The 114,841-nt window shown below is 52.7% G+C and carries 110 protein-coding genes (2 of these 110 running past the window's edge); 51 read left to right on the forward strand and 59 right to left on the reverse strand.

All coding sequences use genetic code 11. From position 1 onward, the window contains the following. Together C1Y41_RS14555 and C1Y41_RS14560 are read left to right on the forward strand one after the other, a co-directional pair. Positions 1–645, forward strand: the 3' portion of a protein-coding gene (locus C1Y41_RS14555; protein WP_104085711.1) for a universal stress protein. 183 nt of this gene lie to the left of the window's left edge; 645 of the gene's 828 nt are visible here — the last part of the coding sequence; its start codon lies off the left edge, out of view; the stop codon is at positions 643–645. 109 nt (positions 646–754) lie between these two features. Beyond that, positions 755–1,972 (forward strand): MFS transporter, encoded by a 1,218-nt coding sequence (locus tag C1Y41_RS14560; protein ID WP_071668278.1) that lies wholly within the window; start codon positions 755–757, stop codon positions 1,970–1,972. A gap of 102 nt (positions 1,973–2,074) precedes the next feature. Here C1Y41_RS14560 and C1Y41_RS14565 read toward each other — a convergent pair whose 3' ends face one another. Genes C1Y41_RS14565 through C1Y41_RS14575 form a run of 3 tightly spaced genes read right to left on the reverse strand, consistent with a single transcriptional unit; the run spans position 2,075 to position 4,872 of the window. Beyond that, entirely contained in the window at positions 2,075–2,935 is an 861-nt protein-coding gene (locus C1Y41_RS14565) for an SMP-30/gluconolactonase/LRE family protein (protein ID WP_104085712.1), read from the reverse strand. A gap of 57 nt (positions 2,936–2,992) precedes the next feature. Continuing rightward, positions 2,993–3,460 (reverse strand): DMT family transporter, encoded by a 468-nt coding sequence (locus tag C1Y41_RS14570; RefSeq protein ID WP_199181696.1) that lies wholly within the window; start codon positions 3,458–3,460, stop codon positions 2,993–2,995. A gap of 5 nt (positions 3,461–3,465) precedes the next feature. Next, on the reverse strand, positions 3,466–4,872 hold the full coding sequence (locus C1Y41_RS14575; RefSeq protein ID WP_104085714.1) for an amidohydrolase family protein: 1,407 nt from the start codon (positions 4,870–4,872) through the stop codon (positions 3,466–3,468). A 129-nt stretch (positions 4,873–5,001) separates the two neighbouring features. Between C1Y41_RS14575 and C1Y41_RS14580 the strand changes: the two genes are divergently transcribed. Next, positions 5,002–5,919, forward strand: coding sequence for a LysR family transcriptional regulator (locus tag C1Y41_RS14580; protein WP_104085715.1), 918 nt, complete (start codon positions 5,002–5,004; stop codon positions 5,917–5,919). A 93-nt stretch (positions 5,920–6,012) separates the two neighbouring features. Here C1Y41_RS14580 and C1Y41_RS14585 read toward each other — a convergent pair whose 3' ends face one another. After that, positions 6,013–7,203 (reverse strand): MFS transporter, encoded by a 1,191-nt coding sequence (locus tag C1Y41_RS14585; RefSeq protein WP_104085716.1) that lies wholly within the window; start codon positions 7,201–7,203, stop codon positions 6,013–6,015. An 86-nt stretch (positions 7,204–7,289) separates the two neighbouring features. On the opposite strand from C1Y41_RS14585, the gene C1Y41_RS14590 reads away from it, so the two are divergent. The 5 genes from C1Y41_RS14590 to C1Y41_RS14610 all read left to right on the forward strand — a co-directional run bounded on the left by C1Y41_RS14590 (position 7,290) and on the right by C1Y41_RS14610 (position 11,191). Continuing rightward, complete coding sequence (locus C1Y41_RS14590) at positions 7,290–8,084, forward strand: helix-turn-helix domain-containing protein (protein WP_104085717.1); 795 nt, start codon at positions 7,290–7,292, stop codon at positions 8,082–8,084. 174 nt (positions 8,085–8,258) lie between these two features. Then, on the forward strand, positions 8,259–8,564 hold the full coding sequence (locus C1Y41_RS14595) for a YciI family protein (protein ID WP_104085718.1): 306 nt from the start codon (positions 8,259–8,261) through the stop codon (positions 8,562–8,564). Between the two features lie 63 nt (positions 8,565–8,627). Next, positions 8,628–9,230, forward strand: coding sequence for a tyrosine-type recombinase/integrase (locus tag C1Y41_RS14600; RefSeq protein ID WP_104085719.1), 603 nt, complete (start codon positions 8,628–8,630; stop codon positions 9,228–9,230). Between the two features lie 364 nt (positions 9,231–9,594). Then, positions 9,595–10,569 carry an alpha/beta hydrolase gene (locus C1Y41_RS14605; protein ID WP_199181700.1) on the forward strand — a complete coding sequence of 325 codons (975 nt, stop codon included), beginning with the start codon at positions 9,595–9,597 and terminating at the stop codon, positions 10,567–10,569. A gap of 331 nt (positions 10,570–10,900) precedes the next feature. Then, the gene (locus tag C1Y41_RS14610) at positions 10,901–11,191 is read left to right on the forward strand and encodes a hypothetical protein (protein ID WP_104085721.1); all 291 of its coding nucleotides are present in this window, start codon (positions 10,901–10,903) and stop codon (positions 11,189–11,191) included. A 105-nt stretch (positions 11,192–11,296) separates the two neighbouring features. Here the strand turns inward: C1Y41_RS14610 and C1Y41_RS14615 are convergent, their stop codons facing one another. Both C1Y41_RS14615 and C1Y41_RS14620 read right to left on the reverse strand, forming a co-directional pair. Further along, positions 11,297–11,734, reverse strand: a complete 438-nt coding sequence (locus tag C1Y41_RS14615) for a VOC family protein (RefSeq protein ID WP_065647619.1) — start codon at positions 11,732–11,734, stop codon at positions 11,297–11,299. 570 nt (positions 11,735–12,304) lie between these two features. Next, a complete protein-coding gene (locus C1Y41_RS14620) occupies positions 12,305–12,862 on the reverse strand; it encodes a histidine phosphatase family protein (protein WP_233207435.1) in 558 nt (185 codons plus the stop codon). A gap of 638 nt (positions 12,863–13,500) precedes the next feature. On the opposite strand from C1Y41_RS14620, the gene C1Y41_RS14625 reads away from it, so the two are divergent. The 6 genes from C1Y41_RS14625 (at position 13,501) to C1Y41_RS14650 (ending at position 20,469) form a co-directional block, all read left to right on the forward strand. Next, positions 13,501–14,487, forward strand: coding sequence for an autoinducer 2 ABC transporter substrate-binding protein (locus C1Y41_RS14625; RefSeq protein ID WP_065647618.1), 987 nt, complete (start codon positions 13,501–13,503; stop codon positions 14,485–14,487). A gap of 255 nt (positions 14,488–14,742) precedes the next feature. Then, complete coding sequence (locus C1Y41_RS14630) at positions 14,743–16,257, forward strand: sugar ABC transporter ATP-binding protein (RefSeq protein ID WP_166714284.1); 1,515 nt, start codon at positions 14,743–14,745, stop codon at positions 16,255–16,257. Beyond that, a complete protein-coding gene (locus C1Y41_RS14635; protein WP_104085723.1) occupies positions 16,250–17,239 on the forward strand; it encodes an ABC transporter permease in 990 nt (329 codons plus the stop codon). The genes C1Y41_RS14630 and C1Y41_RS14635 overlap by 8 nt, the downstream gene beginning before the upstream one ends. Position 17,240: 1 nt before the next feature. Then, the gene (locus C1Y41_RS14640; protein ID WP_071668180.1) at positions 17,241–18,194 is read left to right on the forward strand and encodes an ABC transporter permease; all 954 of its coding nucleotides are present in this window, start codon (positions 17,241–17,243) and stop codon (positions 18,192–18,194) included. Between the two features lie 29 nt (positions 18,195–18,223). Next, complete coding sequence (locus tag C1Y41_RS14645; protein WP_071668179.1) at positions 18,224–19,864, forward strand: FGGY-family carbohydrate kinase; 1,641 nt, start codon at positions 18,224–18,226, stop codon at positions 19,862–19,864. Then, entirely contained in the window at positions 19,861–20,469 is a 609-nt protein-coding gene (locus C1Y41_RS14650) for an SIS domain-containing protein (protein WP_071668178.1), read from the forward strand. The genes C1Y41_RS14645 and C1Y41_RS14650 overlap by 4 nt, the downstream gene beginning before the upstream one ends. Before the next feature lie 314 nt (positions 20,470–20,783). On the opposite strand, the gene C1Y41_RS20415 is transcribed toward C1Y41_RS14650, so the two are convergent. The 3 genes from C1Y41_RS20415 to C1Y41_RS14665 all read right to left on the reverse strand — a co-directional run bounded on the left by C1Y41_RS20415 (position 20,784) and on the right by C1Y41_RS14665 (position 23,112). Then, entirely contained in the window at positions 20,784–20,942 is a 159-nt protein-coding gene (locus C1Y41_RS20415) for a hypothetical protein (RefSeq protein ID WP_199181697.1), read from the reverse strand. A 67-nt stretch (positions 20,943–21,009) separates the two neighbouring features. Next, complete coding sequence (locus tag C1Y41_RS14660) at positions 21,010–21,588, reverse strand: DUF4142 domain-containing protein (RefSeq protein ID WP_071668176.1); 579 nt, start codon at positions 21,586–21,588, stop codon at positions 21,010–21,012. Between the two features lie 429 nt (positions 21,589–22,017). Further along, positions 22,018–23,112: an NADH:flavin oxidoreductase gene (locus tag C1Y41_RS14665; RefSeq protein ID WP_104085724.1), complete on the reverse strand. Its 1,095-nt coding sequence runs from the start codon at positions 23,110–23,112 to the stop codon at positions 22,018–22,020. 102 nt (positions 23,113–23,214) lie between these two features. Here C1Y41_RS14665 and C1Y41_RS14670 point away from each other — a divergent pair, with 102 nt between their 5' ends. Both C1Y41_RS14670 and C1Y41_RS14675 read left to right on the forward strand, forming a co-directional pair. Then, positions 23,215–24,099 carry a LysR family transcriptional regulator gene (locus C1Y41_RS14670; protein WP_071668195.1) on the forward strand — a complete coding sequence of 295 codons (885 nt, stop codon included), beginning with the start codon at positions 23,215–23,217 and terminating at the stop codon, positions 24,097–24,099. Between the two features lie 435 nt (positions 24,100–24,534). Further along, a complete protein-coding gene (locus C1Y41_RS14675; protein WP_233207436.1) occupies positions 24,535–25,335 on the forward strand; it encodes a sugar phosphate isomerase/epimerase in 801 nt (266 codons plus the stop codon). Between the two features lie 6 nt (positions 25,336–25,341). Here the strand turns inward: C1Y41_RS14675 and C1Y41_RS14680 are convergent, their stop codons facing one another. From C1Y41_RS14680 to zigA, 5 genes are all read right to left on the reverse strand, one after another. After that, entirely contained in the window at positions 25,342–26,322 is a 981-nt protein-coding gene (locus C1Y41_RS14680) for a LacI family DNA-binding transcriptional regulator (RefSeq protein WP_071668173.1), read from the reverse strand. 97 nt (positions 26,323–26,419) lie between these two features. Continuing rightward, positions 26,420–27,571, reverse strand: coding sequence for a Gfo/Idh/MocA family protein (locus C1Y41_RS14685; protein WP_104085726.1), 1,152 nt, complete (start codon positions 27,569–27,571; stop codon positions 26,420–26,422). Between the two features lie 12 nt (positions 27,572–27,583). Continuing rightward, on the reverse strand, positions 27,584–28,639 hold the full coding sequence (locus tag C1Y41_RS14690; RefSeq protein ID WP_104085727.1) for a sugar phosphate isomerase/epimerase: 1,056 nt from the start codon (positions 28,637–28,639) through the stop codon (positions 27,584–27,586). 16 nt (positions 28,640–28,655) lie between these two features. Beyond that, positions 28,656–29,894: an MFS transporter gene (locus tag C1Y41_RS14695; protein ID WP_104085728.1), complete on the reverse strand. Its 1,239-nt coding sequence runs from the start codon at positions 29,892–29,894 to the stop codon at positions 28,656–28,658. A 335-nt stretch (positions 29,895–30,229) separates the two neighbouring features. Continuing rightward, positions 30,230–31,450, reverse strand: coding sequence for a zinc metallochaperone GTPase ZigA (gene zigA / locus C1Y41_RS14700; RefSeq protein WP_104085729.1), 1,221 nt, complete (start codon positions 31,448–31,450; stop codon positions 30,230–30,232). Positions 31,451–31,769: 319 nt separating this feature from the next. Between zigA and C1Y41_RS14705 the strand changes: the two genes are divergently transcribed. The 4 genes from C1Y41_RS14705 to C1Y41_RS14720 all read left to right on the forward strand — a co-directional run bounded on the left by C1Y41_RS14705 (position 31,770) and on the right by C1Y41_RS14720 (position 34,799). After that, the gene (locus C1Y41_RS14705; RefSeq protein ID WP_369826818.1) at positions 31,770–32,756 is read left to right on the forward strand and encodes an ABC transporter substrate-binding protein; all 987 of its coding nucleotides are present in this window, start codon (positions 31,770–31,772) and stop codon (positions 32,754–32,756) included. After that, positions 32,746–33,780, forward strand: coding sequence for an iron ABC transporter permease (locus tag C1Y41_RS14710; RefSeq protein ID WP_083429487.1), 1,035 nt, complete (start codon positions 32,746–32,748; stop codon positions 33,778–33,780). The genes C1Y41_RS14705 and C1Y41_RS14710 overlap by 11 nt, the downstream gene beginning before the upstream one ends. Next, on the forward strand, positions 33,777–34,532 hold the full coding sequence (locus C1Y41_RS14715; RefSeq protein WP_094110827.1) for an ABC transporter ATP-binding protein: 756 nt from the start codon (positions 33,777–33,779) through the stop codon (positions 34,530–34,532). The genes C1Y41_RS14710 and C1Y41_RS14715 overlap by 4 nt, the downstream gene beginning before the upstream one ends. Before the next feature lie 90 nt (positions 34,533–34,622). After that, on the forward strand, positions 34,623–34,799 hold the full coding sequence (locus tag C1Y41_RS14720; protein WP_094110826.1) for a DUF1289 domain-containing protein: 177 nt from the start codon (positions 34,623–34,625) through the stop codon (positions 34,797–34,799). Positions 34,800–34,991: 192 nt separating this feature from the next. Here C1Y41_RS14720 and C1Y41_RS14725 read toward each other — a convergent pair whose 3' ends face one another. From C1Y41_RS14725 to C1Y41_RS14740, 4 genes are read right to left on the reverse strand one after another with little or no spacing between them, the layout of a single operon-like run. Next, a complete protein-coding gene (locus C1Y41_RS14725; protein ID WP_104085731.1) occupies positions 34,992–35,933 on the reverse strand; it encodes a sugar phosphate isomerase/epimerase in 942 nt (313 codons plus the stop codon). Between the two features lie 27 nt (positions 35,934–35,960). Then, positions 35,961–36,389, reverse strand: coding sequence for a PTS sugar transporter subunit IIA (locus tag C1Y41_RS14730; protein ID WP_104085732.1), 429 nt, complete (start codon positions 36,387–36,389; stop codon positions 35,961–35,963). A 36-nt stretch (positions 36,390–36,425) separates the two neighbouring features. After that, positions 36,426–37,436 carry a Gfo/Idh/MocA family protein gene (locus tag C1Y41_RS14735; RefSeq protein WP_104085733.1) on the reverse strand — a complete coding sequence of 337 codons (1,011 nt, stop codon included), beginning with the start codon at positions 37,434–37,436 and terminating at the stop codon, positions 36,426–36,428. A gap of 25 nt (positions 37,437–37,461) precedes the next feature. Further along, entirely contained in the window at positions 37,462–38,871 is a 1,410-nt protein-coding gene (locus tag C1Y41_RS14740; protein WP_104085734.1) for a sugar porter family MFS transporter, read from the reverse strand. Between the two features lie 663 nt (positions 38,872–39,534). On the opposite strand from C1Y41_RS14740, the gene C1Y41_RS14745 reads away from it, so the two are divergent. Together C1Y41_RS14745 and C1Y41_RS14750 are read left to right on the forward strand one after the other, a co-directional pair. Next, on the forward strand, positions 39,535–40,404 hold the full coding sequence (locus tag C1Y41_RS14745) for a helix-turn-helix domain-containing protein (protein ID WP_071668161.1): 870 nt from the start codon (positions 39,535–39,537) through the stop codon (positions 40,402–40,404). A 117-nt stretch (positions 40,405–40,521) separates the two neighbouring features. After that, positions 40,522–41,406, forward strand: a complete 885-nt coding sequence (locus C1Y41_RS14750) for a sugar phosphate isomerase/epimerase (protein WP_233207437.1) — start codon at positions 40,522–40,524, stop codon at positions 41,404–41,406. A 95-nt stretch (positions 41,407–41,501) separates the two neighbouring features. Here C1Y41_RS14750 and C1Y41_RS14755 read toward each other — a convergent pair whose 3' ends face one another. The 10 genes from C1Y41_RS14755 to C1Y41_RS14800 all read right to left on the reverse strand — a co-directional run bounded on the left by C1Y41_RS14755 (position 41,502) and on the right by C1Y41_RS14800 (position 52,796). Beyond that, a complete protein-coding gene (locus C1Y41_RS14755) occupies positions 41,502–42,059 on the reverse strand; it encodes a histidine phosphatase family protein (RefSeq protein ID WP_233207438.1) in 558 nt (185 codons plus the stop codon). A 232-nt stretch (positions 42,060–42,291) separates the two neighbouring features. Next, positions 42,292–42,630: a cupin domain-containing protein gene (locus C1Y41_RS14760; protein ID WP_104085735.1), complete on the reverse strand. Its 339-nt coding sequence runs from the start codon at positions 42,628–42,630 to the stop codon at positions 42,292–42,294. A gap of 173 nt (positions 42,631–42,803) precedes the next feature. Next, a complete protein-coding gene (locus tag C1Y41_RS14765; protein WP_071668157.1) occupies positions 42,804–43,079 on the reverse strand; it encodes a putative quinol monooxygenase in 276 nt (91 codons plus the stop codon). Between the two features lie 239 nt (positions 43,080–43,318). Next, positions 43,319–46,408, reverse strand: a complete 3,090-nt coding sequence (locus tag C1Y41_RS14770) for an efflux RND transporter permease subunit (protein WP_104085736.1) — start codon at positions 46,406–46,408, stop codon at positions 43,319–43,321. Continuing rightward, on the reverse strand, positions 46,401–47,516 hold the full coding sequence (locus tag C1Y41_RS14775; RefSeq protein ID WP_071668155.1) for an efflux RND transporter periplasmic adaptor subunit: 1,116 nt from the start codon (positions 47,514–47,516) through the stop codon (positions 46,401–46,403). The genes C1Y41_RS14770 and C1Y41_RS14775 overlap by 8 nt, the downstream gene beginning before the upstream one ends. Positions 47,517–47,590: 74 nt before the next feature. Continuing rightward, positions 47,591–48,205, reverse strand: a complete 615-nt coding sequence (locus tag C1Y41_RS14780; RefSeq protein ID WP_071668154.1) for a TetR/AcrR family transcriptional regulator — start codon at positions 48,203–48,205, stop codon at positions 47,591–47,593. 337 nt (positions 48,206–48,542) lie between these two features. Next, the gene (locus C1Y41_RS14785) at positions 48,543–49,460 is read right to left on the reverse strand and encodes a substrate-binding domain-containing protein (RefSeq protein WP_071668153.1); all 918 of its coding nucleotides are present in this window, start codon (positions 49,458–49,460) and stop codon (positions 48,543–48,545) included. A gap of 82 nt (positions 49,461–49,542) precedes the next feature. After that, the gene (locus tag C1Y41_RS14790; RefSeq protein WP_104085832.1) at positions 49,543–50,322 is read right to left on the reverse strand and encodes a TIM barrel protein; all 780 of its coding nucleotides are present in this window, start codon (positions 50,320–50,322) and stop codon (positions 49,543–49,545) included. Further along, positions 50,322–51,335 carry a Gfo/Idh/MocA family oxidoreductase gene (locus C1Y41_RS14795; RefSeq protein ID WP_071668152.1) on the reverse strand — a complete coding sequence of 338 codons (1,014 nt, stop codon included), beginning with the start codon at positions 51,333–51,335 and terminating at the stop codon, positions 50,322–50,324. Before C1Y41_RS14795 ends, C1Y41_RS14790 begins: the two co-directional genes overlap by 1 nt. A gap of 12 nt (positions 51,336–51,347) precedes the next feature. Next, entirely contained in the window at positions 51,348–52,796 is a 1,449-nt protein-coding gene (locus C1Y41_RS14800) for a sugar porter family MFS transporter (RefSeq protein WP_071668151.1), read from the reverse strand. Between the two features lie 181 nt (positions 52,797–52,977). Between C1Y41_RS14800 and C1Y41_RS14805 the strand changes: the two genes are divergently transcribed. Both C1Y41_RS14805 and C1Y41_RS14810 read left to right on the forward strand, forming a co-directional pair. Then, positions 52,978–54,945, forward strand: a complete 1,968-nt coding sequence (locus C1Y41_RS14805; RefSeq protein WP_104085737.1) for a sigma-54-dependent Fis family transcriptional regulator — start codon at positions 52,978–52,980, stop codon at positions 54,943–54,945. A gap of 48 nt (positions 54,946–54,993) precedes the next feature. After that, complete coding sequence (locus C1Y41_RS14810) at positions 54,994–55,914, forward strand: LysR substrate-binding domain-containing protein (RefSeq protein ID WP_104085738.1); 921 nt, start codon at positions 54,994–54,996, stop codon at positions 55,912–55,914. Between the two features lie 667 nt (positions 55,915–56,581). Here the strand turns inward: C1Y41_RS14810 and C1Y41_RS14820 are convergent. The 3 genes from C1Y41_RS14820 to C1Y41_RS14830 all read right to left on the reverse strand — a co-directional run bounded on the left by C1Y41_RS14820 (position 56,582) and on the right by C1Y41_RS14830 (position 59,491). Then, the gene (locus C1Y41_RS14820) at positions 56,582–57,568 is read right to left on the reverse strand and encodes a LysR family transcriptional regulator (RefSeq protein WP_233207439.1); all 987 of its coding nucleotides are present in this window, start codon (positions 57,566–57,568) and stop codon (positions 56,582–56,584) included. A gap of 175 nt (positions 57,569–57,743) precedes the next feature. Beyond that, positions 57,744–58,547 carry an SDR family oxidoreductase gene (locus C1Y41_RS14825; protein ID WP_071668147.1) on the reverse strand — a complete coding sequence of 268 codons (804 nt, stop codon included), beginning with the start codon at positions 58,545–58,547 and terminating at the stop codon, positions 57,744–57,746. A gap of 59 nt (positions 58,548–58,606) precedes the next feature. Continuing rightward, on the reverse strand, positions 58,607–59,491 hold the full coding sequence (locus C1Y41_RS14830) for an NAD(P)-dependent oxidoreductase (RefSeq protein ID WP_104085739.1): 885 nt from the start codon (positions 59,489–59,491) through the stop codon (positions 58,607–58,609). Positions 59,492–59,871: 380 nt separating this feature from the next. Here C1Y41_RS14830 and C1Y41_RS14835 point away from each other — a divergent pair, with 380 nt between their 5' ends. After that, on the forward strand, positions 59,872–60,138 hold the full coding sequence (locus C1Y41_RS14835; RefSeq protein ID WP_071668145.1) for a hypothetical protein: 267 nt from the start codon (positions 59,872–59,874) through the stop codon (positions 60,136–60,138). Between the two features lie 200 nt (positions 60,139–60,338). Here C1Y41_RS14835 and C1Y41_RS14840 read toward each other — a convergent pair whose 3' ends face one another. The 3 genes from C1Y41_RS14840 to C1Y41_RS14850 form a co-directional block, all read right to left on the reverse strand. Next, entirely contained in the window at positions 60,339–60,812 is a 474-nt protein-coding gene (locus tag C1Y41_RS14840) for a hypothetical protein (RefSeq protein WP_094110818.1), read from the reverse strand. Positions 60,813–61,080: 268 nt separating this feature from the next. Beyond that, on the reverse strand, positions 61,081–63,243 hold the full coding sequence (fhuE, locus tag C1Y41_RS14845; RefSeq protein WP_104085740.1) for a ferric-rhodotorulic acid/ferric-coprogen receptor FhuE: 2,163 nt from the start codon (positions 63,241–63,243) through the stop codon (positions 61,081–61,083). Between the two features lie 344 nt (positions 63,244–63,587). After that, positions 63,588–63,854: a YdgH/BhsA/McbA-like domain containing protein gene (locus tag C1Y41_RS14850; protein WP_071668142.1), complete on the reverse strand. Its 267-nt coding sequence runs from the start codon at positions 63,852–63,854 to the stop codon at positions 63,588–63,590. Positions 63,855–64,475: 621 nt separating this feature from the next. On the opposite strand from C1Y41_RS14850, the gene C1Y41_RS14855 reads away from it, so the two are divergent. Next, positions 64,476–65,096 carry a LysE family translocator gene (locus C1Y41_RS14855; protein ID WP_071668141.1) on the forward strand — a complete coding sequence of 207 codons (621 nt, stop codon included), beginning with the start codon at positions 64,476–64,478 and terminating at the stop codon, positions 65,094–65,096. Positions 65,097–65,164: 68 nt separating this feature from the next. Here C1Y41_RS14855 and C1Y41_RS14860 read toward each other — a convergent pair whose 3' ends face one another. Next, a complete protein-coding gene (locus C1Y41_RS14860; RefSeq protein WP_233207441.1) occupies positions 65,165–71,035 on the reverse strand; it encodes an autotransporter outer membrane beta-barrel domain-containing protein in 5,871 nt (1,956 codons plus the stop codon). 585 nt (positions 71,036–71,620) lie between these two features. Then, entirely contained in the window at positions 71,621–72,871 is a 1,251-nt protein-coding gene (locus C1Y41_RS14865) for a sensor domain-containing diguanylate cyclase (RefSeq protein WP_104085834.1), read from the reverse strand. Positions 72,872–73,294: 423 nt separating this feature from the next. Here C1Y41_RS14865 and C1Y41_RS14870 point away from each other — a divergent pair, with 423 nt between their 5' ends. Both C1Y41_RS14870 and C1Y41_RS14875 read left to right on the forward strand, forming a co-directional pair. Further along, positions 73,295–74,698, forward strand: a complete 1,404-nt coding sequence (locus C1Y41_RS14870) for a PLP-dependent aminotransferase family protein (protein ID WP_040113834.1) — start codon at positions 73,295–73,297, stop codon at positions 74,696–74,698. Between the two features lie 67 nt (positions 74,699–74,765). Continuing rightward, entirely contained in the window at positions 74,766–75,230 is a 465-nt protein-coding gene (locus C1Y41_RS14875; RefSeq protein WP_040113832.1) for a YlaC family protein, read from the forward strand. Positions 75,231–75,298: 68 nt separating this feature from the next. Here C1Y41_RS14875 and C1Y41_RS14880 read toward each other — a convergent pair whose 3' ends face one another. The 5 genes from C1Y41_RS14880 to C1Y41_RS14900 form a co-directional block, all read right to left on the reverse strand. Further along, positions 75,299–75,919: a pyridoxamine 5'-phosphate oxidase family protein gene (locus C1Y41_RS14880; RefSeq protein WP_104085741.1), complete on the reverse strand. Its 621-nt coding sequence runs from the start codon at positions 75,917–75,919 to the stop codon at positions 75,299–75,301. A gap of 241 nt (positions 75,920–76,160) precedes the next feature. Then, positions 76,161–77,192: a methionine synthase gene (locus C1Y41_RS14885; protein ID WP_071668139.1), complete on the reverse strand. Its 1,032-nt coding sequence runs from the start codon at positions 77,190–77,192 to the stop codon at positions 76,161–76,163. Between the two features lie 24 nt (positions 77,193–77,216). Then, entirely contained in the window at positions 77,217–78,200 is a 984-nt protein-coding gene (locus C1Y41_RS14890; RefSeq protein ID WP_040113825.1) for a DUF1852 domain-containing protein, read from the reverse strand. Positions 78,201–78,552: 352 nt separating this feature from the next. Further along, positions 78,553–79,128 (reverse strand): pyridoxamine 5'-phosphate oxidase family protein, encoded by a 576-nt coding sequence (locus tag C1Y41_RS14895; RefSeq protein ID WP_071668138.1) that lies wholly within the window; start codon positions 79,126–79,128, stop codon positions 78,553–78,555. A 24-nt stretch (positions 79,129–79,152) separates the two neighbouring features. Continuing rightward, positions 79,153–79,812, reverse strand: coding sequence for an NAD(P)-binding oxidoreductase (locus C1Y41_RS14900; protein WP_104085742.1), 660 nt, complete (start codon positions 79,810–79,812; stop codon positions 79,153–79,155). Between the two features lie 143 nt (positions 79,813–79,955). Between C1Y41_RS14900 and C1Y41_RS14905 the strand changes: the two genes are divergently transcribed. The 5 genes from C1Y41_RS14905 (at position 79,956) to C1Y41_RS14925 (ending at position 82,001) form a co-directional block, all read left to right on the forward strand. Continuing rightward, a complete protein-coding gene (locus C1Y41_RS14905; RefSeq protein ID WP_040113820.1) occupies positions 79,956–80,573 on the forward strand; it encodes a TetR/AcrR family transcriptional regulator in 618 nt (205 codons plus the stop codon). Positions 80,574–80,700: 127 nt separating this feature from the next. Next, complete coding sequence (locus C1Y41_RS14910) at positions 80,701–80,904, forward strand: hypothetical protein (RefSeq protein ID WP_040113920.1); 204 nt, start codon at positions 80,701–80,703, stop codon at positions 80,902–80,904. A 50-nt stretch (positions 80,905–80,954) separates the two neighbouring features. Beyond that, positions 80,955–81,206 carry a hypothetical protein gene (locus C1Y41_RS14915; RefSeq protein WP_071668136.1) on the forward strand — a complete coding sequence of 84 codons (252 nt, stop codon included), beginning with the start codon at positions 80,955–80,957 and terminating at the stop codon, positions 81,204–81,206. 314 nt (positions 81,207–81,520) lie between these two features. Continuing rightward, a complete protein-coding gene (locus C1Y41_RS14920) occupies positions 81,521–81,748 on the forward strand; it encodes a YgdI/YgdR family lipoprotein (RefSeq protein ID WP_175540442.1) in 228 nt (75 codons plus the stop codon). 22 nt (positions 81,749–81,770) lie between these two features. Further along, positions 81,771–82,001 (forward strand): YgdI/YgdR family lipoprotein, encoded by a 231-nt coding sequence (locus tag C1Y41_RS14925; RefSeq protein WP_040113814.1) that lies wholly within the window; start codon positions 81,771–81,773, stop codon positions 81,999–82,001. A 54-nt stretch (positions 82,002–82,055) separates the two neighbouring features. On the opposite strand, the gene C1Y41_RS14930 is transcribed toward C1Y41_RS14925, so the two are convergent. Further along, on the reverse strand, positions 82,056–82,820 hold the full coding sequence (locus C1Y41_RS14930) for an SDR family NAD(P)-dependent oxidoreductase (RefSeq protein ID WP_104085743.1): 765 nt from the start codon (positions 82,818–82,820) through the stop codon (positions 82,056–82,058). A 979-nt stretch (positions 82,821–83,799) separates the two neighbouring features. Here C1Y41_RS14930 and C1Y41_RS14935 point away from each other — a divergent pair. The 4 genes from C1Y41_RS14935 (at position 83,800) to ycgZ (ending at position 86,245) form a co-directional block, all read left to right on the forward strand. Next, entirely contained in the window at positions 83,800–84,060 is a 261-nt protein-coding gene (locus C1Y41_RS14935; protein WP_071668134.1) for a hypothetical protein, read from the forward strand. A gap of 234 nt (positions 84,061–84,294) precedes the next feature. After that, a complete protein-coding gene (locus C1Y41_RS14940; protein WP_040113810.1) occupies positions 84,295–84,945 on the forward strand; it encodes a hypothetical protein in 651 nt (216 codons plus the stop codon). A 520-nt stretch (positions 84,946–85,465) separates the two neighbouring features. Beyond that, positions 85,466–85,774 (forward strand): hypothetical protein, encoded by a 309-nt coding sequence (locus C1Y41_RS14945; RefSeq protein WP_040113808.1) that lies wholly within the window; start codon positions 85,466–85,468, stop codon positions 85,772–85,774. Positions 85,775–86,002: 228 nt separating this feature from the next. After that, on the forward strand, positions 86,003–86,245 hold the full coding sequence (gene ycgZ, locus C1Y41_RS14950) for a regulatory protein YcgZ (RefSeq protein WP_040113806.1): 243 nt from the start codon (positions 86,003–86,005) through the stop codon (positions 86,243–86,245). Positions 86,246–86,262: 17 nt separating this feature from the next. Here the strand turns inward: ycgZ and C1Y41_RS14955 are convergent, their stop codons facing one another. From C1Y41_RS14955 to C1Y41_RS14985, 7 genes are all read right to left on the reverse strand, one after another. Next, complete coding sequence (locus C1Y41_RS14955) at positions 86,263–86,460, reverse strand: hypothetical protein (RefSeq protein ID WP_040113804.1); 198 nt, start codon at positions 86,458–86,460, stop codon at positions 86,263–86,265. A gap of 102 nt (positions 86,461–86,562) precedes the next feature. Then, positions 86,563–86,826: a hypothetical protein gene (locus tag C1Y41_RS14960; protein WP_040113802.1), complete on the reverse strand. Its 264-nt coding sequence runs from the start codon at positions 86,824–86,826 to the stop codon at positions 86,563–86,565. A 242-nt stretch (positions 86,827–87,068) separates the two neighbouring features. Then, positions 87,069–88,229 carry a diguanylate phosphodiesterase gene (locus C1Y41_RS14965; protein ID WP_071668132.1) on the reverse strand — a complete coding sequence of 387 codons (1,161 nt, stop codon included), beginning with the start codon at positions 88,227–88,229 and terminating at the stop codon, positions 87,069–87,071. 307 nt (positions 88,230–88,536) lie between these two features. Then, positions 88,537–90,465: a methyl-accepting chemotaxis protein gene (locus C1Y41_RS14970; RefSeq protein ID WP_104085744.1), complete on the reverse strand. Its 1,929-nt coding sequence runs from the start codon at positions 90,463–90,465 to the stop codon at positions 88,537–88,539. Between the two features lie 459 nt (positions 90,466–90,924). Beyond that, positions 90,925–91,773, reverse strand: a complete 849-nt coding sequence (gene hchA / locus C1Y41_RS14975; protein WP_104085745.1) for a glyoxalase III HchA — start codon at positions 91,771–91,773, stop codon at positions 90,925–90,927. A 121-nt stretch (positions 91,774–91,894) separates the two neighbouring features. Continuing rightward, entirely contained in the window at positions 91,895–92,155 is a 261-nt protein-coding gene (locus C1Y41_RS20250; protein WP_071668189.1) for a hypothetical protein, read from the reverse strand. 78 nt (positions 92,156–92,233) lie between these two features. After that, on the reverse strand, positions 92,234–92,911 hold the full coding sequence (locus C1Y41_RS14985) for an SOS response-associated peptidase family protein (RefSeq protein WP_104085746.1): 678 nt from the start codon (positions 92,909–92,911) through the stop codon (positions 92,234–92,236). Positions 92,912–93,074: 163 nt separating this feature from the next. Here C1Y41_RS14985 and C1Y41_RS14990 point away from each other — a divergent pair, with 163 nt between their 5' ends. Beyond that, on the forward strand, positions 93,075–93,563 hold the full coding sequence (locus C1Y41_RS14990) for a MarR family winged helix-turn-helix transcriptional regulator (protein ID WP_040113792.1): 489 nt from the start codon (positions 93,075–93,077) through the stop codon (positions 93,561–93,563). 93 nt (positions 93,564–93,656) lie between these two features. After that, complete coding sequence (locus tag C1Y41_RS14995; RefSeq protein ID WP_040113790.1) at positions 93,657–93,857, forward strand: hypothetical protein; 201 nt, start codon at positions 93,657–93,659, stop codon at positions 93,855–93,857. Between the two features lie 28 nt (positions 93,858–93,885). On the opposite strand, the gene C1Y41_RS15000 is transcribed toward C1Y41_RS14995, so the two are convergent. Then, a complete protein-coding gene (locus C1Y41_RS15000) occupies positions 93,886–94,122 on the reverse strand; it encodes a hypothetical protein (RefSeq protein ID WP_104085747.1) in 237 nt (78 codons plus the stop codon). Between the two features lie 349 nt (positions 94,123–94,471). Between C1Y41_RS15000 and C1Y41_RS15005 the strand changes: the two genes are divergently transcribed. Together C1Y41_RS15005 and map are read left to right on the forward strand one after the other, a co-directional pair. Continuing rightward, complete coding sequence (locus tag C1Y41_RS15005; protein WP_104085748.1) at positions 94,472–94,717, forward strand: ParD-like family protein; 246 nt, start codon at positions 94,472–94,474, stop codon at positions 94,715–94,717. After that, entirely contained in the window at positions 94,714–95,496 is a 783-nt protein-coding gene (gene map / locus C1Y41_RS15010; protein WP_369826819.1) for a type I methionyl aminopeptidase, read from the forward strand. The genes C1Y41_RS15005 and map overlap by 4 nt, the downstream gene beginning before the upstream one ends. Here map and C1Y41_RS15015 read toward each other — a convergent pair. Further along, positions 95,493–96,407: a LysR family transcriptional regulator gene (locus tag C1Y41_RS15015; protein WP_104085749.1), complete on the reverse strand. Its 915-nt coding sequence runs from the start codon at positions 96,405–96,407 to the stop codon at positions 95,493–95,495. The two genes, map and C1Y41_RS15015, sit on opposite strands and share 4 nt — an antisense overlap. 133 nt (positions 96,408–96,540) lie before the next feature. Between C1Y41_RS15015 and hpxD the strand changes: the two genes are divergently transcribed. The 4 genes from hpxD (at position 96,541) to C1Y41_RS15035 (ending at position 99,969) form a co-directional block, all read left to right on the forward strand. After that, positions 96,541–97,572: a molybdenum cofactor-independent xanthine hydroxylase subunit HpxD gene (gene hpxD / locus C1Y41_RS15020; RefSeq protein WP_166714244.1), complete on the forward strand. Its 1,032-nt coding sequence runs from the start codon at positions 96,541–96,543 to the stop codon at positions 97,570–97,572. Positions 97,573–97,581: 9 nt separating this feature from the next. After that, entirely contained in the window at positions 97,582–98,550 is a 969-nt protein-coding gene (locus tag C1Y41_RS15025) for a PDR/VanB family oxidoreductase (protein ID WP_104085751.1), read from the forward strand. A 435-nt stretch (positions 98,551–98,985) separates the two neighbouring features. Beyond that, positions 98,986–99,189 (forward strand): general stress protein, encoded by a 204-nt coding sequence (locus C1Y41_RS15030; RefSeq protein WP_040113773.1) that lies wholly within the window; start codon positions 98,986–98,988, stop codon positions 99,187–99,189. Between the two features lie 513 nt (positions 99,190–99,702). Continuing rightward, complete coding sequence (locus C1Y41_RS15035) at positions 99,703–99,969, forward strand: DksA/TraR family C4-type zinc finger protein (RefSeq protein ID WP_040113772.1); 267 nt, start codon at positions 99,703–99,705, stop codon at positions 99,967–99,969. A 21-nt stretch (positions 99,970–99,990) separates the two neighbouring features. On the opposite strand, the gene C1Y41_RS15040 is transcribed toward C1Y41_RS15035, so the two are convergent. Then, positions 99,991–101,046: a diguanylate cyclase gene (locus tag C1Y41_RS15040; RefSeq protein WP_071668122.1), complete on the reverse strand. Its 1,056-nt coding sequence runs from the start codon at positions 101,044–101,046 to the stop codon at positions 99,991–99,993. 343 nt (positions 101,047–101,389) lie between these two features. Further along, positions 101,390–102,439 (reverse strand): NAD(P)-dependent alcohol dehydrogenase, encoded by a 1,050-nt coding sequence (locus C1Y41_RS15045; protein WP_040113766.1) that lies wholly within the window; start codon positions 102,437–102,439, stop codon positions 101,390–101,392. 108 nt (positions 102,440–102,547) lie between these two features. Between C1Y41_RS15045 and C1Y41_RS15050 the strand changes: the two genes are divergently transcribed. Further along, on the forward strand, positions 102,548–102,949 hold the full coding sequence (locus C1Y41_RS15050; RefSeq protein WP_040113764.1) for a helix-turn-helix domain-containing protein: 402 nt from the start codon (positions 102,548–102,550) through the stop codon (positions 102,947–102,949). Between the two features lie 34 nt (positions 102,950–102,983). Here C1Y41_RS15050 and C1Y41_RS15055 read toward each other — a convergent pair whose 3' ends face one another. The 5 genes from C1Y41_RS15055 to C1Y41_RS15075 form a co-directional block, all read right to left on the reverse strand. Beyond that, the gene (locus C1Y41_RS15055) at positions 102,984–103,805 is read right to left on the reverse strand and encodes a Cof-type HAD-IIB family hydrolase (protein WP_104085752.1); all 822 of its coding nucleotides are present in this window, start codon (positions 103,803–103,805) and stop codon (positions 102,984–102,986) included. 242 nt (positions 103,806–104,047) lie between these two features. Then, complete coding sequence (locus tag C1Y41_RS15060; protein WP_071668119.1) at positions 104,048–105,154, reverse strand: ABC transporter substrate-binding protein; 1,107 nt, start codon at positions 105,152–105,154, stop codon at positions 104,048–104,050. Between the two features lie 258 nt (positions 105,155–105,412). Continuing rightward, complete coding sequence (locus C1Y41_RS15065; protein WP_071668118.1) at positions 105,413–106,384, reverse strand: ParB family protein; 972 nt, start codon at positions 106,382–106,384, stop codon at positions 105,413–105,415. Between the two features lie 7 nt (positions 106,385–106,391). Next, positions 106,392–107,591 (reverse strand): AAA family ATPase, encoded by a 1,200-nt coding sequence (locus C1Y41_RS15070; RefSeq protein ID WP_104085753.1) that lies wholly within the window; start codon positions 107,589–107,591, stop codon positions 106,392–106,394. 1,026 nt (positions 107,592–108,617) lie between these two features. Further along, complete coding sequence (locus C1Y41_RS15075; protein WP_040113754.1) at positions 108,618–109,553, reverse strand: RepB family plasmid replication initiator protein; 936 nt, start codon at positions 109,551–109,553, stop codon at positions 108,618–108,620. 397 nt (positions 109,554–109,950) lie between these two features. Here C1Y41_RS15075 and C1Y41_RS15080 point away from each other — a divergent pair, with 397 nt between their 5' ends. From C1Y41_RS15080 to C1Y41_RS15090, 3 genes are all read left to right on the forward strand, one after another. Continuing rightward, positions 109,951–111,327: an aldehyde dehydrogenase family protein gene (locus C1Y41_RS15080; RefSeq protein WP_071668116.1), complete on the forward strand. Its 1,377-nt coding sequence runs from the start codon at positions 109,951–109,953 to the stop codon at positions 111,325–111,327. Between the two features lie 54 nt (positions 111,328–111,381). Next, the gene (locus C1Y41_RS15085) at positions 111,382–111,981 is read left to right on the forward strand and encodes an NTP transferase domain-containing protein (RefSeq protein WP_104085754.1); all 600 of its coding nucleotides are present in this window, start codon (positions 111,382–111,384) and stop codon (positions 111,979–111,981) included. 111 nt (positions 111,982–112,092) lie between these two features. Continuing rightward, entirely contained in the window at positions 112,093–113,403 is a 1,311-nt protein-coding gene (locus C1Y41_RS15090; RefSeq protein ID WP_071668114.1) for an MFS transporter, read from the forward strand. A 97-nt stretch (positions 113,404–113,500) separates the two neighbouring features. Here the strand turns inward: C1Y41_RS15090 and C1Y41_RS15095 are convergent, their stop codons facing one another. Then, positions 113,501–114,049 (reverse strand): helix-turn-helix domain-containing protein, encoded by a 549-nt coding sequence (locus C1Y41_RS15095; RefSeq protein WP_040113746.1) that lies wholly within the window; start codon positions 114,047–114,049, stop codon positions 113,501–113,503. A 101-nt stretch (positions 114,050–114,150) separates the two neighbouring features. Here C1Y41_RS15095 and C1Y41_RS15100 point away from each other — a divergent pair, with 101 nt between their 5' ends. Beyond that, positions 114,151–114,825, forward strand: a complete 675-nt coding sequence (locus C1Y41_RS15100) for an AzlC family ABC transporter permease (RefSeq protein ID WP_071668113.1) — start codon at positions 114,151–114,153, stop codon at positions 114,823–114,825. Next, on the forward strand, positions 114,815–114,841 hold the 5' portion of the coding sequence (locus C1Y41_RS15105; protein ID WP_040113737.1) for an AzlD domain-containing protein. Its footprint extends 294 nt past the window's final position; the window shows 27 of its 321 coding nt (coding positions 1–27); its start codon is at positions 114,815–114,817; its stop codon lies off the right edge, out of view. The genes C1Y41_RS15100 and C1Y41_RS15105 overlap by 11 nt, the downstream gene beginning before the upstream one ends.

Here is a 114,841-nt window from a genome sequence, read left to right on the forward strand (position 1 = left end):
CTGACCGAAGCGCTTGTGCGCGTGGAGGGTGAGCGCAGCCGCCTGCTTATGGCGCAGGGGAAAACTATTCTGGCTGGCTGTGCTGAACGGCTGGCCCGGGCGGGACGCCCGGAGGTACGCCAGCTGCAGATGCACGGCGCACTGGACGAAATCCTTGCCGGGCTGGATGACGTCAGGCTGATGGTGCTCGGACGACGGGGCGCAGAACATACGGTGGGCAGCCAGCTGGAAAGCGTCATCCGCCTGCAGAAAGCGCCCGTGCTGGTTGTGCCGGAAACGTTTATTGCGCCATCCCGGGTACTTTTTGCCTGGGATGGCAGCGAGGCCAGCCGCCGAAACCTGACCCGGCTGACCGTGAGCCCGCTGCTTCGCGGCCTGGCCTGCCATGTTGTGATGGTGAACGGCGACGATGCTTCACTCCATGATGCGCAGCACATCCTGCAGGCAGCCGGCATTGATGCAGAGTCACGGCTGATACAGGATGAATCCGTCTCGCGCGGGCTGTGCCGTTACGCGCAGGAGAACGGAACGGACCTGATCGTGATGGGGGCCTGGGGACACTCCCGGCTGCGCCGCTTCTTTATCGGCAGTCACACCACGGCGATGCTGGCTGAAAGCCGTTATCCGCTGCTGATGCTGCGGTAAACGTTACGGGCCTGCAATCGCAGACCCTTTTCATAACGAGCCTCCGGAACACAAGTCCCGGAGCAGTTCATTTGTGCGGCGCCTTTGTCAGCCGTGCTCAGGGAATACCATGCGTCAGCTGTTTCGCTTTATGTATCAGCACGGCAGTCATCTCGCCTTTGGCGCGATACTGATGGCCATGTCGAGTTTTGGACAGACTTACTTCGTATCGCTTTACGGGCAGGACCTGCGTCAGGCATTCGGGCTCAGCGACGGCGGACTGGGCGGCCTTTATGCCGCGGGCACCGTGATGAGTGCCGTCACCCTGACATGGGCGGGCCGGCTGATTGACTACACCACTACCCGTCGATTCACCCTGGCCGTTACCCTGCTGCTGATAACGGCGTGCCTGCTCGTCTCCGGTGCGCAGGCGGCATGGACGCTCTGTGCAGGCTTTTACCTGCTTCGCCTCGGCGGACAAGGCCTGATGGTGCATACCGCCCTGACGGCGACTGCGCGCCAGTTTCCGCTTGATGCTGGCAAGGCACTGGGTGCTATCGCACTGGGCCTGTCGCTCGCACAGGCGCTGTTTCCGTTGGCTGCCGTGCAGATTAACGCTCTGACGGGATGGCGCACTGCCTGGCTGATAAACGCTGCGGTTCTGGTGGCCGGCGTTGCGCTGGCTGTCAGCTGCCTTCCGCGCGCTGCCGAAAAGCCGCTGCGGACGTTCAGAAAGCGGGGCGCAGAGAAGGTTCGCGAAGCGTCAGTATGGAAGAACCGGAATCTGCTTTTTGCTCTGCCCGCAGTGCTGGCGTCACCTTTCATCACCACAGGGTTCTTTTTCCATCAGGCGCGTCTGGCAGAGGAGAAAGGATGGGCGCTGTCGTGGGTTGCAGGGTGGTTTATTGCTTACGCGATAACGCAGGCGGTTTCCCTGTTATCATTTGGTCCGCTGATAGACCGGCTGACGCCACGCCGTCTGTTGCCGTGGTTTCTGCTGCCGCAGGGCGCTGGCATGCTGGCGCTGTGGCTCAGTAACAGCGTGTGGGTCACGCCGTTTTATCTCATCATGACCGGTATATCGTCAGCCATTGCGTCCACACTGGCGACTGCGCTATGGGTACAGCTGTTTGGCCCCGCGCAACTGGCAAAGGTGCGCTCGGCTGTTGAGGCGGGTACCGTGCTTGCCAGTGGTGCCTCTCCGGTCATCATGGGCGTTCTGATTGATAACCATATTGCCCTTCGGGTGCAGGCGCTGTTATGCCTCGTCTTTATACTCGCGGCCAGTCTGGTGGCAACCCGTGTCAGAGCTGGCGTACCGGAAAATGAAACTGATATTTCTGGCTGATCGGAACACGATACGTGAGGCAGGAAACACTGTCCGCTTTGTGCCAGAAGCGGACATTTTCTTTGAGCCTGAACTGGCAAAATTCTGTCAGTATCAAAACCGTTAAACTGGGTGTGCCGCAAAGCGCTTTTCAGGTAAGCCGGGGCTGACATCAGATTCAGCCTTGAGCATTGCACCGTCATATTCAGACAGCGCAGTAAGCCCCACAGAAGCAGTGGTGCAATAGAGACGGGTAAAACCCTCACCGGCAAGTGCCGGACAGGTGCTCTGCATTCCAGGTGATGTCAGAATAGCAGCGATGGTCCCATCCGGGCGGTAACGGACAACACGGCTCCCTCCCCATTCAGCATTCCACAGATATCCCATCGCATCCACGCAGCAGCCGTCAGGCGCGCCGCTGCCTTCGGTTTCTGCGAACACGCGCTGGTTTCGCAGCGAGGGATAATCACAGCACATTATCCGGCCCTGCATCGAGTCACAGTAATAGAGCGAGCCACCATCGGGGCTGAAACAGATGCTGTTCGGGATAGCCACATCGGGCAGTGCAAGCGTCTCAACAGTCAGCGTCGCCGCGTTGAGCCGGTGAAATCTACCGATGACTTTAACGGGATAACCGTCATCCATCGTTCCGAAGACAAAATTACCGGTACGGTCACACCGTCCATCACCTATGCGGGTGCCGGTGTCTCCCGGTGAAGGGGCCACCGGGGTAAGCAACCCGCTGTTGAGATCATAGAAAGCCAGCCTGGATGCAAATCCCATCAGCAGAACGTTGTTTTGTTCAGTCAGGGCAAAAGAGCCGAGACGTTCAGGAAGCGACCAGCGCATCACAGCGCCAGTGCCTTCTTCCAGTGCGAGCAGTTCACTGGCTTCGATGTCAGTCCAGTAGAGCCTGCGGGTTCTTTCACACCACAGCGGGCACTCTCCCAGCGTATTCCTGACATCAGCTGCGATTGATAACATGTTAAGCCTCCGGATTATTTAGGGTTTTACCGTTCGTCGGCAGGGTGGGTAACGCCGTTACTGCAGAAAACGTGCTGAGAGCCGCTCGCCGAAAAGCATGACGGCGAGTCCGGCCAGCATGACAACCAATCCCCCCAGCCTGAGTAACGAAACCGGCCGACGCACAGCCCCCAGCAGGCCAAAATGGTCAATCATCTGCGAGGAAAGTAACTGTCCGACAATAGCCAGCCCGAGCAGGGCTGAAAACCCGATTTTCGGTGCAAGCACGACATAGCTGAACAGAGCACATGCGCCAATCAGACCGCCCGCCAGACTCCATAGAGGCTGCGATGGGATTGCTGCTAACGATGTTATCAGCCCACCCCGCAGCAGGGCGTAAATACCCAGACTGAACGCGCCCGCCGTAAAGGAAAAAAGCGCAGCAGTGACCGGGTCGCCGCCCAGTCCTTTTGCCAGCTGGCTGTTCAGGGTCGTCTGCAGGGTGATCCCCAGACCTGCGGCAAAGGCGATTACGTAATAGATCATGCTTTTCATCCCGGCCAGTCTGACTGCTCCAGCGGCAGGAAGGTGTCAGCAAACATGTCAGGCTGGTAGCCAGAGGCGGTAAACAGGTGCTCACGTGACTCATCAATTGCCGCACGCAGTCGCGAGCTGTCCACGCCCAGCACCTTGCCGTTCTGTTTAAGGATTCGCCCGCCGATCATGACGGTATCGATGTTGCTGCGCTCGGCGGCATGAACCACCGTGCCAAAGGCATTGCCGGACGGGTAAAGGTTGAGGTCACTGGCGTTAATCAATACCAGATCGGCTTGTTTGCCTGGCGTCAGGCTGCCCACTTTGTCCCCTAACCCTGCACAGGCTGCGCCATCGAGAGTCGCGGCTTTAAGGAGTTGCGCCGCCGGAAGTGTTTTCAGCGCATGTTCAGAATCGCAGCAATGCCCCTGATGCATCCCCATCACCCGCTGAAGGTAAAAGGCAACGCGCATCTCCATAAACATGTCGGTGCTGTACGACGTTTCATTGTCTACGCTCAGGCCAGGACTGATGCCATGACGCTGCGCGGCCTCAATGGCGAACATTCCGCTTTCGATGCCATAGTGCGAATCTGAGCGTGGACAGACGTTCACCCGGACACCCGCTTCCCGCAGGATTTCCCATCCACGGTCAGGCAGCGCCGTGCAGTGATTGAAAATATTGTCCGGTCCCAGCAGCCCCTGCTGATGCAGCGACTCAAGTTCAGACCCCATCTCAGCCCCAAAGAACTCCGTGACAATCGGCAGTCCCAGCCTGCGAGCCTCGGCCCACAACGCTGGCTCCAGCTGCGCCATGACGGCGAGGGAGACCAGGCTTTCAGGGTCGCTGGTGAAATACTTCTCCTGCAGGCGCTGCCAGTTTCCCGGCCAGTGCGCTTTATCCCATTCGCCGGCTACCGGTGCGCCGGAAGCATGAATGGCACGAATGCCGGTATCAAGCAGGGCCTCGACGGCGGCATCGGAATGCGCTGCGGTGCGGCTGTTATGTGAATTATCAATCATCGTGGTAATGCCCGCGTCAATCGCACCCAGCGCCGTCAGAAGGTTACCGACATAGATATCTGCAGGGCGGTAATATTTAGCAAACGAGAAGTGCGTGGCGTTGCTGTAGTCGTCCAGACACGTGGCGTTAGGGTTAATGCGGCGCAGCTGACCTTCCCAGGCGTGACGATGAGAATCAACCATCCCCGGCATGGCAATCATATTTTTGGCATCAATGACGTGCGCATCCGGCGCGTCAAGATTCTGGCCCACAGCGGTAATCGTTGAACCGTTGATGAGAATATCACCGCGCTCAATGTTGCCGACGCTCTCGTCCATGCTCAGTATCGTCGCGCCACGAATCAACGTAGCCTGTGAAGTGACATTCTGATTATTAACAATATTTCTGATGTAACCGCTCATTGACTTGTCTCTTTCCTGATTCATGGGCAAACAATACGCCACACCATTAACCTGAAAAAGATGCTTAAAACGTTTTCATAATTCATAATTCGCGAATAATCAGACTCATATTTATTGCGGAACATAACCATGGACAGGATTCAGGCTATGCAGGTTTTCATGCGGGTTGCTGAAGCCGGAAGTTTTGTGCGCGCGGCAGAAACGCTGTCACTGCCTTCTTCGACTGTTACCAGCACGATCAAAAACCTAGAGAAGTACCTGCAGGTACGTCTGCTGAACCGCACGACAAGACGGGTCAGCCTTACTCCTGAAGGTCTGCAGTATCTGGCGCAATGCCGAGAAATCCTGTCGCTGATTGAACACACTGAATCCAGCCTGACCGACTTCGTACGGCGCCCCCGGGGACGGCTGCGTGTTGATATGCCCGGGGGTATCGCCCATTTTATCGTTATGCCCCGCCTGAAAGATTTTTACCGGCTCTATCCGGAAATTTATCTGATGATTGGGGTCAGCGACCGGCAGGTCGATCTTGTTCAGGAAGGCGTGGATTGCGTTATCAGAACCGGCGAATTAACGGATTCCACGCTGGTTGCGCGTCCGCTTGGCCGGTTTCGCTGGGTGACCTGCGCCTCGCCGGACTATTTAAGGGAATACGGTATTCCTGAGACGCCGGAAGCGTTATCGCAGCACAGAGCGATCCATTATTTTTCCGGTTCGGGAAGACGCACCAATGAACTGCGCTTTACACAAGGCACGGAGGCATTCTCCGTTCAGGTCGGGGGAAATGCGGCCGTTAACGAAACGGGACTTTACATCAGACTGTGTCTGGAGGGCTTTGGGCTGGCGCAGCTTGCTGAAAATGTGATTTCGGCGGACCTGCAGCAAGGCAAACTGACTGAGGTCCTGACGGACTGGCAGCCTCCTTCAGTGCCGGTGACGATGCTCTATCCGCATCAGCGTTTTCTCTCTCCTGCCGTGCGTGCTTTTGCTGACTGGGTCGCCGGGCTTTTTGATGATAGCGCGGCGGAGAATCGGTCTTCCCGGTAAAAGATGGCTCTGATAGCAGGAAGATGCTTCAGCACGATATTTAACCGCACCCACAGCAGAGGAGCCTGTTGTCCCCCTGCTGTGTCAGCAACTTCAGCCCGACTGCTGCGCAGGCTCCAGGTGCGCATTTCGTCCGGCAGCCATTCCGGTGCAGGCACCTGCGACCGCGATTGCTGCGGTCATCAGTAACGGTACCGTCCAGCCTCCGGACAGCTCCTGTACTTTACCCAGCAACAGTGGCCCCATTGCCGCCATCAGATAACCGACACTCTGTGCCATGCCTGACAGCGCGGCAGCATCACCGGCGTTTTTGGTACGCAGCCCGATGAAGGTCAGACCCAGCATCATGCTGGCGCCAGAGCCAAAGCCGAGAAGCGCCGCCCACAGCATCGCCAGACTCGGCAAATACAGGATGCCGATACAGGACACTGCGGTTACCAGGCTGACGCCAGCAGCAGCTAATTTCTGATCGTTAAGACAGCGCAGCGTGGCGGCCAGAATCAGGCCGGGAATGGCGGTGGTCAGCTGAAGGATGCCGTGTACCTCACCAGCCTGAGCTGAGGAGAGTCCACTGTCCGTAAGAATGGCTGGCAGCCAGCCGACCGCAACATAAAACGGCATCGCATTCAGGCCCATAAACAGGGTGACCTGCCAGGCCAGAGGCGAGCGCCAGACCGCGACGGTCGCCGCTTTTTTCTCCCCCACAGCTGGAAGCTGATGCTTTTCCTTCAACTGGGGCAACCATAAAAGCAGCGCCAGCAGAGGCGCAATCACCAGCATGGCTAACGCGATGTTCCAGCCCCAGCTCTGCGTCAGAGGAATGACAATGGCTGAACCAATAGCACCAGCCGCGCCCATGGTGATGGAATATGCACCCGTCACGGAAGCCACTTTGCCGGAAAAGTCACGCTTTATAAGGCCAGGCAGAAGGACATTACCTAGGGCAATCCCGATACCTATCAATAGGGTTCCGCCATAAAGCGCCCAGACACTGCCTGTGGATCGAAGCAGAATGCCGGCTGAAATCACGGCGAGTGCACCAAAAAGGGTGCGTTCCAGACCGTACTTCCTGGAGATGGAGGCGCTCAGGGGTGAAAAGGCGGCAAAGGCCAGTAAAGGCAGTGAGTTAAGTAACCCAGCGGCAGTAATACTTAGCCCAAAATCTTGGCGGATGGACTCTAAAACGGGTGCAATAGCGGTAAAAGGAACACGCAGGTTAATAGCGATAAAGAGGATGCCGGTCACAAGTATGACTGAAGACCCCTTGTTCGTAGTGTGGGACATAAACTGTGCTTTCTCTGAAAAAAGAAAGACTCTAAAGTACGCATGAGTCACAGAATACAGATAACCTGACAACATATAACTAAATCATGCCAGCTCATAAGAAACCGGTGACCTCGCCGGAAGAATTTACAGCCGATGCATTCAGTCAGGCTGCTATCGCCCTGCATGTATCTTCGTCTGGCGAGTATGCCGGGCAGGGTCCGCACGCCCATCGTAAAGGCCAGCTTATTCTCTCTTTGCGCGGTGCAGTAAGCTGTGAGGTTAAAGACGCGCTGTGGCTTGTTCCACCGGGACATGCTGTCTGGGTACCGGGTGAAATCCCTCACAGCTGCCGGGTCACAAAGAATGCAGAGACCTGCTTTCTGTTTATCGAACCCGGCGCGGCAGCGATGCCGGAAACCTGCTGTACCCTGGCGATTAGTCCTCTGGTCCGCGAGCTTGTTCTGTATCTGGCAGAGCAGGAACATGCTTATTCGCCTGACAGTAAAACCGCGAGGCTGGCAGCGGTGCTGCTGGAACATATACCGGACGTGCCGGTTAAAGCGCTCCACCTGCCTGTATCCGGCCATCCTAAAATCAGAGCTATGGCTGAGAGACTTTTTAAGGATCCTGATGACCGGAGGACGTTAAAAGAGTGGGCTGTACACCTGGCAACCAGCGAGCGATCGCTGGCCAGGCTGATAAAAAATGCCACAGGACTGAGCTTTGGTCGCTGGCGTCAGCAACTGCATTTAATGGTTGCCCTGAACCATCTGGCTGAAGGGCTGTCTGTGCAGCGCGTAGCCGGTATGCTGGGTTATGATTCGGTTAGTGCGTTTATCACCATGTTCAGAAAAGCGCTGGGGAAGTCACCGACTCAATATTTTTCATCTCTAAACTAATCCAAAACGACACCAACCGGAATTTTATAAACAACGCCAACGTCCGCTTCTCGCTCTTACCGGACGTTCATCTGATTCCGCCCACTTTGTGCCAAAAACGGACGTCAACGCTTGATAAAAAGTCATCTTCAGTGCTTATTAATTTTCAGGAATCGCCATCCAGAATGCTGAAAAATGGGAGAAGGAATGCTTTTCGCAATAAGGTTTACGGATCACCCAAGTGAATACAATGTCAGAAAACAATATCTCAATCCTCATTTGGACTGGTTAAAGCAAAAACGAGGTGTGGTTCTTGCTGCTGGTTCATTACGTGAAAAACATAACGATCAACCTGTCGGAGCTCTATGGGTTGTGAAGGCTGACCATGAAGAAGAAGCCTTATCCATATTTTCCGATGATCCTTTTTGGATCCATGATTTACGAGCATCGGTTGAGGTTTTATCGTGGAACCTCGCTTTTGAGGACATGCTTAACGGTTAATGTCTGCTTTTCGCTCATATGGGACAACCATAATCACATCTCCTAACCCTAAGGAGATTGAGCATGACAACATCCCCCTGGAACAAGGGCCGTATTATTGGCCAGAAACGGCCTCTTCAGATCTCTCATATCTGGGGAATCCGTATCAGACTTGAGCTGGAAGGAAAAGTACGCGATTTAGCTCTGTTTAACATGGCTCTGGACAGTAAACTTCGGGGCTGTGATCTGGTTAAGCTAAAAGTTTCTGATGTGGCCTATGGGCACTCTGTCTCGGGCAGAGCGACAGTGCTGCAGCAAAAAACGGGAAGCCCCGTTCAGTTTGAACTGACTAAGGGAACCAGAGAGGCTGTGGCAGCGTGGATCAAAATGGCTCATCTACGTAGTAGCGACTATCTGTTCCAGTCCCACGTCGATTCTTCACGACATATCTCAACCAGGCAATATAACCGTATTTTTCATGGATGGATTGATAAGCTGAGTCTCGACGAGACTCTGTACAGTACGCATTCTATGCGAAGAACCAAGCCATATCTGATCTATAAAAAAACGAAGAATCTTCGAGTGATCCAGCTACTGTTAGGTCACAAAAACCTCGAAAGTACAGTCCATTATCTCGGTATTGAAGTGGATGATGCTCTGGAGATAGCTGAGTCTATTGAAGTTTAATTTGTGAGGGCTGCAACAGCAGCCCTGTGCCAGAAGCGGACGTTGACAGCCCGGCACTGCAGTGGCTGCCCTGAAGCTGGACGCAAGTGATTCTTCAGTTTCAGGCCTGACTAAATTTGGCTCCGCAATCCAAAATATATAAAATATTTTCATTTAATTTGTGACGTTCATCCTCTCCATGTTTTCATACCCTCAACAAAAAAACACCTTAAAATCAGGCTCCGTTTAGCATTTAAACTATAATCAGGTTTCATCATCTGGATTCGTACGGATGCTTTTTCACTGACCTGATACAGTTAATGGTTAAGGATATATCATGAATAAAGTGACCTTTGCCCTGATTAGCAGCAGTATTTTTCTGGCGATGAGTGCGGCCGGTGCGGCCTCAAACGATGTTCATCTGGAGCATCACACGCAGTCTTTCGTTGACCAGCTGAACAGCGGTAACGGAAAACCCATCGAGAATCTTTCACCGGAGGAAGCCCGCAAAGTACTGTCCGGGGCGCAGTCTTCAGTTAAGGTAGATCTTTCCGGCGTGGCAACCTCCAGTAAAACCATTCAGGTAGATGGCAAGCCTGTGGAGCTGACCATCGTCAGGCCTGAAAATGCCTCAGGAAAGCTGCCGGCCTTTATGTTTTTCCACGGAGGAGGATGGGTTCTGGGAGATTTCCCGACGCATCAGCGCATGGTCCGGGACCTGGTCCTTGCGTCCGGTGCGGTTGCCGTCTTTGTAAACTATACCCCCAGCCCGGAAGCACACTATCCGGTTGCCATAAACCAGGCCTACGGTGCCACAAAGTGGGTCGCTGAACATGGCGATGAAATCAGTGTCGACGGTAAGCGCCTCGCGGTCGCGGGAAACAGCGTTGGCGGAAACATGGCGGCAGTGGTAAGCCTGATGGCAAAAGAAAAACACGGACCTGACCTGCGTTACCAGGTGTTGTTCTGGCCGGTAACCGATGCCAAATTTGACACAGCCTCCTACGAAAAATATGCGACAAAGCGCTTCCTGACCCGGAATATGATGAAGTGGTTCTGGGATAATTACACAACCAGCGATGCGCAGCGCAATGAAATATACGCTTCACCGCTCCGTGCTTCAGAAACTCAACTGAAAGGCCTCCCGCCAGCGCTTGTACAGACGGCAGAGAATGATGTGCTGCGGGATGAAGGTGAAGCTTACGCCCGTAAGCTTAACGCAGCCGGCGTGGACGTGGTTCAGGTGCGTTATAACGGCATGATACATGATTACGGACTGCTGAATGCTCTCGCCGAAGTTCCTGAAGTTCAGGCCTCACTGACTCAGGCGGGTAGTCTGCTTCGCGAGCATCTGAAATAGTTTTAGCGGGCTGCTCAGAATGCTGACCAGCCCGGTTTTACTCTTCCTGAACCCTTCTTCATGCCGTAGATCAGTGCGATTATGGCAATCACAGATATAACACCAAATCAGACATTTCATCCCGAAAGACTATTACGCCGGAAAATAACGTCTGCTTTTCGCTCTTTGCGGACGTTAAGGTACGCAGCGGGCTGAGTTCTCCCGGAGTTGATCGGGACGGGGCTCAGAACAGTAAGCGCATTTGCTTAGGACATATCTCAATTGCCCGTTATTTGTTCAGAAACACCTATAATTTAAGTTATCTTAAATTATACATCTGTCAGGTATCGCTATGGCCAGTTATACAGTCCGGATTGAGCTAAAGGAGCAGACCGAAAAAGCGCACATTGAGCTGATGTTTGCCATGCTTGAGAACGGTTTTTCACGAAGCGTCGTCTGCAGGCGGGGGTTCACGTATGCCCTGCCGACGGACGAGTTCGTCTACGTGGGTTCTGAAAAGATTACGGATTTAATGAGCCGGGTATGCACCCTGCTGAGCAGCTTCAGTGAGGCGCCCGTCGTGCTGATAACCGGTGCCGGAGAGCGGTGCTGGTCAGGACTGCGTGTGATTGACCTTGAATAGTCCAGCCCTGTTCAGCAGCTCCGGCCGTCGCGCTGCAGAATGATGCCTGGCCCGGCGACCGCCTGCATGTGCGTCATACCAGTACGCGGTGACACGATGTGGACTTTATTGACCCTGCTCCATCAACTCTAGTGTCTGTCCATCGGGGCTTTGTAAATAGATTACTCTGGTTCCCTGCATGGGGCCTGATAAGATTGTCTGAGGTTTACCTGGTGTCTTCCAGCCATACTCAGATGCTTTACTCAAGAGCGTATCAATATCCTCAACTATAAATGCAAGGTGAGCATAGCCAGGGATATAAGGTACTGAAGGTTCTTCTGGCTGTTTGATGTTATCGTATTGCAGTAATTCAATTTTGATGCCAGCCAGTTCAAGCAACGCCATTCGCACATCAGCGCCCCTTGCGCCTGTCACTTCATCAATGATAGGCCCAGACATTTTTCCTTCGCGTAATAACTTTCCGCCAAGAATATCAGTCCAGAAAAATAATGACTCTTCAATGCTTCTGACTGAAAATCCGACGTGATCTGCTTTTTTTATCATACAATTACCTGCTGTGCGCGACTGCATCGTAAACCATTATCAATTATAGAAAACCTGAATGTTCGCTGTGAGCAAACATATCTGAATGGCTTAATTGAACATACTACTGTCCGGACCCGGGTACTGCTGTTGCAGTCAGAAAAGATTCTATTCCTGTATGCTTAGACACCCTGGACGACGTGCTCCGGAGAACAGAAAAACCGTTGAGCTGATTTCTATGTCAGAACTACGCGGTCACGGCCCGGCGTTGGGTAGAGCAGCTCTCACCGGTCCGGCCGTAAAAATGACGATGCAGGTTATCTTTGTGGTTGCGGATTCTGAGCGTGCATATGCAGGTATAGCGCGTGCTAAGGCATCAGGAAGGTGATCCTGACGTAGAGAGCATATGTGTTTCTTAACATTCAGAAGGGGCAGAAAGCATACATGTCCCCAGACAAGCAGCACAACGACTGATAGTATAATTTTCAATCAAAACGAACCGTAGCGGTTGTATCTGTTTGTTGTGTGCCGGAAACGAAACGACTCATTTCCAATGTCTGAACAGGCCAGATATGCCCTTTCCATATTTACTTACTGAAGCCTGTAGCTACTTGCGTTCCAGTAACCACTACCCTGACAACGATATTCTTTAAAACCCAATGACCTCAGTTCCCTTGCAATTAGCCGATTCATTACTCCATGTCCCATAAGCAGCACGGGACCGTCAGATCTTTTTGCAAACGCTGCAAGGATACCCGCAGCCTGAATAGCACGTTTCTTTGCTGTTCCGACGCGCTCTACGTCACGGGATATGCCGCATAACCACATGACGCGGAAAAAAACAGCCCATACGGTCGGTGATAGCCTGAAACCGGGCATAGGAAATACCGGCAGATCTGCTTCCCTGAAAACCTCATCAATGACATCCGGTTCAAGGTCTAATGCTTTCAGGGAAGAAAGTGCTCTGGGAAGAGGGATACTGAGGATTTGCGATGCGCTGAACGCCAATGATTCACTGGACTCAGGCGGTATATCTTCTCCTGTATCAGAACGATCATAATCTGCAATCCAGTTGGACATTTCACGGCTCGTTACTTTCGCAGAGCCTGTAAAAGCGGGCTTTCCATGACGCATTAAAATAATTTCCATACAACGCTTCTTGCTTATGGTCCTTCCAGGCGGTCAGACTAACGCGATAAACATATGACGCACCACTACTTTGTCCAGGATTGATACTGATCGATGAGATGATATGATATGTCAGGTGATAATCACTGTATGAAAAAGTAAATACCTTAATACACACCTCACACCGTCATGATGTCCGCTTCTCGCCCATAGCGGACATCAGCCCGATGTCAGTCCGCTTAGCGCCACAACCGGACGGTTTACGTCGCTTCCCGGTTTGCCGCAAGGCGAAACCGGGGTCTGCCCGCTGCCTTCGTGACCCTGTTCACACTCTGTTCAAATAAAAAGCATAGCCGCTACCAGAATGATGATAAAAACACCGCCGATGGTCCGTTAAGTTAATTTATTGTTAATATATTGATTAATTTATGTTAATAAAATGCAGGTTTTCGGCCCCGTAGAATAGCAACCCGACTCAAAACGGATTTTTATAACTTATTTTTTACATAAAAAACCATTAAATTTAACAAATGTGGGCATTGCTCACATTTCGCTCAAGGGCGAGCGAAAAGCGATACCCCCTTACGTTAATCTCAGAACGTGGATGTGAAAGCTGTCGCCTGTCCCCTTTATCAGAACCTCATAAGAAAGGTACCGAAATGAAATTTAACCTCGCATTAGTCAGTGCATGTGTGGTTTCAGCATGCATGTTATTTACAACACCTTCATTTGCTGCCAAACCTTACGATATCGCCGTCGTTGCCAAAGTTACGGGCATTCCCTGGTTTACCCGTATGGAGGTCGGCGTAAAAGAAGCCGCGCAGAAACTGGATGTCAACGCATACCAGGTCGGTGCGTCTACCCCGGATCCGGCCCAGCAGGTCAAAGTTATTGAAGATTTGATCGCTAAAAAAGTTAACGCAATCATTGTGGTACCCAATGACGCTAAAGTGCTGGAACCGGTGCTGAAAAAAGCCCGCGATCAGGGCATCGTGGTATTAACGCATGAATCGCCGGATCAGCAAATTGGCCAGTGGGATGTCGAAACCATCGACAGCCAGAAATATGCTCAGGCCAACATGGATGAGCTGGCAAAAGATATGGGTGGCAAAGGGGGTTACGCCATTTATGTCGGCTCTCTGACCGTGCCATTGCACAATGCGTGGGCGGATGCTGCGATTAAATATCAGAAAGAGAAGTATCCGGACATGCATGAAGTGACTTCACGTCTGCCGGTGGCCGAAAATATTGATAAGTCATACTCCACCACGCTGGATTTAATGAAAACCTACCCTGACCTGAAGGGGATTATCGGTTTCGGCTCGCTCGGTCCTATCGGTGCCGGTCAGGCTGTTCAGCAGAAACGTGCAAAAAACAAAATTGCAGTTGTCGGTATCGCTATGCCAGGCCAGGCGGCTCCTTACCTGATGCGCGGTGATATTAAGAAAGTTCTGCTGTGGGATCCGAAAGATGCCGGTTACGCCCTGGTGACAGTTGCCGATCAGCTGCTTCAGGGTAAAGAGGTGACTAAAGAGCTGAGTATTGAAAAATTGGGCAAAGCCGATGTAGATATGGACAAAAAAGTGATCCGCTTTAATAAAATTCTTGAAGTCACACCAGAGAATGCGAAATCACTTGGCTTCTGATGGGCCATTTTAATTATTTTATTTTCCGGAGATATATTATCTCCCGCGCTACACCAGGCAAATAGAAACAGATACGGCGTTGTATGCTGTGCTGTATCTGAATTTCTACTGAGAGATTGAAAACCTATATCCTGTATAACCCGGATTGGGTGTGCATTAATTCCTGCGATCACATCCGTCAGTGATCCGCAGGAGTAAGTGCAGCCAAAGCCCCAGCCCGAATATAACCGGTATGCTTAAGGACCTGTGATGGATATGCTCAACGCGCCCCCTGCCCCTGCTGAAGCCTTTATCAGCCTTGAGAAGATCAGTAAAAAATTCCCCGGCGTATTAGCACTGGATAATGTCAGCCTGACGCTTAATAAAGGCGAAGTACATTGTCTGGCCGGTCAGAATGGCTGTGGTAAAAGCACGATAATTAAAGTTATTTCCGGCGTCTATCAGCCGGAAAAAGGTGCGACGATTACGCTGGACGGAAAACTATTTCATACCCTGACGCCGCAGCTCTCTTCCTGGTACGGTATTCAGGTTATTTATCAGGATCTGTCCCTCTTTCCAAATTTATCGGTAGCCGAAAATATTGCTATTAACCGTTATCTCCCGGGCGGTGATTTTTGGGTACATCGTGAGTCAATGCGCAAAAAGGCTGTGGCGGCGATGCAACGGGTCGGCGTTTCTCTGGATCCGGATCGTAAAGTAGAAAAGCTTTCAATCGCCGACCGCCAGTTAGTGGCAATATGCCGCGCCATCGCCGCTGATGCCACGCTGGTGATCATGGATGAACCCACGGCCTCACTGACCCGAACCGAGGTCAATGGCCTGCTGCGGGTAGTAAGTGAGCTGAAAGCCGCCGGTATCTGCGTGGTGTTTGTCAGCCACCGTCTGGATGAAGTAATGGAAGTGGCTGACCGTATCAGCGTGATGCGCGACGGCAAACTGGTCGGCACCTGGCCGGCGAGCGAACTCGACAGCAACGAGCTGGCGTTCCTGATGACCGGTCAGCGCTTTACCTACAGCCACCTGCCGCACCGGGCACCTGCCGAAGTTACGCCGTTACTGGAGATCAGCCATCTGAGCCGCAAGGGTCAGTATCATGATATCTCGCTGTCGCTGCACCAGGGCGAGATCGCATCGATTGTTGGTCTGCTCGGTTCAGGGCGTACGGAACTCTGCCTGAGTCTGTTTGGCATGAGTCAACCAGACAGCGGCGAGATCCGCATCAACGGTAATACGGTGAAATTCCACTCTAACCGCGATGCTATCCGGCACGGTATTGCCTATGTGTCAGAAGACCGTTTGACGCAGGGGCTGATAATGGAGCAATCCATTTACGATAACACGCTGGTATCCATTTTCGACAAGCTGCATACCCGCGCAGGATTGATGGATCATCACAAAGCCGCCCTGGTAGTAAAAGAGCTGATCCGCGATCTGAACATTAAAGTTTCGGACAGCAGTTTACCCGTGAAGACGCTTTCCGGCGGTAATGCACAGCGTATCGCCATCGCCAAATGGGTGGCGACGCAGCCACGTATCCTGATCCTCGATTCGCCGACGGTCGGTGTGGATATTGCCAACAAAGAGGGAATTTACCGCATCGCACGCGATCTGGCGGAGTCCGGCATGGCGGTGCTGATGATTTGCGATGAGATCCCGGAAGCGTATTACAACAGCCATCGCGTGCTGGTAATGCGCAAAGGTAAACTGGTAGCGGAATTTGCGCCGCATCAGAGCAGCGAAGCGCAGATTGCGGAGGTGATTAATGGGTAATAAATCGCTCTCAAAACTGTTTTCACAGCACGAATTCTGGCTGGGATTACTGGTTCTGCTGTTGGTGATTGGTCTGAGCGTCCGCACCAGCGAATTTATGACGCTGGGTAACCTGACGGACGTCGCCACCAGCTACGCCATTCTCGGCATTCTGGCCTGCGGTCTGTTTGTGGTGCTGATCGCCGGAGGTATCGACATCTCCTTCCCGGCCGTAACCTCCATCGGCCAATACGTTATGGCGAGTTACATCATCCATCACGGTGGCAGCTTCCCACTGGCATTTGCTCTGTCGATGGGTACCGGTTTGCTACTTGGGCTGGTCAACGGTTTTCTGGTTTACTGGCTGCGCGTGCCGGCCATCATCATCACCATCGCCACACTGAACCTGTTCTACGGTTTGCTGGTGTATCTCACTAACGGCACCTGGCTGTACGGTTTCCCCGACTGGTTTATGAACGGCATTAACTGGTTCTCCTTCACCGCCGCCGACGGCTACGACTATGGCCTCACTCTGCCGCTTCTCAGCCTGCTGGGGGTGATCATCGCCACCGGGGTACTGATGAACCGGACCCGCGTGGGTCGCCAGATTTACGCTATGGGCAGCAATCGTGATGCTGCTTCGCGTCTTGGTCTGAATATTTTGCGGCTGCATTTCTACGTCTACGGTTTTATGGGTTTGCTGGCGGGAATTGCTGCCGTGGTGCAGGCGCAAATCACTCAGTCAGTCGCGCCTAACTCCCTGCTCGGTTATGAGCTGACGGTCCTTGCCGCTGTAGTTTTAGGCGGTACCAGCATGACCGGCGGGCGTGGTTCGCTGACCGGCACCATTCTGGGCGTGATGCTGCTGGCCTTCCTGCAGAATGGTTTGACCTTACTCAGCATTTCAGCTTACTGGCATCAGGTATTCAGCGGCGCAATCATTCTGGTCAGCATCAGCAGCACCGCGTGGAATGAAAAACGCAAACTGGCAAAGGGAATGTGACATGACAACCATAAACCGACTCTTCCCCGGCGACCGCATCATTCGTTTGCAGTTACTGATTATCGTAGCCGTTGCCGTACTGTTTTCGTTCACGCTGGGCGGCAGCTTCTACAGCGTCGGCAATTTCCAGTCAATCGCTTCACAGTTACCGATTCTGGGCATGCTGGCGCTGGGGATGGGCATTACCATGCTTACCGGCGGTATCAACCTTTCGATCATTGCCGGTGCCAATGCCTGTTCGCTGGTGATGGCGGCCATTCTGGTGGCCCACCCTGACCAGCCGCACTATTTCGCACTGGCGATGCTCGCCGGACTGGCCGTAGCGGTAGTCATTGGCGTGCTCAATGGTGCGCTAATCGCATATATCGGCGTTTCGCCGATTCTGGCGACGCTCGGTACTATGACACTTATCGCCGGGCTGAATATTCTGCTGACCAACGGCACAGTGCTTTCCGGTTTTCCAGCGGCCATTCAGTATCTCAGTAACGGTAGCCTGATGGGCATTCCGGTTGCGCTGCTGTTATTCCTGCTGGTAGCACTGCTGCTGTGGGTCCTGCTGGAACATACCACGCTGGGTCGCAGCCTGTATCTGATGGGCTCCAATGAACAGGCTACGCGCTTTAGCGGTGTTAATACGCACAAAGTCACCATCGCAGTGTACGTGCTTTCGGCGCTGCTCGGATGGGGTGCAGCACTGCTGATGATGTCCAAATTTAACTCGGCGAAAGCGGGTTACGGCGATGCCTATTTACTGGTGACCATTCTGGCCTCTGTGCTCGGCGGAATTAACCCTGACGGCGGTTTTGGCCGGGTCCTCGGGCTGGTGCTGGCGCTAATCGTTCTGCAAATGCTGGAGAGCGGCCTGAATCTGATGGGCGTCAGCAGTTACCTGACCATGGCGCTGTGGGGATGCGTTCTGATCCTGTTTATCGCTCTGCAAAACAGAAAATCATAAGCGAAAGCTTTCTAAAAAAAGGAAAGAACATGGCGAGTTATTTTATCGGCGTAGACGTAGGAACCGGCAGCGCCCGCGCAGGGGTTTTCGATATGAGTGGTCGTATGCTCGGTCAGGCCAGCCGTGAGATCACATTATACCGCCCGAAAGCCGATTTTGTTGAGCAATCTTCCGACGAGATCTGGCAGGCCGTTTGTAACGCGGTAAGAGACGTAGTCAGTCAGGCGGATATTAACCCGATTCAGGTGAAAGGCATCGGTTTTGACGCGACCTGCTCGCTGGTGGTGCTGGATAAAGAGGGCAATCCCCTGACTGTCAGCCCATCAGGACGCAGTGAACAAAATATTATTGTATGGATGGATCATCGCGCCATCACTCAGGCAGAACGCATCAATGCCACCGGCCATCGCGTACTGGAGTTTGTCGGCGGGATTATCTCTCCGGAGATGCAGACACCCAAACTGCTCTGGCTAAAACAGCACATGCCGACCACCTGGAGCAACGTCGGACATCTGTTCGACCTGCCTGATTTTCTTACCTGGCGCGCCACGCAGGACCCCACGCGCTCGTTATGTTCCACCGTCTGCAAATGGACATATATCGGTCACGAAGACCGCTGGGATCCCGGCTATTTTCGTCAGATCGGTCTGGACGATTTGCTGGAAAACAACGCATCAAAAATCGGTAGCGAAGTGAAAGCTATGGGTGAGCCGCTGGGGCATGGGCTGACACAGCGCGCTGCCGCAGAGATGGGACTGATAGCGGGTACCGCAGTCAGCGTCTCGATTATTGATGCTCACGCAGGCAGTCTTGGCATTCTTGGCGCCAGTGGTGTATCCGGCGAATCAGCGGATTTTGACAACCGCATCGCACTCATTGGCGGCACATCTACGGCGCATATGGCGATGTCGCGTAGCGCGCGCTATATCGGCGGCATCTGGGGGCCGTATTATTCGGCAATTCTGCCGGATTACTGGTTGAATGAAGGCGGACAATCCACTACCGGCGCGTTGATTGATCATGTGATTCAGTCGCATCCCTGCTATCAGGATCTGCTTAAACAGGGTAAAGACAGCGGTAAAAACATCTATGAGGTTCTCAACGGCATTCTGCGCAGCATGGCGGGCGAATCAGAGAATATTGCGTTTCTGACTAAAGACATTCATATGCTGCCCTATTTTCACGGCAATCGCTCACCGCGCGCCAACCCGACGCTGACTGGCACGCTGACGGGCCTGAAATTATCACGTACGCCGGAAGACATGGCGCTGCATTACCTCGCCACCATTCAGGCGCTGGCGCTTGGCACTCGCCACATTATTGAAACCATGAACCAGAATGGTTACTGCATTGATACTATGATGGCGTGTGGTGGCGGCATCAAAAACCCAATCTTTGTGCAGGAGCATTCCAATGCGACGGGCTGCGCGATGCTGTTGCCGGAAGAGAGTGAAGCGATGCTGCTTGGCAGCGCAATGATGGGCACCGTCGCGGCGGGCGCTTATGAATCGTTGCCAGAAGCGATGGCTGCCATGAGCCGCATTGGTAAGACCATCACGCCACAGACAAACAAAATCAAAGAGTATTACGATCGTAAGTATCGCGTCTTCCATGAGATGTATCACGACAGTATGAAATACCGGCATCTGATGCAGGGGGAAACGCAATGAATGCGGATGAAGAATTTGCCCTGGCGTGTCAGGGCTGGCAGACCTACAGTCAGGAGTTACTGGCGCTGCAGCTTCATCTCAATGCCGCGACTTGGCAGCAGCTGCTGATGCTGATCACCGGCTGCAAGGGAAAAATTGCCGTGACGGGCGTTGGCACCTCGGGCATCGCCGCCCGAAAAATCGCCCACATGCTGGCATGCGTCGAGCAGCCGGCAGTGTATCTCAGCGCTACCGATGCGGCCCATGGCGATCTGGGCTTCATGCGCAGCAACGACCTGATGATCCTGATATCGCGAGGCGGCAACTCTGAAGAACTGACGCGCCTGCTACCGACGCTTAAAACCAAAGGCGTGACGATTATTAGCGTGACGGAGAACCCGGACTCAGCCATTGCCCGCGCCGCCACGCTGGTGGTTAAAACACATATCCAGCGTGAAATCGACCCGCTTAATATGTTAGCCACTACCTCTATTGTGCTGGTGCTGGCGGTGTTTGATGCGCTGTGCGGCAACATTATGCTGCGTAACGGCTTCGATCAGAAGCGGCTGCTGAACGTTCATCCGGGTGGCAATGTTGGTAAAACGTTGCGCGAACAGGATGTGTGAACAGGACGTTAATTGTTTTATCTCATCTGGTCCGTCAGCCATACCCGCCAGTAGATATGCCGCGTGCGAGCGGTTATACCAACGATAAAACCGGGTAATAGCCCGGTTTGTCCCTTTGTCAGCAATCTCGCTTATAGGGTATTACCGGCTGCGCTTTTTATCCGGCATAAACAGCCCAGCAGCGGCAGGAAAGCACACAGGCCATAAACCCACTCAATGCCGTATATATCTGCCATCTTGCCAGGACCGGCGGCGGCGAGCCCGTTGACGCCAAATATGAGCCCGGTGACCCTCCCTGCACGACCCGGGACAATTTACTGAGCGTAAACCACCAGCGCAGAGAAAGCCGATGAGAGAATCAGGCCAATAAAGATGGTGAACACAATAGCCTGCAGGTGAGTGTCAGCATGGGACTGCAGCCAGGCGGATATCAGGCGGCGACTTAACGAATAAGCGCCGCGCCTGCTCTTCATAACTGACACTCATCAGCGCTTTTTTCCGCAACGCCATCAACGCAGGTTGCGGGAGCGCGCAAGATAGTTATTTACCGGCTTGTGACATCTGTTCGGCAGACTTCAGATGCTCTTCAACAACCGGCGTGTGTGCGTCAGCCAGTGCTTTGACATCGGGATCCTTAATCATTTTGGCGTCACTCTGCAGGGTCGACAGCACCATCTTGTGATCTTTCGTGCCGGCGTTAGTCATATACATCTTGTCAAATGCGGCACCGCTCTGTTTTTCCAGCTGAGCGGCCATCGTTTTGTGCTTCGCATCCGGTTCAGTCGGCAGCGTTACGCCTTTTTGCCCGGCGACTGTCTGAACTTTGGTCAGCGCAGCGCTGTGATCGTCTACCATTTTTTGTGCATAGGCCTTCACTTCGCTGCTTTCCGCTTTTGTCAGCGCAATTTTGCCGGCAGCGACTTCATTGATATTGGCCTGCGCCATATCCTTCAGCGCTTTTTCATCGCTGGCGCTCAGTTTGCCGCCCGCTGCGCTCTGGCCTGCAGCACCATCCTGCACGGTGCTGGCTGGCGTCTGAGCATATACGCCAGCTGTGCTGAACATGGCGACAACTGCTGACAGAACCAGTACTGTTTTCAACGTTTTATTCTTATGCATATTGTTCTCCGGAATATCGATGAGGTAGCTGACGTCTGGCCATTAACCGCACGCAGCCATGCAGGGAAATCAGAAGTGCATTAATCAGTATAGACAGTGATAAAGAGAGGGGATTTTACCGCGCTAAATTCCGCGCAATCTATTGGAGACAGGTCACGATAAGATCATTTAAAGCGAGCCGCAAAAAAACCAGCTCGTGTTAAAAATACAATGAAGATATTTTATATTAATCAACTGAACAGGCAGGTTTTATATCAGTCCGGGCCTCCCTGGTAATAAGACCCGGACTTTTCAGACAGAACGTTTACTCATTCAGCAGGGGCAACCTGCTCACGGACGCTTAAAGATGCCATGCATCTCAAAAAAAATAGTTTTCTTTGTTCCGTCATCCACTATTTATCTTCTGATATCACCTGCGCAGATTGAATATCAGATCTGTTCTTTTTCCTTTATGTCCGCAACTGGCGAAAGAATATCCTCAGGCAGACTCTCAAGCGGTAAATTGCTCTCAACTTTGTGAGGCCAGTCAGGATTAGCCAGCGCAGCCTTACCGATAGCAACAAAATCAGCGCCCATACCGAGCAGTTGTTCTGCCAGCTTACCATCATCAAGGCCGCCATTAGCGATAATCACAGTATCCGGAGCCGCTTCCCGCGCAATTTCAACAAGACTTCTCTGACCATCTTCAAACGCAGGCAACCACGATTTGTATTCAGTTATATGAATGTAATCGACGCCGGCTGCGGCAAGCAGAGTAAAAATTGTTCTGGCTCCGCTCTCACCCTCTTTCCATTTATGATGAAAATCATTTACTTTTCCCTGCGAAATTCTGACGCCCAGCACGCTATCCGTACCGATTTCTTTGCGCACCGCGCGGATAACGCTTAGCGTAATAGCCAGACGATTTTCGAGTGTCCCACCCCATTCATCGCTGCGCGCATTGGTATAATCTGTCAGGAACTGGTCAAGCAGATAACCATTAGCCGCATGAATCTCCACTCCATCGAATCCGGCCTTGCTCACGGCCCGCCCGGCGCTATCAGCAAAACTGGTGATAATTGCCTGAATCTGCTGTTCACCCAGTGCCTCAGGTATGCCGTACTCACCAGAACCATGATAGAACTCCAGCTGCTGACCTTTAGGTTTTATGGCTGAAGGCGCCGCGGTACCAGGGCGATAAATATTGTGCTGAGACAGCGCGCCAGCATGGATCAGCTGAGCAATAATGCGCGCACCGGCGTTATGAGAATGCCTGACAATCTGTTTCCAGCCTGATATCTGCTCATCATTAACTATGCCCGGCTGAAACGCATAGGTCTGCGACCATGCCGTATCGATATAGATACCCTCAGTAATCAGGGCGCCAAATCCACCACGCGCAAACCGGGTGTAGTAATTCAGCATCTTTTCTCCCGGCACACCGCTTTCCGAAGCGGAAATACGCGTCATGGGAGCGACCATAATCCGGTTTTTAAATATGACATTTCCAATAGAAGCAGTATCGAACAGTGAAGTATGTGGCATGGAAAATACTCTCAGTTAATTATAATGAATGCCATTATAATAGAGACTGAAGGAGAATATAAACGCGACTTAAAGCATCACTGTATAACGGAATCAGATATAATGAATGTAAAGCATATTGAATTATTCATCGTTCTTGCTGAAACCTGTAACCTGAGCCGGGCTGCGCGAAGACTGGGCATGAGCGCAATGACCGTTTCCCGGCACCTTGCTCAGCTTGAAAAGGATCTGGGCGTACGGCTGTTTCAGCGCACAACCCGTGCTGTGTCGCTAACCAGTGAAGGTGAAGAGTTTCTTCCCTACGCCAGAACTATCACCGAGGCGGAACAAAGCGCCCGGGTCATGTTCAATAATGAAATTGCCGGGGCATCAGGCTTGCTAAAGATGTCGGCTCCGTCAGGTATTGGCCGGCGCAACATTCTGCCCCTGCTTCCGGAATTGATGAAAAAAAATCCAAAATTGAAAATCGATCTCAACCTTAGCGATGACGTGGTTGATATTGTAGGGCAAGGTTATGACGTAGCGATAAGAGTGGCACCACTCAAAGATTCCAATCTGATTGCACATAAACTCAGTAATAACCCGCGTATCCTTTGTGCATCACCAGAATATATTTCGCAATATGGCCAGCCTGTAATTCTGGCAGACCTTTCTGATCACTGGTGTCTCAAAACGGCAATGGTGGCGCAATGGACGTTTATACAGAATACCGCAACCATAAATTATGTTTTTGACCCACGATTCACCTGTAATAGCGTTGAGGGTGTACGATCAATGTGTAAAGCAGGGGCCGGAATTGCTCAGCTGACAAAAGTTGATGTTGAGCAGGAGCTGGCGAAAGGCGAGCTTATCGAAATACCGCTGAAAGATGCAGAGCCACACATGCTGGCAATTTGGGCACTATTGCCAACTAAACGCTATCTTCCCTGCCGCGTAACTCTTTTTCTTGAAGCATTAAAAGTTTCACTGAGCGGGTTATCATCCTGAAGCTAACAGGATTAGCGGCGAAAGAGTGCCTGAAGGTAAAATAGAGCCTGTTATACAGGTGTACAGCGGCACACTATCGAACTATTTCTGAGCAGGCAGACGCAATGCTCTGCCAGATAACCAGGCCCCGAAAGGCCTGTTCAGATTCTGTGGATTCAGGAACATGGATGGAAGGCCTGCCATTCTCCGAAAAATCTGGATAAAAACGATGTGATGACGCGCAATTTTAAATACCGGAAAATCACGCTGCCGCAAATTTCCAGGAGCACCCTGCTTTAGAGATATGAGTTCAGTCACAAATTTTTGTATCCGTTGCGCATTCTAAAAGTAATCGATTACTTTTTGCGTTACTTTTGTAATCGATTACTTTTTGGAAACGGGAAAATTATGCTTCGTCACTTAGTCTTTAGCACCTGCCTTCTGGCTTCAACAGCAATGACTTCCACTGCTGCTTTGGCAGTGAATGTGGATGACAGTATCGCTCTGCAGATGTATACCCTGCGCAATGCCGGTCCGGCAGAAAAACAATTTGCCATGGCGCATGATGCCGGGTTTAAGCACGTAGAAATAGTCGGAACGCACGACCTCAGCGCTAAACAGTTAAGCTCCCTGCTGAAAAAGAACGATCTTACCGTTACCTCAGCGCACGTGCAGCTTTCAGCACTGGAAACAAATTACGCCGAAACGGTCGCCTTTAATAAATCAGTTGGCAATAGCACTATCGTTGTCCCATGGATTGAGCCGCAGGATCGTCCTGACAGTTCTCAGGGCTGGATCGACTTTGCCAGACGTCTGGATGCGATGGGAGCAAAACTGCGCCATGATCGCCTGCAACTTGCTTACCACAATCATAACTTTGAAATGAAAAAATATGGGGGTGTAACGGCACTGGAAATTATCCTGAATCACTCTTCACCGGATAATCTCAAACTTGAGATGGACGCAGCCTGGGTATCGCGCGGTGGTCAGGATCCGCTTCGTTTTCTCAACGCCTATCCGGGACGGGTTTATGCCATTCACGCTAAAGACAATGCCTCAATCGGCATCCGGGACGATGAAATGAACTTTGCGCCCTTGGGTGAGGGATTACTGGACTGGTCAGCCATTCTGCCTGCAGCCAAAAACAGCGGCGTAAAGTGGTTTATCATTGAGCATGACAAACCAAAAGACGCGTGGAGCATTATCAGCACGTCACTGCGTAACCTCCGGGCCGCACTGCAAAAACAGCCGCATTAAGATTGTTTATGCGCTGGCTCGCTTAATCAGGTGGCCCTGCAGAATGACGCGTTGCGCCGCGGAGTCAGGCTGGTCTATCTTCTGCTGAATCAGCCTGAAAGCTTCACGGCCAATATCCCTCGAGGGCTGTGCCAGCGTGGTCAGCGGCGGCGAGATCATCTCCGCCAGCTCAGTGCCGTCAAACCCGGCTACCGCTATGTCACCGGGCACGCTATAACCAGAGGCCTGTATTGCCGCCATTGCACCCGCTGCCAGCGTGTCTGATACCGCAAATACCGCATCAGGGATCTCATCAGCGGCAAGCAGAGTCATCATTGCCTGCCTGCCTGCACTGAAACTCAGTTCACTGGCATAGCTGATGCCCTGCCAGTCCAGATTGTGCTCGTCCAGTTGAGACAGATATCCCTGCTGGCGCAGGCGCGCATATTTATAGCTGAGATCGTGATTTATCAGGGCTATACGTCTGCGACCCTGATCCGCCAGATAACCCACCACCTGCTGTGATGCCTCGCTGTCGTTAATGCCGACGCAGGATATGTCACCGGCATCAGCATACTCTGCGCACTGAACCCAGGGCGTATCAGCAATCAGATGGCTCAGCTCCGGCAGCTTGCTAAAAGCGTCCATGGTAATGATACCGTCAACCATTTTCCCCGACAGCAGCTGCAGGCTGGAACGGGAGCGCTCAATGTCCGAACCGGAATTGCACAGAAGAATGCGGTAACCGTTCTTCTCTGCCTCTTCTTCGATGCCTTTGACCACCTCGGCACAAAACGGATTCGAAATGTCGGACACCATAACCAGAATCATTGAGCTGCGCGCGGTGCGCAACTGGCGTGCCAGCAGGTTAGGCTGATAATTACTCGCTTTGATGGCCTGAAGCACTTTTTCGCGGTTGGCGTCTTTAACCGTATCGCTGTTGTTTAATACGCGTGACACCGTTGCAACGGAAACACCCGCCAGACGGGCGATTTTTTGAATGGACATGGAAGGATCCGGACCGAAACATATAGCACACAGGCTACCATAAAACCGCGCGAACAATAAGTTAACCCGGTCTGTGCAGGACGGACCGGGTTGTGTATCAGCAATTAACGCTGACCCAGCGTTGTTCCCTGTGACTCTGCACGATGGCTTCAACGATCGCCATCACCTGAGCACCATCGCGAAAGGTGGCATAGGTGGTATCCTGCGGAGCAGGCGCTCTTCCCTGCTCCACTGCCTGATAAAACTGCTGCATCATGGCGCGGAACGCATCCGGCCAGCCTTCGATGTGTCCCCCGGGAAAACGTGCGCGGCGGGCCACGTCAGGATTCATCAGGGCAGGATCGTCTGACAAAAGCTGGTTAGCCTTATGCCGGTATCCCAGCCACAGCTGCTGGGGCGTTTCCTGATCCCAGGCCAGCGACGCCTGGCTGCCATTCACTTCCAGGCTGAGGCGATTTTTGCGACCGGCTGAAACCTGCGAGACGCTAAAGCTCCCTTTACTGCCGTCATCAAAGCGGAACAGCACAAAGCCCATGTCTTCTGTGGTGACCTCGCGGAACTCATATTGTGCCTCCTCGTTCTGCGTGCCAAAAGTGCCGGCGGCAGCCAGGCTGGCTTTGCGCGTGGGCCAGACTATCGATAAATCGGCCATCACCTCCACGATTTTACGTCCGGTGACAAACTGAATGGTATCGCACCAGTGCGAACCGATATCCGCTACGGCCCGCGAGGCGCCGCCCTTTTCTGCATCCACGCGCCAGTTATAGTCGGTCTCTTCCAGCATCCAGTCCTGCAGGTAGCTACCCTGAGCCGAAAACAAACGCCCCAGCTGCTGGTAGCGCACCATACTGGCTGCCTGCTGTACCATGGCAAACTGGCGATAGACAAAGCTGACCCCGTTTACCACGCCCGCCTTTTCAGCCAGCTCAACCAGCTCACGCGCTTCATCCATGGTCATGCACAGAGGCTTTTCAGAGAAAACATGTTTGCTGGCGCTGATGATTTGCCGGTTTATTGCTGCATGGAGATGATTTGGCGTGCAGTTATGCACAGCGTGCAGCCCTTCATGCTGTAAAAACGCCGCGACGTCGCTGTAGGCGTGCGGCACGTTCAGCTCTGCTGCACGCGCCTCGGCCGCGCTCTGGCTGGTATCACAGATGGCCACCACGTTAATGTTGCCGAGACGGCGTAACGCCTCAATATGCGCCGGTCCGATAAAACCGGTGCCGATAATCCCTGTGTTAATCACTTAAATCCCCTCTTATTTCAGACCCAGCTGGGCGCGTACCCCGGCGGTATCCTGTTGTCGTGCGGCGAAGTCGTCAAATGCGCGATCGGCAACCGGAATAATGTGGCGCTGAATAAATTCGGCTCCCTCAAGTGCGCCGGTGTCGCTCTCTTTCAGGCAGCACTCCCACTCGAGCACCGCCCAGCCGTCGTAGTCGTACTGCGCCAGCTTGCTGAAGATCCCTTTGAAATCAACCTGACCGTCGCCCGGTGAGCGGAAACGCCCGGCACGATCGATCCAGCGCTGATAGCCGCCGTACACGCCGCTGCGACCGTTAGGCAGATACTCGGCGTCTTTCACGTGAAACGCTTTGATGCGCTGATGGTAAATATCAATGAACTGCAGATAGTCGATATGCTGCAGCAACAGATGGCTGGGATCGAACAGGATGTTGCAGCGTGGATGATAATTCACCGCCGCCAGAAAACGGTCAAACGTCACGCCATCGTGCAGGTCTTCACCCGGATGAAGCTCGTAACAGAGATCAACGCCGTGACGATCAAACTCTTTCAGAACCGGCAGCCAGCGGCGCGCCAGTTCGGCGAACGCCTCTTCCAGCAGAGCCGGATTGTGCGGCGGCCAGGGATAGACATAGGGCCACGCCAGCGAACCGGAAAAGGTTGCATGCGCGCGCAGCCCCAGCTTTGCCGAAGCCGCCGCAGCCTTTTTTACCGTCTCAATAGCCCAGGCCGTGCGCTTTGCGTTATCTCCGCGTACGTGTTCCGGCGCAAAGCCATCAAATGCCGCATCATGCGCAGGATGAACCGCAATCAGCTGTCCTTCCAGATGCGTTGAAAGCTCGCTGATTTCCAGACCGTATCCTGCCAGTAATGTCGTGACCTCATCGCAATAGGACTGGCTGGCTGCAGCACGCTCAAGGTCAAAAATGGCCGGATGATTACAGGGGATCTGCAATGCCCGATATCCCAGGTCTGCAGCCCATTTCGCCAGCCCCTCCAGCGAATTAAACGGGGCCTGTTGTCCGATAAACTGCGAAAGAAAAATGCCAGGTCCTTTTAACGTTTTCACGTACACCTCCGGTTAATCAAACCGCTTCATCCCGGTATTTAAAGGAGAAGAGGAAAAGAATGGCGATCGCCGCTGCTGCAATAGCCGGGACCCACCAGAACGTTGCCCAGTTTTCTGCCGTGCCCTGGCCGGCAACCAGGTTGTTGTAAAGTGCGCCAGAAATCTGTGAGCCCAGCAGCATGCCAATGCCGTAGGTGAACATCACTACCATGCTCTGCGCCTGCCCCTTGACCTTTTCGCCAGCGATCCTGTCGGTGTAGATGAACCCCACCACGAAAAAGAAGTCGTAGCAGACACCGTGCAGCAGAATGCCCAGGTAGATCAGCGCGCGGCCCTCATCGTTCATACCCATCGCAAACAGCGCATAGCGCACGAACCATGCCAGCATCCCGACCAGCAGCATGTATTTCACGCCGAGGCGGCGGAACAGTAATGGGATCACCAGCATGAAGAAAATTTCAGACATCTGACCGAAGGACATCGCGGTGCTGACATTTGACACGCCGGCGTCTGCCAGCCATGAGGCGGTATAGGCATAGTATGTGCCCAGTGGAATAGAGATCAGGGTGGCGCACAGCGCGAACACAAAAAAGTGCCGGATTTTAAGCAGTGCAAACGCATCCGCGCAGAACAGATCACGGACCTTTAGCGGTAACCCTTTGGCGGGTGCCGGGGTATGGGGTAGCGTCAGGCTATAGATCGCGAGTGCCACAGAGCAGACCGACGCAACGGTGAAGATCGACGTGCTGGCAGAAATGCCGGCAAACCCAATAAAGATGCCGGCCACAATCCAGCCAATCGTCCCGAACACGCGCACCACCGGAAAACTTTTGTCGCTGCGGGCCAGGCTGTGAAAGGCAATGTTATTGGCAAGCGCCAGGGTGGGCATAAAGCACAGCGTATAACCAAATAACAGGGCGATGAGCAGCGCACCGTTCCCGGCCACCAACGCAGACGGGATAAACCACAGGATCACCGCGCCGGCAAGATTCATTACCGCCATGACTTTTTGCGAAGGAAAGAACCGGTCTACGAGCATGCCCAGCACAAAAGGAGACAGGATCGAGGCTATCGGCCCTGCTGAAAAAGCATCACCAATCAACAACGACATATTATGCTGCGCCATCACCAGCCCGAGCGTAACGGACCAGCTTCCCCAGATAAAAAACTGCATGAACATCATCAATGAGAGGCGAGGGATCAGTAAACGCTGTTGTGCCATTGCCTCCTCCCTGCCTGTTGCTGTAGTAGTCATACTCTCCTCACACTTTAAAGTAATCGATTACATTTTTGAATATGAATAAAGTAATCGATTACAAATTGAGTTTCCGTCTACCTGATCACACATTACATTTAATTACTTCCTGACCCGATTCGTTAAGATGCTGAGTTTCTGACGCAGCGCCTGAGGCAAACACGTTGTTATTCAAAATAGTCAAAACTTGTCTGACAGGCGCAAATTTTCCTGACCATCCTTCGCACTGGATCAAACCAGTAGCACTCAATCGCGATCAAATTACAGACCAAAAACCATATCCCCTTAGGGCAGCAGCAAATCAGAAGAGCTGGCCCTGAGCCAGCTTTCTGTAATCAGTTGAACCAGGGCTGGAAAGGATCGTGAAGCGTTGCCCAGCTGTCAGACCCGGCCTGCATCTCTTCGTCGGTTAACAGCGCGCTGTTCAGTTTCAGCCGAAGCTGAGGTTCATCCATACCGATGCCAATGAAGACCAGCTCCTGTCGCGCATCACCGGTATCCTCAGCCCAGTTTTGTATGATGTAATCACGTGACTCTCTATCTTCCGGCCAGTGCTGTTGCGGCACGTTGGCCCACCACATGCCTGCCAGCCCCTGACGACTCACGCCTCCCGCCTGAGACCAGGAGCCGGCATATCCGGGCCGGCTGGCAAGCCAGAAAAAGCCTTTCGATCGCACAATGCCTTTCATATCGTTTTCAATCACGTTCAGGAAACGGTCCGGATGAAACGGACGACGGGCGCGAAAGACGAAGCTATGAATGCCATACTCTTCTGTTTCAGGCGTGTGTTCGCCCCGTAGCTCCCTGAGCCAGCCCGGCGCCTGAGCCGCCGCGTCAAAATCAAATAATCCGGTATTTAGTACGTTATCCAGTGCGACCCTGCCAAATTCGGCGTTAACGATTTTGGCTCGGGGATTAAGAGAGTGCAGAATCGCCATCAGACGCGTTTTATCTGCTTCGCTGATCAAATCTATCTTGTTCAGGATCAACACATCGCAAAATTCGATCTGGTCGACAAGCAGATCCACGACCGTGCGCTCATCTTCCTTACCCAGCGACTCGCCGCGAGCCTGGATGCTTTCATCAGACTCATAGTCGCGAAGGAAATTGTAGCCATCAACAACCGTTACCATGGTGTCAAGCAAGGCAACTTCGGAGAGGCTCTGGCCGCTGTCATCGGCGAATGTGAAGGTTTCCGCCACCGGCAGCGGTTCAGAAATACCGGTGGATTCAATCACCAGATTATCGAAGCGCCCTTCCTGCGCCAGCCGGTTAACTTCCAGCAGCAGATCTTCGCGCAGCGTGCAGCAGATACAGCCGTTACTCATCTCTACCAGCTTTTCATCTGTGCGCGACAGTTCTGCGCCGCCCTCTCTGAGCAGCGCTGCGTCAATATTGACCTCTGACATGTCATTGACGATAACGGCCACGTGACGGCCTTCGCGATTATTCAGAATGTGATTCAGTAACGTCGTTTTCCCTGCGCCCAGAAATCCGGACAGAACGGTAACAGGTAACTTTTTAAACTGGCCAGCGTGTGGCGTGCAATCAGACATGACATGCTCTCCTGAAATGAACTGCTGAGTTCGTGGTCGCCAGCGAGCTGACAAACAAGCCGGACGACAGATTTATTTATTGTTATGTTATAACATAACCTTCGCGCTTGTCATTGACTCAAATGCGTATTGAGTTAACGCCAGGTATTTCAGAGCGTTTTTTACACGCGCTACCTGCCGGGAAAACAGATACTGCAGCAGGCTACAAAGCTCGCCGGTGATTGACAAAAGCCAGATAAAAATCTGATAATGTTATGTTATAACGTTACCTTGGCAGATGATGATGAAATTTCCTTTTAAAATGCTCGCTCCGGCGTTCATGGCTTTCTCGTGCACAACCGCATTCGCCAGCACCTGGCCACTGACCGTTGAGAACTGCGGCGTTTCTGAAACATTCAGGCAGCCGCCCGCTCGCGTCGTTACGATTGGACAACACGAAACTGAACTTCTGCTGGCGCTGGGGCTGGAAAAAACGATTGCCGGCACCTCGGTCTGGTTCGGCAAGCTTCCGCCCGAGCTTGAAAGCAGGGCCGCAGACCTGAAGCGCCTTGCTGATAATTCGCCCGGGTTTGAAACGGTTGTGGCGCAAAAGCCAGAGCTGGTACTGGCGCAGTACAGCTGGCATGTCGGTCCACAGGGTGAAGTGGCCACGCGTGAACAATTTGAGCAACTGGGCATCAGAACATGGATATCCCCTGCTGACTGCACGGGCAAAACCGTCACAGAGATGTCGAACGGCGACGGCGCGCGTACTACGCCTTATACGCTGAACTCCGTCATGAATGAGATCACTCAACTGTCACAAATTTTCGATGTCGCCGATCGCGGAGAGGCGCTCAAAAAAAATCTGGCGGATCGGATCGCTTACGCACAGCAGCAGGCAGACGCGCAGACAGGACCTCCGCTTAACGTCGTTTTCTGGTTTTCCAGCAGCCGGCTGAAAGGCGATCCGTGGGTGGCGGGTAATGACGGCGCGCCGGGCTGGATAAGCAAGACCCTTGGCCTGCAGAATATCATTCACTCTTCAGAGGAGTGGCCTGCGGTGACGTGGGAGCATATTGCTCACTCTCAGCCCGACGTGATCGTTATCGCCAGCATGGACAGACGGCTTTATCCCGCTGATGACGCCTCGGTAAAAAAGGCCTTTCTCCAGAATGACCCTGTCACGCGCGAAATCAATGCGGTCAGGCAAGGCCACATCATCGTCGTACCGGCAATGTCGCTCAATCCCTCACTGCGCAACGTGGATGCAGTAGAGCTAATTGGCAAACAACTGTCCGCATACAGAAACGAACATGGCAAATAAGATCTCTTCGCCAGCGCAGACAGCGATAGTCATTCTGGCAGGCTTGCTCAGCCTGCCTGTGACGATGGTGTTAGCCGCTTCAACAGGCGACATGCCCGTTTCTTTTACCGTTACCGCTCAGGCGATCGCCAACGGGCTGGGCCTGTCACATTATGACCTCCCGCCGGTTGAGGCGGGCATCGTCTGGCAGTATCGAATGAGCAGAGCGTTAATGGCGGCCAGCAGCGGTGGCGGACTGGCGCTGTGCGGGCTGGTGCTACAGTCCGTATTGCGTAATCCGCTTGCTGAACCTTATCTGCTGGGGATTTCAGCCGGTGCTTCAACCGGTGCCGTCTGTATTATGCTGTTAGGCGTTGGCGGCGGGATTGTCACTGTCGGCGCCGGCGCGTTTACCGGTGCATGCCTGGCGTTTGGGCTGATTTTGCTGTTATCTGGCGGCATACAGAATCACACCGGAAGAATCATCCTCGCTGGCGTGGCGGGCACTCAGCTGTTTAATGCACTGACCTCTTATATTGTCAGTACCGCCGCGAATGCCGAGCAGTCGCGCGGTGTGATGTTCTGGCTACTGGGTAGCCTCAGCGGCGTGCGCTGGCCTGATGCCATACTCTGTTCTCTTGTTTCACTTGCCGGTTTAATGCTGGTTATTGGCCATGCACGATCGCTGGATACGTTTACTTTTGGCGTTGAGATATCGGCCACACTGGGCACGCGTGTGCTTTTTGTCCGCATAATGCTACTGCTGGTTACCGCTCTGGTCACGGCCGTTATCGTCAGTTCGATTGGCGCTGTCGGATTTATCGGCCTGGTCATTCCTCATATAACGCGGATGCTGGTGGGCCACCGGCATCTGGTTAGCATTCCCGTAACGTTTATTGCTGGCAGTCATTTTATGATCCTCGCCGATCTCCTATCCAGAACGTTGATAACGCATCAGGTCTTACCTGTCGGCGTGGTGACTGCTCTGGTCGGTGCACCTGTTTTTGCCGTTATTCTCTATAGCAACCGGGGGAAGTCGATATGAGTATTGTGGTCACTCATCTTGATGTTGAATTGCAAAACAACACTATCCTGTCAGACATCTGTTTTAGCGCCGGACCTGCGCAGACTGTTGGGCTGCTTGGGCCGAACGGCTCCGGTAAATCAACGCTGATCAGGTCGCTGGCGGGTTTGTTTCCCGCTTCCGGCAATCGTATTCAAATCGCCGGTACGTCGCTCTGCCAGTTTCCACGCCGCCACCTTGCACGGAAGCTGGCCTTTGTGCCACAGCATGCAGAAGCTGATAACGAACTGAGCGTCATTGATATTGTGCGTCTGGGGCGTACGCCACATCGCAGCGCATTCAGTCGATGGCGGGATGCGGATAATCATGCGGTGCAGGAAGCGCTTACACAGATGCAGTTAAACAGTCTGGTCAGCCGGCCGTGGCAGCGCTTATCAGGCGGTGAACGACAGCGCTGTCAGATTGCACGCGCGCTGGCGCAAAAGCCCGATATCCTCCTGCTTGATGAGCCGGTAAATCATCTGGATATTCAGTTTCAGCTCGAATTAATGCGGCTTATTACTGCGTTGCCTGTAACGGTGGTTATTGCGCTGCACGATCTGAATCTGGCCGCCAGGTATTGTCAGCATCTGGTCGTTCTGCAGCAGGGCAAAGTTATTGCAACAGGCTCTCCGGAGAGCGTTCTGACGCCAGCGCTTATTCATTCCACATGGAAAGTTCACGCACTGGTTAACCAACCGGGAAACGGTGCCATAAACATACAATATGTTTAACCACTCTATTTATAAACGACCTGGCTCTCTTTCCACTGCTTACTTATGAAAGTGTACTGAAGACAGGCAAGAAACTTTTGAGGAACCGGTATGGCCATTAAATCTCCCTGCACCGACGTTTGCATCTTTGAACAGTCGAAAGGCTGGTGTAAAGGATGTGGCCGCACGCTAAAAGAGGCAAAAGAATGGCGCAAGCTTTCTCCTTATCATCGTAAACAGATTGAGCGAGCGCTTCCTGTGCGGCTGAACATTCTAATGAAGAGTTAAACGCCACCGGTTTTGTCGAATGCGCGCTGACGCGCCTGACGCGCCCCTGTGAGGTTACCACCCTGGTTAATTTTTGAACTTCCATGAGTCTGCCTGCGCTGAGCGAAACCTTACAGGAGGCTATTCCTTCTGAACAGAATCACTTTGCGGCGTCCGGTGACGTGCCTGCCTTTACTGACAGGCACTGCGCTTCTAGCGACTCAGGGTGGCGAGTAAGGCATCAATAGACGTCTGCAGACCAGCTTCAACACCCATCGTCAGATCTTCCATTTCAAGTGACACATCACCGTTATAACCAGTCATACGCAATACTGAAAAAAACTCTTTCCACCATTTCAGATCCTGCCCGCAACCTACGGCGACATAGTTCCAGGTACGGGTTTTAGTATCGGTAACGGGCTGGTACTCCATCAGTCCATCAATGTCGGCGAGACCCCGCTCGATTCGCGCATCTTTACCATGAACATGAAAAACCGCGCCTTCCAGCTTACGCGCTGCTGCTATGGGGTCAGCGCCCATAGCTATCAGATGAGAGGGATCCAGGTTGATGCCAATCATGTCATCTACGGCGTGACGCAGACGCAGTAAGGTGGATGGGTTATAAACCAGCTGGCTGGGAAACTCTTCGATAGCAATTTGCTCTACGCCATGGTGCTTTGCGTGCTGCACAAACTTTTTCCACCATGGAATGGCGACATCGTTCCATTGATAGTCAATTACACCCGGCATGTAATCCGGCCATGAAACCGTTGATGTTATCCAGTTCGGCACGCGATCTTCTGGCCCGCCGCCTGGCAAACCGCTCATCATCACAATTTTTTTAACACCCAGCTTGCCTGCTAACTCTACTGTCCTGTAGCTGCTTTTGGTATGGGTTTCGCCCAGTTCACCAGGCGCTAACGGGTTGCCAGAACAGTTCAGCGCGACAATACGCATCTCCCGCTCAGCCAGTTCCTGTTTGAATTGCTCAAGCTTTTCAGGCGAATTTAATAACGCTTCAGTTTTAACATGTGGACAGGGTGACCAGCCGCCTGCGGTCATTTCAACCCCACTGATCCCATAACTTTTAACTTTGTCCAGCATTGCCGGAAAAGGTAAATCCGCCAGAACATCAGTACACAATGCAAGTTCCATTCTATTATCCCCAATATTTCGCGTGAGTTACGCTCTTTCAAACTGATCGATAAACCCGGATTTAGTTCTGGCGTTCGCTAATAGGGTGGTTTTGACTTCATCACCCAGTAAATCTGCAATATCCGCCAGAATCTGAATATGTTCATTTTTCGTTGCAGCTACAGCGACAACAATAAAAACAATTTTCCCTTTACCCCAGCTAACGCCATCGGGAAATTGAAATACCTGAAAGCCAGATTGAATGACCAGATCGAGGTTTTCCTTTGCGCAATGGGGAAGCGCAATACCTGCTCCAATGTAGGTTGAAACACTCTTTTCCCGCGAGAGCATTGCCTGTTCAAAGCCGGGTTTGACATAACCCGCTTTTTCCAGAGCACTGGCGGCAATATGTATTGCCTCATTTTTATGCTTTGCCCGGCACTGCAAATGCAGCGCGTCTTCCGTTAAATTCAACATGATTTATTCCTCACTGATGGCGCAAGAGTGCATTAATCAACGGTAGAGCGCGGGCTGCGGTGGAATAATGACATCGTGTTTTTCGCCATCTTTCAGCGAGGCTAAACCGGCATCACAAACCAGCGCCACTACGTAACCATCCCATGAGGAGGGGCCGCTCATCTCGCGCCCGTTACGCACGTTATCGACAAAATGCTGCACTTCCCGATCGTATGCCGTGGCGAAACGTTCCATACAGGATTGTGCAATATGCTGTGCGTTGCCGTTCAGCGAACGCGTACTAATCAGCTGCTGTTCAGTCAGCGCGACAATCGCGTTTTCGCCAATCACTTCACAGCGAATGTCATAGCCGTAATGGCAATTTACAAACAGCTCATCATCGATGCGCACACCCGATTCGGTCTCGAAAATTATGATTAAAGGATCCTGTAAATGCGGCAGCGCACGCCGGGTTTTCTTACGGGGTTTGTCCACGCGCACCGAAATAATATTCTCATTAAGCAAATAGCGGATGATATCGATTTCGTGCGTGGCGGAATCATTCACCGCCATTTCCAGCGTATAGCTTTCCGGCACAGATGGATTTCTGTGCGCGCAATGGATCAGCAGGATATCGCCGGGTTTCCCGTCATCAATTGTCTTTTTCAGCGCCTGATAACCTGGATCGAAACGGCGCATAAAGCCAAGCTGAAGCAGACGCTTACCGGTTCTGACTTCAGCATCAATAATCTCTGCTGATTCATCAGCAGTTGGTGTTAATGGCTTTTCACAAAATACCGGTTTGCCGGCATTAAATGCCGCAAGGATTTGCGTTTTATGAACCGGACCTATTGAGCAAATAAACACTGCATCGACCAGCTCCGAATTAATCATCTCTTCAGCATCATAAAACGCCGTAGCGTTAAATTCTCTGGCCGCCACATCGGCTGTCGTATGGTTTATATCGCAAACAGCAGTAACCTGCGCGCCAGTAATTGTATTTTGAAAACGTTTCAGGTGATCCTGGCCAATCATGCCCAGACCAATCAGGCCAATTTTGACAGTCATTTATTTACCCTCAGTTACTAAAGCGTTAGAAACGAAATTTCTTTTCGATTTGTTCTAATGTCAGACCGCGTGTTTCCGGCAGATATTTCACCAGCAGAATCAACATAATGATGTTAGTTGCCCCGAAGAAGCCAAAGGTCAGGCCGCCTCCGTAATGGTTCAGCAGGAAAGGGAAAATAGACTGGATTATGAAATCGAATATCCACAAACCGAATACCGCAAAGCCCATACCGATACCGCGCATTCTGAGAGGATAAATTTCTGCCAGCATCAGCCAGAACACCGGTGCTATCCAGCCCTGCATGAACACCAGAAAAACCAGCATCAAGCCAAGGATCACATAGGGTGCGCTGGCAAAATTCGCATGCAGAATTTCTGCACCATCCACAACTTCAGTGTGAAACAGGAACTTAAACGCTAAACCAATCAGTAGCAGGCTCAGCGTGACGCCGGCCTGTCCGGTAAAAAACATTTTCCGGCGTGAGTGTTTGCCAATTAACGCCATGCCAAGGAGGGTAGCCAGTACAGAGATAATGCCATTGGCTACTGCGCCAGTGACAGCTGCCGCATCGCCCAGGCCCGTGGCTTTCAATACCGTTGGCGCGTAGTACATGATGGTATTGACCCCGGTAACGCGCGTTGCGAGTACGATCATTAAGCCCGTTAACACCAGTTGAATCACCCAGCGTTTTTTCAGTTCGTCAAACAGGTTTAATTTCATCTGATCGGCTTTGACGATTTGCTGGATATCTTTCACTTCGCGGTCAACTTCTTCCGGCAGGCGAAGCGTTTTCAATACGCTTATGGCCTTTTCAGTTTCACCGCGACGAATAAAGAAACGCGGTGATTCCGGCATCATAAGCATACCGATCCACAATAGCGCGCCAGGCAGTGCCGGAATAGCCAGCATAATGCGCCAGTTGTGCTGCAACTCGGGATAGACATTCACAAGCGTTGCATTAACGGAATACGCGAGGAACTGGCCGGTAACAATCATTAGCTCATTGACGGTGACTAACCGCTCGCGCTGATCGGCTCGTGCCAGTTCGGAAATATAAATGGGTACGGTTACAGAAGCGCAGCCCACCGCTAAGCCCAGGATAAAACGCGCAACAATCATTGATGGCACATCCCACGCAAACGCCGTGCCTAACGCGCCGAGCATAAAAACAGCTGCCACCCAAAGCAAATTTTTACGACGTCCTTGCTTATCTGATAAATATCCACCAAATAGCGAGCCCAGCGCGGCACCAAACAGCAGAAATGAAGTGATAAATCCTTCCTGAGCCGGTGTCAGATTCATATCATATTTCATGAATATTAATGCGCCGGAGATAACGCCGGTGTCATAACCGAAACATAAGCCGCCAATGGTTGATACAAGCGTAATCAAACGCATGCGCTTAGGATTTTGCAGGTGAGTTTTGTTATACATAGTTTTTCCATCTGGTTGTAAGGTAATACCGTTGCAAGCCGTTTATAGTCAGAATAAAGCTATGTTGTTTTAAAACGTTAAAAAGAGCAGTTAACTTACTGGCTGTGTAAGTATGATTTTAATTTCAGCGTGAAGAGGCTGCTGTGACCCTCAAACGTTACGACAACGTTATATCAAAGTGAAAATCAAAAGCCAGACACGTCTCTCCGTACTATTTACCAGCGTGCTGGCGATCAAATATTTTTAATTACATTCGTGAAAAGCAGTGATAATCATCACGCCGTCAAATATGAACGTTGACATAGCAAGATTGAAGAGAGTTTGAAAAGTCAATTTTTACCACCACTGTGGTGGCTTACTTGTAAGAAATAAAATAGCAATTTTGATGATTATTGACCGTTTAATGAAAATACCCCTCTTAACAGAGTTAGCTTGTTACTGTCTTTATCTGAATGAGTGCATCAGGCTGCTTTTTAAAGAACGTGATGACAATCATGTCTCCTTGCGTGACCAGAGCGGTCATAACAATTAAAGAGAGTTAAGGATAAAGGAATTTCATTCTGGCATTATATATCAGTGGGTTAGTCAGGAAGAAAAAGCAAAGTTGATGATTACCAGCGCGTAAAGTCGTGTCAGAATAGCGTCATCACGACAGGAGACATTATGATCACCTTCAGTCTTAACGAGCATCCTTCCGCACGCGGCTTCGACAGTGGCCTGCGACCGCGCCTGAGCTTCATCTGCAAAGCTGAAGGCAAAGAGGAAGCGATTCCTCGCGTAATGCACAAACATGATGAACGCTTTGAATTGATGTTTATCCGCTCGGGCAAGGGTATTTATAATATCGACGGCCGTAGCTATGTCGTTAAATCTGGCGATATATTACTGTTCAATGCCAGCGTGCTTCATGATGAATGCCCGGAAGCCTCAGATGACCTGCTGATATTCAGCTGTGGCGTTGAGCAACTGAAGGTCGATGGTTTGCCACTGAACGTCCTTACGCCTCGCTCGCAAACTGCGGTCATGCCAGCCGGCAATTATTATCATGAAATTTGCCAGTTGTTTGAACAGATGTGGTCGCATGTCAGTAATAAGCGTCTGTACAGCACAGAAATTGGCGATAGCTTACTCAGCGTGCTGTTATTATTGTGCCGGAATATCTGGATAGAAAGCAAACCGCAACAGGAAAGCGCCAGCGTATTATTAGGGCAGCGCGTGAAGGACTATATCGACAACCATTATAAAGAGGATATCTCCCTGAGTTCGATTACTGCAGCGATGAATATGAATCAGTTCTATCTGGCGCATGTCTTCAAAGCCTATTCGGGTTATTCCCCAAAACAGTATCAGACCCGCCGCCGTATCGGCGAGGCACAAAACTTATTATTAAGCACTGACCTGGGAGTCATAGATGTAGCAAGTGCTGTAGGCTACGATAACGTAAACAATTTCCACCGAATCTTTCATAATCTTGTCGGCATTCCGCCTGCCCGTTATAAAAAATTCTGGATAACCGGGCAGATAAAAAGATAAGTTACATGGATACTTTGTGTGCGGCACGATCACCCTGCCCCTGATCTGTTCTGAAATGCTTCCGGTTTTCTTTTTCTCATACAGTTTAAGACGCATCCGGTAATATTGCGTGACCGTATGCAGGCTTTCTATCTCCTGTTGATTCCCGCTATATTAAATTCTGATGCAGAGGAAATTATGCTCAAAGCTCTTCACGGTATTTCAACCCATTACTGCAATGTGGTTACTGAAGCACGTATAGCTGCGGAAGCGGGCTATGATGGTCTGGAGTTTTTGCATGATAAATTGCTGCGTTATCTCGATCACGGCGGCAGTACTGCACAACTTAACACGCTGGTGCGGGGTCATGGATTACAGACCTTGTGCCTTAATGCCCTGATAAATATTGAACGCTATCAGGGCGCAGAAAAGCAGCAAATGCTGGCTGAAGCCAGGCGACTAACGCAGATTGCGGCGGATTTGGCCTGCCCGACCATTCAGATTCTGGCGCAGCACGGCATTGATCATCTGTCAGAGAGGCAAATTCTCGATATTATTACCGAAAATATTGCTGAGATTGCCACTATTGGCCAGCAATATGGGGTGCGCTATCAGATTGAGGTTATCGCGCATACGCGATTCAACACGCTCAATCAGGCACTGGAGGTGATTCAGCGTATAAATGCACCTAATATCGGTTTAGTCATCGACTTCTGGCACCTCTTTGCGACCGGGCATACTACGCCGGAAGATATTCAACAGCTCGATCCTGCCCTTATCTACGGCGTGCACTTTTGTGATGGCCGTAAGCCCCGCCCTGGTGAAGAATGGAACGAAACGGTGCTGCGCGCTTATATGCCCGGCGAGGGGGATATTGATATTCAGGCATGGAGCAATGCGGTAAAAGCCACCGGTTTTGATGGCGTGTGGTCAGCAGAATTATTCAGCCCGGCACGCTGGGAAATGGACCACGCTATCCTGGCAAAACAGATCATTGATAATATGAAATTCTATTTAGGTTAGGTTAAGGCTTTGGCTGTCCGCTTTGTGCCGAAAGCGAAACTACTAATTTTCAATGTCTGGAGACTCCGGACGTGCCCCCAACCCGATATCTTTAATTACTGAAGTCTGTAGATGCTCGCGTTCCAGTAACCATTACCCTGACTACAATATTCTTTAAAACCCAAAGACCTCAGTTCCCCTGCAATTAGCCGATTCATCACCCCATGTCCCATAAGAAGCACAGGCCCGTCGGATGCTTTTGCTAACCCGACGAGGCTATTCGCAGCCTGAGCAGCACGTTGCTTAGCTTTTCCCACACGCTCCACATTACGGGACAGGCCGCTTAGCCACATAACGCGAAAAAAAGCAGCCCACACGGCTGGAGATAACCTGAAACCGGGCAGGTGAAATACCGGCAGATCTGCTTCCCTGAACACCTCATCAATAACCTCCGGTTCAAGCCCTAATGCTTTCAGGGAAGAAAGTGCTCTGGGAAGAGGGCTACTTATGATTCGCGATGCGCTGACCGCTAATGATTTGCTGGAATCGGGCGGTGTATCTTCTCCTGTATCAGAACGGTCATATTCTGCAATCCAGTTGCACATTTCACGGCTCGTTACTTTCGCAGAAGCTGTAAAAGCGGGCTTTCCATGACGCATTAAAATAATTTCCATACAGAACTTCTTATTTATTGTCCTAATGTCCGCTTCTCACTCAAAGCGGAGATGACTAAACCTGAATGCACTCATCAATGGCGAGCCGTTGACAGTGCATAGCCATGTACTCCATCGGAATCTTCAGGCTGTTTTTCATCGGATGGCAAAGGTGCCGGAAATGCCCTTTACGCCTTTAAAAGGCTCCGGGGCGTTTTGAGTAGCGCAACCAGAAACGTTTTTTAAGACACAGTCAGGTAAGGTCTGTTCGATCTCCGCGCGGTGTTGGATGTGAAATGACGATAAATTCGATTGCGAAATCCGTGTCATTTCTGGCCTGATGCTTTGACCCAGGGGGGATCTCGATGCCCTGCTGAGCGACAATTCGATGCGCTTTTCCTTCCAGCTCCATGGTCAACACACCATCCAGAACGAAAAAAAACTGTCTGGATACCGAATGGTAGTGTCGCTTTTCACATGTTTCCGGCGGCATCTTTTCGTGAATAATCAGCATGTCTTGCCGGTTTACCAGATACCAGCCATCGCACTTATCACCCCATACATAATGCTCAGCATTAGCCTTAGAAATCATTGGTTTTTACCTGTTGACCGCGTAAGAATTCTGAACCTGATGCGTTGTTATACTTTGAGAGCTCTTTGATTCGCAACAGCGATGTTATGTTTGATGCGGCTCTATCTGCAGATGTAAGAAAGCCGCTGGGTAGCGGCCTTTTATAAACGTATCGTGATTCGGTTTCGGTAAAGTTACTCACTCTCTGAGATTTCATACTCTCTGGCGATCGCGCTGGTTTCTCTTCCCCAGACCGAAGCCCTGGTTCTTTTCTGATGCGCGTCAAAAGTAGCCTGGTTTGTAAAAAGCTCTTCGACGGTCCAGACCAGGGGGTCTGCTGTTTCAGTAACCTCAAATGATACGCATCCGGTTTCTTTCCTGGTTAGTTGCTTGTGTTCAGGAAGGTACTGGCGAACAAGATCCGCTTCTTCTGCACTTTTACACACCAAACGACCCGTCAGCTTAATCATTATCATCCTGCTATTTTCATGCGGTTTTATCGAGTATCCCAGCGACGAAGTTACACCAAACCGTTGAGGAAAAGAAACCGATCAGAAGCGGGCCTGACCGCCTCCTGTGCTGGCAGAAGTCCCGACCGATTCAGCGCCGGGACCTTGCTGCAACGGGCCCGTTCCCCCGGGCACCGTCTTTTTAGCACCTGTAATGTCAGACTTGAGCCAATGCGCGGGGGTCCCCCTGCGGATAACCGTTATTCTGCGGCTTTAACTTCCGCGTGTTTTTTATTTTCCGGATGTATCCTGAACCAGATGGCATACATAGCAGGCAGGAAAACCAGCGTAATAATGGTTCCGGCAAAGGTTCCGCCAATTAGCGTGTAGGCGAGCGTTCCCCAGAAAACCGAGTGCGTGAGCGGTATAAAGGCCAGGATAGCGGCCATCGCCGTTAGTACAACGGGACGGGCACGCTGAATAGTGGCTTCGACAACGGACTCAAAAGGCGTCAGCCCTTCATGCTCATTGTGATGGATCTGCCCTATCAGGATTAATGTGTTGCGCATCAGAATCCCCGACAGGGCGATCAGCCCGACCAGCGCATTTATCCCGAACGGCTGATTGAACAGCAGCAGCGTCGGTACCACACCAATCAGCCCCAGCGGCGCCGTCAGAAACACCATCACCATCGCTGACATTGACCGCACCTGCAGAATGATAATCAGAAGCGTAATGGCAATCATGATCGGGAACAGCGGCGCCATCGCCTTAGTCGCTTTACCCGACTCCTCAATTGGCCCCCCCTGCTCAATGCGGTATCCGGCCGGAAGCTTAGCGATAACAGGCTGTAATTTTTTCAGGATTGTCGTGGAAACATCGGGTGGCTGCATGCTGTCTGAAATATCGCCCCGTACGGTAATCGTCGGGGTTCGATCGCGACGCCGCAGTACGGGATCTTCCATTCTTATCTCAACGTCGCCTGTCTGAGACAGCGGAATGCGCTGGCCTGATGATCCCACCAGGGTAAATCCAGCTATCCTTGCAGGATCGAGCCTGATATCGCCGGCTGCACGCCCCATCACCTCTACAGAACGGATATCTTCGCGAACGGATGTCACAGGTACGCCAGAGAGCAGAAACCGGAGCTGCTGCGCAACGGCATTAGACGTCAGTCCTACAGCCTGGAGACGATCCTGATTCAGCGAGAAGTGCAGCGTCGGCACGCGTTGCCCCCAGTCGGTATTGACGGTCCTCATATCAGGACTGGCCAGCATAACCGCCTCTACTTCGCCCGCTATTTCACGCAGTTTATCCGGATCAGGTCCCATGACCCGCCAGGCAACCGGATAAGGTGAATAGGGGCCAAAAACCAGCTGTGTTACGCGGACGCGTGCTTCAGGAGCGAGTCCGCTGGCTGCAGCCTCACGCAGCCGGTGCTTGAGAACATCCCGGGCATCCTGACTCTCTGTCAGAACAACAATCTTTGCAAAAGAGGGATCGGGAAGCTCAGGCGCCATTGCCAGATAGAACCGGGGTGAGCCCTGTCCGATGTAAGAGGTGACGATTTTTGCCTCTTTCTGCTTTTTCAGCCACTCCTCGATTTTCGCCGTGGTTTTGCTGGTCTGTTCAATTGAGGTGCCGTAAGGCATCTGAACCTCAATCAAAACCTCCGGACGATCTGATGTCGGAAAGAACTGTTTCTTTACCAGCCCCATGCCGAGAATAGCCACGGTGAAGATGATGATGACCGTCGCGGCGACTAACCATTTTCGCGCAATAACGTGCGCAATTAACCGGCGAAAACGATTGTAGCGCGGGGTATCGTAAATTGTGGTGTGGCCACCTGATAAGGTTTTGATTTCTGGCAGCATTTTCACGCCAAGATAGGGCGTGAACACTACGGCTACTACCCACGACGCTATCAGGGCGATACCGACAATCCAGAACATGTTACTGGTATACTCACCGGCGGTAGACTGTGCAAAGCCGTTAGGCATAAACCCCACCACCGTCACCAGTGTTCCAGCCAGCATCGGGGCGGCAGTATGACTCCATGCATAGGCGGAAGCTTTGATGCGATCGTAGCCCTCCTCCATTTTTACCACCATCATCTCAATCGCAATGATGGCATCATCGACCAGAAGCCCCAGAGCCAGGATCAGTGACCCCAGAGTGATACGGTCAAAGTTTTTACCTGATGCCTCCATGACCATGAAAACCACCGCCAGCGTCAGCGGCACCGCAGCAGCCACCACCACGCCCACCCGCCAGCCCATGCTGATAAAGCAGACCACCATGACCACAAGCAGCGCAACGAAGAACTTAAGCATAAATTCATCGACGGCTGAGCTGATGTTAACCGACTGGTCGGTGACTTTCGTCAGCGTCATACCCAGCGGCATGGATGCGTTGATACTGGCCGCTTCCGCATCCAGCGATTTCCCCAGCTCAAGGCCGTTCCATCCCTCACGCATGATAATTCCCAGTAGCAGAGCGGGTTCACCCTGATTACGGATGAGAAACGTAGCGGGATCCTCATAGCCTCGTTCAACGGTGGCAATGTCCGACAGCAGCAGCGTTCTGCCACCGATCACAATCGGCGTTTTACGAATCTGCTCAAGTTTGCTGAACGCCCCGTCAAGGCGAATAAATACCTGTGGGCCCTGGGTGTCAATGGAGCCTGCCGGCGTCAGTGCATTCTGGTTATTGAGCGCTGCGAATATCTCCTGGGGAGAAACGCCCAGCGTGGCCAGCCGGTCATGAGAGAAGGAAACAAAGATGCGTTCGGTCTGCTCACCAATGATATTGATCTTTTTCACACCCGGCACATGAAGAAGCCGCTGGCGCAGTGATTCTGCATCGCGTACCAGTAAACGCTGAGGCTCTCCTTTCGCTTTTAAAGCGAAGAGGGAAAAAGTGACGTCCGAAAACTCGTCATTGATCATCGGTCCGATGACGCCTGCAGGCAGATTTTTTGCCTCATCACCCAGCTTTTTACGGGCCTGATAGAACGCTTCCTGCACCAGTGAGGGTGGCGTGCTGTCCTGCAGCGATAGCAGGGTGAATGCCATTCCCGGACGGGTATACGTTTCAGTACGGTCGTACCACTTAAGCTCCTGCAATCGCTTTTCCAGCGGTTCAGCAACCTGATCCTGCATTTCCTGTGCCGTCGCACCCGGCCATGCGGTAATAATCGTCATCTGTTTGACGGTAAAAGGCGGATCTTCTGCCCGCCCCAGCGCAAAAAAAGAGAGGATGCCTGTGACCGTAATCAGAATGATCAGAAATAGCGTAATTGAGCGTTCACGGACGGCAAGCGCAGAGAGATTGAAACGGGAATTACTCATGCGGCTGGCCTCCGGCAATGCTGCCATCACCCTGACGTGCCACGCGGACGGTTTCACCGTCATGCAGCAGGTGAGCGCCAAGCGCAACCACTTCTTCGCCAGCACTGAGCCCACTGGTCACTCTGGCGTTATCGTCACTGATACCTTCTACCTGCACAGCCCGCCGGGTTACACGTGCAGATCGCTCTTCAATTACCCAAACGCTCGCGCCTTTACCCTGATCAAACAGTGCAGTTATGGGTACCTGCATGACCTTACCTGAAGCTTTTGCATCGGCAATACGCAGCGTGACCGTGGCGCCCAGCGGTGCGTCAGCCAGCGCCCCTTCCAGCACATATCGCGCTTCAAAAGTACGGCTTAATGGATCGGCGGCATCGGAGAGTACGCGAAGCCGGGCGCTGACAGACTGATTTCCATCACCGTACAAGGTCGCTTCAGCCTGACTTCCGGATGCTGGCCTGAGCGTTTCGGGCAAATGAACAAGCGCTTCACGTTGTCCCGCCCGGGCAAGCCTGACCACCGGCTGACCTGCGCTGACAACCTGACCCGGCTCAGCGAGCGTTTCCACAACGACGCCATCCGAATCTGCCAGCAGAACAGCATAGCTTTTAGCATTTTGCGCCACGTCAGCCTGTGCCTTTGCCGCGCTGAGGTCGGCTTTAGCGGAGTCCGCCGCGGCCTTGATCTGATCGTAAGCTGACGCTGAAACAGCACCCGTCGCCACCAGCCCCCGGTAACGCGCTTCATCCAGAGAGGTTTGTCTGGCGCGGGCGCGGGCAGCGTTAACGGCCTGCTGCTGAGCCTGTGCCAGGAGGCCGAGATCGGCAGGATCAAGGCGCATCAGCGGCTGCCCGCGTTTCACCGTCTGGCCCGTATCTACCAGACGCTCAAGGATTTTTCCCTGTACCCGAAAGCCAGAGTCGCTCTGAGTGCGCGCAACAACCACGCCGGTGAATGAACGGAGAGTATTATCAGCATCAGCCACGTTTACAGCCCTTACAAGAGGCGGCTGCGTACGTGGATCGTTTGTGCCAGCGTTGTCACCGCAAGCCGCCAGGGCCAGCGGTAACAGGCAGACAGCAAGACCAGCGGGTGTGATCCTGAACATGCGTTACCTGGTTACATTGAAAAGAAAGTAACCGCATTCTTATTCTTGTGACCGTAAATGTCAACGGTCACTAATCAGGGTGAAAGGCTTCTCAGGATAAGCGATGAGAGCAGCACCGCAGCAGACTCCGCGGTATCAAGGTTGTACTGCAGCTGAACCGGGCTGATATAGGGCCTCATCACCATAAACACCGCCAGCGTAGCTTCGTCCAGAGGGGTTTTCCGTTCAAACTCTCCGGCAGCACGCCCTTCAAGAATGATATTTTCTATGAGTTGCCGGAGGCGTTCTTCATGCAGCGCCGCCGATGGCCATCTGTCGCGGGCGGCCACAGCGGCGATGTCATACAGCTTTCGATCGTGAAAGAACAGATCGCTGCCGGACCGGGTCAGCGCTTTGAGCATCTGCCTCATTTTTTCAGATGCCGTTGCGGCATCGGCAATGGCTGCATTAACGATATCCATGATCATACTCAGGCGATTGGAGCAGATCTGTTCGCCAATAGCCTGTTTAGAATCGAAAAATTTGTAGATATAGGCTTTAGAAAATCCTATCGCTTTGGCCAGATCGGATACGGTTGTTTTCTCATAACCATAATGGCCGAAGTGCTCTGTCGCGGCTGCGACCACCTGATCGCGGATAGCATGCTCTGAAGGTCCCCTGCCGGGGTGATTGATCATTTGTTTATTCATTTTTCCAGCTTAACTTAACCATCACTGATTGATAACGAGTGACCAATTTGCAATAAAGTCACGAATTAGGAGTGCTTCAGGGAATAGCAACAGCCCTCTCACATTTCACTGCACGGGTGTTTAGCACCGGTTATCCCGCTTGCAGAACAGTATATTACTGAGCCTGCCGTGCTGAAGATAAATCTGACTTTGCCAGTCTGACCGCTATTACCCGGCCTGAGCAGAGGATATGAAAAAATGCCGGAAAAGATCGTGTCAGGTGGTTGCAGCTGCTGTCTTAACAGGCGTGAAGGATTTTGCCAGGCCGTGCTGTGCACGTACCTGACAAATCAGAATTTCAGTTAGCAGCAGAAAATGCGGGGTAATTTTCAGGTGTAATAAGCTGGTAAGGCACCCAGTTAAGCGTTTCTGCTTTCTGCTTATTCAGCAATGCTTTTACCACCTGAACTGAGCCGGTGGCCTGCCCTCTGGCATCCTGAAATATAGTCAGCGCCATTTTGCCGTTTTTGATGAACTGCTGACCATCAGGTGTTCCGTCAATGCCGGCAACAAGAATTTTTTCGTTCTTTGCCTGACTCAGAGCCATGATGGCGCCTATGGCCATTTCATCATTATTGGCGGCGATAGCGTCAATTGGACGCTGGTTCAGCAGCCAGCCTGAAACAACGTCTACGGCTTCATTGCGCTGCCATTTTGCCGTCTGCTTTTCAATGACTTTCATATCCTTATATTTGGCTATGACTGCTTCTGCGGCACGGGTCCGTTCGCGCGCTTCTTCATTTGACAGCGCCCCCATCAGAATAGCTACGTTACCTTTGTAATTCATTTTTTTAGCCAGGGCCTCCATCTGCATTTCGCCGCCCAGCGCCGAATCTGAACCAACATAGGCCATACCGGCAGGCAGTTTCACTTCAGGCTTGCGGTTAACGAAGACCAGCGGAATACCGGCGCTTTTTGCCGCGTTTATCATCGGCAATACACCCTGGGTATCGACCGGATTCAGGATGATAGCGTCCACACCCTGATTGATAAAATCATCCACCTGCTGAACCTGCAGCGCCACATCCCCTTTTGCATCAACAAACTGTCCGTTGAGCTGGTTTGCTTTAAGCTCCTGCTGCATCCGGGTACGCAGGATAGAGACAAAATTAAGGTCAAAGTTAGCCAGCGCCACACCCACGGTGAAAGTTTTGGCGTTCACGCTCACGCTGAGCGCCAGCGAAAACAGGCAAAGCAGAAAGTTTCTGATATTCATAATCTATTCCTGTAGGGGTTAAAGTCGTTTTTTTAGGAAATAGTTACCGTCGGGTAACAGGCAAATACCCGACGGACAACGCTTACAACATAAAGTGGTCCCGGAACTGCTGAAGCGCCGTTGTGCTGTCACCGCTTGCCCAGCCCTCCAGCGCAACGGTTCCGTGATAGTTCATCTCCTGCAGCGTGCGAGCGATGGCGCGATAGTTGATTTCACCTGTACCGGGCTGCTGACGACCCGGTACATCAGCCACCTGAATCTCGCCGATTGCCAGACCACAGCGCCGCAGCAGCACGATCAGATTGCCTTCACCGATTTGTGCATGGTAGAGATCCAGATTCATTTTCAGCGCCGGGCTGCTGACCGCCTCCACCAGCGCCAGCGTATCGGCCGCAAGGGCAAACGGCGTGCCCGGATGGTCAACCGGTAAATTGAGGTTTTCGAGTGTAAATACCCGTCCGGCGCGCTCGCCGAGCTGCGCCACGCGCCGCAGCGTATCTGCGGCCTGCAGCCACATTGCGCCGGTCACTGTGGTTACAGGTTTAACCGGCAGACCTCGCTCATCAAGGCCGGTACCGTGCAGATTGAGTACCGGGCAGTTGAGCCGTTCAGCCACTGCCAGCGAGAGTTCAGCGCTCTGAAGCAGCTGCTGGATCTCTGCCTCATCAGTTAAATTACCGCTCAGATAGCCGGTCATTGAGGTAAAGCGCGCGCCGGTCGCTGCCAGCGCCTCAATGTCCTTATTCGCCCATCCCCAGATTTCGACACCAAAACCGAGCTCGTGAATACGTTTTACGCGCTCAATAAATGGCAGCTCAGGAAACACCATTTCAGCGCAGACGGAAAGCTGATAACCGGCCATCAGCAATCTCCCAGCCTGACGGGCTGATTACGCTGAACCGACTCAATACAGGCCAGCGCGATCTCCAGCGCATTGCGTGCATCTTCACCAGTGGCGCGGGGCGTCTCACCGCTGCGGATGCAGCGGGCAAACTCGCTCATTTCCGCAACGTATGCTTCCCGCAGCAGGTCTGAGTCCAGACGCGATGTATCAACTTCAATGCCGCTGGCGGTGTAGCGTACGCAGTGATTGGCATTAATATGACCCGCCTGCAGCATGCCTTTACTGCCAAACACCTCACCGCGTACGTCATAGCCATACACCGCCTGAAAGTTAGCCTCAGCGATGGCAATAGCGCCATTATCGAAGCGAATCGTCACCACCGAGGTATCCAGCAGCCCTTTATCTTTGAAATCCGGACGCACCAGCGCATCAGCCAGCGCGTACACTTCAACCGGCTTCGCGCCGTGATTGAAATGCAGCAGCGTGTCGAAGTCGTGAATAAGCGTTTCAAGGAAAATGGTCCATTGCGGGATCGGTGCCGGATCGTGCAGACCAGGGTCACGTGTGACCGAGCGGCTGAGTTGAGTGGTGCCGTTCTCACCGTTTTTTACGGCTGCAATTGCCGCCGCAAATCCGGAGTCAAAGCGACGGTTGAAGCCCACCTGTAACACCACGCCTGCCTGCTTCACCGCGGCAATCGCGCGGTCTGCCTCTTCCAGCGTAACGGCCATGGGTTTTTCACAAAAAACATGCTTACCGGCATTCGCCGCAGCAATCACCCATTCGGCATGAGTGCGTGCCGGCGCGGCGATAGCGATGGCATCAATCTCTGTATCCTGCAGAAGCGCATGCAAATCGCTGTACGCTTTGCTGACGCCCAGACGACTTGCCAGTTTTTCTGCGGCGCCCGGAAAGGGATCGGCAACGGCCGCAAGAGTGGCGCCGGGTACACGATACGCCAGGTTTTCAGCATGGAAGCTGCCCATGCGCCCTGCGCCAATTAACCCTACACGGACTGTTTGCTGGTTCATAAAGACTCCTTGTTATTTCGCTTTTGCCCACGCGGGCGAAGAGGGTTTTTGATCGTGTCGCTGCGCCTGTCCGGCGAAACGACGGGATTTGGAAAGCATCAGCGGCTCGATATGCTCAAGAGAAACGCCCCGGGTTTCCGGTAAAAACCGGCGAACAAACCAGAACGCCACCAGGCATCCCACCGCGCACAACATCAGCGGGAAAGCGCCGTGGAAGTTATCCATCAGCACCCGGCTGCGGTTCATCATGGGGAAGCTCTGGGTAACGATAAAATTTGCGAGGTACATGGAGGCAAACGCAAAGCCCATCGCCACTGCACGGATACGGTTTGGAAAGATTTCAGAGATAAGCAGCCAGGCGCCGAGGCTCCATGACATGCCAAAAATAAGGATGAAAGCGACAAGACCCGCTATCGGCAGGAGCCCGCCCGCCTCAGTGATAAATGCCCAGGCTGTAAACATCAGACAGAATGCACATCCGAGCGCTCCCCAGCGCAGCAGCGGCGTCCGTCCTGTGCGGTCAATGGTGCTCAGGCAAATCGCCACGCCTGCCAGAAGCGCCAGGCCAAGGAAAATACTCTGAAACAGGGAGGCCTGCGTACTGGCAGTAATATTTTGCAGCAGCGACGGTGCGTAATAGAGAAGGATGTTGATACCGGATATCTGTTGCAACACGGCAATGGCGCAGCCAATCAGCAGAATGTAGCGGACGCGTGCATCACGCAGGATGCTGCGCTGGCCGGGGGAGGCATTGTCGTGCTGGCTGGCCGCCAGGATCTCCTGCAGCAGTCGTTCAGCATGCTGCGCATTTGACAGGCGGGTCAGCACCTCACGGGCGTGCTCTGTTTTGCCATTAAGCGCCAGCCAGCGCGGCGACTCCGGCATAAAGGGCACCAGCAGCAGGAACAGGGCGCAGGGTATCACGCCAGAGGCCAGCATCCAGCGCCAGCCTTCACTGACAATCCACTGATGCGGCATACCGCGCGCAATCAGGTAGTTAACGATATAGACCGCTACCTGTCCGCCGACCATCAGCATCTGCTGCAGGCCGAGCATGCGCCCGCGTAAATCTTTGGGTGATACCTCTGCAATGTATAAGGGCGTAATGGCCGACGCCATTCCTACCGCCAGACCGCCCAGCAGCCGCCAGACAACAAACCCGGTCAGAGAACTGGCCAGCGCTGAACCTATTGCTGAGAGCACAAAGAGGATGGCGGTCACGATCAGCGTGCGTTTGCGCCCGATACGATCGGACATAAAACCCACACCCCACGCACCAGCGATACACCCGATAATGACATTTGACACCGCCCAGCCGCTTTCCCACGGCGTTAATGCCAGATGCTCGGTCAGCGGATCGATCACGCCGGAGATTACCGAAGCGTCATAACCCAGAATCACACCGCTGAGCGAGGCAATGGAACAGATATACAAAATCAGGCGTAAATTATGTTTGCGCATAGCGGCTTAATTTCCTTCTGCAGTCGGGATCATGAAGTTGAATCTCCTGTTGCAAAGCCAATGCCAACAAAAACCCGCCTGATTTTGTGAGGATCCGCACAGCTATAGCTCACAAAGTGGAAACAAAATTTACATGTCAACTTAACATGTCAATAAAATGGACATTTCATAGAGCGGGGGAATGTTCGTGAAACAGCAGCGGTTATTAAGAGATGAGAGCGATGCGATTTTCAGCCTGCCAGACAGAGCAGACGCTGACAGTTGGGACGCATTGTTATGGCAGAGCTGGCAGCGTTTTATTCAGGGTGAACAACCGCCAGCGGTACGGCGTAGCATTCTGCAGTCATGGCAGCGTTCGCAACAGCGGGCTATCGATCCCTGCAGCTTTATCTATACTGCTCCGCCAGCGAGTGAGCTGAACGCCATTCTTGAACATAATGCCGAACTGATTCTGGTCGCGCGCAGTATTATGGAAAATCTGCTGGCTTATAATCCGGACGGCCATATCAACCTCACTGATGCGCATGGCGTCACGCTGCATTATTGCGGCGCCGATCTGACCCCGGTCGGCAGTATTCTGCGCGAAGAGGTATTGGGGACTAACTGCACTGCGCGATGCCTGATCGAACAACGACTGGTCTACGTGCTGAGCGGAGAGAACTGGAAACTCGATCTGCGCAGACGCAGCCGACAATGTGCGGCAGCACCCGTCCGCGATGCCGGCGGGCAACTGATCGGTGTGCTTACTCTCACCGCCACGCCAGATAACTTCAACGCGCATACGCTTGGCACGGTGCAGGCGGCAGCGGACGCTGTCGGGCAACAGCTGACGCTGCGCCGTCTGCTGGCAGAACAGCAGTCCATCCTGGAAACGCTGAATGAGGGGGTGATTGTCTGCGATAAACAGGGCCGTATTAAGACACTCAACCGTTATGCACGCCAGATTTTCAGCGATCCTGACCCGCAGGATACACCAATTGATGCTCTGCTAAAGCCGCAGGGTGGATCGCTGCTGACCATGCCTTTCTGTAATGACCGTGAACTGCAGTTTATGCCGGAAGGCGTTCCCCCCTTCTCCTGCCTGATTTCCCTGATGCCGGCACCGGATGGCGGACGCGTGTTATCTCTGCGTGAAGATCAGCGCATCCGTGCTATCACCCGCCGGATGATGGGCGTAAGTGCCAGTTACACCTTTGAGATGATCCGCGGGCACGCCCCTCGCCTGCAGCAGGCAATTCAGAAAGCGCGTACCAGCAGCCGCACTGACAGTACGGTGCTGCTCAGCGGTGAAAGCGGGACCGGCAAAGAGCTGTTTGCTCAGGCCATTCATAACGCCAGCCCGCGGCGGCAGGAGGCATTTATTGCTATCAACTGCGGCGCCCTGCCGCGCGATCTGGTACAGAGTGAACTGTTTGGTTACGCAGATGGCGCCTTCACAGGTTCACGTCGTGGTGGTTCCGCAGGCAAGTTTGAACTGGCGGACGGTGGCACTCTGTTTCTGGATGAAATCGGCGAGATGCCGCTTGAGGCACAAACCAGTCTGCTGCGCGTGCTGCAGGAGAACGAAGTTCAGCGTATCGGGGCGGCGCAGCCAGTAAAAGTCAACGTGCGGATTATTGCGGCAACACATTGCAATCTGCTCGAAGCCGCAGAGAAAGGCGCTTTTCGGCGCGATCTTTATTATCGCCTGAATGTGATCTCATTAAATATTCCACCGCTGCGTGAGCGCCGCGAAGACATTCCGGAGCTCGTTAACGCATTCATTCGGGCACTGTGCGCGCGTCTGAAACGCACGCCTCCTGTGGTCATGCCTGACGCGATGACGGACCTGCAGTCCCGGGAGTGGCCAGGCAATGTGCGTGAGCTGGAAAATGTCGTCGAACGCCTGGTTAACTTATGTGAAGGCTTAGAGATTACCTGTGCAGATCTACCCGACTCGCTGCAGGAGATGACCGCCGCTTATGTGAGCGGGGAGGCGCTTTCCTCGCTGCAGAATCTGGAACGCGCGCACATTATTCAGGTGTTAGAAGAACAGAGGGGAAATCTGCGTCAGTCTGCACAACAGCTGGGGATCTCCCGGACAGCGCTTTATAACAAGCTTAATGCGTGGCAGGTTGATTATCGCGCACTCAGAAAACGTCCTCACTGAGCGCAGCGGACGAGAGAAGTTTCGTTCCCGACAGGCCTGCAGGATGCATTGCAGGCCCTGAATTCATCTTTAACGGTTTTTGTGGCTGCTGCTGAGTCAGCAAGTTTTTCTCAGGCCGCCGAAAACTTGCACCTCACGCGTTCGGCCGTAGCAAAAACCATCGGCCGGCTGGAAGGCAGGCTGGGCGTTACGCTTTTCAGCCGCACAACCCGTCGTCAGACCCTGACGGATGAAGGCGCGCTCTATTATGAATTCTGCCGTCGGGCGCTGGATGAAATCAGAATGGCAGAGGAGATGCTGGAAGGCGGCAAGCTGCAGGCAAGCGGTAAACTAAGAGTCTCTGTGCCGGTTTTGTTCGGACATTTTTGTGTGGCACCGCTATTAGCCGCGCTGGCAAAAGAGCATCCCGGGCTGGCACTGGAAATTTCTTTCAGCGATCGCCAGGTTGACCTGCCAGCAGAGGGTTTTGATATAGCTGTCAGGATTGGCATGCTGGATGACAGCAGTAGCCTGATAGCCCGCCAGCTAACCTCTCACGCCATGGTTTTATGTGCATCACCGGCATATTTGCGTGAAGCGGGAGAACCTGTCTTACCGGAGGATCTGCAGCAGCATGCCGCGATTGCCTACCTCAGTGCAGGACGCATTCTTAAATGGCGTATAAAAAATGGTGATAAAGGGATGTATGAAATGACGCCATCCGCCCGGCTGATAATGGATGACATGCAGGGTATAAGAGATAGTGCCGTTGCAGGAGGAGGGATCGCCTGGCTGCCTGACTGGCTTGTGCGGGAGCAGCTTATCAATGGCAAGCTGGTACAGGTGTTAAAAAACTGCTCTTCTGAAAGACAGCCGGTCTATGCCGTATGGCCGCAAATGCCTTATCTTCCTCTTAAGGTCAGGCTGGCGGTAGATAAACTGGTGAGCGAACTGCCAGCTATGATCTCTGGTGCTGAAGACCCGATCTGAGATTCGCTCACGCCGTCTGTATGTCTGGTTTGTGGCAGAAGCGGATGTTAGCCTCATTAAGTCCACAATCAAATTGCGCCACAGCAACGGTGACAGAAAAGAATTTTGGTCAGTAAAACTCATCTTTATGTTGATATCTGTATTCTTGCGTTATCCCGGTATAACCATATGAAGCCGCATTATAATCAACAACATGCACATTTGACTGCGGATATAGCGGGCAACTTGCTGCCCGCGTCGCAATGATTCAGGCCACGTCCAGACATTTCGGTACGAACAACATGGTGCTGACCCTGCAGCCCCGGCCGACTTTTCCGCGCTAAAGCCCCTGGACAGGATCTGAAAGTGTTTTTTGCCCTCAAATCCCGGCACGACAAAACAGGCGCCGTTGCTGATGGAAAAATACTCCCGGTATCCCCCGTCCAGTCTTTAGAGTGAGAACGCATCCAGTGAGTCAGTAAACGCGGCGCTTTCGATGCCAGATAACCAATAAAGCCCTCAAAAAAGTCAGGCGCAGGCCCTAACTCCGGAGGGATCGGGCAGAGCCGGTTAGCGGGGGTGAGGCTGAAGATCCGGCAACGCCGAAGAGCCGGAGGGGGCCATCAGTTTTTTGATACTAATGACCGCTTCGTACCAGGAGCGGACTTACCCATAGCAATAAATCAGATTATTTATCAGCTACTCTCTTTTCATTTTTTATCTCTTCTCTCAGCACCGCAATCAGCTCCTTCAGCCCTTGTGGAACCCGCCGGTGACCGGGATAGTAAAGATACATAGGCTCTTCAACGGGTGCCCATTCCGGGAGCACAATCCTCAGGCTGCCGTCACGAATGTGGTCACGAACCCTGTCTTCAAGGCAGTAGGCAATGCCGGCGCCTGACAGGGCCAGCTCAATTGCCAGCGCCGTTTCGCTCACGCAAAGCTGTCCCCGGACATCGACTACGCGATAGTCTTCATCCTTCCGGAATTCCCATTTGTAGATAACGCCCTGCCCGGTGCGTAACTGAATACAGTCGTGGAAGCGAAGATCTTCAGGTATGGCAGGAAGAGTATGTTGATAAAGATAGCGTGGCGATGCTACCGCCACCCACCTGAGCTTTTCGCCCAGCCGAACTGCAACCAGATCTTCAGGGACGGTGCCGCCAAAGCGAATTCCGGCATCAAATCCCTCCTGCACGATATCGACCATCCTGTCATCAACGCTGATTTCGATCTCCACTTCCGGATACTTGCTGATAAAGCGCGGAAGATGGCGTGCCATGATGAGGCGGGCGCCGTCACTCAGCACGTTAAGCCTGAGTCTTCCCACAGGCCGATCGCGCATGCGGTTAATTTCCTCAAGCGCGTCGCCAATTTCTTTAAACCCTGTTTCAAGACGTAATGCCAGGCTTGCGCCTGCTTCGGTTGGAGAGACCGTGCGGCTTGTTCTGTTTAACAACCTGACGCCCAGGCGCGTCTCGAGATTACGTATGGTATGGCTCAGCGCAGATGTCGTGATCCCGAGTTCTATGGCGGCTTTGGTAAAACTGCGCATTTTCTCAGTAATAAGAAACGCGTTGAGCTCAGCCAGATCGCTTCGGGTGAGCCTGGTGGAAAGTCTGGTAGGCATGAAGTTAAACCGTTGATTAAAATTCAATGCTATATCAAAGGACATTGCACGGAATCGCGCCAGAAGGATGTTGAGTGTAGAGTGATTCAACAAAACGTTGCAACCCGACGCCACGGCAGACGAAAAGTCATCATTTCGCGGGGGATCTTCGCGTAACTCATCTCTGGACGCTTATCCCTGTTGAAAGAGGCGCCAGGCTTGTGCCCGGCGCCGTGTGAATTTACTTTTTCGTGGCAGAATTGGGTTCAGAAATAATGCGATGACGCTGAGCTTTGTGTGATTCACTCATCATTCTGTTCATCACCTCGCCCTCGTACTCGGCATACTCGCTGCCGTAGACAAATTCATGCCCTGTCATCAGGGCATACCAGGCGCGTCTGGCTACTTCTTTCGGATCGTCCTTTTTCATGGATCCTACCGTCGTACTTGCCTGCCCTGCATTTTTGAAGAAGTTTGTCTCCGTTGCCCCGGGCATCAGAAGCGTCATCGACAAACCGCTTCCCATCAGCTCGTTACGTATGGCGTAAAAGAAGGAGTTGACGAAAGCCTTCGACGCCCCGTAAACAGCTTCAAAAGGTATCGGTGCCGAGCCGGAGAGCGAGGAGGTGATAAGAACGTGCCCGTTGCCTTTTTCAACGAGCCGCGGGATAAATATTTTAGAAAGATGAACCACAGCATCAACGTTAAGCCGGATTAACCTGAGCTCTTTTTCAAGATCGGTACCATCAATAAAGGCGCCGCCGAGGCCTTGGCCGGCGTTGATAACCAGCGCGCTGGGGTTTAAACCGGCCGCATCTATTCTGGTCTGCAGGCCGATTATCTGATCATACTCACTAAGGTCAGCACTGAATGAGTGTACGCTAACTGAAAAGTGTTTTTGCAGATGTTCGCGTGTAGCTGATAGCTTTTTATCATCCCGGGCCACGATGGCAAGATCGTATCCGTTAGCCGCAAATTCTTCCGCAAGCGCCAGGCCAATACCGTTACTTGCGCCGGTTATGAGAGCCAGTTTTTTCTCACTCATATCATTCTCCTGTTGAGACGGTTTACCCGGCCCTGTACAGGCCGGTAACAAAGGGATCATCAGATACTGTCGGTCCAGCGGTAAGCCGGATGATAACCCAGGATGCGCATTGCCTTTTCGCTGCTCAGCACCGATTCATTGCCTGCAAATTGTTTACGCTGCTCAACTTCAGGATAGTAATGGTCGAGAAGTTCCTTTGTGGGGATTCGCATGCAGGTGACATCACTGGTAATAAAGAACTCATCTTTGCCCCTGACGTCATATTCGAGAGCTTTTTCAATCGCCTGGGCAACGTCACGAACGTCAACGTAGGTCCACATATTCCATAACCTGACGGCCGGATCGTCCTGCCAGCTTTCAAACCGGGCGTATTCATCCGGCCCCATAACATTAGAAAGCCGGAGACAGGTAATACGCATATCAGCGTTATTAAGGCAGAACTGACGGGCCATTTCCTCACCCAGCACTTTCGTCAGCGCGTAAATGCTAATCCCCCGTACCGGGTAGTGTTCATCAATCGGCACATATGGGGGCGCCCACCGATCGTAAGGCACGCCGGTAGGAACCTCGCTCGATGACCAGATGATATTTTTAATCCCCAGACGCCTGGATGCTTCAAATACGTTGAAAGTGGCCAGCATATTGTTTCTGAACTCGTCAGAGTCGGGGATCATCCGGGGATGGGGGATACTGGCGAGGTGAACCAGAGCATCAAAAGCTGCAGGTTCGGGTCGTGAATAGATGTCTTCCCCGACGGAGGAAAGGGCGTCAAGTGTTGCACCAAAATCCTCTAAATCCGCAATCATCGCCGGATGTTTGCTGGTTGACGGTTCTTTCTTATCAATGAGGAACAGGTCATACCCTGCTTTTTCAAGCCACTCTACTGTGACCCTGCCAATTTTTCCTGACGCACCGGTAATGGCTATACGTTTCTTATCTGACATACTTCGTCCTTATGGTTGAGGTGCAAATCAACCCTAAGTTTTGATGACAACAGAAAATTAGCGATGAGCCTGGCTAAAAGCTACGGTTACTTTAATTCATCGATCTAGTTTTATTTACAGAACAGGCGGAATCCATCAATCGGCAAGGGTGCTTATAAGGCTTCATAATTAAAGGCCCGCTTTTCGCTCATAGCGGACGTCATAAGCCTCTCTTAGTGTTCAAAACTACCGCAGAGTAAACAACGCTTAAGCAGTGCGGCTTTTAAGCGACGTGAAGCCTGCGGCCTTAAGCGGTCGCGTGTTCGGACAGGCATCGTATTCATTTTGGGACTACAGTTACCGGTGAGGTTGTCATTGACTCGTATCAGGAGGTGTATTCAGTGTTTGATCACGACGACGATCAGGAGAAACCTGTCATCGGAGAGGCAGCACTCAACCTTGCAATGGCGGGACAGGACATTAACCAGCGAACCCTGACGGCGGAGCTGGATTTGATGGCTGGTAACGCTACTAACGCGGTCAGGGCGGAGAAAATCAGAAAAGCCAGACACTGGCTCAATGGTTTCTCTCAAACTGATATGCGCGACAAGGCTGGGCTGCACTTAAAGATGAAAGCAGACCCGGACGACGACGGAAAACATCACTAACCGTTGCCCGGCCCCGGCCGGAAGACGACGAAGATAAGCCAACCTCATAACGGGCGCGTCCGACGCGTACCGGCCGGAGAAACTGTCAGGGATGACACCCGGTTGTTAACTCAGGCAACACCAATCAGAACGGGCAAAAGATAAATAACCTGCCCCACCCCCATCACAAACTTCCTGTTCTGTCAGGCTGGGGAAGGCGTTTAGTGACGGTCAGAACGCGTGGCAAAGAAGACCACGGCGGCTCCAAGAGCGACAACCAGCGTATCTTCAATCAGGCCGCTTCGGGTCTGTCCGATTTTTGTTATCGCCTTTTTGCGGGCTGCAAGCGTGGCATAAGCCAGTGGCACCGCGGCAGAAATAGCCACCGCGGCCCCGGTCTTCTCTTCGCCACGAGGTGCCAGCGCGGCACCGGCAATCCCGGCACTGGCCACGCGCGCCGAGAGGCCAGGAAACACAGTGCGGTCCGGTGCTGATTTCATTTTGTCGCCATACAGCTCCCCTGCTCCCATCGCTAACGCCCCATATTTAAAGAGCGGCCGATCCAGCAGCAGCAGAGCGCCTGACGTATTACGCTTCGCAAGACGTGCCGCAGCAAGAGCCGCCATCGGCGTCATTGAACGGCAACTGGCGACCACGCCAATCAGGGCAGAATAAACAAAACGCGTTATTTTCATTATTGGTTTTCCGGATAGTGAGAGATCTATTTGCTCTTACGCTCCGCCGGGATATAAGGCAGGAACGCGCTATTTAACAAGCACATTTACATGGTCACATTATCTGAGTGTTGGGATCTATACTGCCAGCAGCATGCCTGCTGGAATAATCAGTATAGATGAGCGGTTTGAGCGTGCAGAAAGAAGAGAAGCGGGCGGGTAATAGTGGAAGCATTCAGGCATGTCAGCGTGTTGCATGCCTGAATGTGAATATCGACTATTCGATCTGTCAGAACTGCCAGGAAACGCTGACGTTCATATTTCGTGGCTCACCATAGACGTAACTGTTCATATAGCTGTAGTAGTGGCGATCAAAGAGATTATCGAGGTTGGCCTGTACCGCAACCTGTTTATTCACCTGATAGCGCGCAAACAGCGATGCCAGCGGATAGCTGCCCTGATATACCCGTACGCTCTCACCGCTGGCGTTGGTCACATCCTTAAATACCCGATTCTGCCAGTTAACGCCGCCGCCAATAGTCAGGTCAGGAATAGCGGCCAGCTGATAGCGGGTGAATAGCTTAAAGGAGGTCTGCGGCTGGTAACTGTTAAAGCGGCCACTTTTGTCACGCGCAACATAGCGGGTGGCACCAAATGTCAGTTGCAGATTATCAGTCAGTGCACCATTCAGTTCAAACTCGGCGCCTTTACTCACGGCACCTTTAGCGGCGACATAAGCCTGCTCGCTGCCATTCAGGTAGACACCATCAAGCGCCTGACCGACATCATCCTCTTCGATACGGAATATCGCCACGGTGGCGGTGAGCAGGCCATCGTTCCAGGCAGATTTCAGCCCGGTTTCGTAGCTTTTTCCGGTTACGGGTGACAGGTAGCCGCCTCGGGTATCGCGATAAGTCTGCGGCAGGAAAATAGCAGTGTAACTGCCATAGGCGGACCAGGTATCGTTGATGTCATACACCAGCCCTGCATAAGGCGTGGTGTTATTTTTAGTCGCCTCTCCGCTGCTGCCGGTGGTGCTCCACTGGGTATAGCGCGCGCCAACAATCAGTGACAGCGGATCGGCCAGCGACAGACGTGCTGCGCTGTAAACGGATTTCTGCCGCACCGTGTCATTGGCGTTGCGATACCAGCCCTGCCACGCCGGCTCCGCTACATTACCGCTCCAGTGGTTATCAAAAATACCCATATCGGCTGCCGTGATCTCACGCGCTTCTGCATCGCTGAAACCATCCTGGCTATACGTTGCATTGTGCTGCCGGCTGTAACTGGCACCCGCCATTAACAGATGCTGACGACCAGCCAGCTCAAACGGGCCGCTGGCGAAGCCATCGACAGAGTCCAGTTTACGTTTGCCGCGATCCATACTGCCGTAGCCGGTCGTACCCTCACCGCTCTCCCGATCGGGATTGCCCATCACATAGAGCAGCTTATCGCTGAATGTGTTTTCAGCGTGCGTGCCGTTAACATGAACATTCCAGCCGTTATCAAAGTTATGTTCAATATCGGCAAAGACTTTACGGGAGTTGGTATTATACCGCGCCCAGTTGGCTGCTGAATTCAGGCTGCGATCGTAATGGGTGGTGGCATTGTTACTGTAAAACATCGGCAAACCGCCCCAGGTTGGGTTGCCGGTGTTGTTATCTTCGTAGTCATATCCCAGTGACACGGTGGTGCTTTCAGAGAGATCGGCATCAATGACGCCGTAGATAAACTTTTTGGTCTTCTGATAGCGATCCAGCCAGCTCTGCTGGTCAGTGTAGCCACTTACAATGCGGCCACGCAGGCTGCCATCCCCGTTCAGCGGAGAAGAGAGATCGGCCACATAACGCTGCTTATTCCAGCTGCCATAGCTGGCACTCAGCGTTCCGGTGGCGGTTTTGCTGTCGGCATGTTTGCGCACCATGTTGATTGAAGCCGCCGGGCTACCTGCGCCGGTCATCAGGCCGGTTGCACCGCGCACGATCTCAATGCGGTCATAAATAGCGGAGTCGGAAGCCGCATCGCCATAATTCCATGCGTCGTTGACTAAAGCCGGAATACCATCAAACGTAAAATTGCTGACTTTGAAGCCGCGCGAATAGTACTCAGAGCGTTCACTGTCGACAAGATTAGTGGATATGCCGGTAACGTTGGTTAATACATCATTAACCGACTGCAAATCCTGATCCTGCATGCGCTGCTGTGTCACGACGCTAAGAGACTGCGGTACATCGCGCGGTGTCAGCATCAGCTTAGTGCCCGCACGGGTGGTCTGCACCGCATAGTTCTGGTTACTGAGCGCACTGTTAACGGCCGAATCAGTGCTGACGATCATCTCCTGCGCATCCTCCTCTGCCGCCCGGGCGGGAGTGAGAAGGGAATGCACGGTCAGTGCCAGTAATGAGATGCTGAAGAGGTTATTGAACCCTGATTCCCTGCTACAAAAAGCCATAAACTCTCTCTTAAACATTGGTATTAGGTTAAGCAGTGATGCGCTGTTTTTATATTTATCCGTTCAGCGCAGGCAGGCAGAGGCCCGCAATATATGAGAAAGACAATGATAATCATTTGCTTTAGCAATTCTCTAAAAGATTCCATTGCAAATGTAACTTTATGTAAACATCATAATATTCAGTGATATAGGGAGTTAAAACCCGGAAATAGCGGTGGTTTAGGTTATACCGATTTAGAGAAAGGCAGAGTGCAGGAGGTGATCAGCGATGATTACGGGAGAGATCGCGGTGCCATTCAGGCAGGCCATCCATAGCCTGCCGTTTGCATACAACAGACCCGCTGTTATTTATAGACGGTAGCGGTAGCTGACATCTTTGAACCCTCTTTTGCAGAGGTGATGACGTAGTATTTGCCGCCCAGTTCATCTGCCTTTTTGGAGAGATCGGCTTTGGCATCTGAAGGCGCAGTCTGCTCTTTCATCGAGCTTATCTTGCCCACTTCCTGATACTGGCTGGCCTGTTCTTTAGTGATCTCCTGCGCGGCTAAAACAGAGCCAGAGGCAAGTGTTCCCAGAAACAGAGCAGCAGCGACCATTATTTTACGTTTCATACATTAGTCCTCGTGAAATAAAAAATAACCGGATATCCCTATAAACAGATAGTTCAGAATAAAAATAAAGCAACGTTCTTTCAGGAGATTTTTTAATTATGCGGGCAGACAGCTTTTACCCGCAGCCGGCTGTCCGGTCCGGTGATACGTGCGTGATGTCGAAACGGCCACTTTCTTCCTGAATACAACGGCCTGCCGGGCGATTCACGGTAGCGCGAGCGCTTCCTGCGAAGCAGCCGCACGTTATAGCCAGCGGCAGGCGTCGCCGCGCGTAAATATATATATACTGCCTTCAAACCACCCGCCGGTTTTATTATCACAGGCAGCATTTCTACTTTTCCACAGCAGATCGCTGCATCTGATATTTATTTCTGTATGACGGCCGTTGCCAGGATGATATTTATTTTTCCGGGTCGGGTAACGCAGCAGGTGCGTGTTGCTCTTTGGCGATAATTGAGCGTTTATCGTAAACGCTATATGCTGTATAAGCCGTTCGCCCGTCGGCCGAAAAGCTGCTGCTGCACTCGTCCGTTGCTCAGCAGCCCGGATTAGCCTGAGTAAAGGTTTGCCTCAGATGGATGCCTGCGACCAGAACAACCTGTTGCCTGAAGGAGAGATATGATGACCATAATGGATGCGCTGCTGGCATTCAGCTTTGCCGCGCTGTTACTGACTCTGACGCCGGGCCTGGATACCGCGCTGGTATTGAGAACGGCAACGGTTGAGGGACGAAAACAGGCGGTTCACGCGGCGCTGGGTATCAGCACCGGCTGTCTGGTCTGGGGAGCCGCCGTGGCGTTCGGGCTGGGGGCGCTCATCGCAGTGTCAGAACTGGCTTACGACATCCTGAAGTATTGTGGCGCGCTCTACCTGAGCTGGCTGGGCATTAACATGCTGCTGCGTCCGAGAAAGCAGCTGACGCTGGCGGATAATACCGCTAAAAAAGGCTCAAACTGGTTTTTGAAAGGCGTGCTCGGCAATGCACTCAACCCTAAGATTGGCATTTTCTATGTCTCCTTTTTACCGCAGTTTATTCCGCAGGGTCACTCACCGGTACTCTGGACCTTTATTCTGGTCGGTATCCATATTGTGATCGGGACGAGCTGGTCGATGGCACTGATAAGCGCCACGCGCCCGCTGGCAACGATACTGCGAAAAGAGAAGGTCATTCGCTGGATGGATCGTACAACCGGCGCCATTTTTCTGGCCTTTGCTGCCCGTCTGGCCCTGAGCCGTCGCTGAACAGCGCGGCTGCGGTAAACCTGCCGCAGCCGGCCTGAAACGCTGCTCAGGCCGGCAATGGCCGCCGCTTAAAACGACCAGCGAACACCGGCATTGTAGTGCCAGCCGTGCGCGCCGTTCCCGTTAACCTCTTTGCGATAATCGGTTTCGGCATAAAGTGACACATCCCGGGTGAGCGTCGCGGTGCCGCCAAGGCCGACATCCCACATCTGACCAAACTTACCGCTGTCAAAACGCTGACTCTCCGTGCCGTCAGCAGAGCCGGCCCGGGTTTTCGCCGTTCCGCCCCAGCCGCGATAGTAGTTTGCGCGCAGATAAGGCGTGTACTGCCGCAGGCTCTCATCCTGCCACGTGCGGTCCAGCCGCGCCCCGAGCCGGCCAACGGTCTGCTCATAACGATCCCAGGAAACCCGCGTCTGGTCCCGATCGGTCAGGCTGTCCATATCGAGACGCTGCCAGGTCAGCTGCGCCTGGGGTTCGATACGCCATCCCTGCGTCAGCTCAATGGCGTAGCCTGACTCCAGTGAAGCCGCCCAGCCGCTGCCTTCCGGCGAAGCCACCGCTTTTTGCCGCATGATGTCAGTTTCGCCACGATAGCGGTTCCATGACAGCGAGCTGTCAACATAGAGGCCGCTGCTATGCTGCCAGGTGCCATACAGCGCCACGCTGTCGCTGTCGAAAGCGGTTGAGCTGTAGCCATCCACCGCGTGCGGACGAATACGCGTGTTGCCGCGCGTCCAGGCGATACCGCCGCGCAGGCTATCGTCTGCGCCATCCAGTCGGATGACGTTACCGCCGAGCTGCGCCGCGCTGTAGTCAAGGTCAGCGTCATAGCCGTAGTGACTCAGGCCGCGGTTGCTCTGATAGTGCAGGTTGGCTCCCAGGTAGCGAACAAACATCTCACCGCCCGCTGCATCGGGATCGTGCTGCTGGCGCAGCTCGCCCAGCCGCTTGTGCAGATCGTCCGTGATCGCCAGCGTATAGAGTGCCAGGCCAACCGGCGCTGAGATATATGACGGGAGCTGCGGCGTTACCGCCCTGCGCAGGCCGGTTTTGCCATTGCCTGGCTGCGGCTGACAAAGCTCGCCGTCTGCGCAGACAAACGTGTTAGCCAGACGGTAGTCGCGGAAATCATTACCGCTGCCGCTAAGCTGACGTTCACTGGCGGCGCTGCTGCCTGGGGCAAAACTATACAGGCTGTATTGCCACGGGCCTGAAGCGACATACCCCTGCTTCAGAACAAAACTCTGCGGAGCGGCTCTGCCCGACACCTGCGCAAGCGAAACCCCCTCCGCCGGCCCGATGATTCCGTCACCGTTGCGATCCAGCTGCGGCGCGCCGCGCAGAACATCATCAATCAGCGTCGTGCCGCTGACGTTACCGTTAACGCGCAATATATCGCTGCGGGTGGCCGCCGAGTTAAGCCGCAGCGTGCCGTTTGCCGAAGCCAGATCGCCGTTAAGCGTCAGCGAGTTACCGGCCTGGCTGCTGCCATTGGTCAAATCCAGCGTACCAGCGTTATTCACCTGCAGCGAGGTGGCGCTACCGCCCTGCAGCAGCGGCTGAACACCATCTCCCGCCAGCAGGGTCGAATCCGCGTCAATATTGATGGTACTGTGCGCCAGCCGAAGGTTGTCCGTCAGCGTCCAGCGGGTGCCGGAAAAATTCAGCGTGCTCCAGCCGGCGCCGATATTGGTGCCTTTTACCGGATCGTCACTGGTAAAAGATCCGCCACGCGCCGTAATGTCATGGAGGTTGAGAGTACTGCCTGCGCCACCAGCCGTGGTGATGTGCCGGGTATTTTCCAGGCTGATGTTCTGTACGGTGGCGCGGTTATTTACGCCGCTGCCCATTGTCAGACTGCCCTTCAGCGTGCCGCCGGTGACAATCAGCGTATCCTCTCCGTTACCGGTATGCACATCGCCGGTTACCCTGCCGTCCAGCAGGGCAACAACATCCCGGGCCGCTCCACCCGCCACCACCACAGTCTGCGGATTGGGTGCCGTCACGGTGCCTTCATTGATAAAGACCGACGCACCGCCGCGCAAATCGATGATGGGTGCCACCAGGCTTTGTGACGTGATACTGCCCTGGTTAATCACCCGCCTGGCGGTGCGCGTCACTACGGCGGATCCGCCGTTAGCGGACTCAATGGCAATCGTTCCTGCGGTGACAACATCTCCGGTTGTATTGGCACGTATGGCGGTGCCCTTACCGGGCACCGTGATGGAATAGCCCTGCCCGATAAACAGATCGTTACGCGTTGCTGAACCATCTTCATTCGCAAACAGATAGCCGGTTCCGCCTTCGCCTGTGACAATCTGCGCACTCCCTTCGCCGTCAAAAGAGACGGCTGAACGGATACCGGCTCCGCGCCCGGTTTCCAGCCGCACATTTTGCAGTGAAATAGCGGTAATTCCGGCACGGTTATTGATGACGCTGCCACGACCATAAGCGCCCAGCGTGATATCGCTGGCCTGGAAAAACTGCGCCCCGTTATCCAGCAGCACGCCATCGGCGCGTCCGCTGGCGGTAATGGTACTGTAGCCCTGACCATCACCCTGAACCGCCAGACCGCCACTGTTGCCGACCCGCAGCGCGGCGATCCCGTCATCTACCTGCAGACGACTGCTCTCGCGCGGATAGTAGTAACCATAACCACTGCTGGCATCGATGCCGGTGCCCGAGGCGATACGCACACTGCCAAAGTTAAGAAATGACGCGTTGTCGTGCACGCGCGCGCCCGTACTCTCAGGGCCGGTTAAATTCACCAAGCCCTGATACTGATTGAAGATCGCTGAATAGTAACCCGCGTCGAAAGCGGTGATCTGCCGGCCGCGCCCGGTAATGTCAGAAGCGGCATAGACGGTTGCCCGATCGCCCGACGCTATTACGCCGCTGGTATTGTTGCCGTTAAGTGCAATGGGACTGGTGACAATCCCCTCGCCCAGTTCATAGACGCGCAGCGCCGCAGCCCCTCTGCCGTTCACGTTATACCGGTCAGTGCGGTAGGCGTAGGACGTACTGCCGGAGACCGAGACGCCGGTCGTATCAGCTCCGCTCAGCGTTACCGTACCGGGCTCACGCGCATAGACATCGCCTCCGTTGCTGGCCTGGTAAAGCGTTGAGCCGGCTGTACTGACGTCTGTGCTGCCTCCGCTGCTGAAAATAATACTGTCCGTGTCCGTCGCCTGATAGCCGACCTGGTTAGCATGATGAAACACCACGCGACTTGTTGCCCCGCTGTTGATAATGGCGTTCTTTTCGGCGCGGGCACCAACCACATTAGCCCCGTACAGATTGATAATGCCGTTCTGGTTCAGCACCGCCTGCTCGCCGCTGGCGATCGCGCCCAGCGTTGTCTGCTGGCTGCCCGATCCGCCATACACATTTAACATGCCGCGGGTGGTTATTTCTGTGGTCGGGAGGTTCTCCCCGGGAGTGGCGAATCCCCCGGCGTATAAGCCGGTTCCTCCGCGCGTCACGCTGATATCGCCCTGGTTGATGACTTTCGCCCCCAGGCGCGCGAGGATCCCCACCGATCCTTCTCCTCCTGAAGTGATGCGACCGGTATTCACCAGCTGCGCCTGGTTTACTGCCGCCAGTCCCACCTGCGCATCCGCCAGCCCGCTGATAGCGGCATGGCTGGTCAGCAGCGTGCGGCTATCCGGCAGGTAATCAGCGCTGATATTGCGGCCGCTCAGATCATATTTATACCCGTCAACCGTTGCGGCACTGGCGCCTTTGCCCGTCAGGCGCAGCCGGGTGGCAGCACTGAGTGTACCCTGCGCACCGCCTTCTATCCGCATGGCGCTGGCGCCAGCACCTACATTGAATGTTGCATCACGCGTCACAATATCGCTGCCCCTGCCGCTGCCCACGATACCGGTGGCGCCCGGTGCGTTGAGCGAGAGCGTAGTACCGCTGGCGCTGAAGTCTGCGCCATCCGCGAAGCGAAATAGCGTACCGTCGGGGCTGGAGGTGGCGTAGCGGCCGCTGGCGGGCAGCCGGAGACGTGCGTCCGGACCACTGATAAAGAAACTGATCTGATTACGGCCCTCTCCGGCGCGCGGCACCGCGCTGGCGGCCACCTCCACCCGGGCGTTTCCATCTGCACGCACACCGATAGCCGCATCGCCCTGTAAATTGATCCGTCCGCCCAGCGCGGCGTGCGCCTGAGCGCCCTGTTCGCCGGTTACCCAGACGGCGGTATTCTGCGTGCCGCCAGGGAGGTCAGCATGACCCCTGACATTGATGGTGCCGGTAGACCAGGCGCTGGCGCGATGGTTCTGCATGGCAAGGATGCGCAGGCCGGTACTGTTATCACCGTTAAGATTGATTGTTCCTGCGTTGCCCACCCGCCCGTACTGCCCGGCATTCAGCACCAGCATGCCGATGTTTTCCAGCGGCTGAGGCTGTGCCCGTCCGTTGATATCGATAACGCCGTTATTCAGCGTCAGCGCAGAGGGTGCATTTTCCACGCGCATACCCACGGCGTTCTGCACGCGGGAGCCGATGACAATACGGCCATTATTGATCGCGCTGCTGTTGTGGTGTTGCTCAATAGCACTGACGCCGCCGCTCAGCGTAACCGCGACATCCTGCGTTCTGTCCGTTTTGCGGTTTTGCGGCGAGCGCCCGATGGCGATGGTGCCTTGTGCCGTGTTAATAAAGTGCCCTGCAGCGCCTAACGTAACCCCTGCCGCTGAACTGTTATTGACCACATCCGTGACGCCGACGTTGATGCTGCCGCGGTTAATCGCACTGCCCTGATTAATCCAGATGGCGCTGCTTTCCTGGCCTTCAGGCGCATCGCCGGGGGCAAGATTAATCACGCCATTATTGGTAAAACGGCTGCCGTTTTTTACCGCAACGGCCTTACCGATATAGCCCAGCGTGCTTCTGTCGACACCCGTGCCGCTGGCGTTATTCAGGAAGCCGGCGTTCAGCGTGCCATTGTTGATTCCGGTGCTGCCCGAGAGAAGTGCCAGCGCCCTGCTCTCAGCAATCCCGGTGGCGGTCACGGCGAGCTTGCCATCAATGATTGCGGTCGCGCCGTTGCTGGCCTGCATCGCCGTGCTGGCGTTGATGACCTCAAGCGTACGCCCTGCAGAAATTTTCACGCTGGCGTCACGACCATTCGCACTTAGCACTATCCGGTCGCCCGCCGGCAGCCTGACTTCATCGCGGCGGTTGCCGGCACCGGTGCGATAAACCACGCGGCCTTCATTAAGCGAAAACGCTTTATTAAACGCGTTGCCATACTCTTCCTGCGTAATATTGTCATTCAGCAGCTGATTGATTAACCAGTCATTATAATTTCTTAATTCCGCAAGGGAGGCTACCGTGAACGTGGTGACTTCGCCATCCCGCGTATTTACGCTGAAAGGCCCGGTATATCTCACCACGCTATCTCTGCTCAGCGTCAGCTGATTATTTGCGGGAGGTGCCTCAACGGCGGTGAAAGTAACACGATTATTACTGTTCCAGTTCAGATGGCCGCGCTGTGCCGTGGTAAAAAGCTGGCTTTGCCTGGCCGCCATTGACCAGCGGTTTGTGTCCGAACCTGCGATTTTGTCAGGTCGCCCGATATTAATATTAAGCGTGCCGCGCGTAACTGAGGCGATGCGGGCATCTATATATTGACGATCGTTTACAGCATAAAAGTCCTCTGCCTGTGTCTCTGTATTAATTTCTGGTAAATCTGTAAAGGCTAAGCTGTCATAAACATGAAAGGATTTATAGCTGTTGTTTTCGGGATCGGGAATAACGATATTCAGATTTTGCTGCCCGACGTTAATACGGGGTTGCCCCGTGAGCGTATCGGTAACGATCCGGCCCGCGCGCTGCAGCTCACCCAGCGTTGTGCGGGTTACGCCACTCACCCCCGGCGTGAACTGCGGCAGCCCGGTCAGCGTCCGCACTGAACCATCACGCAAATACAATGCACCCGCTTTATAATCATTATTTTCAGGCGTATAGGGCTTTAATATCTCCGCCGATGCATTTAAAACCGGAAACATCATACCTTGTGCTGCAATAAGGGCCAGAAGTACAGGATTTAATTTAAACACGATATTTTCCTCAGCTGAGAAAAAAGCAAAACCTGAAAACAGAACACGGCTTTCAGGCATCGACAGAGCGTATTTATTTTGGAAATGTCAGATAAAAGTAATCAATGCGCAGACAATAACATCACGTTACTAATGTATTGTCCAGCCTGGCTTACGCTTCGTTAGCGCATAAATCATAAATTAAGATAAAAGCCTTTCACATAGATTTATTTCGGCGGAGCTAAAAAATTCATTAACCAATTAGTTATTAAAAAGAATGAAAAGAATAAAAGTACCGTTTATTAACATACATTATTAACCCGACACTCAGAAAAATCACAGCCACACCGATTAGCCAAATGCATAAACCAGCGAAAGCTGCGAGCTGCTTTATCGTGCGCGTAACCCTTTCAGCCACCAGATCGGGGGAGAGAAATCGCGATGTAATTCTGTTAGCCAGCCTGATGCCCGTCACAGAGGCGAGGGCAGGCAGAAAAACTGGTATGCGACGTCACGGCGGGCTTTTGCCTGGTACATGGCGGTGTCAGCCTGCTGAATCAGTAATTTAGCGGATAATGTCGCAGGTCGCGCCTGGCTTATGCCGATGGCGGCCCCGATGCTTATCGTCCTGCTGTTGATGCTGAAAGGAGCATTGAAGCTGGCAATCAGACGTTCAGCAAGCGCAGAGGCCTCCCGGCGATCGCGGCATCGGGCTGCTACCACAAACTCATCGCCGCCGAGTCGGGCAACCGACTCATCCGGCGCCAGGCAGCTCTGCAGCCGCTCGCTTATCTGTAACAGCAGCGTGTCACCTGCCGCATGGCCCATTGAATCGTTAACGGCTTTAAATCCGTTCAGATCGAGAAACAGCACCGTGACAAGGCGCTGCTCCTGCTGCTGTGCGAGCAGGGCGTCAACCTGCTTATAAAACCAGGAGCGGTTTGGCAGGCCGGTCAGCGCGTCACGCATCGCCTGCTGCTCCAGCTGCAGCATTTTCTCTTTGTCGCGGGTGATATCGCGCGATACCAGTACCGCACCGATGTTCTTTCCCGTGGAGGGATCGGTCACGCCGCAGGCTTTTGTGCCAAGCGTAATATAGTGGCCATTGCGATGACGTTTGTGCACCTCCACCACGTCCGGCTGCTCCCCCCCGGCGAAAATAGCACTCAGCACCGCGGCTGCAGGTGCGCGATCGTCAGGGTGCAGAAAGTCCGTCACCCGCTGGCCCAGCATCTCTTCGGCTGACCAGCCAATCATTTCGCTGTAGGAGGGAGAAATTGAGACATACCGCCCTTCGGCATCGCAGTGAGCGATAAGATCCGTGCTGTTTTCAATCAGCAGGCGATATTCAGCGGCCGTGCGCAGCGCCTCCTCCAGCGCCTTACGCTGTCCGGTGACATCCAGTACGAAACCGCTGTACTGCAGGTGTGGCGCTTCCGCCCGCTCGCCAGGCAAGCCTGACACGATGACATGGCGCAGGGTGCCATCCAGGCAGTTGATCGGCACTTCAATATGAAAAGGCTGTACGCGCTCCAGGGCCGCAGTCAGCAGCAGCGCAATTTTTGCATCCTCATCAGCCTGGGCGATGCTCAGCCACTCCCGTAGCGTGACGCCTTTGAGCGCAGGTATCAGGCCGGCAGGGCACTCCTGGCTGGTGACGCAGATCCCCAGGGCGTTGGTGGACCAAACGGCGGATAAGATAGGTTTGATCGTTGTGCTCATGATAGCTGGACCTGGTTTATTCTGACGATACTCAAAGAGCATAAAACGTATTGTGGCAGATATCCCGATCGCCCGGCTTGCTATCCTGCACGCGCGCAAAAGAACGATGATAGTCAGAGAATCATTTTACGCCTGCCTGATTTGGCAAAACGTCGCTGTTTCTCTGACCCGATACAAAAACTGACGCAGCACAGAAGCGTTATCGGCTGACCCGCCTGCAATCTTTAATCGGTAAAGCGTTATTCCCCGCGGCGGGCAGCGAGAGCCTCCTTTTACGGCAATCTGCCCCGTCCTGTCGCTGTACAGATAACACGCAAAGTGAGTCAAATGGAAAAACTGATGCAATCAACCATGCAATCAAGTTACGCCTTGATTATGGCTGTGATATACCTGTCTGCGTAACGTCCTGAGACAGGATTTAATATGATTACGCCGCTTTTTACGCGCTGGGCAGCCCTGCTTCAGCAGCAGACGCAACGTCCGGCCTATCTGCGCATCGCGGATTTCATTGCAGAGGGCATCAGTACAGGCGAGTTGCCTTCACGCTACCGTCTGCCGCCGCTGCGTGAACTGGCTGAAACGCTGGGTCTGAATTACACCACGGTAACGCGCGGTTATGCGGAAGCGCGGCGCAGAGGATTAATTGACTCACGCCCCGGACTCGGCAGTTTTATTCGTGCGCGGGCATCAGCCTCTTCAGCTCTGCCTGCCAGCACTTATGAAATGACCATGAATGCGCCGACAGAACCTGCCGGTGCCGCCGTTGAGGAAGCGCTGCGCGCAGGAGCCATCAACCTTTTTAACCAGACCGACATGCTGAGTCTGCTGCGCTATCAGGATTTTGGCGGGACGGCAGAGGATAAAGCAGCAGCGATGCGCTGGATCGGGCGCAAACTTCACGTAGAGAGCGAGGCCGACGTGCTGGTTTGTCCGGGCATTCACAGCGCTCTGATGGGCATCATGACGCTGCTGAAGCGCAGGAAAGGTGCGGTCTGTGTCAGCAGCCTGATTTACCCTGGCATGAAGGCGATTGCCAGTCATCTGGGCGTGCGGCTGCAGCCGGTGCTCTGTGACGCGCAGGGGCCCGATCCGCTGGCGTTTGAGGCGCTGTGTCGCAGCGGCGAGATCGGCGCATTCTATATCAACCCGACGCTGCAAAATCCGACCACGATGACGATCCCGGAAGCGCGCCGGCGGGCGCTGGCTGAGTGCTGTCAGCGCTATAACATTACGGTCATTGAAGATGACGCTTATGCGGCGCTCAGCGATGCGCCGGTGCCAACGTTTGCCGGATTAATACCGGAACTGACCTGGTATCTTACCGGCCTGTCGAAGTGCTTTGGCCCCGGATTGCGGATCGCGTTTGTGAAGGGCCCTGACAGACAGATGATGCAGCTGCTTTCCGGCGTGCTGCGGGCGCTGACGGTGATGTCCAGCCCGCTCACTAATGCGCTGGCGCGGCAGTGGATCAATGACGGGACGGCAGATCGCATGCTGATCGCTATCAGACAGGAGGCGGGCATCCGCCAGCAGATTGCAGCGGCCTGCCTGACCGGATACCCGTTTGAGGCTGACAGCGCAGGCTATCACCTCTGGCTGCCGCTGCCCGGTCTGGTCAACGCCAACGCCTCCGACATCGCGGCAAAGCTGCGTGAAAAAGGGATCAGCGCCGTCTCCGGTGCCGCGTTTTGCACTGGTAATCTTCCTGCTGACGCGCTGCGCATCTGTCTGGGCGGTTCTCAGTCGCGGCAGCAGTGTGAAGAGGGCCTGAAAATTCTGGCCGCCATGCTGGCCGATCCCATCCACTTTTCCGGTATGGCGATTTAGCAGCGTGACGCTAACAACAGCCAGTAAAACGTTAACTCCATCATTATGGGCAGATAAGGTTTAAAACATGAGCAATCAACTTAATGCGCTTCTGCAGCAGGAGCTGGACAGCATCAACCGCGCGGAAAAACGCAACGATCGACCCTATTTCGACGTATCGTTTATCCGTCAGTACCCGGGCCTGTATGGCCTGATGTGTTTCCTGTTTGTGCTGACCATGGCACTTTTACTCTACTCCGACTCCTTCGGCACAATTGAGTATGTCGTCTGCTGTGCCATTTTTGCCGTCTGTAACTTCTTTTTCTTTTTTCACGTGAACCCGTCTTACCGGGTAAAAGATATCGATAAAGGCGCATGGAAGAACTGCTATACCGGCGACTGGTACATGGAAGTTTACGTTCGCGAAGCCTTTATTCATGACCTGCTCAATGGAGATGTACTCACCGAAAGCGAAAAAGCTACCCTGCAGGCGCAGTATGCCCGTAAAGGCCATCTTTACTTTGCTGATATTTACCGTCTGAGAACCCGGTAGTCTGCGGAACTGAAAACAGCCTGCTGGCAGGCTGTAGAGTGCAGGTTGCTGTGCGGCATCAGGCCGGATTAATAGAGTGTCTCTTTCAGGCGACCAGGGAGTGCCGCATCGTAGGCGCCGGCGTCAATATCCTGCGAAATGCTGTTCAGTATGGAACCGGTGCTTGGCAGCGCCTCCCGCGTAATTTGCGTCGCCGGATCCCAGAGCCGGGAGCGAATGATGGCCCGGCTGCACTGGAAAAAGACGCTCTCAACGGTGATGGTTAACACCGTTTTTGGCAGCTGATTATTCATCGCGAAGCGGGTAAGTAAGGCGGGATCGACGCTTATGGTGGCGGTTCCGTTTACGCGCAATGTCTCCCCGATACCCGGGATCAGAAACAGCAGCGCTACCCGATTATCATGCAAAATGTTGCGCAGGCTATCGATACGGTTATTGCCGCGTCTGTCCGGCAGCAAGAGCGTGCGCTCATCCTCAATATGCACAAAACCTGCCGGATCGCCTCTGGGTGAAACGTCCAGCCCATCCGGTCCGCTGGTGGCCAGCGCGACAAAGGGTGAGGCGGCGATAAAGGGACGATACGCCGGGTGAATATGATCGGTGACTTTGGTCAGCGACGGTTTCGCCACCGCGCCGTAGCACGCTGCAAGCGCGCTTAAATCGGTAATCGTATTGCTTCCATCCGTCATTGCCGGAATCCTGTGTTTAACGGGCCTGCCGCTAGCGTAAGGGATGCATTACGCCGGAAGCAACGCGCGAATGGCATATTGCTGCGCCGCAGCACAGTTATTTTCAGCGCCTGCGTATAAATATATTTGTTTGTCTAATGAACCGCCTGGCCGGGATAGCCGCAAAAGCGTACGGCGCGGTTAAGAATGATAAAAAAAAGGGCCGACGTCAGACGTCAGCCCTGATACACCCTCAGGCGTATTACTGGCCCAGCAGTTCGCGGCGCACGATATCAGCACCGGCGCTCAGCGCATCCAGCTTGCCGCGAGCAACCTGACGCGACAGCGGCGTCATACCGCAGTTGGTGCAGGGATAGAGCTTATCCGCATCGACAAACTGCAGCGCTTTACGCAGCGTTTCCGCTACCTGCTCCGGCGTTTCGACAGTATTGGTTGCCACATCGATGGCACCGACCATCACTTTTTTCCCGCGGATCAGTTCAATCAGCTCCATCGGCACGCGGGAGTTCTGGCACTCCAGTGAGACGATATCGATATTTGAGCGCTGCAGGCGCGGGAAAATTTCTTCATACTGGCGCCACTCAGAACCCAGCGTTTTCTTCCAGTCAGTATTAGCTTTAATGCCGTAGCCATAGCAGATATGTACAGCGGTTTCGCACTGTAATCCCTCAATGGCACGCTCCAGCGCCGCAATACCCCAGTCATTAACCTCATCAAAGAAGACGTTGAAGGCAGGCTCATCAAACTGGATGATATCCACGCCTGCGGCTTCCAGCTCTTTGGCTTCCTGATTGAGGATTTTGGCAAACTCCCAGGCGAGTTTTTCGCGACTTTTATAGTGACCGTCATACAGCGTGTCGATCATGGTCATCGGGCCAGGCAGCGCCCATTTGATCGGCTGAGTAGTCAGCTGACGCAGGAATTTTGCATCATCAACAAATACAGGTTTAGTGCGTGAAACTTCACCTACCACCGACGGTACGCTCGCATCGTAGCGGTTGCGGATCCGCACCGTTTCGCGCTTTTCAAAATCCACGCCGTTGAGATGCTCAATAAACGTCGTCACAAAATGCTGACGCGTCTGCTCACCATCGCTGACGATATCAATACCGGCCCGCAGCTGGTCGTCGAGGCAGAGACGTAGCGCATCGCGCTTGGCATCTGCCAGATCGTCACCCGCCGGTTTCCACGGGGACCATAATGTTTCCGGCTGCGCCAGCCATGAAGGTTTCGGTAAACTGCCAGACGTCGATGTCGGTAATAACTTTTTCACTATAGATAACCTTTTTTCCATTAATCAGTGCGCAAACTCAGCAGACCATTGCTCCAGACGAGTCTGGTAAGGTTTGATAAAATGCTGTTCGGTGAATTTACCCTGCTCAACCGCCAGATGCGTACGCTCTTCACGGTCATAAACGATGCGTGTCAGTGAATAATCCTTGTGTGACAGGCTCGGCTGATACTCCTGTCCGGCCGCTGAGTTCGCGTTGTAGATCTCCGGACGATAGATTTTCTGAAACGTCTCCATCGTGCTGATGGTGCTGATAAGCTCCAGATCGCTGTAATCACGCAGCAGATCGCCGGCAAAATAGAAAGCCAGCGGCGCAACGCTGCCCTGCGGCATGAAATAGCGCGCCTGCAGGCCCATTTTGGCAAAGTAGTGATCGGTCAGCGAATCCGCGTCCTGCCGATATTCAATCCCCAGAACCGGATGATGATTACCGGTACGGTAATAGGTATTTTTACTGGAGACGCTCAGGCAGATAATCGGACGCTTGCTGAAGCTGGCTTTATAGATATCTGAGCTGACGAAGCCTTTGAAGATATTGCCGTGCAGATCACCGAAGTTTTTCGGCGTACTGAAACCGGCCTGGTTTTTATTGTGCTCAGATAACACAACGCTGAAATCGTAATCGCGCACCCAGGAAGAGAAATTGTTCCCGACGACGCCTTCAAAGCGCTGCCCGCTTGTTTTATCAACTACGGTTGTCTTCAGGACTTCGATGACCGGAAACGGCTTTTCATTTCCCGCCGGATCGATATTCAGCTCAACAGAGATGATATCCAGCTCAACGGCATAGCGGTCAGCTTTCGGGTTGTCCCAGTGCGCCAGCGAGTTAAAGCGGTTATCAATCATCTTCAGTGCGTTGCGCAGGTTTTCCTCACGCATTTCACCTCTTGCCAGATTGGCGAAGTTAGTTGTGATACGCGTGTTTGCAGAAGGATTATAGTTTTCGTCAAAACGAAGGCTTTTAATTGAAAAGGTAAATTCTTTGTTCATCGTAATTTCTCACCTCAATTTCTGATGTAAACCTGCTTCTCTGTCTGCCTGTACAACCGACGCTGAATGCTGATTTGATATAACCATTTCCTCAATGGGCTGACTCTTTTATGCCTTACTCCCCTGCTGAAAAAAAGTGATTAAATTTCACCGAACCTGAAGCTTTTTCATGTTCAGATGGGCAGCGGCTTCATTAAGCCCATAACTAAATTGAAATGAAGGCAGGCGTGAACCGAAAGGCGCATAACCTTATGTTTTTTAAGGCGTGATTAATCTGCACCCCGTTTAATCAGGATGAATAAATCTCAACATCCACATTTTCACTTAGCTGAAAATATTTGAGTCAGGCGAGCTAAGGCACCAGCCACCGTCCTGTCCATCCGTTCGCCTGCAGTAAAAACTCACAGCGCTGATGAGGTTCGCTACTAACATCAAGCGACTCAACACGCTCTATCATGATGCGTATCAGCGCAAAATTTTCCGGGGGGTCAGCTAACGAAGCGGAGGCGTGTCCGCTACGCAGCGCATCCGGATCATCAAGGATCTCACCGGGTGAATCAGGCGAGTAAAATAACTGCTGCGCAGCGGGCCGCAGCTTCTGCCAGACGGTACGGCGCAGTTCGCCTTCATCCACGCAGCCTGCCTTACCCTCAAGACGCAGCTGAAAGCTGTTCTCCGCATCCCAGCCCAGCAGCGAAACTTGCGGATTATCTCTCATCTCCTGCACTTTGGCGCTGCGCACGTCAGTGGTAAACAGTAAGGAAGCTGGCGCGAGGCTGAAATCGCGCAGCACTATGGTTCTGATCTTAGGCTGTGCATTCTCTGCCACGCTGGCCAGCTGCATCAGGGTAAAGGGTGAGCGCGCGCTGACCGCATGAGTCAGCTTTTGCCAGATTGCCTGCAGATGCGCATCCGGTAAATGTGCCATAACGTCTCCTCGCGGCTGAACCGGTTAGCGTGAAACCAGCGCGTCTATCGCCTCTGCAATGGGTGTCTCTCCCGCCGTCAGCTCAATAATGACGCGGGATACGGCAGGCTGATGGACCAGCGCCGCCAGGGTGGCTGCAACATCGGCACGGGCAATCGTGCCATAGGCAATTGCCGGTCCGGCGCTGATTTTGCCGGTTGCCGGCTCATCTGTTAACGTGCCGGGACGCAGAATAACCCATTCAAGCGCGCTGGCGGCGAGAACCACGTCGGCCTGTTTTTTTACGCGCATATAGTTTTCAAAAGTGTCAGAAAGCTGCCTGCCACGCCCCGCTTCCGGAAAGGCGGAGACCAGAATAAAGCGTTTAATACCGGCCCGCTGTGCGGCTGCAACTGACTTAGCCAGCCCGTCGCCATCAACGGCATTTGTCATCGCCTCTCCGCCTTTTCCGCCGGCACCAGCGGTGAAGACCACGACTCCACATCCCTGCATCAGTTCGGTGAGTTGCTGTTCATCGAGGGCAACCAGGTCGCCTCTGACAGCCTGGATACCCTGCTGCTGCAGGCTGGCTTCCTGCTCAGCGGTACGACACAACGCCCGTGCCGTCACGCCGGCATGGGTCAGCTGCTGACCCAGCTCACGACCAATCTTTCCTGCACCACCCACAATAAAGACATCTTTCATGCTGATCCCCCTGTCACAAAGGCTGAAATATTTATCGCAATACGATGTAATTTAACCACTTAACTCTAGCGCAAATCTCCGGCGTTGACCGGCCCGGACGCAACCGGGATAATTTGGAAATAATCGCTTCATAAGGGCTGAAAATGCCACCAGTAAAATCCTCTGCCACAGCTCCCCGCGAACGCGGCAGGCCGCGCAATTTTGATATTGATGTTGCGCTTGATAATGCGATGATCATTTTCCGCCAGAAAGGGTTTCACGCTGCCTCTATTGCCGATCTTGGTGATGCTATGCAGCTTACTGCGGGGAGTATCTACAAAGCTTTTCAGGACAAGCGCTCGCTTTTTCTGCGCGTGTTCGAGCGCTACATTGCCATTCGCAATACCGATCTGCGCGAACGTCTGAACGCATTCTCTACGGGTCGTGAACGCGTCGCTGAGCTACTCCAGTTCTATCTCGATTCCGCCAGCGAGATAGAGGGACGGCGCGGCTGTCTGGTGGTGGGCAGCACCGTGGAGCTGCAGACGCTTGATGAAGAGTTATCTCATCTGGTACGCCAGGCAGTGCTGCGCAACCGCGCTTTCCTGATGTCGCTGATTCAGCAGGGCCAGGCTGATGGTTCTATAGCAAGTCATCTGGATGCCGATACGACTGCCGGTTTACTGCTCTGTATTGCGTTTGGTATGCGCGTAGTGGGCAAAATTCAGGATGTGACTAATGGCGAAGAAACTATTAAGATGGCGCTGCGCCTGCTGGATTAACGCTGCTGCGCTATTAGGAAATACGCATTTCCTAATTAAGCTACTGTGCTGTCGTCGCGATTTTCAGTAACAGGCGTCCCTGACATATTACAAACATTAAGCAATTTTAAAAATGGACGGGGGTTATGTGCAGCAAGACGATTCAGAAGATGCGGAAGCGATGTACGCTTTACTGGGTGACGTAATTACACAGATTTTAAAACCGGGTGAAACGCTTTCTTTGCAGGAGATCATCGGCGCGTTATACCGAACAGGCTTACGAGCGGACAGCCCTGAAATGCAGCAGGCGTGCGAAAAAGTTATTCGGTTGCTGGCCAGGAAAATGAATTAATAGTGCTTCAGTGCCGATCCATCAGCCGGTTAAATTAATAAGAGAGAACTATGTGCCAGAATCATTATCTTCCCGTAATGGATAAAGTCAGCGCTGAAGAGCAGGCCAGAATACGTCAGTCCACAGAATTTGAATTGCTGGGTGAAATGGTTAAAGATATTTTATGTTCTGATAAAATTCTTAATCGCAAAGCGCTCTGTATCGCTTTACTTTCCCGGCTGGATAAATGTACAGATGCCAGTGAGAAGATGCATTATGAGAATCTTTTCAATCTGCTTTTAGGGCGTGCAGAAGCGGCCTGATAATATTTATTTACTTTATCTGCGTCAGCTCGCTGCATACTCGTTTTCCTGCGGGCTATAAAGTGCGCCTCCGTGGCGAGCCCTCTCTTTAGCCAAAATTTTCTTAACAAGCCTGTCTCTTTTCTGATGGTTCGCCTGCCTTTATCTGTTTCTCAGGCATCACCGGAAGGATAGCAAAATATATGCTCCGCTACGGCCGTACTCCCCTGCTGTTCACCGCATCAATTGCACAAAAAAATCATCAAGGTCAGACCACCCCCGGAAATTATGGACTATGCTCCTCTTATAACGTGTCCAGAAAATAGGGAAATATGATGAAAAAAATGGTTGTTGCTGCCGCAGTCCTGACATCTCTTTTAGCCGTAACCGGCTGCTCGTCTAACCAGGCGATTAAAACGACTGATGGCCGCACCATTATTACCAGTGGTAAACCACAGGTAGATAGCGATACCGGGCTGGTATCGTATGAAAACGCGCAAACCGGCAAAACTGAGCAGATCAATCGTGATCAAATCACGAACATGAGTGAACTGAATAACTGATCCATCTATCAAGGAGAGTACAATGAAGAAAGTTATTTTACTTCCAGTAGCAGCGATTATTGCCCTGTCCGCCCTTACCGGCTGCACCCGCACCACCTATGCGATTCATACTAATGATGGTCGTACTATTGTCAGCGATGGTAAGCCAAAAGAAGCGGAATCAGGACTGCTGGGTTATGTCGATGCCAACGGCGTTAAACAGCAGATTAATAAAGCTGATGTCAAAGAAGTGTCTGAGATCCCACGCTCATAGTTTGTGTGACGTCAAAGATAAGCCCGCGCAGTTGCGCGGGCTTTTTTGCTGCTATCAGGCCTGTTTTGGCTGACCGTTCGATGCCGTTAAACCGCCATCAACCGGCAGGTTAGCGCCCGTGATATAGCGCGCATCATCGCTGGCAATAAAGACAATTGCGCCCGCAATGTCATCAGCCTCTCCCGCACGGCGTAGCGGAATGCGGTCGTAAAAGCGTGCCAGCAGCTCCTCATCCTGTTTTGCGTTTTCCGTTAAATCAGTAAACGTAAATCCCGGACAGATAGCATTGACTCTGACGCCGTCTGAGCCATAGTCCATCGCCAGTGCGCGCGTGAAGTTGGTCACAGCGCCTTTGGCTGCGTTATATACGCTCATTCCCCAGTCGCCACCAAGTCCGGATACGGAAGAGATGTTGACAACGTTACCTTTGGTTTTCAGCAGGGCTGGCATAAAGTAGTGCGTGCAGTAATAGACGCCATCCAGATCGGTGCCCATCAGCTTTTTCCAGTCATCAGGAGAGACTTCATGGATCTTGCCCTGAACGATACTGCCCGCATTGTTGACCAGTACATCCGCGCGCCCGTAATGCTGGTTCACCTTTTCACTAAGCTGCCTGACCTGCCCGGCATCTGAAACATCACAGGGAACAACAAGATGTTTTCCGGCAGGTAAAACCTCTTTGACTTTCTGCAGCTTCTCTTCAGTTCTTCCCACCAGTACTACTGATGCCCCTTCAGCAGCAAAACGTTGTGCTGACGCAGCGCCAATACCTGAGCCTGCACCAGTAATAACGACAACTTTATCTGCAAACCGTGACATGATTTCTCCTTATCTGATGGAAATGACACTCCTAAGCCTGGCAAGCTCTCGCCAGTCATCAAGCGAAACGTAAGTTTTAGGATGACTCTCAATGGAGCACGCGTCACCCTGTGCTTTTTGTCAAAAGTGACAATCACGCCTCTTTTAAGGCGCATATTTGTATTGGTTTGCAGTCGGTGGCGCACTTCAGATATGAAAGCAAAAGGTGTGCGGTACTGAGTCTGGTTAAAAATCCACCCACAGAAAAGTCGCTACCTGAAGAATAAGATTAGAAAGGGTGATATGAGCAGGTTAATGAAAATATAAGTAAATTCTTAGAAAACGATTTCATCACAAACTAAAGCCATATTATTCATATAGTTAATCAGTAATCATGCTAACTATAAGTTTTGTATGTATAATTTTTTACTAAGCGAGTCGGAAAAACTGACAAATTTCTCTATTCTTAAAGTGTTCAGTGAGAAATCCAACTAAGCACTGAGCTGAGTAACTCCTACCTTGCCTCCTTGCGGAGGCATTTTTTTGTCAATTTCACGGGTTGTTGTTATCTGCTTACCTCTGGCCCGGTTATCCATTTCTGTAAACTGCTTATAGCCTGCCTGATTAGCTTATTGCCCTATTTTATGCTGGTCCGATGAGCAACGCAGATTTTCGTCGGGTTTACAGCTAAAACCCAATTTAAAATGGTTTGTCATCTATAGTGTATGAGCCAGCCTATTCTGGCAAACAACACACAGGATGCGTTTTCAGCGAGAGAAATCCTTTTAACATTTTGTTAGCCCGCCCTGCGCGGGCTTTTTTTTTGCAGAATTTCAGAAGGGTCGCTGGCGAAAGCCCGCAGAATTTTCATTGGCTAAAAAGCGTTCGATCAAAAAATTCTGCTAGCTGATTTGGGAAATTTCAAAATATATCCGGCAATTTCTGCCGTTACGCCTACAGTAAGTGGTGAGGTTATCATGCAATCGTAAAGGAGGTTTGTTTGTCTATTCAACACGACGAGATAGGTCATGTCATTATCGGCGAAGCGGCACTCAGCCTTGCACTGAGCGAAAAAAAGATCAGCGTTCGTTCACTGATTAATGAGCTCGAATCAATGGCAAATGCGGGTGGCAGCGATGCCCGTCTTATTGAGATCTCAGAGGCCAGAAGCTGGCTGAAAAGTTTCGATAAACCCGAGCACGTTGTTCCGCACGTGCCCTATTTGCAGACACTGACAAGCCTGAACGACGAAAAGAACTGACGCCTATGGACGTAATCCGGCTCCGGCTGGAAGACGACGATAAAGATAACCTTATCGGTTACGCGCAAGCGTTTACCGGCCGGAGAAACTGTCATGGACGACACCTCCGCCCTGCTACGGCGTATCTGAACAGACGCTTATAATCTTATCTCCGGCTACACTTTTTCCTGCTGTACCAGCTTATTACTCATTCAAACTGATGATCAAATCCACTCCGGTTTTCAGGGAGGTCTTTTGGAACGTACGACAGCGGATAACCACATGCCCATCACCTTACCTGATACGCACTTTAATCAGATTCTGAGCCGTGAAGTGCCAAACCGGGACGATACCTGTGCTTTTCTTACAGGTAAGACGCGCGTATTTACGCTGCCAGGCTTTATTATTCCCTTTGGCTATGCGCTCTATGTCTGTCCGGAGGATAAACAATACCGGCTGGTTACCCAGGAACCGAAACCTGAAACGGTCTATGCAGTAAGGCTGGAAGAAACAGAGGATTTTACCTCGCCGTTACGCGCCTGCATTCAGATTATGGTCTGGCGCACGCGTCAGCCGCAGCATGAACAGGCGGTGCATGGCCTGGCTCGTCGCTTTTTTTGTTATTTCCTGCATACGCGTTCAATTATTGTTACCGATAGCGCTCAGACCAATGCGGCAAAGGTGATGTGGGAGAGTATGATTGCCTGGGCACTGCGCGATCGCGATCACTATGTCTATGTGTGGGACGGGACACGTCGCGACAAACCGCTGGTGCCGGTTTCTGACTGGCACGCATTTTGTGAACACTGGATCACCTTTTGCTGGGGCAGCCAGCCTGACAGCCATCTGCTGCGCAGAGTGATCATCAGTACCCTTCCCCTCACTCCTGATAATCCGGAGCATTAACCTCTCACCCTCCTGCATGCGCAAAATTTACTCTGCTGATATAAAGCTAATAAGGTAAGCGCGTGCCATGCTTAACACACGTATAGAGTAAAAGCAGAGCACGCCAGCCAGGGTTGCAGTTATCAGAATAAATGCAGACCCAGGCCTGAGTATAGAGCGGGCAATTGTCCTAAAGCGTGGCTTTTGTTAACCGGGTTCAGGTTTGTCCCCCATGACCAGGCTGTAATCATCAGCAATCAGCGGGCTATAAAAAGTGGCATGCAACGTCTGAAAAAGCGCCAGAGCTGAAACAGACAGCGATGAATAACGTTCAAATTTTTTAAGATTATTCTGCCTTTAGCCGGTTTACACTGCATGAATAGATGATGCTGCACACTATCAGTACGTTACAAACCTGTATCTCAGAATCATCAAATACTTTTTGCATCGGGACTCAGCTGATCGTTTACAGCGTATTGTAGAAGTATTGCTGCTCATTACACTTTAAAATCATTACAAAACTATGATGAGGAGAGCGGAAGTGTTATTTCATGAAAAGGTAGTAGGTCACGTCATTATTGGCGAAGCGACACTCAATCTGGCACTGGGCGATCGGGATATCAGCGTTCAGGCCCTGATCGCAGAGCTGGGTCGCATGGCAGAGAGAGAAGAGAACGATGAGCGTCTGGCACAAATTGCCGATGCCAGAAGCTGGCTGAAAAATTTTGTACAGCCTGAGCGAATTCACCAAACTCAGACAGAGTGGCAGGCCCAGGCACTACGTCATGAACAGGCAGCGTTATCGGCTAAACCGATACGTTTTACCTCAGGTGACGATGAAGAGAGTTAGCAGAATATCAGCGCAACCACGTTGTACACGTCTCAATGCAGAAGCTGTACAAAGAAGAAGTAAAATTTTCACTCAAAAAAATTTCATTTAACTATTTGATATAAAAGAAAAATAATAATGAAAAGATCGCAGGCGATAAATTAGTGGCAGAAAAAGCTGTACAAGTAAAAGTTAGTTGTATAACTTTACCTCTGTCAGTACAACTTACTTATTACAACGAGGCTAACTATGCGTCAGAATATGGTACAGCATCCATCATCCGCTAGTGACATCGCTAACTATTTCAACAAAGCTTCCACTCTGAGCCAGCAGGAAACGCTGGGACAGTTGGTAGTTGAAATTCTGACCTCAGGCAAAAACCTTAACCGTAAGGCGTTATGCACAAAACTGCTTGGTCGTCTTGAAGCAGCAACCAGCGCCGAAGAAGAGCAGCATTATCAGGCACTGATTGGACTGTTGTTTGATCGTTAATACTGCGTGAGCTTTAGTTAGTGCATCTGACGAGCAAGCAAAATGACAGCTTTACGGCAGGCCTCACGAACATCCTGCCCTGTCGCTGTCTCACCCATGTGATGCAGTGCAGTAGTAATCTCATGCAGAGTCAGATGCTGGTCCGGCTTAAGAAGGCGCGCCACAACCGTTCCAATAACGGCGTAGATATCTTCGGCGGCTGCGTCATTTTTCACATGACCTCCGTCCGTAGGTGGATAAGCATACAGTCTAACAGAAATTGTTCCCGGGAAACAATTTAGCGTCAGACCTTAGAGCGTCTTTGATTTAAATCAATTTTAATGCATTTTTCCGCGTGCAGGCCGTATATCAGATTCAGTCCCGATCGCTTTTTCAGACGCCCTAACCTGCATTTCACGTCTGACTTCGTCGATAGCACGCAATCCGGCACGGATGCGATGCTCATCGGTCTCTTTATCAAGACCAGCGCGCAGACGATCAAGTAAAGCGGTCCATGAAATGGCTGCATTAGCATCAAGTAAGTCAGTAACCGCCTCACCGATCAAAATTTCCGTCATCTTTTCTTCAAATTCTTTTTTCATGATGTGTCCGCCTGCAGGTTCGGGGGCGCAAAGTTTACCACAGAATTTTAGTGTGTAACCCTGAACCGCAGCGAGCCTGAGCGTTTCTTATAAATTTCACATATTTATCGCAGCAGTGCTGTCAGAAAAGATCTTTTCTGATTGAAAAAAGAGCAGAGCCGGAAAGGGTATGACAAAAAACAACCGACCGGCTTTTGATGTGCCGGTCGGTCAGACTGATACTGATAGTGAAAGAGTAAGCGTTACATCGCCGCGCGATATTCCGGCCATGACACGGATGTGCCCTGCGGGGTAAAGAGCGAGCCCTGGAAGTCGATAACACCTGCAGCCTCAAGCCACATCCACTCTTCCGGCTGTTCAATACCAGAAGCGATGACGTTGATTTCGAGCGCTGAACAGCATTTGATAATAGCCTGAATGACAGCCTGCTTTGGACCACTGCGATGAACATCGCGAATAATTCCGGAAGCAATACGCACGCGATCGGGCTGCACATGAGTCAGCAGTGAAAGCCCGGCAGAGCCGTCACCAAAGTTATCAATCGACAGGCTGATGCCTGCCTGTTTTAGCTGCTTAACCGCTTCGGTAAAATCATTCAGGCCCGGGATAACTTCCGTTTCACTGACGCCCAGAATAATCTGTTCCGGCACCAGTCCGGCGTTTTTAATGGCGTCCGTGATAGTGTCAACCGCGTTAGGCACCGCAACCAGCGTCATAGGCAGAATAGTCAGATAGAGCGTCATGCCATCCGGACAGGCTTTGCCCGCCTTCATCAGCGCCATGCGTACGGCGTTCAGATTAGCAATATACTTATCTTCATCTTCACCTGCGCTCTGCGGACTATCGGAAATAGCCTCCAGTGCGGTGATCTCGCGGCCGAGTGGATCCACAACCGGGCGGAAATGAATGCCGTGCTCTTCCTGAAGCGATCCCGTCATGTCGGGAATAAAATCCCACAGATCGGCAGGCAGCACTTCGAAATAGTTTTCTTTTTCCCGCGATTCAACAAACGTGCGCAGGAACTGCAGGCCCCGATCGTCATAGGTCAGCCGGAAGCGTGAAGTACCGCGATCCAGTACCGCCTGAAGTACGGTTGACTGGTCATGTTCGCGCAGGTCAAACAGCTCCATCCCGGAATTACCGAAACGGCGATAAGGGGAGTAGTCACGCATAAGTTCAACCACATTGTGATGACGACGGTCAGCGCAGATGCGATTGTAGATCGTCATAACACCCTCTTCAGGTCCCTCAAGGATCTGAAAGAAATGTGTACCGTTAAAGAGCAGAATACCGGTAACCTGGTGTGACTCATTCAGGAGACTCGCCTTCTCAACCATACCCGGCAAAATTTTCACGGGCACATCCGCAGAGATGTGGCTACGGTAAATGATTGTGGTTAGCATTAAATACTCCAGTTTACGTGAGTGTACCTGTCTACTTTATCAGCCGGCGGCAGCTACGTATAATCCTGTCTGAAATAATCTGGCTGAATTACTGTCAATATTAAAGCTACGTTTCCAGTAAAAACCAGCAAAAGTGCACAAAATCGCCTTTTTTCAGAATCATACAGAAGCGCAGTAAATAAGCGAAACGGGGTGGGATTGTAATCCGCTGCAGACAAGTTTTTTGACAAATCGTGTTGGTTCGCAACGATTCTCTGCTTTTTTACTGCGCGAGCAGATGCGGGACGCGCCCGCATCGTCGCAAAGATTACGCCGTGTGGAAAACAGCCACCAGCTGACGCAGACGCGAGGCGCGTTCTGCGAGATCGCCTGCTGAAGAGGCAGACTCTTCAACCAGCGCTGCGTTTTGCTGTGTCACCTGATCCATCTGGTTTACTGCGATATTAATTTGCGAAATCCCGCTGCTCTGCTCCTGAGAGGAGGCAGATATATCGCGGATAAGCTGCGCCGTCTGTCCAATAGCATCTACGCTCTGTTTCACTTTGTCACCGGCATTTCTGGCCATCACCATTCCCTCTTCGGCGTGGCTGACCGAGTGCGCAATCAGCTCTTTAATCTCTTTGGCAGCAGAAGCGGAACGCTGCGCCAGCGAGCGCACTTCTGCTGCGACGACGGCAAAGCCTTTACCCGATTCCCCTGCTCTGGCTGCCTCTACTGCCGCATTGAGGGCCAGAATGTTTGTCTGGAAAGCGATACTGTCGATAACGCTGGTGATCTCTTCAATTTTGGCCGAGCTGCCCCGGATACGCCCCATGGTGTCCATCACTGACGACATTGCCTCTCCGCTGAGCGATGAAGCCTGCGTTGCCGCTTCTGCCATGGTCGTGGCGTGATGGGTATTTTCAGCATTCTGACTGATAATGGATGCCATCTGCTCCATACTGGCGGCGGTCTCTGCCAGCGATGCGGCCTGCTCTTCAGTCCGGGCTGAGAGATTTCCATTGCCGTTTGCGATCTCTTCAGAGGATGAAGCGATCGTCAGCGCGCTCTCCTTGATATCTGAGACCAGCCCGGCAAGATGCTGCTGCATATACTGCAATGATTGCAGCAGCTGCCCCATTTCATTGCTGCCGGTAATGTTAACCGGACACGTCAGGTCGCCCTCTGCCACGCGACGGGCAGCATTAACGGCTTCTTCCACCGGACGCGTAATCGAGCGGGATATCATAACGGCAACCCAGACAGCCAGTAACGCCACCGCGAACAGTACGCCCAGCAGGCTATATTGCGCATGACGGCGTGCATCAATCTGCTGGCTAAGCATAACCGAAAGCCGATCGGCGCTCTGTGTTCCCAGTGTGGCAAATTGATTGATCGCCTCAGTGAATACCCGGACATATTCTGCCGGCGTGACAGTTTTGGTTTTGGATACAAAAATAGTATTGGCCAGCGCCAGTGCATCCTGCGCCTGCTGCACGGCGGTGGTCTCTCCGCTGGCAAACAGCGCTTTTAGCGCCGGTTCAATAGTAAAAACTTTATCCATATTGTTGCTGAACTGCTCCAGCGCTACGTTGCCGTTTTGCAGCCGGAAGTCCATCTGGCTGAGCGTTGCCTCTGATGCGCCCATGCCAGACGCAATCAGCGATGTGCCGCTTGCTCTGATCTGCCCGAGGGTTTCTGTTAATAGCGGCAACCGGTTGAAAATGCTGACAATAAGCTGATAAGTATTTAAGTCGCTGTCCAGTGACAAGCCGTAAAAATCCAGGATGTCCTGATTGGCTATTAACAATGTCTGAATCAGACTGGCGTGCTGGCTGAGGCTCGCTTCCAGCGAAAGCTGCTTATTGCCCAACTCTGCCTGCAGTTTTTTCCACTCGCCGTCAGCTTTATTCAAACGCGCCAGCGGTTGCGCAGCCTCCGCGTTATCGCCCAGTACAGTCACTACACCGCTGTAGAGCGCATCGGCCTCCTCTGCCAGCGCCACGCGTGACGCTCGGGCTGGATCGTCACTCGCAATAGCAATAGCGCTTTCTGCCCGATGGCGCTGGACCAGGTTAATCAGTGACAGCATCTTCTTTTCAACCGGTATGCCGGTAAGCTCAAGCTTTTTTGCATCAATGGCCTGGTTCCCGCTTTGAATAAACAGACAGGTTGGAAATATAAACAGCCCGAGAGCAAACAGTCCCAGCAAAATAAACTTCGCTGGCAAATTAATCGTGTTAAGTATCTTTTTCATGCAATATTCCTGGGTGAGCCTTAAGTGAGCAATTCTGAATAAAAATTATTGTTATTAAACGGTGCAATCTGCTCATCCATGAGATAGCCACTCTGCATCCGGGCCTGCCGGTTATTGCAGGCACTGATGAAGTGAAAAATTATAGATTGCTCAGGGTTATTTTACAGGAAGTGTATTGACGATATATTCTTGCGTAACTGCCAAAGCCAAATAAACATAAATCATTTAATAACAACAAGATAAAAGTTAAAGCAGGTATGTCAAAAACACCCTGGCTCGTTATATATCGGAAAAGCTTATATTATAATAAAGTGCTAAAGTTTTAGCTAACCTCGCCGATAAACAGCTTATTTTTTATAAAAAATAAAACAGAGAAATACGTTTACGATTTAAATTTTAATCAGGAAGAAATATCAGCCCTGACAAAGATGCCTGTCAGGGCCTGGGAAATCAGACGCCTTAACCGTAAGCTTTCAGCAACGTTTCTGCAGCAAGTTTGCCTAACGCATTTGCAGCATAAGGGCTGTCGCCCGTTATAACATTGCGATCGCGATGTACCGTACCTTTGATATCTTCATTGATAATATGAAGACCCATTGCGCGCAGCTTCTCACCGAAGTACCAGGTAAGATGGCCTGGCATATAGCCTATGTCCGGCGTCTGCTTATCAATGGCATCAGGGAAAGCACAGATTTCATAGCCAGCCAGCGGATTGTCGGACCCGGCGAGTGAAAGAAACGCCGCCGGGCCGTGACAGAGTGAGATCAGATAGCGGTCGTTTTCCAGCGTCCAGCGAAGCAATGTCGCCACCTCTTTACTCTCCGGTAAGCCGATCAGCGCGCCATGCCCGCCCGGGATAAACACTGCCGCGTAGTCGCTATGAGGAGAGAGGGACGCTAACACATCTGCCAGCCTGAGCGGAGAGCGAAAGGCTGACTGGTAGCGCTGATAGAATTGTATTACCGCTTCATCCTCTCCGGGCATGGCCCAGTGTTCAAACTTTGCCATCTGACCAGAGAGCGTTGCAATGTCGATACCGAAGCCCGCCTGATGCAGGTGATACATCGGCAGCAGCGTTTCCACCGGATGATTGCCGGTTGAAAACAGCGTATCGTTCTCCAGCGGCAGATAGCGTTCATCAGCACACAGGACCAGAATTTTTTTGCTTCCGTCGCCGGGCGCCGGATAGTCTGCGCCCTCCAGATCGGATAGAGGAGAGGTAAACCGATCGCGCGAGTAGTCGGAGGGGAAAAATGCGTCTGCCTCGGCACGATCGGCAACGGGTTTCCTGCTGAGTTCGTTCGTCATTTATGCTTCCTCTGTGAATAAATACAGAAAGAAGCGTAGGTAAAAAAACGGCCTGGCTCACTGAGCCAATTCTGAATGCCGCTGCGCCTGTTGCGCCGCAGAGAACATCGGTACGCACAACTTATTGCGTCACAGCGGCAGACATTTCCTCAACTAATACCAGCGGACACCGCCGCACGCGGCAGGCCTGAGAGTAAGCCAGCGCGCAGACTGCGCACAGGTCACGTACGTCAGATTCATACTCATACTCCATATAGTACCGGAAGCGACTGGTGTGAGTAGCAGTACGCCAGAAACGCTGCGGCTCCAGCAGTTCATCAAGTTGCCTGAAAGTCAGGGCTGACGGGTTATGATACCCGACTCTAACGCGATAAGTTGTCATGCTTCGATTATTGAATGGCATACCGCTGGCTGCAACCGGACACCGGTTTTCATTTCAATAGATAAAATGTATCAGCCACTACTTTTCCGGCACGATCTCTTCAATCAGCTCAGCATCCTGCTGACGTACGCTGCCTACCCGCGTGGTCACCGCATGCCAGCAGAATGCCTCTTCCGGCTCAGCAGCTTCATGAGCAATCTCCTGCGCGCGACGCGCAGAGGTGCTGCTGCTCAGCCATTCATGAACGCCTTCTGCGGTCAGAACCAGCGGGCGGCGATCGTGGATATCGACCATGCCTTTATTGCTGGCGGCGGTCACGATGACAAAGCCTTCATGCCCCTGAACGTGATTAAACGGCGCCTTACCGATGGCAGCAAAAAACAGCGGCGTTTTACGCTGGTGATAAATAAAGAACGGCTGTTTTCTCCCCTTCTCTTTTTTCCACTCAAACCAGCCATCAGCCGGCACTATCGCCCGGCCCTGTTCCCAGAGAGGCTTAAACATCCGGCCGCTGGCCGCGGTTTCGCTGCGGGCATTAATCAAAGGCTGCTTATGCCACCACTCTGGTCCATATCCCCAGTAGACCGGATCCAGCTGCAGCGCCTCTTCGCGTTCGCTGAGCAGTAATACCCGGGTACCAGGCGCAACGTTGTAGCGCCCGATGGGCAACGGATCGTACTGGATTTCGTCCGGCGCAATACCCAGCGCCATAAAATAGTCATCTCTGCTGCTGTACTGCGCGAATCGTCCACACATATCGGCCTCCGGCTGTAAGCATAGGCCAGTTTGCCAGACCCGCGACGGCGACAGCGTTTGTGTCAGGTTACATTGACATCAATTTAATTTGATTCAATACTTGTGGCTGCCCGGACGCAGCGTGCGTTTTCCCTGCCGGCCAGCTCACTAAAATGGATTGTGAATGTGTACTGATATAAATGATCAAAGCGGTGAGCATGATGGTGCGCTTTCTGATGCACCGGTCACCGTCGACCAGTTTCTCTGTTTTGCGCTCTACTCTGCATCGCTGGCGATGACCAAGCTTTATCAGTCCAGACTAAAACCGCTTGGGCTTACCTATCCCCAGTATCTGGTTTTACTGGCGCTGTGGGAAAAAGATGAGGTGACAGTATCGGAGGTTGGCGCACGTGTGCGGCTGGACTCCGGCACGCTCAGCCAGCTGCTGAAGAGACTTGAAGCGGCCGGTTTTATTTTGCGCAAACGTGATGCGGGAGGAGACGAACGCCGGGTACGCATTTTTCTGACGCATGAAGGGCTGCAGCTTAAAAGCAAAGCCGCCGGCGTGCCCGCCGATATGATATCGGTAATGGATACCCCCTATGAAGAGTTGCACGATCTTACCGTAAGAGTGGCAGCCCTGCGGGAGAAGCTGCATCGGGCACTGCCCTGAGCGCAAATAAGAAGCACTCTGCTCAGGAATTGATCTGTGCAGAGTATGTAGTGGCAGCCATGAATATCAGAAAACCAGGCAGAAGGATAAAGCGTGAAACTCAGCGTTTTGGATAACAACAGTGCTATTCATGCCGTCATCGGGCGCGCCGTTTCGTTTTTACGTAAATCAGGGCAGCCTTTGAGTACGGATAACATTCTGACGCGTCTGCGCCAGCAGGAAAAAGAGGCGCTGGATGGGATGAAAGAGATCTACGCGAGCGCGGCGCGCGCCCTGACAGCCAGAAAGCAATAAGTCATGACGGAGCGGTACGCCTCAACGTTTAGTGCAAAGTCTGTTCATTTGATGCCACGTTAATCGCCGGGTGCTCTGCTCCCTGGATTTCCCGGATGGCAAAAAACAGTGAACGGGTTTTTGCGGCGCTCTTCTCTGCTGCCAGCATCTCCTGCAATTTGCTGAGCAAAGCATCATAAGAGACGGGTAACTCCTCATTGAACAGAGCCATTACCGCCTCGCCTATTACTATGTCTACCCATTCACTATCATCTGCTTTGTTCATATTTGCGGTCGCCGGGTCAGTTTACATCTGGAGAAAGGGCTTTTCATACCGCTAAAAAGATACTACAAAATTTATGTCCATTCAGAAACAATCCGTCACTAACATCGGACCAGAGCCTTCCCTTCTCTCTAACCACATGAATAATAAAACGTTAAACCGATACTTGAAATTTTTTACTGCATCTCTGAGAGGCTCGCTTCAGGATAAAGAGTAAACAATTAACAGGCCTGATGTGCGTTTTACCACTGCCTTAACGGCTGCGGCTTTGTTGTATTCGCTGCAGGCACCTTGTTTCTTTCTTTATTGCGGGTAGTATATGCTTCATATATAAAACATATAAGGCACAGCGATGGGCATTGTGAAAATTTCCGATATGATGCACGAAAATCTGCGTATCGCCAGCGGCGCATTGAGCCGTTCAGTCAACGCACAGGCGGAACACTGGATGAAAATGGGCATGCTGGCGGAACTCTATCCTGACAAAGATCATCAGGCGCTGGTCCGGCTGCTCATGCGCATAGAGCGCGACGGGGGCAGCGACCTGGCCGCACTCTTAAACCATCCTCTCTTTCTGACTCAGGAGAAAGCATCGTGAATATTACGCTCCATAATGCCGCTGAAATTGAACAGGCGCGCGCCGCGGGCCAGGCCGCTGCTGCCGTACTGGCGATGATTGGGCCTCATGTGAAGCCGGGTATCAGCACCGACGAACTGGATCGTCTCTGTCACGATTATATCGTTGATGTTTTAAACATCACGCCGGCAAATATCGGCTATCACGGCTATACCCGCACGGTCTGCACGTCAGTTAATCATGTAGTCTGCCACGGTATCCCCGGCCCGAAACGACTGAAAGAGGGCGATATCATTAATATTGATGTCGCGGTCATCAAAGAGGGCTGGTATGGCGATACCAGTCGCATGTACTTTGTGGGCCAGCCTTCAGTTCGTGCCAGACGACTGGTGGATATCACATACGATGCTATGGTAGCGGGTATCAACGTGGTTAAACCCGGCGCCACGCTGGGCGATATCGGTGCAGCCATCCAGCGGGTAGCTGAAGGCGCAGGGTTCTCGGTTGTGCGCGAGTATTGCGGTCATGGCACCGGACGGATCTATCATGATGAACCACAGGTGCTTCATTATGGTACGGCCGGTAAAGGCCTGGCGCTGGAACCCGGCATGATCTTTACTATTGAGCCCATGATCAACGCCGGGAAAGCGGCAACCAGCGTATTGAGTGATGGCTGGACGGTAGTGACCAAAGATCGTTCCCTCTCCGCGCAGTGGGAGCATACCGTTGCGGTTACGGATAACGGCTTTGATCTTCTTACACCCTGGCCGGATGGCACCGGCAGCTACTCTCCGGTTTAGCGCTGAGTGACACTCATCGCGTCAATCACCTCTGTCATCTGCTGAATCAGCATCTGCGCCGCGCGCGAAAGCTGTCGCGACGGTGCGGTGCATAAGGCCAGCGTCAGGGGGCGCATAACGCTGTGCCTGAGCGGTACGAAGCTTAACTCACCCTGTTCAACCTCGGTCATGACATCCAGCAGGCTCAGCACACAGATACCGCTGTTCTGCGCCACCAGCGTATGGATAAGCCGTATATCATTACAGCCGATTACATTTTCAGGCTGGAATCCCTGCCGGTGATAGAGCGCAGTGACGCGCTCATGAACAACCAGTGAGTCGCCCGGCAGAATATGCCGCTCGTGACTCAGTTCACTGAGCGAGACAGCGTCACGGGTGCTGAGCGGATGCCGGTTGTTCATCACCACGCCCATTTCCAGTTCGGCAAAAGCCAGTACATTAAGGCCGCTCTGCCCATCCGGGTCGAGGATCAGACCAAAATCGATTTCAGATTGCCGGATAAGCTGGCTGATGCGCTGGCTGTTATCAACGGTAAGCGTCAGATTCAGCCAGAGGTGCGTCTGCGCCATTGCCGCTATCCGTTCAGCTATCCGGCCCCGGGTCAGAGACTGCACCATTCCCAGAGTGACATTGCCGCGTTTTAGCCCCTGTATCTCATCGAACCGCTGACGCGTAACGCGAAATTCGCGCTGCCAGCGCGTGAGATCGCTGTAGAGCAACTCTCCGGCAGTGGTCATACGCAGACCCTCAGGCAGACGCTCAAACAGCGGCGTGTTAAAGGCGGCCTCTGCCTGCAAAATTTGCCGGTTGATCGCAGAGGCCGACACGTGCAGCTTTTCTGCCGCTTTGCGCAGGCTGCCGCTGCGGGCGACTTCGGTAAAATAGAGAGCGAAGCGGGAGAATGGGCTCATCGTGCACCTGTACACTTTTTTGCAACAGCAGACTGTAATCTTAGCGATGGATCGTAACACAGAAGCGTAATAACAATGTCCTGACAAACATTATGTTTATCACGCTGTGTGAACTGATTATCAGGAGATAACTATGTCCGGTCCGACACCGCCCGCCCACTGCACTTTTGATCCCGAAGACTGGCTGCGCCTTGCGCGCCACTGGCATCCTGTTGCGCGCAGCGGCGATATCAGCAGCGCGCCGGTGAAGGCGACTCTGCTGGATGAACAGCTGGTGCTGTATCGGATTAAGGGGGACGTGGTGGCCGCACGTGATATCTGTCCACATCGTGGCGTACCGCTGACGCTGGGTTTCCATGATGATGAGGGCATTATCTGTCCCTATCACGGCCTGCGTTTTGGGGAAAATGGCCGGTGTAACCGTATTCCATCGAGTCCGGACCAGCCGGTGCCTGCCAAACTGCATCTTACCTCTTATGCCGTGACGGAACGTTTTGGACTGATCTGGGTTTGTCTGGCGCCCGACAGTCAACAGCCGGCAAAACTGCCGACGATGCCGCACTGGGATGACAGCGGGTTTCAGCAAATCAACTGCCCTGGATTTGATGTCGCAGGCTTTGCCGGCCGCCAGGTAGAGGGCTTTCTGGACGTCGCGCATTTTGCCTGGGTGCATACGGACACCTTTGCCGATGCGGCTAACCAGCTGGTGCCGGCATATAACCCGGTTGAAACCGACTACGGCTTCAGCGTGGACTACTGGAGTACCGTCAGTAATTTTGCTGCCGGCAGCCCGCAGCAGGCGCCCGACGGCTTTGAGTGGCTGCGACGTTTTGAGATGCATCTGCCCTTTACGGCCACGCTGACCATTTTCTTCCCTGGCGACGCCCGCCTGACAATCATGAATGCGGCCTCTCCGGTTTCAGCCCGCCAGACGCGCATGTTTGCGCCTATCGCACGCAACTTTGATCTGCACATTCCTCCGGAAGAGGTGCACGCCTTTAACCTGCGCGTTTTTGAGGAGGATCGGCTGATGGTGGAGACCCAGCGCCCTGAACGTCTGCCGCTGGATCTTACGCTGGAGGCGCATATTCCGGCCGATCGCAGTTCAGTGGCCTACCGGCGCGGGCTAAAACGTATGGGATTTGGTGAATTTTTTCTGGTGTGAGGGGCGGCAATGAACGAACTGATTAATGTGGTGACAGACGGCATCTGGCGTCAGGGCCGCCGTAACCTGAGCGTCAGGCTGATGACGACAGACGGGCAATTGCTGCCCGCATGGCAGGCAGGTGCGCACATTGATGTGCATCTGCAGCCGGGAATGATCCGGCAATATTCACTGACCGGAGCGGAAAACAGACGTGACTGCTATGAAATTTGTGTGGCGCTTGAGGCTGAGTCGCGCGGTGGGTCGCGCTACATACATGAAACGCTGCGCCCGGGCATGCAGCTTGCTATTTCTCCGCCACGTAATCTTTTTCCGCTGGTCGCTGCCAGGAAGGTTATCCTGCTGGCCGCAGGCATCGGCATTACTCCGCTTTCTGTGATGGCACAGGCGCTGGAGGCAGCAGGCCAGGCGTTTGAACTGCACTATTATCTCAGAGAGCGGGGCGATGAGGCGTTTGCAGCACTCCTGAACCAGAATTTTGCGCACGGCGTTTGTCACATCTGGTACAGCAGTGAGGGTGTCAGCGCCCGCACTCATCAGCCTGAGAGTATCGCTCGCTATCAGCCCGGCGCACATATCTATCTCTGTGGTCCGCTGCCTTTTATGTCCCATCTGCAGCTTCAGGCTGAAACCTGCGGCTGGCCTCCTGAGGCGATTCATACAGAGGCATTTAAAGCAGCCGCACCGCAGCAGGTAACTGAGCAAGGCGCAGCGTTCACTATAACCCTGGCGCGATCGGGCAGAAGCTGGCTGGTTCCGCCGGACCGTTCCATTGCAGCAGTGCTGACTGAACAGGGTGTGGAGGTTGCGCTGTCATGTGAAATGGGTATGTGCGGAGCCTGTCTGACACCTGTTACTGAAGGCCAGCCGGACCATCGCGATACGGTTCAGTCTGACAAAGAAAAAGCGGCGCCCTCCCAGTGTATTGCACTCTGCTGCTCCCGCAGCCATACCGTCAGCCTGACAATCGATCTCTGAACAGCCGGCTGCTGACCCGGCCAGCAGCCTGGCCTCCCCTGCCCCGATAAACACGCCTGTTATCATCTATCATTTTCTGTCTATTTTTAGTCCCGGCTTATGTTCCGGTCCTCAATACTCTGTCACGAAAAAAATAAACGAAGCGCAAATGAATACCTGCACCCTTTTATTGCATGACGTAATGCTGTGCCCGGCTAATTGTCACAACTTTTCATTAAACCTTTTCAGGACGCAAAGAACGCTTTCCTTTATCAAAGTAAAATGCTAACTATTCACCTGCGTTAGATTAAGATAACAGAATCGCTTAAGATCGATTCTTACTTAAACAAACGACCCGTCGTAAATTAAAAAGTCAGGATAAATTCTGTCTTGAACATGGTAAAAACAGCGCTACATTTATTTTTGCCACAAGTCAGCATGAACAGAGAGGAAAAAATGCAGGATTCCAGCAATAACCCGGAAGAAGCTGAAAAAACCAAACCACGCCGCGGTGGTGCAGGTAACTTTGCTGCTAACAAAGAACGTGCTGCCGAGGCAGGCCGCAAGGGCGGCCAGGTCAGCGGTGGCAACTTCAGAAACGATCCTGAACGGGCTATTGAAGCGGGCAGAAAAGGAGGGAAGATCAGCCGTCGTAAGTAAACTTATACAGAGCCCGATATCTCTGCACTTCATTTAATTCTGAAAATGACACTCTCCTGACATCGTTTACGCTTCGCTTACGCGAAAGAATTAACCTGTCAGGAGAGTTATTTTTTCATTCGGAGAAGAATTTTCGATTAAAACTTGATCGATACCCTTTTTTACCGCTTCGCTTTATTAACAAAAAAACGTTCTATATTTTCTGACTGACTTACAAATGGCATTTTTATTAACCAGCAACATGAATGGATATATTTGTACAACGCACAACCCTTTGTACACTTTTATTAAAAATATAAACCCATACTACAACGCATTTTAAATAATAAACGACCTAACTCTATATTTAATAAAGAAAAATTGCATTAATGATGCATCTTATCGTTGCCTGCGCAAATGCCGGGTATTTCGTTTGAGGAGGCAGCAATGAGGGATGACTGCAACCGCACGCAAAGTGCGACGCGTGCATCACCGCTGACTATAGTTAATATTCAGCAACGATAAGGGGGCTTTATGGCAGGTGGCTGGTCGGAAGATGGCGCAGTCCAGAAACAGATTGATGCGACGGTTGATGATGCTATCGCCCGGGCGCGAAGTCATCTTAAGCAGGGTGACAGTGCACGCTTCTGTGATGAGTGTGGAGAACCGATACCCGAAGCACGTCGCGCGGCACTGCCCGGCGTACGCTACTGTATCCAGTGTCAGTCTGAACTGGATAAGAAAGAAGCCAGCAGTAGCGGTTATAATCGCCGGGGCAGTAAAGACAGCCAGCTGCGTTAGCCTGGCGCAGACTTGTGTTACTCAGCTCCAGAGCAGAACGTCGTTACGCCCTGCCCGCTTTACCTGATAGAGGGCCTCATCCGCATGGCGCAGCCAGTCGCGCAGAGAATCAGCGCTGCTCGCAGGAGCGATACCGATGCTAACCGTGCAGTGAAAATCAGGAGCGGCAGGCAAAGCAACCTGCGCTATTTTTTCACGCAGTCGCCTGGCGAGAGCAACCACGGTTTCATCACTGGCATGGTGAACAATAACGCTTAGCTCATCACCTCCCAGACGCGCGGGTATATCCTGAATACCGACATAGTTGCGCAGCAGAGCGGAAATTTCTGCCAGCAGAAAGTCTCCGGCTTCATGCCCCCAGGTGTCATTGACGGCCTTGAAATGGTCCAGATCCAGCAGCAGCAGATAGCCGTTACTGTCGCCACGCCGCGTACTTAAAAACTCACTCTCCAGCCGTCGTTCAAATAGCCGTCGGTTAGGGATCTGCAGGCCCGGATCCATCAGAGCTACGCGCTCCAGTTCGCGATTACGCTTGCGCAGCTGCCAGGTCAGATTATAAGAAGCGATACTCAGCGCCAGCATGTAACAGCTGGCGAGCGGCAGCGTCAGCCACACCGTCTGCGTCGTAAAGGCACTCTCTATCCGTGCACCATCGAGTATCCACACCGACAGGAAAGCCACTATAAACGCTTTAATAGCGGAGATGAGAAGCGTACTGCCTCCCGCCGCATAGCGATCTGAGGCCAGTACGGCCATGATAATCACCGAGGGCACCGGAGTGAGCGACATCAGCGCCACCCATATCCCGCCAAAAGCGGCATCGAGCGTAAGGTTGTTACGTTCAGCGCTGGTCGGATCTTCAGCGCGCAGTGCACGCTGGCAGGCAAGCCACGGCCAGGCAAAGGCATTAATGAACAGTAAAGCACTGTAGAACAGCTCGCGCTGCGTATCGAGCAGCACAGAAAGAATAGGAAAGAAACAGAGTACAGTACCGAGCTGACGCATAAAAAACATGCGCCGGACGAAACGTCTCGATCGTTTTTTCAGATGATCATCATCAGGGGTGTAATAGTTCATTCTAAGATAAATCTGATCAACAGGAACTGCAGTTTATCGGGAAAAAGGCGCAGACAGCGAATTATTTTGACGCTTCCCCCTTATCGATTGAAGTTACCGTGCTTATGTAATTACGCTGGCGCACATCGGCTGTTTTTACCATCATCCTTTCATTGATAAAATAATTATACTTATCAAACAGATAAGCTGGATAAATCTGACAGCCTGAAATAAATGCTGCACTATTCAGACTGCCAGTAAAGCCCGGCTTAAGAGATTATTTTTTTCAGATTACATCGTTTAACATGTCACCTGAAGAGCCTCTGTTGGCGATTTCAGGCTGAAATCGCTGTTAATCATAGACTTACCATTGAGTCGCTTGCATATCGATGACAAAACGATAGTGCACATCGCCGCGTAGCATACGCTCAAATGCCTGTTCTATCTCATCCCCGGTAATAGTCTCGATATCCGCCACAATATTATGCTGGCCGCAGAAATCGAGCATCTCCTGCGTTTCCTGTACGCTGCCGATTGAAGAGCCAGTGATGCTCAGCCTGCGGAAAACCATTGGGGTGATATCCGGCGAAATATGTGGCCGATCCGGAATACCTACCAGCACCATACGTCCATTGGTTTTCAGCGTGGCAAGATAGGGATTAAGGTCGTGCGGAGCTGCCACGCAATTGATGATGATATCCAGCGAAGTCTGGCAGGCTGCCATCTCCTCCTCATTGCGAGATACCACTACCCGACTGGCCCCCAGGCGCAGTGCATCGTCGCGCTTGGCGGCAGAAGTGGTAAACAGAGTGACGTCTGCCCCCATTGCGCTGGCCAGCTTAACCGCCATGTGTCCAAGTCCGCCCAGTCCAACCACGCCCACACGGTCGCCTGCTTTAACATTGAAATGGCGTAATGGCGACCAGACCGTAACCCCGGCGCAGAGAAGCGGTGCTACCCCGGCTGGTGGCAGATTTTGCGGAACGGCGACCACGAAGTGCTCATCGACAATTACGCTCTCAGCGTATCCTCCCCAGGTGGTGCCGCCGGTGTACTTGTCGGTTCCGTTATAGGTCGCGGTAAAACCCGCTTCACAATATTGCTCTTCATGCTGCTGACAGAAATGGCAGGTCCGGCAGGAATCCACCATTACGCCAACGCCAACCAGATCGCCTGGCCTGAATTTGCTGACTTCACTGCCCGCCTCCGTTACCCGGCCAACAATCTCATGTCCCGGTACCAGCGGATAGCGGCTGACGCCCCATTCATTACGCGCCATGTGCAGATCAGAATGGCAGACGCCGCAATAGAGGATCTCAATTTTGACATCCTGTTTTTGCAGCGGGCGCAGCGCGACGCTATCGGACGTCAGGGGTGCGGTTGCATTATGTGCAACCAGTGCATTGATTTTCATTGTGCCTCCGGCAAAGATGGCTTAATAAGCTGAGAGGCGGCAGACTATAGTGAATGCGAAAAAGAATTAACAGTAGGCACCAAACGGTGACCTTATAAGGAGTCAGGCATGCCAGCCTGGGAAGAGGGTAAACTGGTCTTTTATGCGGATTCACCTCCGCGCAGACTGCTGGAGCTGTTCTCTGTCAAATGGAGCACGATGGTGCTGCATGCGCTTTATCACTGGCCAGATCACTGTGCCAGAACCGGCGAGCTGCAGCGCAGCCTGCAGGGCATATCAAAAAAAATGCTGTTTCAGACGCTAAAAGCGCTGGAACAGCGCGGCCTGGTTGAACGGCGGGAATATGACGTTACGCCCGCTAAAGTCGACTACCGGCTCACCCCGCTGGGAATGACATTTGCCCGACCGGTGGAGGAGATGTATACGTGGGGGCTTAAGAACCAGGCCGCGCTGGATAGTATGGAGGCTAATCTGCACGCTGCCCGGCTTAAAGCTGAGTCAGAGGAGTAACAGAGCCGCCGCGGGCGGCTCTGTCAGGTCAGACTTAGTTAAACGGCGTTTCCCGGGCCAGCAGGCGCGCAATGACGTTGAGTGCGCCCTCTTCGTTATTGTTCTGCGTACGATAGCGGGCGACTGCCGCAACCGACGGGGCAGCGTTATCCATGGCAAAGCTGTAGCAGGCCTGTCGCAACATCTCGATATCATTTGCGCTGTCGCCAATCGCCAGCACCTCACAATCATCAATGCCCCATTTTTGCTGCAGCATGGCAATGCCGTGCGCTTTATGACAGCCAGGAATAATCAGGTCAATAAAGCCGAATCCGCTGGAGACCGGATGCATAATGTTCTCAATTGCGCTCAGCTCATGATGCAGCCGCGCCATCAGCGCCTCAACGCCTTCATGCTCAAGATTTAATGAGAATTTAAAAATGGTGTCGTCGATGCTGCTCAGATCGTCGCGCTTTTCCAGCCGGCGATAGTGATTGCTGAGTTTATTCACCACATGTTCAGGCATAGAGGTGTGCACATAGGCGCTGTTACGACCGCAGACCACGACGCTGATATCAGGCTCTTTCGCCAGGATAGTCAGGATCTGCTCTACCCGCTCAGGCGCCAGCTCTCCGCAAAACAGTTCCTCATTGCAGTCTGAGACCCAGGCGCCGTTTTCAGCAACAAACGCGATCTCATCCTTGATATCAGGAAAATAGTGTTGCAGCTGATAATACTGATTGCCGCTGGCAACAACAAAGCGGATCCCTTTCTCTTTGAGCAGTGCGTACTGGCGGGCAAAACGCTGCTGATTATAGTGCTTGTTATCATCAAGGAAGGTGCCATCCATATCTACTGCAATCATCTTAACTGCCATTACTCTCTCCCATATAGAATCTGCCGTCAGCCCGTCCGGCCTGTTATAGAGTATAAGCTTACTCGCGACGTGGATTAATGAGAATGTTAATAGTGACGATGTTCACTGCTTTCAGAGATTTCTCGCTGGCAGACGCGGAGCATCTGTATGGTTTACTGATTACAGTGAATAAGATGAGTTGCACAGCGTAAGATGCCAGGCAAAGAAGGTTGCCGGCGGCGCATTAAGGCCGCCCGGCTCAATCAGTTATTGTCAGGATAGCTCAGGGTAATAGCGTCATCTGGCAGATGCGTGAAGGTTTTAACCAGCTGGTGATAATCGGCAACCGGATTCAGCGCGGCAAACTGCTGCGGATAGAGATCTTTCGCCAGGATTTCCATGCCGATGATATTCCACGGATGGTTGTAGAAATGGTGATAGATACCATAAGCCCGGTTCTGCTTCACCGGCTCAATCTGTGCCACGCCGGTACGGCGCGTCAGGGTCTGGAAGGTTGCAGTGACCTCCTGAGGCTTAACCCCATAGCCAAACGGTAACACGTTGCTGTTAGGCCGTTTAGAACCGGTCATGATATAGACATCAGGCTTCATCGCGATGATTTTTTCCAGCGAAACAAAACCTGAGTTGCCCGGTAAAAGTGCAGAACCGATATTTTTGCCTCCTACCGCTTCGACCAGTCCGCCCCAGCCGTTATGACTGTGCGTAAAACAGCAGTTATCGCTGTTGCCGGCAATAGGCTCGATAAACACCGTGGGTTTCTTTTCAATGCCGCTGACTTTATTCGTAATAGCGGACATTTTTTGCTGATAGAAAGTTGTATAGTCCCGGGCCTGCTCTTCGCGGTTAAGGATCTGCCCAAGCAGAGAAACACTTTTAGCTGTGTTCTGCGCCGGGTGCAGTTCATAGTCTACAAACACAACCGGGATGTGCAGATTTTCAAGCGTCCTGACCACACCAGACTGGATCAACGCCGGTTTTGCACGTAACTGTGCAATCATCACATCCGGCTGCTGCGCCAGCACGCTTTCAAGGTTGACCTGACCCTGGTCGTTGAATCCCATATCAACAATTTTTTCCGCCTGCGGCCAGCGTGCTTTCAGCATTTCCCAGGTTTGCGTATCCTGTTTTTTAGGCAGGTTATTCCAGGCTACAACGCGTTCAAAAGGATTATCACGATCGAGCAGAGCCAGCGTCAGTACATCACGCCCATCCTGTAAAATAATATGGCGAGGCTCTTTAGAAAACGTATGTTGCTGTCCATCCAGATCGGTGATGGTCAGTGGATAGGTGGTGGCTGACGCTGATAAAGCCACACCCAGGCTCAGCGCCACGCCGCAAATAACTTTCATTTGAACTCCGTTCGTTACTGAATAGTAATTATTATCATCTAATTTATCATAACTGGTAAAGCCGGAGCAGGGTCCGTGCGGGTGCGGTTGTAACGGAATGCGTCATCCTGCCGGATAAAGGCTCTCTTTTGTTACGTAAAACAGCCTGAAACAGTGGCGATTTCAGGCTGAAATTTTTAGCTCAAATCTATAACTGACAATCACTTAGGCGTGAAAAAGGGGTGGCGAAAGCAAATAAACCGCCCGCAGGCGGTATGGTTACTGCTCCAGATATTTAGCAAGCGTGCTGCTGATGACCTTATCCAGCTCATCCTGTAGCTCTTTAGGCTGGCGATTAAATTCATAACTGAAGGTGCGCCCTTTGGATTTTTTCCGGGCAAAGCGATCTTTGTCAGCAAAGTCCCAGAGCGACGTCGTCACGACTTTCTCTTTTCCCGGAGCCTCAAGCAGTGCGTTACTGCCATTGCGCACCAGACGCAAAATGGCATTCTTCACTTCATCTTCAGCCAGACCATCTTCAGAGGCAATCTCATCAATATCCGCGCTGATAGTCTCTACCAGCGTGGTTATGCTCTGTTGCTTCTCCTGAAGCCTTTCACATGCCTGCAGCAGCAGCTTATAGTCCGGATAGGCGAGTTCAGCATGGTTAGGAAACAGCATGATCAGTTCAGCCGGCACACTCGCGGCCTGTAAGGCGCGTGTCACTTTAGCCTGTGACAGTCCCTGTTGCTCAGCAATCTCTTTTTGCGACAGGCCACTCTGCTTTAGAGCCAGCAGGCGCAGACCTACTTCACGCAAATTATGCTCACGCGCAGTCTGAATATCCTGAGCCAGGCGACGTGCTTCTTCGGCAGAGATATCCTCATCAGTCACCAGTATGCTCAGACCCGTTTTGCAGAACAGCGCGGCAGCGCGACGGCGGGAGCCATCAAGTACTTCAATGCGCTCACCGCGCTTTACCCCGATGGCGGGAAAAAACTGCTGCAGTTTGATCGTACGAATGATGTCACGCAGCGATTCTGGCGTCAGGCCAGACTGGTCGCGACCGTTGGTCTCCTGCACGACAAAAGTCTTTGCTTCCACATCGCGGGCAGAGACGTGCTGAAGTGAGAACAGCGCGCGTTTGCCGGTATTCAGCACAAACGTTTGCGTATGTTCTGCAGCAGTGTGTTCATTTTGCAGAGGTGACTGGCTGAAAGTACGGCCAATAGTAATGCGTTTTGCGCTCATCTTAACCTCAGTTCAAACGAATAAATTCAATACGGTCAAATACGGCTTTGGCAAAATCCTCTGCAGCCGATCGCGCGTTTTTCAGTGCCTCACTGCTGCCCACATAGGTAGAAGGGTTAGCTGAAATCACCGTATCAAACGACTCACCGCAGCGCTCAAATCCGTCAAGCCGCGGCAGCGCCGCGTCCAGCATATCGCCACCGAAAATCTCTTTAGCCAGGCTGTGGCACATCTTATGATCGGCTTTGTTGGAGAGTTTCGACATAAAGCCGATATTGCCCTGCAGCCGGCATTCAGCCCCTGAGGCTTCAATAATCTCTACCAGCTCAGGCAGTCGGGTAAGGTATTTGAGCGTCGAATGAAAATCGACCTGCGCAGGCGGAACGGGCGTCATCAGCAAATCAGAAGCAGCAATCGCATTTTTGAGAAACGCATCCAGATGCGGGCCGCTATCAATAAAAATGAAGTCATAATCTTTTTTGAGCTTTGCCACAACGTTTTCATACAGCACAGCGTGCACGTTCTGCCCTGGCAGGTGTTCATGACAAAGCTCCTCCCAGCGTGAAGCGATAAACGCATCATCAATTGAAGCGGGCAGTACATCCACGCCCGGGATGATTGAGGGCACAATAAAGTCGCTTTTCAGCTCTTCGCCGCTGACATTCTGCAGCATCGCCTGGGCGGCAGTGGCTTCTACCAGACCCACTGAACGTTCATGATTCAGAAACATGGTGGCCGAAGATTGCGGATCCAGATCGATGACCAGAATACGTAAATCTTCAAACAGCATATGCGGATGCGCCCGCAGCGCATGTGCCAGCGAGACGGTTGAGACCGTTTTGGAGACGCCACCTTTCAGATTGCCAACGAAGAGGGTATAGGCTTCCGCGTGGCGATCGCGATATTTAGGTACGCCCCGGTGATGGTAGATATCGACAATGTTTTCAATCGACATCGCATATTTGGTGGAGCTGCCGGCAGCGCGTTTATCAAACACGTAGCCATTTTCTTCCATCTCATTGACCGCATAATCAACGCTGGCGCGCGTCAGTTTTGGCAGTTTAGCCAGCGCGGCTTTCGCATAGACCTGATAAAACGTATTTTCTTTGAGTTCTTCTTTTTGTGCCTGAATCTGCTCGGTGAGACTCATCAGCATTCTTTCTGAACGTTGAGCAACCTTCAGAATCTGCTTCTCATCATTAGCCATACCTGCTCCACACATGTAGGATTTATGACTTTATACTTAAATCCTGCACATAAGGCAATTACTTATCCTGTAAACCGGAATGCTTAATTATGCCTGCAGAATGTATTGCCCGCAGCATTCACTGTAATCAGTAGCCGCTAAACGTTCACTGTAATCAGCAAACGTAAAGTTGCAGGCGTTCAGATATAAGTCGGAAGTCCAAAGATTCACTGTAATCAGTAAATGAGGGCGCAGCGTTCACTGTAATCAGTAAAAGATTCACTGCAGGCTGCTGCAAACACGCTGTGTGAAGCAGGCTCTGGCCGGTATCTCTCTGCACGTTCACTGTAGTCAATAGTCAGCTGTTAAAAACAGAGGAGACCCTCTTCGGCAGCATTCACTGTAGTCAGCATTCTCCGGCAAATTAGCCTCTCTCTGGCTGTAACGTTCACTGTAATCAGGAGAGCCACAGAACGCGGTCGTTTAGCATCACCGGCACCTGGATCGTCTATACGCAGCACGTTCACTGTAATCAGTAGCGGATGCCCGCTCTCACTGCATTAAAGCCTGGCCACATTCACTGTAGTCAGTAACGGCCCGTCTTATCGCTGGCAGCGTTCACTATAATCAGCAGACAGGTCCGCAGGCGGCCTGGGCAATAGAGCGGGCCGTAAAAGGTATTGCTTTCAGCTGTCGTAACGCTATCTGGCCCTCTGCTGATTACAGTGAACAGCAGCTGTGTCCTCTATACAGTGGTCACAGCAGGGCAGGGCAGAGGGTTAGCAGGCGTTCACTGTAATCAGTAAACAGAGCGGGATTAAGCTGCCTGAAAAGATATGTTAGTGCTTACTATCAATTTATGCTACGTCTGGTGCATACCGTGCCTGATTGTTCCCAGCCTGGCTAAAGAAGTCTACTGTTTACAGTGAACGTTACTGATTACAGTGAACAGCCAGCCTGCATGGGGAACATTAAGGAGCAGAGTAGCGCTGCACGGCTGATACGGCACAGCGGCGGGAAAAGATGTTTTGCTGATTACAGTGAACATCACGACTCGTCGTCAAACTCGATCTCATCCAGCACGTCGATGCTCTCCAGATTTCCGATACCATCCAGCTTGGGCGTCCTGCTATGGATGATGAAAAACACTGAACGTCCACGCTTAATCTCGGAATAGTCGAGATAGCCTATCTCTTTCAGCTGCTCCATAGCACGCCGCACCACATGGTTCTGCGTGGTGGTTTTCGATCCCAGGTTAAGACGCATACGCAGTCGCGCCAGCGAGATAGGGGCCGGATTAACAGGAAGGCTTTCCAGATAGGTATAGAGCGCCTGAGCAGACTCTTTACGTTTCAGGCGCGAAATGGCCCGCAACTGAAGCAGAACCTTGTGATCAAAGTTATATAACTCAAACAGCTTCGGATCGGCCTGAATGCGAACCAGATCTTTTTCCCGATCGTAATAGGCAGATTGTACAAGGTGAGTATGATAAGCCTTGCCGTTACCTTCAAAAGAGAGCGTATTGGTTGCAATGCGCCGTAATGAGGCATCCAGGCGCCTGCGCAGGGCTGCAGAGGAGTTCGCTGACGGAATACCACACATCTTAACGAAATCGATAAAAGGTAGCGTGACCGTGTCGCCTTTGGTCGGATAACGGGAGAAAGATTGAATAATCCCTGCCCAGGTTTTGAAATCGTTATCCATATCCAGTCTGGCACCGGTTATGGTGATCTTCTCATACCCTTCCGCTTTTACCAGCGAGAGGTTTTTCAGCTCTTTGGTCGCATCAGTGGAGGCCATAGCCCCGGATTTGCCGCGAGCAGTGGATTTAAGGGTGGGAACAAACAATCCCAGACGCATCAGTGCCACAGGCTGGACAGTATTATTCTTGTTAGGATGGAGCTGGATAACTTCGCCACTGTTTTTTGTCACCGACAGAAAAGGTTCCAGTAACGCCTTGTTTTTACTCTCTTTGTCTGCCATGGCATGAGATCTTCATTTTGTGGATGAAAGGGATCGTTTTCTGATTACAGTGAACATTAGCACTGATTATAGTGAATATTCCACAGAGTACAGTGAATATAGCACTGATTACAGTGAATGCTTTACTGATTATAGTGAACATGATCACCCTTTGAGGCCTTGTGTGGTGCGGCCTGCGACGATCGGGGATCTCTTAGGATCTATCTTTGATCTCTTTATGATCTCTTATTGGGATCTGGTTTATGTATAAGTGGATAACTCAGGATCCCACTATAGAGACCCGTTCTTAGTTGATTTCAATTAGAGAACAACTTGCTCAATATTATTCATTTTATATCAATAGTAATCGGGCGTATCGTAACAGGCACGATCAACAGCAATGTACTGAGGAATTCTGATGACTGACCATGTGATTTCACGTAATCCTGCAACGGGTGCCATTCTCGCAACGTATCCACTCCAGACCGCTGAGGAACTTGATCGCTCTCTTGCACAAAGCGCTGAAGCCGCTGAGCTGTGGCGTAATACAACGATTGAACAGCGTGTGAAGGTACTGCGCCAGCTGGGTGAACAGCTGCGTCAGCGTCAGGATGAACTGGCCACTATGGCAACACGGGAAATGGGTAAACCTGTTGCCCAGGCACGTGCAGAAGTCCTGAAATGTGCCAGCTTATGTGACTGGTATGCCGAACATGGCCCGGCCATGATTGCTGATAAACCAGCTCCGGTAGAAGGTCAGCAGGCGTGGCAGTCATTCAGACCACTAGGCGTCATACTGGCTGTGATGCCGTGGAATTTTCCTTACTGGCAGGTGCTGCGTGGCGCTGTCAGCATGCTGCTTGCCGGCAATACCTATCTGTTAAAACATGCACCCAGCGTAATGGGATCGGCTTATCTGATGGCTGAACTGTTTGAGGCAACAGAACTGCCGCACGGTGCTTTTACCGTTATCAATACGGATAACGACGGCGTTTCAGCAGCAATCAGCGATTCACGCGTTGCAGCCGTTGCAGTCACCGGGAGCGTACGCGCAGGCGCCGCTATCGCAGCACAGGCCGGTGCGGTACTGAAGAAAACAGTACTGGAGCTGGGCGGTGCCGATCCTTTCATCGTACTGGCCGACGCAGATCTTGACGCTGCTGTCGCTTCAGCCGTTGTGGGCCGCTATCAGAATACCGGACAGGTTTGCATGGCAGCGAAGCGCTTTATCATCGAAGAGAGTATCGCCGCCGAGTTTGAAGCGCGTTTCAGCCAGGCCGTAGCCGCACTGAAAATTGGCGATCCGCTTGATGAGCAGACCTTTATCGGTCCGATGGCACGCTACGATCTGCGTGATGAACTGGATGGGCAGGTGCAGCAAACGCTCAAAGAGGGCGCACGTCTGGTGCTGGGCGGTCATAAAATTGAGGGGGAAGGAAATTACTATGCCCCTACCATTCTGGCTGATGTGACGCCGGAGATGACAGCATTTCAGCAGGAAATATTTGGCCCGGTCGCGGCAATCACTACGGCGCGTAATGCAGAACACGCCCTTGCGCTGGCTAACAACAGCGATTTCGGTCTGAGTGCCACCGTCTGGAGCCGCGATGAGTCGGTGACCAGCTGGCTGGCAGAGCGGCTGGAAACAGGAGCGGTATTTATCAACGGCAACGGCGCATCCGATCCGCGCGTCGCGATTGGCGGCGTTAAAAAGAGCGGCTATGGCCGTGAGCTCTCCAGTTTTGGCGTACACGAGTTCTGCAATATCCAGACAGTATGGAAAAACCGTCGCTAACTGCCCTGAGGCGCGCAATACTGTGCGCCTCACGATTTTCAGGTAGCCAGCAACATGAAAAGTCCGGGCATTATCATCCTTGCAGCAGGGCAGGGAACACGTTTTCAGCAGGCGGGCGGAAAAGGCAATAAGCTGCTTGCCCTCTTGCCTGACAGCACCGGAACACCCCATCCTGTGCTCGGTATGACGCTGCATGCAGCACAACGCAGCGGGCTGCCGCTTCTGCTGGTAACGCGACCTGAATATACCGCAATACGGGCGCTGGCTGCTGCGCAGGCGATACCGGTGCTGTGTGTCAGCAGTGCAGGCAGCGGCGAGACGATTGCCGCTGCCGTTCGCGCTGTGCCGCACTGGTCTGGCTGGCTGATTCAGCCCGGCGATATGGCATGGGTTACTGCAGAAGATCATCAGAGTATCGCCGGCGCACTCTCCGAAGGGGCCTCCCAGGCCCGTTTTTGCTGGCAGAACAAACCCGGCCACCCGGTAGGCTTTGCGGCAGAATATGGCCCGGCACTTAGTGAGTTAAAAGGGGACAGCGGCGCCCGCTCGCTGCTTGATACCGCGCGCCTGCTGCGTTTGCAGGGACACGCTGGCGTGATCCGCGACGCCGATCTCCCCGTTACCGCCACGCCGCTCGCCCGCCGCAGGAAGTAGTGGCGCAGGGTGATAATTACCGCTACTCTCGCGCGGTCATATTTATGCGAACGGGTGACACACTACCCGGTTGACCGTCCCTGTTCAGAGTCATGGTACGCGGAGAGAGTGATGAGCGCAGTAGCCGATCCTTCAGTAATCCAGTCGCGGCGGGAAAGTGCCGCCATCTATCGAAAAATAACGTTAAAACTGATCCCGTTTCTCTGCCTGTGTTATCTGGCAGCCTACCTGGATCGCATTAATATTGGTTTTGCCAAGCTGCAGATGGCAAGCGACTTAGCGCTAAGCGAAACGGCGTTTGGTCTGGGTGCGGGTCTGTTTTTTGTGGGTTACATTCTGTTTGAAGTGCCAAGCAACCTGTTTCTGCAACGCACCGGCGCACGGATCTGGATCGCGCGGATCATGATCAGCTGGGGAGTGCTCTCGGCGTTAACCCTGCTGGTAAAAACTCCCGGTCAGTTCTATACGATCCGCTTTTTACTGGGCGTGGCAGAAGCAGGGTTTCTGCCGGGCGTGCTGTTTTATCTGACCCGCTGGTTTCCCTCATGGCGACGCGGCCGCATTATTGCGCTGTTTATGCTGGGTTTGCCACTTTCCAGTATCATCGGCGGCCCTCTATCAGGCTGGATCATGACGCACTTCGACAAACTGCACGGGCTACATGGCTGGCAGTGGCTGTTTCTGCTGGAGGGCTTGCCGAGTATTCTGCTGGGGCTGATGACGCTGCGAATGCTGCCGGATGGCCCGGCAGAGGCATCCTGGCTGAGCGTTCAGGAAAAACAGGTCATTGCTGATGAACTCCGCAGCGATGCGGGCGAAGCTGCTGAGGCGAAACACCGGCTGCGGGATGGCCTGCTTAATTTGCGGGTAGTGATGCTGGGCGGAATCGATTTCTCCATACTGCTTAGCGCTTACGCAATGGGCTTCTGGTTACCGACGCTGCTGAAAAAAGCAGGCTCCACCGATCTCACCACGATTGGTTATCTTACGGCGGTCCCAAGTCTGGCCGCGCTGGCTGGCATGCTGCTGATTGGAGCCAGCTCAGACAGGCTGCGCGAACGCCGCTGGCATATTATTGTTCCATTTATCATCGGTGCAGCCGCAATGGCCTGCGCGCCCTTCTGGAGCAGTAATGTGGCTGTAACCGTGCTGCTATTTTCCATTGCGCAGGCGATGATTATTGGTGCCGTGCCGGTTTTCTTCAGCCTGCCCGCAACCTTTCTGACCGGTACTGCCGCCGCCGCAGGTTTTGCGCTCGCCTGCTCAATTGCCAATATTGCAGGCCTGGTCAGTAATTCTGTTATGGGAATCGCGCTGGATATGACCGGCAGCAGCGACGGGGCGCTGTGGCTGTTTGCTGCCTGTTTATTGCTCAGCTGCCTGCTGGTGCTGGCACTGCCGGCAAAACTGGTCAATCGCTGATCGCCATAAAGCGCGCCTGTTACGGGCGCGCTTTACTGATTACAGTGAACGTTGCGTACACGTCAGGCAGGACGCGTTTATTCAGGCTCAGGCGATATCAGTTCTGCTCAGAGAGTTGCACCGCCATGGTATCGGCTTCCAGTGCTTCAAACACGTGGGGTTCATCAGCGGGATAGCAGATGTAATCGCCAGGATTCAGCTCCACCGGCGCATCGCTGGGTCCTACCCTGGCCCGCCCGCGGGCAATGATAACGTGCTCAACCGAACCGGGCGGATGCGGCTTTGAAGCGCGCGGCGCGCCTGGCTGACTGGTCACCAGATAGAGGTCGCGTCGCCCGCCTGGCGGGCAGCTGGCGAGCAGAGCCGCCTGATAATCAGCCAGTTCAGCCGACACAATCATCCCTTCACCTTTGCGAATAACCTGCAGACGTTTTACCTCTGGTTCCAGCAGGCGGGCGAAAGGAATATTTAACGCGACACAGAGCGCCCAGAGGGTTTCGATACTGGGATTGCCGTTGCCCGCTTCCAGTTGTGAGAGCGTTGATTTTGCCACACCCGCACGGCGAGCCACTTCAGTCAGTGAAAGTCCGGCACGCTGCCGCTCGCGGATCAGCCCGGCGGCAATAGTATCAATCGGTGGTGTCACAGCAGCTCCTGTTCGTTTTATCGAACGTTTGTTCATCTTGTAAAACAATTTCTGAACGTTCATTATACTGTCTTTACTGTTCGGTATGAGATCAATATGTGATGCGTGCGGGGATTAACGTGCTTGATCGCGGCGTGATAAAAGCGATTGTTTTGGTTTGTCTGGCAGACGGTATTGTGGGCCTCTCCTATGGCTCGCTGGCCGCTGCACAGGGTTTTCCGCTCTGGGTGCCGATAGCGCTCTCTACGCTGGTGCTGGCAGGCGCTTCGGAATTTCTGTTTATCGGCGTTGTTGCTGGTGGCGGAAGCCCGCTCACTGCCGCCGCCGCCGGGTTGCTGGTCAATGCGCGCCATCTGCCGTTTGGCATTGCGGTAAAAGATCTGGTGGGGCAGGGAGGCCGCAGCCTCCTTGGCTGCCATATCATGAACGATGAGAGCGTGGTATTTGGTATCTCGCAACCGGGACTGCAGCAGCGCCGGGTTGCCTACTGGCTGTGCGGACTCGGTATTTTTGCGGTCTGGCCACTCACCGTTATCGGCGGCGCCATGATTGGCCGCTTTATTCCTGACGTTTCCGCCATCGGGCTGGATGCGGTTTTCCCGGCGATCCTGATTGCGCTGATTTTTCCGGCGCTGCGCAAACGGCGGACACGCATTCCGGCGCTGGCCGGGACCGCACTCTCTGTCGCGGTCACGCCTTTTGTACCGGCAGGAATGCCGGTGCTCTTTTCCCTGCTGGGGTTGCTGAGCTGGCGGGAGCGTAAAGATGGACAATAGTCTGGTCATTGCCGGT

This window comes from Pantoea sp. ICBG 1758 (assembly GCF_002928325.1).
Classification (GTDB): Bacteria; Pseudomonadota; Gammaproteobacteria; order Enterobacterales; family Enterobacteriaceae; genus Pantoea; species Pantoea eucrina.

Bases quoted from the DNA above. Each gene is read 5' to 3' on its own strand.
- C1Y41_RS14645 (WP_071668179.1), top strand. From the start codon at position 18,224: ATGGCGAGTTATTTTATCGGCGTAGACGTAGGAACCGGCAGCGCCCGC.
- C1Y41_RS14595 (WP_104085718.1), top strand. From the start codon at position 8,259: ATGGGAGAAGGAATGCTTTTCGCAATAAGGTTTACGGATCACCCAAGT.
- C1Y41_RS14580 (WP_104085715.1), top strand. From the start codon at position 5,002: ATGGACAGGATTCAGGCTATGCAGGTTTTCATGCGGGTTGCTGAAGCC.
- C1Y41_RS14720 (WP_094110826.1), top strand. From the start codon at position 34,623: ATGGCCATTAAATCTCCCTGCACCGACGTTTGCATCTTTGAACAGTCG.
- C1Y41_RS14760 (WP_104085735.1), bottom strand. From the start codon at position 42,630: ATGATTTCTAAGGCTAATGCTGAGCATTATGTATGGGGTGATAAGTGC.
- C1Y41_RS14990 (WP_040113792.1), top strand. From the start codon at position 93,075: ATGTGTACTGATATAAATGATCAAAGCGGTGAGCATGATGGTGCGCTT.
- C1Y41_RS20415 (WP_199181697.1), bottom strand. From the start codon at position 20,942: ATGAAGAGCAGGCGCGGCGCTTATTCGTTAAGTCGCCGCCTGATATCC.
- C1Y41_RS15015 (WP_104085749.1), bottom strand. From the start codon at position 96,407: ATGAGCCCATTCTCCCGCTTCGCTCTCTATTTTACCGAAGTCGCCCGC.
- C1Y41_RS20250 (WP_071668189.1), bottom strand. From the start codon at position 92,155: ATGACAACTTATCGCGTTAGAGTCGGGTATCATAACCCGTCAGCCCTG.
- C1Y41_RS14665 (WP_104085724.1), bottom strand. From the start codon at position 23,112: ATGCCACATACTTCACTGTTCGATACTGCTTCTATTGGAAATGTCATA.
- C1Y41_RS14750 (WP_233207437.1), top strand. From the start codon at position 40,522: ATGCAGGCTTTCTATCTCCTGTTGATTCCCGCTATATTAAATTCTGAT.
- C1Y41_RS15050 (WP_040113764.1), top strand. From the start codon at position 102,548: ATGCCAGCCTGGGAAGAGGGTAAACTGGTCTTTTATGCGGATTCACCT.
- C1Y41_RS14585 (WP_104085716.1), bottom strand. From the start codon at position 7,203: ATGTCCCACACTACGAACAAGGGGTCTTCAGTCATACTTGTGACCGGC.
- C1Y41_RS14635 (WP_104085723.1), top strand. From the start codon at position 16,250: ATGGGTAATAAATCGCTCTCAAAACTGTTTTCACAGCACGAATTCTGG.
- hchA (WP_104085745.1), bottom strand. From the start codon at position 91,773: ATGACGAACGAACTCAGCAGGAAACCCGTTGCCGATCGTGCCGAGGCA.
- C1Y41_RS14640 (WP_071668180.1), top strand. From the start codon at position 17,241: ATGACAACCATAAACCGACTCTTCCCCGGCGACCGCATCATTCGTTTG.
- C1Y41_RS14630 (WP_166714284.1), top strand. From the start codon at position 14,743: ATGCTCAACGCGCCCCCTGCCCCTGCTGAAGCCTTTATCAGCCTTGAG.
- fhuE (WP_104085740.1), bottom strand. From the start codon at position 63,243: ATGGCTTTTTGTAGCAGGGAATCAGGGTTCAATAACCTCTTCAGCATC.
- C1Y41_RS15045 (WP_040113766.1), bottom strand. From the start codon at position 102,439: ATGAAAATCAATGCACTGGTTGCACATAATGCAACCGCACCCCTGACG.
- C1Y41_RS14590 (WP_104085717.1), top strand. From the start codon at position 7,290: ATGCCAGCTCATAAGAAACCGGTGACCTCGCCGGAAGAATTTACAGCC.
- C1Y41_RS14880 (WP_104085741.1), bottom strand. From the start codon at position 75,919: ATGACGGATGGAAGCAATACGATTACCGATTTAAGCGCGCTTGCAGCG.
- C1Y41_RS14965 (WP_071668132.1), bottom strand. From the start codon at position 88,229: ATGCTAACCACAATCATTTACCGTAGCCACATCTCTGCGGATGTGCCC.
- C1Y41_RS14680 (WP_071668173.1), bottom strand. From the start codon at position 26,322: ATGTCCATTCAAAAAATCGCCCGTCTGGCGGGTGTTTCCGTTGCAACG.
- C1Y41_RS14790 (WP_104085832.1), bottom strand. From the start codon at position 50,322: ATGGCCGGTTATCAGCTTTCCGTCTGCGCTGAAATGGTGTTTCCTGAG.
- C1Y41_RS15030 (WP_040113773.1), top strand. From the start codon at position 98,986: ATGCAGGATTCCAGCAATAACCCGGAAGAAGCTGAAAAAACCAAACCA.
- C1Y41_RS14755 (WP_233207438.1), bottom strand. From the start codon at position 42,059: ATGGAAATTATTTTAATGCGTCATGGAAAGCCCGCTTTTACAGCTTCT.
- C1Y41_RS14670 (WP_071668195.1), top strand. From the start codon at position 23,215: ATGAATGTAAAGCATATTGAATTATTCATCGTTCTTGCTGAAACCTGT.
- C1Y41_RS14785 (WP_071668153.1), bottom strand. From the start codon at position 49,460: ATGAATATCAGAAACTTTCTGCTTTGCCTGTTTTCGCTGGCGCTCAGC.
- C1Y41_RS15085 (WP_104085754.1), top strand. From the start codon at position 111,382: ATGAAAAGTCCGGGCATTATCATCCTTGCAGCAGGGCAGGGAACACGT.
- C1Y41_RS14605 (WP_199181700.1), top strand. From the start codon at position 9,595: ATGAGTGCGGCCGGTGCGGCCTCAAACGATGTTCATCTGGAGCATCAC.
- C1Y41_RS14770 (WP_104085736.1), bottom strand. From the start codon at position 46,408: ATGAGTAATTCCCGTTTCAATCTCTCTGCGCTTGCCGTCCGTGAACGC.
- C1Y41_RS14735 (WP_104085733.1), bottom strand. From the start codon at position 37,436: ATGACTGTCAAAATTGGCCTGATTGGTCTGGGCATGATTGGCCAGGAT.
- C1Y41_RS14800 (WP_071668151.1), bottom strand. From the start codon at position 52,796: ATGCGCAAACATAATTTACGCCTGATTTTGTATATCTGTTCCATTGCC.
- C1Y41_RS14960 (WP_040113802.1), bottom strand. From the start codon at position 86,826: ATGAAAAAAGAATTTGAAGAAAAGATGACGGAAATTTTGATCGGTGAG.
- ycgZ (WP_040113806.1), top strand. From the start codon at position 86,003: ATGCGTCAGAATATGGTACAGCATCCATCATCCGCTAGTGACATCGCT.
- C1Y41_RS15025 (WP_104085751.1), top strand. From the start codon at position 97,582: ATGAACGAACTGATTAATGTGGTGACAGACGGCATCTGGCGTCAGGGC.
- C1Y41_RS14905 (WP_040113820.1), top strand. From the start codon at position 79,956: ATGCCACCAGTAAAATCCTCTGCCACAGCTCCCCGCGAACGCGGCAGG.
- C1Y41_RS14875 (WP_040113832.1), top strand. From the start codon at position 74,766: ATGAGCAATCAACTTAATGCGCTTCTGCAGCAGGAGCTGGACAGCATC.
- C1Y41_RS14575 (WP_104085714.1), bottom strand. From the start codon at position 4,872: ATGAGCGGTTACATCAGAAATATTGTTAATAATCAGAATGTCACTTCA.
- C1Y41_RS15090 (WP_071668114.1), top strand. From the start codon at position 112,093: ATGAGCGCAGTAGCCGATCCTTCAGTAATCCAGTCGCGGCGGGAAAGT.
- C1Y41_RS14920 (WP_175540442.1), top strand. From the start codon at position 81,521: ATGAAAAAAATGGTTGTTGCTGCCGCAGTCCTGACATCTCTTTTAGCC.
- C1Y41_RS14840 (WP_094110818.1), bottom strand. From the start codon at position 60,812: ATGAAAATAACGCGTTTTGTTTATTCTGCCCTGATTGGCGTGGTCGCC.
- C1Y41_RS14675 (WP_233207436.1), top strand. From the start codon at position 24,535: ATGACTTCCACTGCTGCTTTGGCAGTGAATGTGGATGACAGTATCGCT.
- C1Y41_RS15065 (WP_071668118.1), bottom strand. From the start codon at position 106,384: ATGAGCGCAAAACGCATTACTATTGGCCGTACTTTCAGCCAGTCACCT.
- C1Y41_RS14615 (WP_065647619.1), bottom strand. From the start codon at position 11,734: ATGATAAAAAAAGCAGATCACGTCGGATTTTCAGTCAGAAGCATTGAA.
- C1Y41_RS14850 (WP_071668142.1), bottom strand. From the start codon at position 63,854: ATGAAACGTAAAATAATGGTCGCTGCTGCTCTGTTTCTGGGAACACTT.
- C1Y41_RS14600 (WP_104085719.1), top strand. From the start codon at position 8,628: ATGACAACATCCCCCTGGAACAAGGGCCGTATTATTGGCCAGAAACGG.
- C1Y41_RS14805 (WP_104085737.1), top strand. From the start codon at position 52,978: ATGTTCGTGAAACAGCAGCGGTTATTAAGAGATGAGAGCGATGCGATT.
- C1Y41_RS14710 (WP_083429487.1), top strand. From the start codon at position 32,746: ATGGCAAATAAGATCTCTTCGCCAGCGCAGACAGCGATAGTCATTCTG.
- C1Y41_RS15070 (WP_104085753.1), bottom strand. From the start codon at position 107,591: ATGGCTAATGATGAGAAGCAGATTCTGAAGGTTGCTCAACGTTCAGAA.
- C1Y41_RS14930 (WP_104085743.1), bottom strand. From the start codon at position 82,820: ATGTCACGGTTTGCAGATAAAGTTGTCGTTATTACTGGTGCAGGCTCA.
- C1Y41_RS14765 (WP_071668157.1), bottom strand. From the start codon at position 43,079: ATGATTAAGCTGACGGGTCGTTTGGTGTGTAAAAGTGCAGAAGAAGCG.
- C1Y41_RS15035 (WP_040113772.1), top strand. From the start codon at position 99,703: ATGGCAGGTGGCTGGTCGGAAGATGGCGCAGTCCAGAAACAGATTGAT.
- C1Y41_RS14830 (WP_104085739.1), bottom strand. From the start codon at position 59,491: ATGTCAGATAAGAAACGTATAGCCATTACCGGTGCGTCAGGAAAAATT.
- C1Y41_RS14865 (WP_104085834.1), bottom strand. From the start codon at position 72,871: ATGAGCACAACGATCAAACCTATCTTATCCGCCGTTTGGTCCACCAAC.
- C1Y41_RS14715 (WP_094110827.1), top strand. From the start codon at position 33,777: ATGAGTATTGTGGTCACTCATCTTGATGTTGAATTGCAAAACAACACT.
- C1Y41_RS14560 (WP_071668278.1), top strand. From the start codon at position 755: ATGCGTCAGCTGTTTCGCTTTATGTATCAGCACGGCAGTCATCTCGCC.
- C1Y41_RS15080 (WP_071668116.1), top strand. From the start codon at position 109,951: ATGACTGACCATGTGATTTCACGTAATCCTGCAACGGGTGCCATTCTC.
- C1Y41_RS15060 (WP_071668119.1), bottom strand. From the start codon at position 105,154: ATGAAAGTTATTTGCGGCGTGGCGCTGAGCCTGGGTGTGGCTTTATCA.
- C1Y41_RS15000 (WP_104085747.1), bottom strand. From the start codon at position 94,122: ATGAACAAAGCAGATGATAGTGAATGGGTAGACATAGTAATAGGCGAG.
- C1Y41_RS14620 (WP_233207435.1), bottom strand. From the start codon at position 12,862: ATGGAAATTATTTTAATGCGTCATGGAAAGCCCGCTTTTACAGGCTCT.
- C1Y41_RS14925 (WP_040113814.1), top strand. From the start codon at position 81,771: ATGAAGAAAGTTATTTTACTTCCAGTAGCAGCGATTATTGCCCTGTCC.
- C1Y41_RS14780 (WP_071668154.1), bottom strand. From the start codon at position 48,205: ATGAATAAACAAATGATCAATCACCCCGGCAGGGGACCTTCAGAGCAT.
- C1Y41_RS14705 (WP_369826818.1), top strand. From the start codon at position 31,770: ATGGCTTTCTCGTGCACAACCGCATTCGCCAGCACCTGGCCACTGACC.
- C1Y41_RS14985 (WP_104085746.1), bottom strand. From the start codon at position 92,911: ATGTGTGGACGATTCGCGCAGTACAGCAGCAGAGATGACTATTTTATG.
- C1Y41_RS14855 (WP_071668141.1), top strand. From the start codon at position 64,476: ATGACCATAATGGATGCGCTGCTGGCATTCAGCTTTGCCGCGCTGTTA.
- C1Y41_RS14775 (WP_071668155.1), bottom strand. From the start codon at position 47,516: ATGTTCAGGATCACACCCGCTGGTCTTGCTGTCTGCCTGTTACCGCTG.
- C1Y41_RS15005 (WP_104085748.1), top strand. From the start codon at position 94,472: ATGGGCATTGTGAAAATTTCCGATATGATGCACGAAAATCTGCGTATC.
- C1Y41_RS14895 (WP_071668138.1), bottom strand. From the start codon at position 79,128: ATGGCACATTTACCGGATGCGCATCTGCAGGCAATCTGGCAAAAGCTG.
- C1Y41_RS14915 (WP_071668136.1), top strand. From the start codon at position 80,955: ATGTGCCAGAATCATTATCTTCCCGTAATGGATAAAGTCAGCGCTGAA.
- C1Y41_RS15040 (WP_071668122.1), bottom strand. From the start codon at position 101,046: ATGAACTATTACACCCCTGATGATGATCATCTGAAAAAACGATCGAGA.
- C1Y41_RS15055 (WP_104085752.1), bottom strand. From the start codon at position 103,805: ATGGCAGTTAAGATGATTGCAGTAGATATGGATGGCACCTTCCTTGAT.
- C1Y41_RS14625 (WP_065647618.1), top strand. From the start codon at position 13,501: ATGAAATTTAACCTCGCATTAGTCAGTGCATGTGTGGTTTCAGCATGC.
- C1Y41_RS14660 (WP_071668176.1), bottom strand. From the start codon at position 21,588: ATGCATAAGAATAAAACGTTGAAAACAGTACTGGTTCTGTCAGCAGTT.
- C1Y41_RS14890 (WP_040113825.1), bottom strand. From the start codon at position 78,200: ATGAACAAAGAATTTACCTTTTCAATTAAAAGCCTTCGTTTTGACGAA.
- C1Y41_RS14730 (WP_104085732.1), bottom strand. From the start codon at position 36,389: ATGTTGAATTTAACGGAAGACGCGCTGCATTTGCAGTGCCGGGCAAAG.
- C1Y41_RS14650 (WP_071668178.1), top strand. From the start codon at position 19,861: ATGAATGCGGATGAAGAATTTGCCCTGGCGTGTCAGGGCTGGCAGACC.
- C1Y41_RS14610 (WP_104085721.1), top strand. From the start codon at position 10,901: ATGGCCAGTTATACAGTCCGGATTGAGCTAAAGGAGCAGACCGAAAAA.
- C1Y41_RS14740 (WP_104085734.1), bottom strand. From the start codon at position 38,871: ATGTATAACAAAACTCACCTGCAAAATCCTAAGCGCATGCGTTTGATT.
- C1Y41_RS14745 (WP_071668161.1), top strand. From the start codon at position 39,535: ATGATCACCTTCAGTCTTAACGAGCATCCTTCCGCACGCGGCTTCGAC.
- zigA (WP_104085729.1), bottom strand. From the start codon at position 31,450: ATGTCTGATTGCACGCCACACGCTGGCCAGTTTAAAAAGTTACCTGTT.
- C1Y41_RS14970 (WP_104085744.1), bottom strand. From the start codon at position 90,465: ATGAAAAAGATACTTAACACGATTAATTTGCCAGCGAAGTTTATTTTG.
- C1Y41_RS15100 (WP_071668113.1), top strand. From the start codon at position 114,151: ATGCGTGCGGGGATTAACGTGCTTGATCGCGGCGTGATAAAAGCGATT.
- C1Y41_RS14820 (WP_233207439.1), bottom strand. From the start codon at position 57,568: ATGTCCTTTGATATAGCATTGAATTTTAATCAACGGTTTAACTTCATG.
- C1Y41_RS14725 (WP_104085731.1), bottom strand. From the start codon at position 35,933: ATGGAACTTGCATTGTGTACTGATGTTCTGGCGGATTTACCTTTTCCG.
- C1Y41_RS14570 (WP_199181696.1), bottom strand. From the start codon at position 3,460: ATGATCTATTACGTAATCGCCTTTGCCGCAGGTCTGGGGATCACCCTG.
- C1Y41_RS14565 (WP_104085712.1), bottom strand. From the start codon at position 2,935: ATGTTATCAATCGCAGCTGATGTCAGGAATACGCTGGGAGAGTGCCCG.
- C1Y41_RS15075 (WP_040113754.1), bottom strand. From the start codon at position 109,553: ATGGCAGACAAAGAGAGTAAAAACAAGGCGTTACTGGAACCTTTTCTG.
- C1Y41_RS14825 (WP_071668147.1), bottom strand. From the start codon at position 58,547: ATGAGTGAGAAAAAACTGGCTCTCATAACCGGCGCAAGTAACGGTATT.
- hpxD (WP_166714244.1), top strand. From the start codon at position 96,541: ATGTCCGGTCCGACACCGCCCGCCCACTGCACTTTTGATCCCGAAGAC.
- C1Y41_RS14870 (WP_040113834.1), top strand. From the start codon at position 73,295: ATGATTACGCCGCTTTTTACGCGCTGGGCAGCCCTGCTTCAGCAGCAG.
- C1Y41_RS14900 (WP_104085742.1), bottom strand. From the start codon at position 79,812: ATGAAAGATGTCTTTATTGTGGGTGGTGCAGGAAAGATTGGTCGTGAG.
- C1Y41_RS14795 (WP_071668152.1), bottom strand. From the start codon at position 51,335: ATGAACCAGCAAACAGTCCGTGTAGGGTTAATTGGCGCAGGGCGCATG.
- C1Y41_RS14695 (WP_104085728.1), bottom strand. From the start codon at position 29,894: ATGACTACTACAGCAACAGGCAGGGAGGAGGCAATGGCACAACAGCGT.